Source organism: Mycobacterium sp. D16Q13, from assembly GCF_002013375.1.
Taxonomy (GTDB): domain Bacteria; phylum Actinomycetota; class Actinomycetes; order Mycobacteriales; family Mycobacteriaceae; genus Mycobacterium.
In genome coordinates, this window is the sequence record NZ_MAEW01000024.1 from 1 (window position 1) to 85163 (window position 85163).

90 protein-coding genes and 2 riboswitches are annotated in these 85163 nt (G+C 64.6%); of the genes, 58 read left to right on the plus strand and 32 right to left on the minus strand.

The window, feature by feature from the left end; translation table 11 throughout:
• Positions 1-272: 272 nt before the first annotated feature.
• The 11 genes from B4400_RS22105 to B4400_RS22155 all read left to right on the plus strand — a co-directional run bounded on the left by B4400_RS22105 (position 273) and on the right by B4400_RS22155 (position 10022).
• The gene (locus tag B4400_RS22105; RefSeq protein WP_078312878.1) at positions 273-2447 is read left to right on the plus strand and encodes a glutamine synthetase III family protein; all 2175 of its coding nucleotides are present in this window, start codon (positions 273-275) and stop codon (positions 2445-2447) included.
• 44 nt (positions 2448-2491) lie between these two features.
• Positions 2492-2704, plus strand: a complete 213-nt coding sequence (locus B4400_RS22110; RefSeq protein WP_139360361.1) for a hypothetical protein — start codon at positions 2492-2494, stop codon at positions 2702-2704.
• Positions 2705-2919: 215 nt separating this feature from the next.
• Positions 2920-3495, plus strand: coding sequence for a hypothetical protein (locus tag B4400_RS22115; protein WP_078312876.1), 576 nt, complete (start codon positions 2920-2922; stop codon positions 3493-3495).
• 17 nt (positions 3496-3512) lie between these two features.
• Entirely contained in the window at positions 3513-4256 is a 744-nt protein-coding gene (locus B4400_RS22120) for an APH(3'') family aminoglycoside O-phosphotransferase (RefSeq protein WP_170915078.1), read from the plus strand.
• Between the two features lie 46 nt (positions 4257-4302).
• Positions 4303-4659 (plus strand): ArsR/SmtB family transcription factor, encoded by a 357-nt coding sequence (locus tag B4400_RS22125; protein WP_078312874.1) that lies wholly within the window; start codon positions 4303-4305, stop codon positions 4657-4659.
• Complete coding sequence (locus B4400_RS22130) at positions 4656-5294, plus strand: SRPBCC family protein (RefSeq protein ID WP_078356038.1); 639 nt, start codon at positions 4656-4658, stop codon at positions 5292-5294. The genes B4400_RS22125 and B4400_RS22130 overlap by 4 nt, the downstream gene beginning before the upstream one ends.
• 36 nt (positions 5295-5330) lie before the next feature.
• Positions 5331-5846 (plus strand): VOC family protein, encoded by a 516-nt coding sequence (locus tag B4400_RS22135; RefSeq protein WP_078312861.1) that lies wholly within the window; start codon positions 5331-5333, stop codon positions 5844-5846.
• Complete coding sequence (locus B4400_RS22140; RefSeq protein WP_078312860.1) at positions 5843-7306, plus strand: FAD-binding protein; 1464 nt, start codon at positions 5843-5845, stop codon at positions 7304-7306. The genes B4400_RS22135 and B4400_RS22140 overlap by 4 nt, the downstream gene beginning before the upstream one ends.
• Positions 7307-7428: 122 nt before the next feature.
• Positions 7429-7827 (plus strand): hypothetical protein, encoded by a 399-nt coding sequence (locus B4400_RS22145; protein WP_078312859.1) that lies wholly within the window; start codon positions 7429-7431, stop codon positions 7825-7827.
• A gap of 114 nt (positions 7828-7941) precedes the next feature.
• A complete protein-coding gene (locus tag B4400_RS22150) occupies positions 7942-9309 on the plus strand; it encodes an ABC1 kinase family protein (protein WP_078312858.1) in 1368 nt (455 codons plus the stop codon).
• 83 nt (positions 9310-9392) lie between these two features.
• Positions 9393-10022, plus strand: a complete 630-nt coding sequence (locus B4400_RS22155) for a TetR/AcrR family transcriptional regulator (protein ID WP_078312857.1) — start codon at positions 9393-9395, stop codon at positions 10020-10022.
• A gap of 1 nt (position 10023) precedes the next feature.
• On the opposite strand, the gene B4400_RS22160 is transcribed toward B4400_RS22155, so the two are convergent.
• The gene (locus B4400_RS22160; protein ID WP_078312856.1) at positions 10024-11535 is read right to left on the minus strand and encodes an ABC1 kinase family protein; all 1512 of its coding nucleotides are present in this window, start codon (positions 11533-11535) and stop codon (positions 10024-10026) included.
• A gap of 247 nt (positions 11536-11782) precedes the next feature.
• Here B4400_RS22160 and B4400_RS22165 point away from each other — a divergent pair, with 247 nt between their 5' ends.
• Entirely contained in the window at positions 11783-12259 is a 477-nt protein-coding gene (locus tag B4400_RS22165; protein ID WP_030097979.1) for a type II toxin-antitoxin system Rv0910 family toxin, read from the plus strand.
• Positions 12260-12317: 58 nt separating this feature from the next.
• Positions 12318-13592, plus strand: coding sequence for an acyl-CoA dehydrogenase family protein (locus tag B4400_RS22170; RefSeq protein ID WP_078312855.1), 1275 nt, complete (start codon positions 12318-12320; stop codon positions 13590-13592).
• A gap of 69 nt (positions 13593-13661) precedes the next feature.
• On the opposite strand, the gene B4400_RS22175 is transcribed toward B4400_RS22170, so the two are convergent.
• On the minus strand, positions 13662-13847 hold the full coding sequence (locus B4400_RS22175; protein ID WP_078312854.1) for a hypothetical protein: 186 nt from the start codon (positions 13845-13847) through the stop codon (positions 13662-13664).
• Here B4400_RS22175 and secA2 point away from each other — a divergent pair.
• The 11 genes from secA2 (at position 13842) to gcvP (ending at position 25428) form a co-directional block, all read left to right on the plus strand.
• Positions 13842-16166 (plus strand): accessory Sec system translocase SecA2, encoded by a 2325-nt coding sequence (gene secA2, locus B4400_RS22180; RefSeq protein ID WP_170915079.1) that lies wholly within the window; start codon positions 13842-13844, stop codon positions 16164-16166. The genes B4400_RS22175 and secA2 overlap by 6 nt on opposite strands.
• Positions 16167-16222: 56 nt before the next feature.
• Positions 16223-16852 (plus strand): CDP-alcohol phosphatidyltransferase family protein, encoded by a 630-nt coding sequence (locus B4400_RS22185; RefSeq protein ID WP_078312853.1) that lies wholly within the window; start codon positions 16223-16225, stop codon positions 16850-16852.
• Position 16853: 1 nt separating this feature from the next.
• A complete protein-coding gene (locus B4400_RS22190; protein ID WP_078312852.1) occupies positions 16854-17798 on the plus strand; it encodes a DUF881 domain-containing protein in 945 nt (314 codons plus the stop codon).
• Between the two features lie 36 nt (positions 17799-17834).
• Positions 17835-18167 carry a small basic family protein gene (locus tag B4400_RS22195; protein WP_078292462.1) on the plus strand — a complete coding sequence of 111 codons (333 nt, stop codon included), beginning with the start codon at positions 17835-17837 and terminating at the stop codon, positions 18165-18167.
• A gap of 4 nt (positions 18168-18171) precedes the next feature.
• Positions 18172-18930 carry a DUF881 domain-containing protein gene (locus B4400_RS22200; RefSeq protein WP_078312851.1) on the plus strand — a complete coding sequence of 253 codons (759 nt, stop codon included), beginning with the start codon at positions 18172-18174 and terminating at the stop codon, positions 18928-18930.
• A gap of 55 nt (positions 18931-18985) precedes the next feature.
• Positions 18986-19381, plus strand: a complete 396-nt coding sequence (gene gcvH, locus B4400_RS22205; RefSeq protein WP_078312850.1) for a glycine cleavage system protein GcvH — start codon at positions 18986-18988, stop codon at positions 19379-19381.
• A gap of 227 nt (positions 19382-19608) precedes the next feature.
• On the plus strand, positions 19609-20082 hold the full coding sequence (garA, locus tag B4400_RS22210; RefSeq protein WP_078292459.1) for a glycogen accumulation regulator GarA: 474 nt from the start codon (positions 19609-19611) through the stop codon (positions 20080-20082).
• Complete coding sequence (gene ftsR, locus B4400_RS22215; protein ID WP_078312849.1) at positions 20079-20822, plus strand: transcriptional regulator FtsR; 744 nt, start codon at positions 20079-20081, stop codon at positions 20820-20822. The genes garA and ftsR overlap by 4 nt, the downstream gene beginning before the upstream one ends.
• Positions 20823-20868: 46 nt before the next feature.
• Positions 20869-21372 carry a bifunctional nuclease family protein gene (locus B4400_RS22220; protein WP_043078983.1) on the plus strand — a complete coding sequence of 168 codons (504 nt, stop codon included), beginning with the start codon at positions 20869-20871 and terminating at the stop codon, positions 21370-21372.
• A gap of 246 nt (positions 21373-21618) precedes the next feature.
• Entirely contained in the window at positions 21619-22245 is a 627-nt protein-coding gene (locus tag B4400_RS22225; protein ID WP_078292457.1) for a MerR family transcriptional regulator, read from the plus strand.
• A gap of 61 nt (positions 22246-22306) precedes the next feature.
• Positions 22307-22404, plus strand: a riboswitch (glycine riboswitch).
• Positions 22405-22590: 186 nt separating this feature from the next.
• A complete protein-coding gene (gcvP, locus tag B4400_RS22230; protein ID WP_078312848.1) occupies positions 22591-25428 on the plus strand; it encodes an aminomethyl-transferring glycine dehydrogenase in 2838 nt (945 codons plus the stop codon).
• A gap of 46 nt (positions 25429-25474) precedes the next feature.
• Here gcvP and B4400_RS22235 read toward each other — a convergent pair whose 3' ends face one another.
• From B4400_RS22235 to B4400_RS22270, 8 genes are all read right to left on the minus strand, one after another.
• Entirely contained in the window at positions 25475-27313 is a 1839-nt protein-coding gene (locus B4400_RS22235) for a vWA domain-containing protein (protein ID WP_078312847.1), read from the minus strand.
• Positions 27314-27502: 189 nt separating this feature from the next.
• A complete protein-coding gene (locus tag B4400_RS22240; protein ID WP_078312846.1) occupies positions 27503-29698 on the minus strand; it encodes a malate synthase G in 2196 nt (731 codons plus the stop codon).
• A gap of 100 nt (positions 29699-29798) precedes the next feature.
• On the minus strand, positions 29799-30854 hold the full coding sequence (locus tag B4400_RS22245) for a hemolysin family protein (RefSeq protein ID WP_078312871.1): 1056 nt from the start codon (positions 30852-30854) through the stop codon (positions 29799-29801).
• Positions 30847-32208, minus strand: coding sequence for a hemolysin family protein (locus B4400_RS22250; protein ID WP_078312845.1), 1362 nt, complete (start codon positions 32206-32208; stop codon positions 30847-30849). Before B4400_RS22250 ends, B4400_RS22245 begins: the two co-directional genes overlap by 8 nt.
• Before the next feature lie 105 nt (positions 32209-32313).
• Positions 32314-33750: a GuaB1 family IMP dehydrogenase-related protein gene (locus B4400_RS22255; protein ID WP_078312844.1), complete on the minus strand. Its 1437-nt coding sequence runs from the start codon at positions 33748-33750 to the stop codon at positions 32314-32316.
• Between the two features lie 48 nt (positions 33751-33798).
• Positions 33799-35253: an NADP-dependent phosphogluconate dehydrogenase gene (gnd, locus tag B4400_RS22260; RefSeq protein WP_078312870.1), complete on the minus strand. Its 1455-nt coding sequence runs from the start codon at positions 35251-35253 to the stop codon at positions 33799-33801.
• A 115-nt stretch (positions 35254-35368) separates the two neighbouring features.
• Positions 35369-36334, minus strand: a complete 966-nt coding sequence (locus B4400_RS22265; RefSeq protein ID WP_078292451.1) for a M56 family metallopeptidase — start codon at positions 36332-36334, stop codon at positions 35369-35371.
• 14 nt (positions 36335-36348) lie between these two features.
• Entirely contained in the window at positions 36349-36756 is a 408-nt protein-coding gene (locus B4400_RS22270) for a BlaI/MecI/CopY family transcriptional regulator (protein WP_078304802.1), read from the minus strand.
• 244 nt (positions 36757-37000) lie between these two features.
• Here B4400_RS22270 and B4400_RS22275 point away from each other — a divergent pair, with 244 nt between their 5' ends.
• Both B4400_RS22275 and B4400_RS22280 read left to right on the plus strand, forming a co-directional pair.
• Positions 37001-37759, plus strand: coding sequence for an iron reductase (locus tag B4400_RS22275; RefSeq protein ID WP_078312843.1), 759 nt, complete (start codon positions 37001-37003; stop codon positions 37757-37759).
• A 177-nt stretch (positions 37760-37936) separates the two neighbouring features.
• Positions 37937-38347, plus strand: a complete 411-nt coding sequence (locus B4400_RS22280) for a PaaI family thioesterase (RefSeq protein ID WP_078312842.1) — start codon at positions 37937-37939, stop codon at positions 38345-38347.
• A 134-nt stretch (positions 38348-38481) separates the two neighbouring features.
• Here the strand turns inward: B4400_RS22280 and B4400_RS22285 are convergent, their stop codons facing one another.
• From B4400_RS22285 to B4400_RS22300, 4 genes are all read right to left on the minus strand, one after another.
• Positions 38482-39282 carry a sensor domain-containing protein gene (locus B4400_RS22285; RefSeq protein ID WP_078312869.1) on the minus strand — a complete coding sequence of 267 codons (801 nt, stop codon included), beginning with the start codon at positions 39280-39282 and terminating at the stop codon, positions 38482-38484.
• The gene (locus B4400_RS22290) at positions 39279-40043 is read right to left on the minus strand and encodes a sensor domain-containing protein (protein ID WP_078312841.1); all 765 of its coding nucleotides are present in this window, start codon (positions 40041-40043) and stop codon (positions 39279-39281) included. The genes B4400_RS22285 and B4400_RS22290 overlap by 4 nt, the downstream gene beginning before the upstream one ends.
• A 99-nt stretch (positions 40044-40142) precedes the next feature.
• Positions 40143-40901, minus strand: a complete 759-nt coding sequence (locus B4400_RS22295; protein ID WP_078312840.1) for a sensor domain-containing protein — start codon at positions 40899-40901, stop codon at positions 40143-40145.
• Positions 40886-41641 (minus strand): sensor domain-containing protein, encoded by a 756-nt coding sequence (locus B4400_RS22300; protein WP_078312839.1) that lies wholly within the window; start codon positions 41639-41641, stop codon positions 40886-40888. Before B4400_RS22300 ends, B4400_RS22295 begins: the two co-directional genes overlap by 16 nt.
• Positions 41642-41788: 147 nt before the next feature.
• Between B4400_RS22300 and B4400_RS22305 the strand changes: the two genes are divergently transcribed.
• The 6 genes from B4400_RS22305 to B4400_RS22330 are packed head-to-tail and all read left to right on the plus strand — an operon-like array spanning position 41789 to position 46152.
• Positions 41789-42091 (plus strand): urease subunit gamma, encoded by a 303-nt coding sequence (locus B4400_RS22305; RefSeq protein ID WP_030097951.1) that lies wholly within the window; start codon positions 41789-41791, stop codon positions 42089-42091.
• Positions 42092-42096: 5 nt separating this feature from the next.
• Positions 42097-42420: an urease subunit beta gene (locus B4400_RS22310; RefSeq protein ID WP_078312838.1), complete on the plus strand. Its 324-nt coding sequence runs from the start codon at positions 42097-42099 to the stop codon at positions 42418-42420.
• Positions 42417-44150 carry an urease subunit alpha gene (locus B4400_RS22315; protein ID WP_078312837.1) on the plus strand — a complete coding sequence of 578 codons (1734 nt, stop codon included), beginning with the start codon at positions 42417-42419 and terminating at the stop codon, positions 44148-44150. The genes B4400_RS22310 and B4400_RS22315 overlap by 4 nt, the downstream gene beginning before the upstream one ends.
• Positions 44150-44803 carry an urease accessory protein UreF gene (locus tag B4400_RS22320; RefSeq protein WP_078312836.1) on the plus strand — a complete coding sequence of 218 codons (654 nt, stop codon included), beginning with the start codon at positions 44150-44152 and terminating at the stop codon, positions 44801-44803. Before B4400_RS22315 ends, B4400_RS22320 begins: the two co-directional genes overlap by 1 nt.
• Positions 44804-44840: 37 nt before the next feature.
• Entirely contained in the window at positions 44841-45515 is a 675-nt protein-coding gene (gene ureG / locus B4400_RS22325; protein WP_078312835.1) for an urease accessory protein UreG, read from the plus strand.
• Positions 45505-46152 carry an urease accessory protein UreD gene (locus tag B4400_RS22330; RefSeq protein ID WP_078312834.1) on the plus strand — a complete coding sequence of 216 codons (648 nt, stop codon included), beginning with the start codon at positions 45505-45507 and terminating at the stop codon, positions 46150-46152. Before ureG ends, B4400_RS22330 begins: the two co-directional genes overlap by 11 nt.
• A gap of 6 nt (positions 46153-46158) precedes the next feature.
• Here the strand turns inward: B4400_RS22330 and B4400_RS22335 are convergent, their stop codons facing one another.
• The 4 genes from B4400_RS22335 to B4400_RS22350 form a co-directional block, all read right to left on the minus strand.
• Entirely contained in the window at positions 46159-47613 is a 1455-nt protein-coding gene (locus B4400_RS22335; protein WP_139360365.1) for an NAD(P)/FAD-dependent oxidoreductase, read from the minus strand.
• Between the two features lie 123 nt (positions 47614-47736).
• Positions 47737-48333: a TIGR03086 family metal-binding protein gene (locus B4400_RS22340; RefSeq protein WP_078312833.1), complete on the minus strand. Its 597-nt coding sequence runs from the start codon at positions 48331-48333 to the stop codon at positions 47737-47739.
• A gap of 49 nt (positions 48334-48382) precedes the next feature.
• Positions 48383-49366, minus strand: a complete 984-nt coding sequence (locus tag B4400_RS22345; protein WP_078312832.1) for an LLM class F420-dependent oxidoreductase — start codon at positions 49364-49366, stop codon at positions 48383-48385.
• A 96-nt stretch (positions 49367-49462) separates the two neighbouring features.
• Positions 49463-50146, minus strand: a complete 684-nt coding sequence (locus B4400_RS22350; RefSeq protein ID WP_078312831.1) for an SDR family oxidoreductase — start codon at positions 50144-50146, stop codon at positions 49463-49465.
• A 258-nt stretch (positions 50147-50404) separates the two neighbouring features.
• Here B4400_RS22350 and modA point away from each other — a divergent pair, with 258 nt between their 5' ends.
• The 4 genes from modA (at position 50405) to B4400_RS22370 (ending at position 54224) form a co-directional block, all read left to right on the plus strand.
• A complete protein-coding gene (gene modA / locus B4400_RS22355) occupies positions 50405-51148 on the plus strand; it encodes a molybdate ABC transporter substrate-binding protein (RefSeq protein ID WP_212566669.1) in 744 nt (247 codons plus the stop codon).
• A complete protein-coding gene (locus B4400_RS22360) occupies positions 51145-51942 on the plus strand; it encodes an ABC transporter permease (RefSeq protein ID WP_078312829.1) in 798 nt (265 codons plus the stop codon). The genes modA and B4400_RS22360 overlap by 4 nt, the downstream gene beginning before the upstream one ends.
• Positions 51939-53006: a sulfate/molybdate ABC transporter ATP-binding protein gene (locus B4400_RS22365; protein WP_078312867.1), complete on the plus strand. Its 1068-nt coding sequence runs from the start codon at positions 51939-51941 to the stop codon at positions 53004-53006. Before B4400_RS22360 ends, B4400_RS22365 begins: the two co-directional genes overlap by 4 nt.
• A 180-nt stretch (positions 53007-53186) precedes the next feature.
• On the plus strand, positions 53187-54224 hold the full coding sequence (locus B4400_RS22370; RefSeq protein WP_078312866.1) for an APA family fibronectin-binding glycoprotein: 1038 nt from the start codon (positions 53187-53189) through the stop codon (positions 54222-54224).
• Positions 54225-54434: 210 nt separating this feature from the next.
• Here B4400_RS22370 and B4400_RS22375 read toward each other — a convergent pair whose 3' ends face one another.
• Positions 54435-54710, minus strand: coding sequence for a GlsB/YeaQ/YmgE family stress response membrane protein (locus B4400_RS22375; protein ID WP_030097937.1), 276 nt, complete (start codon positions 54708-54710; stop codon positions 54435-54437).
• Between the two features lie 208 nt (positions 54711-54918).
• Here B4400_RS22375 and B4400_RS22380 point away from each other — a divergent pair, with 208 nt between their 5' ends.
• The 6 genes from B4400_RS22380 to B4400_RS22405 all read left to right on the plus strand — a co-directional run bounded on the left by B4400_RS22380 (position 54919) and on the right by B4400_RS22405 (position 62511).
• On the plus strand, positions 54919-58767 hold the full coding sequence (locus tag B4400_RS22380; RefSeq protein WP_078312828.1) for a bifunctional nitrate reductase/sulfite reductase flavoprotein subunit alpha: 3849 nt from the start codon (positions 54919-54921) through the stop codon (positions 58765-58767).
• Between the two features lie 16 nt (positions 58768-58783).
• Positions 58784-58856, plus strand: a riboswitch (Fluoride riboswitch).
• 13 nt (positions 58857-58869) lie between these two features.
• The gene (locus B4400_RS22385) at positions 58870-59337 is read left to right on the plus strand and encodes a fluoride efflux transporter FluC (RefSeq protein WP_139360367.1); all 468 of its coding nucleotides are present in this window, start codon (positions 58870-58872) and stop codon (positions 59335-59337) included.
• The gene (locus tag B4400_RS22390; protein WP_078312826.1) at positions 59334-59705 is read left to right on the plus strand and encodes a fluoride efflux transporter FluC; all 372 of its coding nucleotides are present in this window, start codon (positions 59334-59336) and stop codon (positions 59703-59705) included. The genes B4400_RS22385 and B4400_RS22390 overlap by 4 nt, the downstream gene beginning before the upstream one ends.
• 10 nt (positions 59706-59715) lie before the next feature.
• Positions 59716-60159 (plus strand): universal stress protein, encoded by a 444-nt coding sequence (locus B4400_RS22395; RefSeq protein WP_078312825.1) that lies wholly within the window; start codon positions 59716-59718, stop codon positions 60157-60159.
• 41 nt (positions 60160-60200) lie between these two features.
• Positions 60201-61358, plus strand: a complete 1158-nt coding sequence (locus B4400_RS22400) for a GNAT family N-acetyltransferase (protein WP_078312824.1) — start codon at positions 60201-60203, stop codon at positions 61356-61358.
• An 82-nt stretch (positions 61359-61440) separates the two neighbouring features.
• Positions 61441-62511: a GNAT family protein gene (locus tag B4400_RS22405; protein WP_139361535.1), complete on the plus strand. Its 1071-nt coding sequence runs from the start codon at positions 61441-61443 to the stop codon at positions 62509-62511.
• Here B4400_RS22405 and B4400_RS22410 read toward each other — a convergent pair.
• Complete coding sequence (locus tag B4400_RS22410) at positions 62508-62906, minus strand: DUF6194 family protein (protein WP_078312822.1); 399 nt, start codon at positions 62904-62906, stop codon at positions 62508-62510. The two genes, B4400_RS22405 and B4400_RS22410, sit on opposite strands and share 4 nt — an antisense overlap.
• A gap of 31 nt (positions 62907-62937) precedes the next feature.
• On the opposite strand from B4400_RS22410, the gene B4400_RS22415 reads away from it, so the two are divergent.
• Positions 62938-64203: a competence/damage-inducible protein A gene (locus B4400_RS22415; protein ID WP_078312821.1), complete on the plus strand. Its 1266-nt coding sequence runs from the start codon at positions 62938-62940 to the stop codon at positions 64201-64203.
• A 2-nt stretch (positions 64204-64205) separates the two neighbouring features.
• Here the strand turns inward: B4400_RS22415 and B4400_RS22420 are convergent, their stop codons facing one another.
• Positions 64206-65006 (minus strand): HD domain-containing protein, encoded by an 801-nt coding sequence (locus B4400_RS22420; RefSeq protein ID WP_078312820.1) that lies wholly within the window; start codon positions 65004-65006, stop codon positions 64206-64208.
• Between the two features lie 29 nt (positions 65007-65035).
• Between B4400_RS22420 and B4400_RS22425 the strand changes: the two genes are divergently transcribed.
• Entirely contained in the window at positions 65036-65989 is a 954-nt protein-coding gene (locus B4400_RS22425; protein ID WP_078312819.1) for a GlxA family transcriptional regulator, read from the plus strand.
• A gap of 11 nt (positions 65990-66000) precedes the next feature.
• Here the strand turns inward: B4400_RS22425 and B4400_RS22430 are convergent, their stop codons facing one another.
• On the minus strand, positions 66001-66981 hold the full coding sequence (locus tag B4400_RS22430) for a pirin family protein (protein WP_078312818.1): 981 nt from the start codon (positions 66979-66981) through the stop codon (positions 66001-66003).
• 54 nt (positions 66982-67035) lie between these two features.
• Positions 67036-67632 (minus strand): TetR/AcrR family transcriptional regulator, encoded by a 597-nt coding sequence (locus tag B4400_RS22435; RefSeq protein WP_078312817.1) that lies wholly within the window; start codon positions 67630-67632, stop codon positions 67036-67038.
• Between the two features lie 95 nt (positions 67633-67727).
• Between B4400_RS22435 and B4400_RS22440 the strand changes: the two genes are divergently transcribed.
• The 5 genes from B4400_RS22440 (at position 67728) to B4400_RS22460 (ending at position 70419) form a co-directional block, all read left to right on the plus strand.
• On the plus strand, positions 67728-68108 hold the full coding sequence (locus B4400_RS22440; RefSeq protein WP_078312816.1) for a DUF4345 domain-containing protein: 381 nt from the start codon (positions 67728-67730) through the stop codon (positions 68106-68108).
• Positions 68109-68204: 96 nt separating this feature from the next.
• A complete protein-coding gene (locus B4400_RS22445; protein ID WP_078312815.1) occupies positions 68205-69077 on the plus strand; it encodes an LLM class flavin-dependent oxidoreductase in 873 nt (290 codons plus the stop codon).
• A 75-nt stretch (positions 69078-69152) separates the two neighbouring features.
• Complete coding sequence (locus B4400_RS22450; protein ID WP_078312814.1) at positions 69153-69605, plus strand: VOC family protein; 453 nt, start codon at positions 69153-69155, stop codon at positions 69603-69605.
• Positions 69602-69949: an ArsR/SmtB family transcription factor gene (locus B4400_RS22455; RefSeq protein ID WP_212566668.1), complete on the plus strand. Its 348-nt coding sequence runs from the start codon at positions 69602-69604 to the stop codon at positions 69947-69949. Before B4400_RS22450 ends, B4400_RS22455 begins: the two co-directional genes overlap by 4 nt.
• Complete coding sequence (locus B4400_RS22460; protein ID WP_078312812.1) at positions 69949-70419, plus strand: SRPBCC domain-containing protein; 471 nt, start codon at positions 69949-69951, stop codon at positions 70417-70419. The genes B4400_RS22455 and B4400_RS22460 overlap by 1 nt, the downstream gene beginning before the upstream one ends.
• Positions 70420-70424: 5 nt before the next feature.
• Here the strand turns inward: B4400_RS22460 and B4400_RS22465 are convergent, their stop codons facing one another.
• A complete protein-coding gene (locus B4400_RS22465; protein WP_139361536.1) occupies positions 70425-71849 on the minus strand; it encodes an alpha/beta hydrolase in 1425 nt (474 codons plus the stop codon).
• 39 nt (positions 71850-71888) lie between these two features.
• Between B4400_RS22465 and B4400_RS22470 the strand changes: the two genes are divergently transcribed.
• On the plus strand, positions 71889-72434 hold the full coding sequence (locus B4400_RS22470; RefSeq protein WP_078312811.1) for a hypothetical protein: 546 nt from the start codon (positions 71889-71891) through the stop codon (positions 72432-72434).
• 3 nt (positions 72435-72437) lie between these two features.
• Here B4400_RS22470 and B4400_RS22475 read toward each other — a convergent pair whose 3' ends face one another.
• From B4400_RS22475 to B4400_RS22485, 3 genes are read right to left on the minus strand one after another with little or no spacing between them, the layout of a single operon-like run.
• A complete protein-coding gene (locus tag B4400_RS22475) occupies positions 72438-73001 on the minus strand; it encodes a hypothetical protein (RefSeq protein WP_078312810.1) in 564 nt (187 codons plus the stop codon).
• Positions 73002-73044: 43 nt separating this feature from the next.
• On the minus strand, positions 73045-73824 hold the full coding sequence (locus B4400_RS22480) for an SGNH/GDSL hydrolase family protein (protein ID WP_078312809.1): 780 nt from the start codon (positions 73822-73824) through the stop codon (positions 73045-73047).
• 9 nt (positions 73825-73833) lie between these two features.
• Positions 73834-74607, minus strand: a complete 774-nt coding sequence (locus B4400_RS22485) for an HAD family hydrolase (RefSeq protein WP_078312808.1) — start codon at positions 74605-74607, stop codon at positions 73834-73836.
• Between the two features lie 88 nt (positions 74608-74695).
• Here B4400_RS22485 and B4400_RS22490 point away from each other — a divergent pair, with 88 nt between their 5' ends.
• Positions 74696-76204, plus strand: coding sequence for an FAD-binding oxidoreductase (locus tag B4400_RS22490; protein WP_502688427.1), 1509 nt, complete (start codon positions 74696-74698; stop codon positions 76202-76204).
• Here the strand turns inward: B4400_RS22490 and B4400_RS22495 are convergent.
• From B4400_RS22495 to B4400_RS22505, 3 genes are all read right to left on the minus strand, one after another.
• Complete coding sequence (locus B4400_RS22495) at positions 76201-76860, minus strand: MBL fold metallo-hydrolase (protein WP_078312806.1); 660 nt, start codon at positions 76858-76860, stop codon at positions 76201-76203. The two genes, B4400_RS22490 and B4400_RS22495, sit on opposite strands and share 4 nt — an antisense overlap.
• Positions 76861-76925: 65 nt before the next feature.
• Complete coding sequence (locus B4400_RS22500) at positions 76926-77378, minus strand: SRPBCC family protein (RefSeq protein WP_078312864.1); 453 nt, start codon at positions 77376-77378, stop codon at positions 76926-76928.
• Between the two features lie 28 nt (positions 77379-77406).
• On the minus strand, positions 77407-77994 hold the full coding sequence (locus tag B4400_RS22505; protein WP_078312805.1) for a TetR/AcrR family transcriptional regulator: 588 nt from the start codon (positions 77992-77994) through the stop codon (positions 77407-77409).
• A 105-nt stretch (positions 77995-78099) separates the two neighbouring features.
• Between B4400_RS22505 and B4400_RS22510 the strand changes: the two genes are divergently transcribed.
• The 6 genes from B4400_RS22510 to B4400_RS22535 are packed head-to-tail and all read left to right on the plus strand — an operon-like array spanning position 78100 to position 82660.
• Positions 78100-78630 carry a DUF4242 domain-containing protein gene (locus B4400_RS22510; RefSeq protein ID WP_078312804.1) on the plus strand — a complete coding sequence of 177 codons (531 nt, stop codon included), beginning with the start codon at positions 78100-78102 and terminating at the stop codon, positions 78628-78630.
• Positions 78627-79676, plus strand: a complete 1050-nt coding sequence (locus tag B4400_RS22515) for an acyl-CoA dehydrogenase family protein (RefSeq protein WP_078312803.1) — start codon at positions 78627-78629, stop codon at positions 79674-79676. Before B4400_RS22510 ends, B4400_RS22515 begins: the two co-directional genes overlap by 4 nt.
• Positions 79652-80380, plus strand: a complete 729-nt coding sequence (locus B4400_RS22520) for an ABC transporter ATP-binding protein (RefSeq protein WP_078312802.1) — start codon at positions 79652-79654, stop codon at positions 80378-80380. The genes B4400_RS22515 and B4400_RS22520 overlap by 25 nt, the downstream gene beginning before the upstream one ends.
• Positions 80377-81546 carry an ABC transporter substrate-binding protein gene (locus B4400_RS22525; protein ID WP_078312801.1) on the plus strand — a complete coding sequence of 390 codons (1170 nt, stop codon included), beginning with the start codon at positions 80377-80379 and terminating at the stop codon, positions 81544-81546. The genes B4400_RS22520 and B4400_RS22525 overlap by 4 nt, the downstream gene beginning before the upstream one ends.
• On the plus strand, positions 81543-82367 hold the full coding sequence (locus B4400_RS22530; protein ID WP_139360370.1) for an ABC transporter permease: 825 nt from the start codon (positions 81543-81545) through the stop codon (positions 82365-82367). The genes B4400_RS22525 and B4400_RS22530 overlap by 4 nt, the downstream gene beginning before the upstream one ends.
• Before the next feature lie 41 nt (positions 82368-82408).
• Positions 82409-82660, plus strand: coding sequence for a hypothetical protein (locus B4400_RS22535; RefSeq protein ID WP_078312800.1), 252 nt, complete (start codon positions 82409-82411; stop codon positions 82658-82660).
• Positions 82661-82667: 7 nt separating this feature from the next.
• Here B4400_RS22535 and B4400_RS22540 read toward each other — a convergent pair whose 3' ends face one another.
• Both B4400_RS22540 and B4400_RS22545 read right to left on the minus strand, forming a co-directional pair.
• Positions 82668-83318, minus strand: a complete 651-nt coding sequence (locus tag B4400_RS22540; RefSeq protein ID WP_078312799.1) for an enoyl-CoA hydratase/isomerase family protein — start codon at positions 83316-83318, stop codon at positions 82668-82670.
• Positions 83318-83977, minus strand: a complete 660-nt coding sequence (locus B4400_RS22545) for a TetR family transcriptional regulator (protein ID WP_078312798.1) — start codon at positions 83975-83977, stop codon at positions 83318-83320. Before B4400_RS22545 ends, B4400_RS22540 begins: the two co-directional genes overlap by 1 nt.
• Before the next feature lie 136 nt (positions 83978-84113).
• Here B4400_RS22545 and qcrB point away from each other — a divergent pair.
• On the plus strand, positions 84114-85163 hold a 1050-nt coding region (gene qcrB, locus B4400_RS22550; protein WP_078312862.1), incomplete at its 3' end, for a cytochrome bc1 complex cytochrome b subunit.

Genomic DNA, 85163 nt, shown 5'->3' on the forward strand with positions numbered 1-85163 from the left:
GCATTCCTCCTTGACGGCTCGGAAAGGTGCACGGCCTAAGAGCCGCGGCGAGAAGAATGCGCAGCAGATATGTCAAACACAGCTCCCACATGTTGCGTCTCCGTGAAGTACTCAGCACGAGCCGAAGTCCGCACAGCATGCCCAGGGGAGATCCACAGCTCGGCATTCTGCTGTTGATGTACGGGAAACATGCCGGTTATCGGTTGTCCCTAACGTAGCCACGTTGGTCGCCCGCGAATCAGATGCGGGCACGTCACAGCGATAGGAAGTCAATGAGCGGAAATGCTGTCCGGCTGCAGGCGATCAATAATGTCGAGGCCTACGTGCCGCCGGCAATCAGCTTCGTGGTCGGTGAAGAGCCGGGTGAGGTGTTCGGCGCGAACGTCTTTAGCAAGGCCGTGATGCAACAGCGGCTTCCCAAGTCGGTCTACAAGTCGGTGACCGCCACAATCGAGCAGGGCGCCAAGCTGGACCCGGCCGTCGCCGATGCCGTCGCGTCGGCGATGAAGGACTGGGCACTGGAGAAGGGTGCGACGCACTACGCGCACGTCTTCTACCCGTTGACCGGTCTGACCGCGGAGAAGCACGACAGCTTCCTCGAACCTGTCAGCGACGGTGCGACTCTGGCCGAGTTCGCGGGCAAGACCCTGATCCAGGGCGAGCCGGATGCGTCCAGTTTCCCCAGCGGCGGGCTGCGCAACACCTTCGAGGCGCGGGGATACACCGGCTGGGACGTCACCAGCCCCGCATACATCCTCGAAAACCCCAATGGCAATACTTTGTGCATCCCGACCGTGTTCGTGTCGATGACCGGTGAGGCTCTCGACCACAAGACCCCGCTGCTGCGCAGTCAGCAGGCGATGGGCGAGCACGCCGAGCGCATCCTGAAACTGTTCGGCCACAGCAGCTTCGATCACATCGTGTCCTTCTGCGGTCCGGAGCAGGAGTACTTTCTGGTGGACCGCCACTTCTTCCTGGCTCGCCCCGACCTGATCAACGCCGGTCGCACGTTGTTCGGCGCCAAGCCGCCGAAGGGCCAGGAGTTCGACGACCACTACTTCGGTGCGGTGCCCGAGCGTGTTCTCGGTTTCATGATGGATACCGAGCGTGAACTGTTCAAACTCGGTATCCCGGCCAAGACCCGGCACAACGAGGTCGCGCCCGGCCAGTTCGAGATCGCCCCGATGTTCGAGCGCGCCAATATCGCCTCGGACCATCAGCAGCTGCTCATGACGACGTTCAAGACGATCGCCAAGAAGCACGGCATGGAGTGTTTGTTCCACGAGAAGCCCTTTGCCGGAGTCAACGGTTCGGGCAAACACGTCAACTTCTCGCTGGGGAACTCGCAGTTCGGCAGCCTGCTGGTGCCGGGCGATACACCGCATGAGAATGCACAGTTCCTGGTCTTCTGCGCTGCGGTGATCCGGGCCGTGCACAAATTCGGTGGGCTGCTCCGGGTTTCAGTGGCTTCAGCCACCAACGATCACCGCCTCGGCGCTAATGAGGCCCCGCCTGCCATCATCTCGATTTTCCTCGGCGATCAGCTAGCAGATGTGTTCGAGCAGATTGCCAAGGGTGCGGCAACCTCGTCAAAAGGCAAGGGCAGCATGATTATCGGCGTCGACACCCTCCCAGTCCTGCCCACCGATCCAGGCGACCGCAACCGCACCAGCCCGTTCGCCTTCACCGGCAACCGCTTCGAGTTCCGCGCACCGGGATCGATGCAGACCGTGGCAGCGCCGATGGTCACGATCAACACGATCATGGCCGAATCGCTCGACTACATCGCCACCGTCCTGGAGAAGGAGGTCGCCGACGGCACGGACTTCGACAAGGCCGTTCAGCAGCTCCTCACCGACATCATCACCGAACACGGTGCGGTGGTGTTCAACGGCGACGGCTACTCCGAGGAGTGGCAGACCGAGGCGGCCGTTCGCGGCCTGCCGAACCTGAAGACCACCTTGGACGCACTGCCCGAGCTGATCAAGCCGGACGCCCTCGAGCTGTTCGACAAGTACAAGGTCTTCAACGACCGGGAGATGCACAGCCGTTACGAGATCGGCCTCGAGCAGTACGCGCTGACCATTCACGTCGAGGCGAAGCTGTCCTTGGAACTGGGTTCGACGGTGGTGCTCCCCGCGGCTGTGCGCTACCAGACCGAGATCGCCCAGAATGTCGCCGCGCTGAAGGCCGCCGGGGTTGAACCCAGCACCACCTTGTTGGAGGACGTGTCGGCTCCCATCTCCGATCTGATCAACGCGCTCGCCGATCTCAGAAAGGGAGTCGAGAGTGACTTCGCGACCACCGCGCTGGAGGAGGCAGAGCACGCCCAGAGCCTGCTGCCGGCGATGGATGCGGTGCGTGCCGCCGCCGACGTTCTCGAGGGGATAGTGGCCGACGATCTCTGGCCACTGCCGACCTACCAGGAGATGCTCTACATCCTCTAAGACACGGCACGCACTTCTGCCGTCGCACCCCGTTTGTTCGGGGTGTGACGGCAGAAGTGTTGTGCGGCATATCAGCCGCTTGCGCGTACGCGGTCGGTGAGGTCGCCGTCCTGCAGATTGAGCGGGAGCAGGTCGAGACACTGGTACACCGCAACCCCTTGCTCATGCAGGAGTTTGGCCGCACGATCGAAGAACGAAGGGCCAACGTCCGCCGGGCCATCACCACCGGCGAGCTCGCTCAGAGCCACCGTGACTAGGCCCAGTCAGGTCCTGGCCAACAGGGGCGGTGCCTGCGTATGCCGCATGTAGCCGCCTATGTGTTATCTGACCACCTACGTGCAACGTAACATCCATCACATGTTTGCTACTGATGCGACGATCGTTTCGATCGTCGGGCATTCGGGGTTTCTGACACACGGACAGCCCGGCAGTTCACACTTCCGGCCCCGTCCATGAGACGGTATCTCTCACTATGGATAGCGAGGCAAGTGTCCACCAGTACCTCTCCTACGAGGAGTTCGGCAGGGCGTTCTTCGAGATAGCCGTCAGCGAAGCCCGGGTAAAGGCCGCGGTCGCGTCGATCGCCGGCGAGCCGTTCGAGGTCGGCCCGATGGCCCAAGGGCCTGGCAAAATCGCGAAGGTTACCGCGAAGGTCCAGATCCTGGACCCGATCGTCACCCGGAACGGCGGGGAGATCATCACCTTCGACATCCAGGTGCCGCTGGCCATCGATCTCTTGATCGACCTGAAGCTCGACAAGAGCCGGTTCAACGTCGCGGGCAACATCAACCTCAAGGCGACCGCCCGCGCCGCCGCGCCGTTGCAGCTGATCATCGATGTCGCGCCGCCCGGCCCCTCGGACATCACAGTCGACGTGTCCTCGACCACCATCCGTGGGGAGCTGCTACGCATTTTGGCGGGGGTTGACCAGCTCATCAGCCGGTTCATCGCCAAATACGTCGCCAATGAGGTCGACAACCCCAAGGCCATGGCGGCTCGCACGATCGATGTCGCACACCGACTCGATTCGGCCTGGACGGGCGTTTGATCGACCTCTCGGCCTGGATGCCCGTCACGACGGGGGAGTCCGGAGCCTTGGTCTACCGGTCGCCCGAGGGCTCGCGCTACGCGAAAGTGGGCGGCGACAGCCTCGAGGACGAACGAGATCGCATCGAATGGCTTAGTGCTCAAGATGTCCCGGGCCCGACCGTTCTCGACTGGACCACAGGGGCCGGCGGTCCGGTGCTGGTCACCGCGGCGGTCGAGGGCATACCGGCCGATCAGCTCCACGCGGAGGACCTGGACAGGGCATGGCCTGCCATCGCCGATACGGTGCGGCGGCTGCACGCGATACCGACAGCCGACTGTCCCTTCACGCGGGATCTCGCCGCCACCATGGCGCTGGCGCGTGACGTGGTGGCCCGCGACGCCGTCAACCCGGACTTCCTGCCCGACCGGGATCGTGCGGTTCCTGCGGCCGAGCTCCTGGCCCGCGTCACCGGCCAGCTTCCTGAACGCTTTGCCCAGGAACCCGGTGACCTGGTGGTGTGCCACGGTGACCTGTGCCTGCCGAACATCCTCATCGTTCCGGCAGATTTCTCGGTGGCCGGACTCATCGACCTCGGCAGACTTGGGCTGGCCGACCGACATGCGGATCTCGCGCTGCTCTTCGCCACTTCCCGCGAGACCTGGCCCGAAGACACCCGCGCCGGCACGGCGCGCGCACGGTTCCTGAACAGCTACGGAACACCTGCGGACCCTGATCGATTGGAGTTCTACCTGCAGCTCGATCCGCTCACCTGGGGTTAGTATTTCATGCTTGACTTATATAAGTAGAACCTTCTAATATCGCGGTGTGCACGCCTTCGACATCCTCGGGGACCCGGTGCGCCGCCGCATTCTGGAGCTGATTCACGCGGGGGAGATGACCTCCGGTGCTGTCGCCGAGGTAATCCGCTCGGAATTCGCGATTAGTCAGCCCGCCGTATCGCAACACCTGAAGGTATTGCGCGACAACGGATTCGCGACAGTTCGCACCGAGGGAACCCGCCGTCTCTACAGCGTGGACACCGCGCCGCTGCGCGAGGTGGATCGCTGGCTGGATACCTTTCGCCGCAACTGGACTCCACATCTGGACGCACTCGGCACCGAAATCGCTCGCGGCAGGCGTCAACGCCGCACAACCACCACGCCCAAGGAGAGTGCCTCGTGATAGACGTCGAACACCAGCTCAACGCCGTCCGCCGCACCGTCGGCACCACGACATTCGAGGCGCGTGCGGCGCGCGTCGTGACCGTCAGCCAGACCTACGACACCGATGCCGAGAACCTATGGGATGCCTGTACCAATGTCGAACGCATCCCGCGCTGGTTCCTGCCGATCACCGGGGACCTATGTCTGGGGGGTCATTACTCCTTGGAGGGCAACGCATCTGGAACAGTGCTAGCGTGCGATGCACCTCATTCGTTCAGTGCGTCCTGGGAAGCCATGGGAGTCACCAGCTGGATCGAGGTGACAATCACGCCCGAGTCCGGCGACCGGGCCACCTTCACTCTCGAACACATCTCCGATATCAACGACGATGATGAGCACTGGTTGCAGTTCGGTCCCGGAGCTGTCGGAGTCGGTTGGGATTCCGGGCTTCTCGGCCTGGCCGGATACATCGCGTCGCCCGATGATCGGATAACTCCCGAGGAGGGAGCGGCGTGGGCGGCGGGCGATGAGGGGCGTGCGTTCATGGCCGGATCCAGCGAACGGTGGTACGAGGCGGCCGTCGCCTCCGGCATGGACCCGGCGCAGGCCCGGGGCATGGCTGATCGCACCACGCAGGCCTATACCGCGGGCTGAAGTGGTCGGCGCCACAGCGGACGCTACTATCGGCCCATGACCACATCGGCAATGCCGCCGGATGTTTCTGGATTTGGACGCGTCACCCAAATTGCTTGGGTTACTGATGATCTCGACGCCACGGAAGGCATGCTCAGTGCCGTATTCGGGGTCAAGAAATGGACACGAATTCCAGATGTGCACTTCGGCCCCGACTCGTGCACCTATCGCGGTGCGCCGGCCGACTTCACCGCGACCATCGCGCTGAGCTACCTCGACGACATGCAACTCGAACTGATCCGGCCGGTCAGCGGGACGAGTATCTATACCGAGTTTCTGGAACGGCATCCCGCGGGACTGCACCACGTATGCATGGAGCCAGCCGACCTGGACGCGGCACTCGCTCACGCGACGGCACGCGGCATGGAAGTGGTACAGGACGGCGTGATGCCCGGCGGTATGCGCTTTGCCTACCTCTCGGCACCCGCGGCCGCCTTGCCGTACATGGAACTGGCCTTCGTCCCGCCCGAGATCCGGGCGTTCTACGACTACATCAAGAGTGAGCAGGCATGAGCGCAGCGATACCGGAAACCGTAGCGGTCCAGGACATCACCGAGTGGTCTGACGAGGTAGAAGTGCTCGTCATTGGCTTTGGCATGGGCGGTGGATGTGCCGCCGTCTCGGCCGCCGAGGCCGGTGCGCAGGTGCTTGCACTCGAACGTGCCGCCTCCGCGGGCGGAACCACCGCGATGGCCGGCGGGCACTTCTACCTGGGCGGCGGCACGGCCGTTCAAGAGGCCACCGGACACGCCGATAGCGCCGACGAGATGTACAAGTACCTCATGGCGGTATCGCCGGATCCTGATCCGGACAAGATCCGGTTGTACTGTGACGGGAGCGTCGAGCATTTCAATTGGCTTGAGGCACTGGGTTTTCAGTTCGAACGCAGCTTCTACCCGGAGAAGGCTGTCATCCAGCCCAACACCGAGGGGCTGATGTTCACGGGGAACGAGCTGGTGTGGCCCTACCGAGACCAAGCGGTCCCCGCGCCGCGCGGGCACAAGGTCCCCAAACCCGGCGACACCGGTGGTGCGGGCATGGTCGTGGACCTTCTTGCCCAGCGTGCCGGCGAACTCGGTGTGCCCATTCGCTACGAGACCGGGGCCACGGCGCTCATCCTCGATGATGCGGGCGCGGTGGTCGGCGCGACCTGGAAGCATTTCGCCGAAACCGGTGCGATACGGGCCAAGTCGGCGATCATCGCGGCGGGAGGATTCGTGATGAACCCCGCCATGGTGGCCGAATACACCCCCAAGCTCGCCGAGAAACCGTTCGTACTCGGCAGCACCTACGACGACGGGCTGGGCATCAGGCTCGGGGTCTCCGCGGGCGCCGATACCCGCAACATGAACCAGATCTTCGTGACTGCGCCGGTCTACCCGCCATCGGGTCTACTCACCGGAATCATCGTCAACAAGAACGGTGAACGGTTCGTCGCCGAGGATTCCTACCACTCCCGGACCTCTGGATTCGTGATGGACCAGCCCGACAGTGCGGCATACCTGATCATCGATTCCGAACACATGGACCGACCGACGCTGCCGTTGACGCCATTCATCGACGGATGGGAGACCATCGCGGAAATGGAAGAGGCGCTGGGCATCCCGGCGGGAAACCTGGAGAAGACGTTGCAGCGGTACAACGAGCATGCTGACAGGGGAGAGGACCCGGACTTCCATAAACACCCGAAATACCTTGCCGCGCAGGGAACTGGCCCCTGGGGTGCGTTCGACCTGACCCTCGGCAAGGCGATTTATGCGGGGTTCACGCTCGGCGGTCTTCGCACGGACGCGGATGGCCGTGTGCTCACCGCGGCCGGTGAGGCGATATCGGGTCTCTACGCGGCGGGCGCCAGCGCGTCGAACATTGCTCAGGACGGCAAGGGTTACAGCAGCGGAACGAGGCTCGGCGAAGCTTCATTCTTCGGACGGCGAGCGGGTTCGCACGCGTCAGCACGGGTATCTGCCCGTTGAGTAGACGTGGCGTGCTATGTGAGCCCGGTCACAAAAGTGCATCAAATGCTCGCTCGACGGGGTAGCCGGTGGGCGACCGTGGAACCGTCACTTAGGCTGGGCGCAACGGAAAGGTGACTCCAATGGCGGAGGTCTATACCAGTAACGGGAATCGGCCCGCACCGGCCCGCAAGATCCGCAAGCTGGCCAACGTCGCGCTCAACATCGACGGCACCGTCGGCCACATCGAATCGATGGCCGTCGAGGTGCACGACCTCACCGACCGAGTGGGTTCAATGCTCGACCACCTGGACTCCAGTCTGGAGCGACTGGACGACTCCCTGGACTCGCTTAACCTCACCTTGAACGATCTCGCCAAGACCACCTCAACCCTGGCTAACACGATGACGAGTCTTGAGACCCTCATCGACGTCGTCAACCCGCTCATTCGCGTACTCAAGGTTGCGCTCTACCCCACGAAGATCGTGCTGGACTTCGCCGACGACCGGATCGCCCAGGTCGAACGCGCCCTGAACCGCTAGGCCCTTCCTCATTCGTCCGCACTCGACACTCACCGCATTTGATTAACATACATACCGGATTGTCGGTAATGTCTCACCGATAGCGACGATGAGGTGAGGACGAAGGGAGTCGCGGTGAGCGATACATCCGATCAGCCGCGGCGGCCCCGGAAGCTCGACCCGGTTTCCGCTGAGATTCAGTTCGATCGGCTGGCCGCGACGGCAGGACAGCTCCTCAAGGCGGGATCACGAATCCTGAGCCAACGCCCCACGGAGCGCGACCTGCGTCAAGTCGTCGCCAAGGAAATGCGCCGGTCTTTTGCCGAACTAGGCCCCGCCTACGTCAAGTTCGGACAGCTCATCGCGTCATCTCCGGGGATGTTTCCCGAAGACCTCTCCGCGGAGTTTCGGTCGCTGCTCGATCAGGTGCCGCCGGCGAATCCACAGACCATCCGTTCCATGCTTACCGCCGAGCTCGGCGCACCACCCGAGAATGTATTCGCCTCATTCGATGAGGTTCCTTTCGCTTCAGCCTCGATCGCTCAGGTGCACAAGGCGACGCTCAAGGACGGCACCGCGGTCGTCGTCAAGATCCAGCGCCCCGCGATCCGTACCCGACTCGCCGCCGATCTGCAGATCCTCAAGCAAATCGCCCGGGGCCTGGAACTCACCGAGATGGGCCGGATGTCGAACATCTACGAGGTGATGCAAGATTTCGAGGCCAACCTCGCCGAGGAACTCGATTTCACCCTGGAAGCACGGGCCATGCGTGACTGGACCGCTGGCCTTGCCGGCTCCAAGTACGCACCGAAGGTGCGAGTGCCCCAACTCTATTCGGAGCTGTGTACCGACAAGGTGCTCACCATGGAGTATGTCGAGGGCATCCGGATCGACAACGCAGATGAGATTCGCGCGGCCGGATTCGACGGCCCCGAAGTGGTCAAGACCCTCATGCTCACCCTTTTCGACTCGGCGTTCGCCGCGGGCACCTTCCATGGCGATCTGCACGCCGGAAACCTGATGGTGGACCCGCAAGGGCGAATCGTATTCCTGGACTTTGGAATTGTCGGCCGTCTCGATCAGCGGACCCGCAAGACGTTGCGTGAGCTGATCGGCGCCCTCATCATCGAGCCCGATGACGAGGCGGCCGCGCGAACACTGATCAAACTGGGCGCCATCGACCCCGGCGCCGATCCCGCCAAGGTCGCCGCATCGCTACGAAAAGTCACCCGCCCCATGGGCACCTCATTGGGGAAGATTTCCTACGGCACGATCGGACGACAGCTCACCGCACTGGGTCGCGAGCATGACGCCATCCTTCCCAAGGAATTCATCCTGGTGGGCAAGCAACTACTCTACGTCGAGCGATACACCAAACTGCTTGCGCCCGAATGGCAGCCGGTGGGTGACCCGGAAATCCTCACTTACTTCGGCGCCTTAATATCGGAGTACCAGCAGGCCCGGGAAGAAATCGAGGACAGCAAGGGCGGGGCCGAAGAATGACACGCACCGCTGGAAGTCCCGCTCGGTCTGCCGCCCGCAATCATCGCTCCGGGCGAAGGACCCAGGAGGAACGCAGCGCCGCCATGCGGAGCAGGCTCCTTGACGCCACCGTGGACTGCCTCGTCAATTACGGATACGCGGGCACGACGACCACCCGTGTGGCACAGCGCGCCGGCGTCACCCGCGGCGCACTGGTGCACCATTTCCAGTCGAAATCCGAGCTTCTCGGAGAATCGGTGCGGCACCTGGCGTTCAAACAGGGCCAGGAAATCCTCTCCGAGCTCATAGCGCTGGACCGCGAGAGCGACACCGATTTCATCAGCCGCTGTCTGGATGCGCTCTGGAGGATGCATCAGGGGTCGATGTTCGTCGCCACCATGGAACTGTGGATCGCCGCACGCACCGATCCCGAATTGTCCGCGCAGATGGACCAGTTTGAATTCATTGTCATGCAACAATTCTCAACGCTGGGCCAGTCAGTAAGCCAGACCGCCGAGGAGTTGCGTGTCATTCGCAACATCACGCTCACCGCGATGGACGCTGTTCGCGGAATCTTGGTCAACAGCATGACGGCACCGCAAGAAGTTCGCGATCAACGTTGGGGACGCGCCAAGGCGATGCTGCTGAACATCGTCGAGTCACCGACAGTCGGTGCGCCGCTCGACTCCGCGTTGCGCACAATAGACCCCGGAAAGCTCAGTCTTTCCGACTGATCTACTTCGACTCTCGCGCTGCCGCTTCCTCCATGCGTGACTGCTCGGCCTGGATGACCATGTTCCCGAAGTACCCGATGAACGACGGATCCGAAAGCAGGGCCCAGTCCGGCGCCAGCAGCTTCATGTAGCGCTCCACGTACAGAAGTTGCTTGGAGATCAGCACCAGCTCCCGCGGAAGCCGCACGTCGTACTCCTTGGCCATCACCGCCAGCTGCTTGCCGAGCTGGCCGTACGAGATCGCCGAAAGCTTGGCCTGCTGTAGGGGATTAGTGAAATCGGAGATCGTCTTGGCGGCAGTGGTGGAGTCGACGGCCTTCCCCCGATCTCCGATGGCGCCGAGCTTGTAGATACCGCGACTGACCGCAGCATGATCATTCTTCACAAACAGGTCGACCATGATCTCGGTGAAGATCTTGCGGCTACGTTCATCGATACGCCCGACGATCCCAAAGTCCAGGAACACGATTCGCCCGTTCGAGTCCACCAGCAAGTTGCCGGCGTGCAGATCACCGTGGAAGAGCCCCTTGTGAAATCCGGTCTCGAACAGTGAATAGACGATGGCCTTGACCAATCCGACTCCGTCGAATCCGGCCGCGGAAAGCTCGCCGACGTTGTCGATCCTGATGCCTTCGACGTACTCCATCGTTAGCACACGTTCGGTGGTGTACTCCCAGAAAACCTTGGGAACACGCACCTTATCGCCATACTCGGTGTCCGCCAGGCTCGCAATCCACTGCTCCATGGCGTGCCCTTCGGCCGCGAAATCAAGTTCCTCGTTGAGGTTCTGCTCAAAGTCCTCAACGATTTCGGGCGCATTGCTCGCACGTCCCAGATCGGTCTTGACGATCAAGCGGGCGAGACGCCCGATGATCCGAACGTCGGCGGCCAACCTGGTGCGGATCTTCGGCCGCTGAATCTTCACCACCACCCGCTCACCCGATTTGAGCGTCGCGTGGTGGACCTGGGCGATTGACGCAGAGGCAAACGGATGGTCGTCGAATGTCGCGAATATTGTTGCGGGATCAGCACCCAACTGGTCACGCAGCGATTGGCGAATCAACTCCGGGGACGCGGGCGGAACCCTGTCGAGAAGCGTGCGGAACTCATTGGACAACGTTTCCGGGAACACGCCGGGGGATGAGGCGATGAGCTGGCCGAGCTTCACATAGGTGGGGCCCATGAGTGCGAAGGTGCGGCGCAGCTCATGGGCGGCCCGTACTTCAAGTGTTCTTCCGCGCCGGGGTTTGGTCAGCAGGCGCGCTCCCGATCCAGCGAGCCGGGCGACAACGACGCCAAACCTCCCGGCCTCCACCCGAAATGGCGGGGGATTCAGTCTGACCCGCGGGCGTGTGATCTCGATATCGATCGCCCCGCTCTTCGGCGGCGAATTCACCGCCGCGGCGGGTGGTTCCGAGGTAGATTCCGGGACGACGGGCTGTTGTCTCCCGTTCTCGGACATTCCGGCAGCGAGGGGCGCCGCATCGTTGCCCGCGCCCTCGGGGGTGGTCATGAGCGCCACTGTAATACATACGAGCACAGTTGTATGTAACGTGCGCTGGGCTACCGATCGGTAGCCACCGAATCGGGCTCAGGTGCCCACAGGCCTGTCGGTATTTGACCGTCATGCACCTGCATTTAGTCAGCCCGCCGTGCGAGATCTGCGGTAATTGCATCTTACATACACGAGGGTATGTATGTTACGTTCGGAACTGTTGGCATCATCCGTGCCAGACCACTGACAAAGGAGTCTTTCGCCCATGTCCGAGCTGCACTCCAGCATTGATCTCCCGTACAGCATCGACAAGCTCTGGTCCGTGTTGCCGGACCTCAACAAATACGACGAGTGGATGACCATCCACACCGGATTCAAGGGCGATGTCCCCGCAATCGAGGACATCAAGGTCGGCACCAAGTTCTCCGAAATCGTCACCCTGATGGGCATGGCCAACACGGTCGAATGGACCGTGCAGGAGTTCACCCCGGCCGACGAGGTGCTGTCCGCCAAGAAGGGTGCCTTCAAGCTGGGCGGCACGGGCATGGCCGGCGTCGAGGCCATTATCAAGTCAAGCGTCGAGGAAATCGACGCGGACAACACCAGAGTGAACGTGGACTCGTCCTTCACCGGGCAGATGCTCACCGGAGCGATCGGCACGGCCATCGACAAGGCAGTGCAGGAGGAGCTCGAAAACTCCGTGGCCCGACTCAAGGAATTGCTGGCCAAGGAGCTCGGCTAACGAGCCCATGTGCCGGGCCCACTGATGTCGATCACTTTCACCGAAGAAAGCAGGACACATGCTCGACTGGTCACCGATTGACCTCGCGGTGCGTGACGCCGTGCGTCAGTTCATCGACAAGGAGGTCAGACCTCACGTCGACGCGCTGGAGTCCGGCGAGATGGAGCCGTACCCCATCATCCGGAAGATGTTTGCCACCTTTGGTATCGACGCTCTTGCCAAAGAGGCGCTACAGAAGCAGATCGAGAAGAAGAAGACCCGGGAGGCCGCGCTAGCGGCCGGAGAGCCGCTGGAGGACTCCAAGAAGTCCGATGGCGGGGGAGTCATGGGGCTCGCCGGCGGGTCGGCCGGCATGGGATTCGTACTCACCAGTGAAATCTCCCGCGTCTGTATGGGTTTGGTGACGGGCATGGGCGTGAGCATGGGTCTGACCGTGCCGACGATCGCCTCCCGCGGCACCGCCGCACAGATGGAGCGGTGGCTGCCGGAGCTGGTCACCTACGAGAAGGTGGGCGCGTGGGCCATCACCGAACCCGACTCGGGCTCTGATGCGTTCGGCGGAATGAAGACGTATGTCACCCGCGACGGCGAGGACTACATCCTCAACGGGCAGAAGACCTTCATCACCAACGGGCCCGATGCCGATGTCATCGTGGTCTACGCCAAGCTGGACGAAAAGGACCCGTCGGTCGACAAGCGCGACCGCACGGTGCTGACCTTCGTCCTCGACAAGGGAATGGAAGGCTTTGTACAGTCAAAGCCGTTCCGCAAGATGGGCATCCACAGCTCACGTACCGGGCAACTGTTCTTCGAGAATGTCCGTCTCGGCAGGGACCGGCTCCTGGGCGAATCGGAGACCAACGACCAGGGCGACGGGCGCGATAGCGCCCGGGCCAACTTCTCGATGGAACGCATCGGGGTGGCAGCGCTCGCTCTCGGCGTCATCGAGGAGTGCCTGCGGCTCTCGCTGGACTACGCCAAGACGCGCACCCTGTGGGGCAAGGAAATCGCGCAGTTCCAGCTGATCCAGCTCAAGCTGGCGAAGATGGAAGTGGCCCGGCTCAACGTGCGGAACATGCTGTTCCACGCCATCGAGAGCTTGTCGGAGAACAAGACGCCCTCGCTGGCGGAGGCCTCGGCCATCAAGCTCTACTGCTCGGAGGCCGCCACCGACGTCGCGATGGACGCCGTGCAGCTCTTCGGCGGCAACGGCTACATGACGGAGTACCGGGTCGAACAGCTGGCGCGCGACGCCAAGTCGCTCATGATCTATGCCGGCAGCAACGAAGTTCAGATCACCCATATCGCCAAGGGCCTGCTGGCAGGCAACTAGCCCGGTAGCCGGCTCGGCACCCGAGCGCCGATTCACGAGGATCTGGCGGAGTACTAGGCCTGGCCGGGCCTAGTACTCCGCCAGACACGTGCTGCGCACCTCGAGGTTCACGCCGGGGCGCCACGATGCGGCCACGGCAGTGCCATCTGTGGCCGGCCCGACCTCCAACTCGATATTTCTGGCGGTAGCCGATTCGGTGATCGTCGAGTTCGCGGCACCGACGGCGCTCCTAGCTCCCTGACGTACCGTGTGCATGTGCGCAAGTCGAACACCGCCTCACGGTTCACCGGGAAGTTCTGGAAGCTCCTCGGTGCCGCCACCGACAAGAACCAGAGCCAGTCGCTGGACCTCGTGGACGCCTCGAAGAAGTACGACGAGAAGGCCAAGGACCTCACCGACGAGCAGCTCACCAAGGCGGCCAAGAAGCTCGACCTGGCCGAGGGCATCGAATCCAAGGACATCGGCCAGTTCCTGGCGATCGTCCGTGAGGCCGCCGAACGCACTATCGAAGAACGACCGTTCGACGTTCAGCTGCTGGGCGCATTGCGCATGCTCGACGGCGACGTCATCGAAATGGCGACAGGCGAGGGCAAGACCCTCACCGGTGCGATCACCGCCGCCGCCTACGCGCTCGGCGGGCGCAGCGTGCATGTCATCTCGGTCAACGACTACCTGGCCCGGCGCGACGCCGAATGGATGGGGCCGTTCCTGGAGCGCCTCGGGCTGACGGTCGGATGGATCACCGAGGAATCGACCGCCGACGAACGCCGGAAGGCCTACGCCTCTGACGTCACCTACGGGTCAGTTAACGAAATCGGCTTCGACGTGCTGCGCGACCAGTTGGCGATCGACGTCGACGACCTGGTGTCACCGAGTCCCGACGTCGCGGTCGTCGACGAGGCCGACTCGGTGCTGGTCGATGAGGCCCTGGTGCCGCTGGTACTGGCCGGCACCAGCCACCGCGAAGCCCCGAGCTCCGAGGTCATCGAAGCGGTACGCGAGCTGACCGCCGGAGAGGACTACGAGGCCGATAACGATCGCCGCAACATCTTCCTCACCGATACCGGCGCCCGGAGGCTGGAGAAGCGTCTGGGGAACATCGACCTCTACTCCGAGCAGAATGTCGGGACAACCCTCACCGAGGTCAACGTTGCCCTGCACGCCCACGTTCTCCTGGAGCGCGACGTGCACTACATCGTGCGCGATGGCGCCGTGCACCTCATCAACTCCTCACGGGGCCGCATCGCGGCCCTGCAGCGCTGGCCCGACGGCTTACAGGCCGCGGTCGAAGCCAAAGAAGGCATCGAAACCACCGACACCGGTGAAGTTCTCGACACCATCACCGTGCAGGCCCTCATCAACAGGTACCCGCGCGTATGCGGCATGACCGGTACGGCGCTCGCGGCAGGTGAACAGCTTCGGCAGTTCTACAAGCTGGGCGTCTCACCGATCCCGCCCAACACCCCAAACATTCGCGAGGACCAGCCCGACCGCGTGTACATCACCGAGGCGAGCAAGAACGACGCCATCGTCGCGCATATCGCCGAGATCCACGCCACCGGCCAGCCGGTGCTCGTCGGCACGCACGATGTCGCCGAATCTGAGGCGCTGCACCACCGCTTGGTGCGTTCGGGCGTTCCTGCCGTCGTGCTGAACGCCAAGAACGACGCCGAGGAGGCCCGCGTCATCGCCGAGGCCGGGGCGCTCAAGACTGTCACGGTGTCCACTCAGATGGCCGGCCGCGGCACCGATATCCGGCTGGGCGGTTCCGAGGAGACCGACTACGACGCCGTCGTGGAAGTTGGCGGGCTGCATGTCGTCGGCACCGGACGACACCGCACCGAACGGCTCGACAACCAGCTGCGCGGGCGCGCCGGGCGCCAGGGCGACCCGGGTTCGTCGGTCTTCTTCTCCAGCTGGGAGGACGAGGTTGTTGTGGCATACCTTGATTCGGCCAAGCTCCCTACCGAGACCGATGACGACGGACAGATCATCAGCACCAAGGCCGGCGGTCTGCTCGACCACGCCCAGCGGGTCGCCGAGGGCGCGATGCTCGATCTGCATGCCAACACCTGGCGTTACAACCAGCTGATCGCCCAGCAGCGTGCCATCATCTCGGACCGTCGCGACACCCTGTTGCGCACCGATACCGCCCGCAAAGAGCTCAAGGAGCGTTCCGCTGAGCGCTATGACGAGCTGGCGGAGGAACTTTCCGAAGAGCGGTTGGAGCGCATCTCGCGGCAGATCATGCTCTATCACCTTGACCGTGGTTGGGCGGACCATCTGGCCTACCTCTCGGACGTACGAGAGAGCATCCACCTGCGTGCGCTCGGGCGGCAGAATCCGATCGACGAGTTCCACCGGCTCGCCGTAGACGCCTTCGCCTCACTGGCGGCCGACGCCGTGGAGGCCGCGCAGCAGACCTTCGAAACCGCGAATCTGGTTGACGAGGAACAGGGATTGGATCTATCGAAGCTTGCCCGGCCGACCTCGACGTGGACGTACATGATCCACGACGACCCGCGTAAGAACGACAGCCTCTCGATTCTGAACTTGCCGGGGGTCTTCAGCTGACGACAAGCCGCCTGTTTACGTGGGGTATCGCTCCGCGAATATGAGAGGCTGGCCGGATGGGAACCGATGAGCCGCTTGCGCGAAGAGCTTCAGCTCCCCATGAGCCGCCTCCCGGAGATGACCGGATACTGACGGTCCCCAACGTGCTGAGCGTTATTCGGCTCGCGTTCATCCCGTTGTTCCTGTACCTGCTGCTGGTGAAGCACGCCGACGGCTGGGCCGTCGCCATTTTGATGCTGAGCGGCTTCACCGACTGGGCCGACGGCAAGATTGCCCGGCTGATGAATCAGTCGTCACACCTGGGCACGCTCCTGGACCCGGCCGCCGACAGGCTGTACATGGTGACCACCCCCATCGCGTTCGCCATCCGGGACATCGTGCCGTGGTGGATCGTCCTCACCCTGCTGGCCCGCGACCTGATTCTCACCCTTGGACTGCCCATCGTGCGCCGCCGTGGAATCGAGGCGTTGCCGGTCATCTACATCGGCAAGGCCGCGACCTTCGCATTGATGTCGGCGTTCCCGCTGATCCTCATCGGCGAATGGGACTCGCTGTGGGGCAGGATAATCGGCCCCTGCGGCTGGGCGTTCCTGATCTGGGGGCTGGGCATGTACCTGTGGACGTTCGTGCTCTACATCGCACAGATAGTGATGGTGGTCCGGCAGCTGCCAAAGGTCAGCACCTGACATGAGTACCGACGACCCGATACATGGCAATGGGCCACATCTCATGGGTGGTTTCGAACCCGAGGAAGGTCTGGGCCATCACAGTGCAAACCGGCCCAAGCGCAATCCGGTGCCCTCGCTCTTGCGCACACTGCTCTCCGATCATCTCGACGCCGGATACACCGAGGCGGCCGCCGCACGCCGCGCCGGAGCTGCGCCGCGCTCACGCCTGGCCGAATGGGGTTGGCAGGCAGTCGCTGCCATCGCCACCGCCGCAGTCTTCGCGGCGGCCGTCGCGCAGACCACCCGCATAGCGCCCGGCGTCATGCAGGAGAAGCAGGGACTGCTGGCAAGTATCCGCAGTGAACAGCGCGATTCCGGAGCACTGGAGTCAACCCGCGATCAGTTGTCGGCGGAGGTGGCCGGCGCTCGGCGCAGCCAGCTGGAAGGCAACGAGCAGGGCAAGGAGCTGCTGAATCGGTTGGACCAGTTGGGTCTTGCGGCGGCAAGCACCCCGGTGCGCGGACCCGCGCTGATCGTCACGTTGGCCGACCCGGGCAGCACCGGCGATCTTTCGGACGTCTCGAAGGAACGTATCCCGCGCAGCCAACAAGTTATTCTCGACCGCGATATGCAGCTTGTCGTGAACTCGCTGTGGACCAGTGGTGCAGAGGCGATTTCGGTCTCGGACGTTCGTATCGGCCCCAACGTGACGATGCGTCAGGCCGGGGGAGCGATCCTGGTCGACAATCAGCCCATCAGCTCGCCGTACCGCATCGTCGCCGTTGGTCCCGCTAACACGATGAAATCCTCGTTCGAGCGCAGTCCGGGCATGGCCAGGATGCGGCTTCTCCAGAAGTCCTATGGCATCCGGCTCACCCTCGGCACCCAGGAGGACGTCCAACTGGCCCCGGCGGCTAATCGGGACGTGAAGTACGCCAAGGAAACTCCAGTAGGAGCCCGATGACATGACCCGGACCGTGACGAGGAGAGGAAGTAGACGATGATCGGCATTGTCGCGCTGGTGATCGGCGTGGTTTTGGGGCTGGTGTTTCATCCGAACGTGCCCGACGCCGTCGCCCCGTACTTGCCGATCGCGGTGGTGGCGGCGCTCGATGCGCTTTTCGGCGGCGCACGGGCCTATTTGGACCAGATATTCGATTCGAAGGTGTTCGTGGTCTCCTTCGTGTTCAACGTGCTGGTAGCGGCGCTGATCGTGTTCGTGGGCGACCAGCTCGGGGTCGGCACGCAGCTGTCCACCGCCATCATCGTCGTTCTCGGCATTCGCATCTTCGGCAACGCTGCCGCCCTGCGGCGCAGGTTGTTTGGGGCGTAAGCCGATGACCGATTCCCAGCACGAGCCGCACCCCGGCAAGCACGAGATGCCCAAGACGCGCCGGCCGCCGACCCGCACTCAAGTCACCTTCGGAGTGCTGGGTGTCGCGCTGTGCGCACTGCTGGGGCTGGCGATCACCACTCAGGTTCGCCAAACCGAATCCGGCGATGGCCTGGATACCGCGCGGCCCGCTGACCTGCTGGTGCTGCTCGACTCGCTGCAGCAGCGCGACGCCAGCCTGAACAAGGAGATCGCAGACCTGCAGCAGAGCCTTATCACCATGCGCGCCAGTGGAACCGGCAATCAGGCAGTGATCAATGACGCCAAGGCTCGGCTGTCGGCGCTGTCCATCATGGTGGGGACAGTCGGTGCCACCGGACCGGGTGTCGTCCTCACCATCAACGATCCCGGGCAGGGCCTCGGACCAGAAGCGCTCCTCGACATCATCAACGAGCTGCGGGCGGCCGGTGCGGAGGCGATCGAGATCAAGTCGGGCGACCAATCGGTGCGCATCGGGGCCGATTCGTGGGTAACCGGGACCCCAGGACAGCTCACCGTCGACGGCACGCTCCTGGCGCCTCCGTATTCGGTTCTGGCGATAGGCGATCCGCCGACACTCGCGGCGGCGATGAACATTCCCGGTGGCGCCGTCGACACCGTGTCGCGAGTGGGCGGTGGCGTTACCATCGACCAGCCGACACGCGTAGACATCACCACCTTGCGGGAACCGAAACCGCGCCAATACGCTCAGCCCAGCAAGTAGCCCTCCGGGCCCAGCGACTACGCAGACCACTGACCGAGAGCAAGGATGATTCACCGTGACCGAAATTCCTGCCGACCTGCACTACACCGAGGAACACGAATGGGTGCGGCGCACGGGTGAGCGCACCGTGCGTATCGGGATCACCGACTACGCACAGTCACAGCTCGGCGATGTGGTGTTCGTCCAGCTGCCGGACGTGGGCTCGGACCTGACCGCCGGCGCCACGTTCGGCGAGGTGGAGTCCACCAAGTCGGTATCTGACCTGTTCGCGCCGATCACCGCGAAAGTTGTTGGCGCAAATGGCGATTTGGATTCCAACCCGCAGCTGGTCAATTCCGACCCGTACGGCGAGGGATGGTTGGTCGATCTTGAAGCCACCAGCGCGGCAGACCTCGACGCCGCTCTTAATGACCTCTTAGACGCATCGGGATATGGTGACGCCACCGATTAGGAGGGCACCAGTTCTCCAACCGGTCCGATGACCACTATTTCGGGTGGACCACTGGCCGATACGGCAGAGGTGGCCCGTTACGGGCAGTCAGACGGTACGGTCGGAAATGAGCGGCGATGAGCGCTCGCCGCGAAGAGCATGAGGGCAGATGAGGGTCGCGAAGAGCATCAAGCTCAGCGAGATCCGCACTGACAATCGAATCCTCCAGGGGCGAGGAAGAAGGAGCGATGGTGACCGATAACGACAAGGACGACACGTCAGGCGAGGTCACCGCGGAGACGACCTCGGTGTTCCGCGCCGATTTCGCGACGGAGCTGGAAGCGCCCGCGCAGGCCGCTACCGACGTGTCGGGTGTCGAGGGATTGCCCGCCGGTTCGGCACTGTTGGTGGTCAAGCGCGGACCCAACGCGGGATCGCGATTTTTGCTCGATCAGGCGACCACATCGGCCGGACGGCACCCGGACAGCGACATCTTCCTCGATGACGTCACCGTAAGCCGTCGTCACGCCGAATTCCGGCTTGACAGTGGCGAATTCCAGGTCGTCGACGTGGGCAGCCTCAACGGGACCTATGTCAACCGCGAGCCCGTGGATTCGGCGGTTCTCGCCAATGGCGACGAAGTGCAGATCGGAAAGTTCCGTCTGGTCTTCCTGACCGGGCCGAAGTCGGCCGGCGATGACACCGCCCCGGGTGGCCAGTGACAGCTCCCGACCGGCCGGCTCTCACCGGAATGTCGATTGGGTCGGTACTCGACCTGTTGCGTCCGGAGTTTCCGGACGTCACGATCTCGAAGATTCGATTCCTCGAATCGGAGGGCCTGGTTACCCCGTCGCGTAGCGCGTCGGGGTATCGCCGGTTTTCGGCCTATGACGCCGAGCGGCTCCGGTTCATCCTGACCGCCCAGCGCGATCACTACCTGCCGTTAAAGGTGATCAAGGAGCAGCTCGACGCCCAGCCCGACGGCGCGCTGCCCGATGTGGCGGGTTTCAGCGGCGGCCCTCGGCTGTTCGCGATCACCGATGGTGATGAAACCAACAGTGTTGCCCGTCAAGGATTTCCATCGGTACGTCCCACCCGGCTCAGCCGCGAGGATCTGCTGTCGCGTTCCGGCGCGGATGAGGTGCTGCTGACCTCGCTCATTAGGGCGGGAATCATCACCTCGGGCCCAGGCGGTTTTTTCGACGAATACACGGTTCTGATCGTTCAGTGCGCCGCCGAGCTGGCCGACTACGGTGTCGAGCCGCGGCACTTGCGCACCTTCCGATCGGCGGTTGATCGCGAGACTGATTTGATTGCCCAGATCGTGGGCCCGACCGTTAAGGCCAACAAGGCAGGAGCCCGCGACCGCGCCGATGACCTGATCCGGGAGGTGGCGGCGCTGTCGATCGCGCTCCACGGTGCGATGATCAAGTCCGCGGTGCGCGGCGTCCTCGATCGCTGAGGACTAGACTCGCGGTACGACAGAAGTACTGGTGTTGGAGGGCACGATGAGCGAAGTTCGAGTCGTGGGAATCCGCGTGGAGCAGCCCCAGAACCAGCCGGTGTTGTTGCTGCGGGAATCCGCCGGCGATCGATACCTGCCGATTTGGATCGGTCAGTCCGAGGCTGCGGCCATTGCCCTGGAACAACAGGGGGTGGAGCCGGCGCGGCCGCTCACCCATGACCTGATCCGCGATCTCATTGTCGCCCTTGGGCATTCACTCAAGGAAGTACGGATCGTGGATTTGCAAGAAGGCACGTTCTACGCGGACCTTGTTTTCGACAGTGATATCCGGGTGTCGGCACGGCCGTCCGATTCGGTGGCAATCGCGCTGCGCGTAGGGGTTCCGATCTACGTCGAGGAAGCCGTACTGGCCGAGGCGGGCCTGATCATTCCCGACGAGGACGACGAGGACTCCGGCGGAGCGCTGCGAGAAGACGAGGTCGAGAAGTTCAAGGAGTTCCTCGACAGCGTGTCGCCCGACGACTTCAAGGCCACAGAAGGCCCGTAAACAGGGCCTTAAGTAACGAGTAAGTCTCAACCTGACCTTTACAGTCTCGACCCGGGCGCGTCGCGTTGACCGTGATTTCCCGGAGGCCATAATTTGACTCAGCGGCCGGCACGGGGCAGCGCAAGGAGCGTATGCTCGGAGAATTCGTGCTTGGACGAACGCACTACCGGCGGACTCGGTTCCTCGAGGTTTCTCAGGGAACCGCGCCACGAGAGCCGGCGAAGCGATCGGCGAGAGGGAGCAGAAGTGGTCGAACAGCCGCAGCAGGGGCAGCTGGACATGACGCTGGATGGGAGCGCGGCGGGTTCCGCCGAGTCATCCGCGTCTGACGGACCTGTCCAGCCGGGTCTCTTCCCGGATGACTCCGTTCCCGACCAGCTCGTTGGCTACCGCGGACCCAGTGCCTGCCAGGTTGCCGGCATCACGTACCGCCAGCTGGACTACTGGGCGCGCACCTCACTGGTGGTTCCCTCGATCCGCGGCGCGGCGGGCTCCGGCAGCCAGCGCCTGTACTCCTTCAAAGACATCCTGGTCCTCAAGATCGTCAAGCGACTGCTGGACACCGGAATCTCACTGCAGAACATCCGGGTAGCCGTCGAACACCTGCGTCAGCGGGGGGTCGAGGATCTCGCGAACATCACGCTGTTCTCGGACGGCACCACGGTCTATGAATGCACCTCCGCCGAAGAGGTCGTCGACCTGTTGCAGGGCGGACAGGGCGTATTCGGCATCGCGGTCAGCGGTGCCATGCGCGAGCTGACCGGCGCCATCGCCGAGTTCCCGGGGGAGCGCGCCGACGGCGGCGAGGCCATCGAGGCACCCGAGGACGAGCTGGCCTCCCGTCGCAAGGATCGCGCCCGCAAAATCGGCTGATCCGGCCCACTCGCTCGGCGGTCTGGACCAGAGGGTTAACTCGCGTAAACTGGTCAAGCATCGCCCGTGGGCGGGAGAGTGTCATGACCGCCAGTCATGGCCGCCGAAGGAGCAACACCTCTCCGCCAATCTCTCAGGCCCCCGAACCGCTCTCGGCCCCGATGCCTCTGAAAAGCGGTGATCCGATCTTTCGATCAGATCGCCCGCCGACGGGGAAAGGCTCTCACCCCGCGAATCCGCCTGGTGAGACGACCGAATCTCTCAGGCGCCCGTATCGGGTTGATGACAGAGGGAGGGGAGACGCCGTCGCGTGCCTGTCGCGTGACTCGGCCCTCCGGGAGTGTCATGTCTTTCGCCGATCGCCATATCGGTCCCACCGCTGCTGATATCGACACCATGCTTGCCACCATCGGCGTGGCCAGCCTCGATGAGCTCGCCGCGAAGGCCGTTCCGGCCAGCATCCTGGATGAGCAACACGGCGGCCTCGCCGCCGGCCTGGACGCGCTCCCGGCAGCAGCATCCGAGCACGAGGCTCTGGACGCACTGCGGAAGCTCGCCAGCCAGAACACGATTGCCGTGTCGATGATCGGACAGGGCTACTTCGACACGCTGACACCACCGGTGCTTCGCCGGAACATCCTGGAAAACCCGGCCTGGTACACCGCGTACACGCCGTACCAGCCGGAGATCAGTCAGGGACGCCTTGAGGCGCTGCTGAACTTCCAAACCATGGTCGCCGAGCTCACCGGCCTCGATATCGCGAATGCCTCGATGCTCGACGAGGGTACGGCCGCGGCCGAGGCGATGACGCTCATGCATCGCGCCGTGAAGTCCGGGTCCAACCGTCTGATTGTCGACGCCGACGTGTACGGGCAGACCGCGGCCGTCATCGCCACCCGCGCCGAACCGCTCGGCATTGAGGTGGTGACCGCCGATCTCACCCAGGGACTACCCGATGGCGAGTTCTTCGGAGTGATCGTGCAGTTGCCCGGCGCCTCCGGGTTGGTGCGTGACTGGACTTCGGTCATCTCCGAGGCCCATCAGCGCGGCGCACTGGTGGCTGTCGGCGCCGACCTGCTGGCCCTCACCCTCATAGCCCCACCCGGCGACATCGGTGCCGACGTCGCCTTCGGCACCACTCAACGCTTTGGTGTCCCCATGGGATTCGGTGGCCCCCATGCCGGGTACCTCGCGGTACACACGGCGCACGCCCGGCAGCTCCCCGGGCGCCTCGTCGGTGTGTCGGTGGACGCTGACGGCGCACCCGCATACCGGCTCTCGCTGCAGACTCGCGAACAGCACATCCGCCGCGACAAGGCGACCAGCAACATCTGTACCGCACAGGTGCTGCTGGCTGTGATGGCCGCCATGTACGCGAGCTACCACGGCCCGGAAGGGTTGCGCAGCATCGCCACCCGGGTGCACCGCAACGCGCAGCTACTGGCCTCGGGGCTGACTCGCGGCGGCTACACCGTGGTGCACGACCACTTCTTCGACACAGTGCTGGTGCACGTCCCCGGCAAGGCCGCGGAGATCCAGGCGGCCGCCAAGGCCGAAGGTGTCAACATCTGGAGTCCCGACGGCGACCACGTCTCGATCGCCTGTGACGAGGCGACCACCCTGCCGCACCTCGTGGCGGTGCTGCGGGCATTCGGGACCGACATGTTCGAGGGCACCCTGGAGGCCCCGCGCCCCGCGGATATCGCGACCCGAGACTCCGATTACCTGGCCCACCCGGCATTCAATCGCTATCACAGCGAGACCGACATGATGCGCTACCTGCGCGCGCTGTCGGACAAGGATATTGCGTTGGACCGCAGCATGATTCCGCTCGGATCCTGCACCATGAAGCTCAACGCGGCCGCCGAGATGGAGCCCATCACCTGGCCGCAGTTCGCCACTCAGCATCCGTTTGCCCCGGCGGGCGATTCTCGCGGCCTGCGCACGCTGATCGCCGATCTCGAAGGCTGGCTGTCCGATATCACCGGGTATGACAACGTGAGCCTGCAGCCCAACGCGGGATCGCAGGGCGAGTACGCGGGGCTGCTGGCCATCCGCCAGTACCACATCGACCGCGGCGAAAGTGCGCGTGAGGTGTGCCTGATCCCGTCGAGCGCGCATGGCACCAACGCCGCCTCGGCCGCCTTGGCGGGTATGCGCGTCGTGGTGGTGGCCTGCCGAGAGAACGGCGATGTCGACCTGGACGACTTGCGGGCCAAGATTGCGGCGAATGCCAGCACGCTGGCAGCGATCATGATCACCTACCCGTCCACCCACGGTGTCTACGAGCACGACATTGCCGACATCTGTGCGGCCGTGCATGACGCCGGGGGACAGGTGTACGTCGACGGCGCGAACCTGAACGCCCTTGTGGGACTTGCCCGTCCCGGGCGCTTCGGCGGCGATGTCAGCCACTTGAACCTGCATAAGACCTTCTGCATCCCTCATGGCGGCGGTGGGCCCGGCGTCGGACCCGTCGCGGTGCGCAGCCACCTCGCGCAGTACCTGCCGGGGCATCCGTACGCCGACGAACTGCCGTCCGGACCTCCGGTGTCCTCGGCGCCCTATGGTTCGGCGTCGATCCTGCCGATCACCTGGGCCTACATCCGGATGATGGGACCCGACGGGCTGCGGGCGGCGTCGCTGACTGCGATTGCCTCGGCCAATTACCTGGCGCGCCGTCTCGACGAGTACTACCCGGTGCTCTACACCGGCGATAGTGGCATGGTGGCCCACGAGTGCATCTTGGACTTGCGGGATATCACCAAGAACACCGGCGTGACCGTCGACGATGTAGCTAAGCGCCTGGCCGACTACGGCTTCCACGCACCGACGATGAGCTTCCCGGTGGCCGGCACGCTCATGGTGGAGCCCACCGAGAGCGAGAGCCTGGCCGAGGTGGACGCCTTCTGTGAGGCGATGATCGCGATCAAGGCCGAGATCGACAAGGTCGGCTCCGGGGTGTGGCCGGTGGACGACAACCCGCTGCGCGGCGCGCCGCACACCGCCGAATCACTTACCGCCGACGAGTGGAATCATCCGTACGGCCGGACCGAGGCGGCGTACCCGCTCGGAAAGGGGTTCCGCCCCAAGGTGTGGCCGCCGGTGCGTCGCATCGACGGTGCTTACGGCGATCGCAATCTAGTGTGCTCCTGCCCACCGATCGAGGCCTTCGCCGAGTAGCGATGCCGCCCCGAGCAGCCCCCCGCGTGCGGGGGGCTGCTCGGGGTTAGGACACGAAGCGCGTGATGGCCGCGGCCAGCTCCGGGCTGTTCGAGGCCGTCAGGTTCTGGTAGGCACCACCGGTCTGCTGAGCGAGCGCCTGCCAGGTCTGCTGATCGGAGTCGTTGCCGAAGTCGATCACATTGATGCGCACCGGCCGCGCCGGATCCTTCTGGCGGTTGATCGTGTCGATGAGGCCTGCACTGTCCAGGCTCTGATCGGTGTGCGAGTGACCCGCCACGATGAGTACCGAGTTGACTTGATTCGGGCGGAAGCTGTTGACCGCTTCCTGGTACACGTTGCGCAACGTGGTGAATGCCACCGCACCATTGGCGGTCGGCTGCAGCGCCGTCAACGCGTCGGCCACACTCTGCGACCTGGGCACGCCCTCGACATCGTCGGAGGCGGCACCCAATCGCACGACGGTGTTGCCTTCCTTGCCGTCATACGTCCAGAGCCCCACACCAGAGCCCGGGGCAACGGTGCGTATGCGGTTGGCAAGCGCCCCAGTCACATCGGACAACTTCACGCCCTCGGAGGACAACGAGGAATCCAACATGATGGTGGTCGCCCCGGCACCCGTTGACGTGCCATCGGCCAGCGCGACACGAACCTTGTCCTCGATGGTCAGCGGCTTCTCGATCTTCGCGAAGCTCACCACATCGCTACTGGGCAGGTCTGCCCCCTCGGCGCGGAATCCAGCGGCCGCGAGATCCTTGAGCTGATCCTTATCGCCCAGGAAACGCGCGAATTGGCTTGCCGCGGTGTGCTGCTCTTCGGACAGCCACGCACCGTCCAGCTGCACGGTGGGGTAGTCGGCAATCGGAGTAGCCCCGGCGGGCAACCATGCGGCGACGACCTTCTTGGCATCACCGTTGCTGCGGGTACGGGCGTAGAGCTGCTGCTCGGTGGTGACCACCGAGTGCACCGCGGCACCGGGCTGCTCGCCACCGTCAAGCAGCGCACCCAGGGCATCGGAGAGATTGTTGGCGGGCAGCTTGGGAGCCGTCGCGGCCAACGACGCGGCCGCACCGGCACCGAGCTCAGCCGAATCGCCGGGACGAACACTGGCGGCTGCCACCGCTTCCGCGGCCAGCTGGGCTGCATCGGCGTTACCGCTCGAGGGCAGCGCCAATCGCAACGAGCCCCAACCGGGAAGGCCGAAACCGTCCAGTGAGTTCGGAACGTTCTGCAGCGCAGGCAGATCCGCCCAGCTCTTATCGGCAGGAATGGCCTGGCGCAGCCGTGGGGTGGTCGCAATCACGACCGGCGTACTGACCAACGACCGGCTGTCGCTCACGATGTTGGTCTTCGAAGCCGCCTTCAGCCGTGCCGAGGAGATCGAGCTCCCCGGAATCCACAGCGCCGGCTGCGCTCCGAGCTCGGCGGGCCACTGACCCGTCAGCCCCTTGATCACGTTGGTCGTATCTGCCGGGCGCACCGCGACGGTGAAGCAGTAGTCGCCGATCACCTCGTGCTTCTGGTTGAACCGTTCGGATAACTCGCCAATCCGGTCCGCGATGGACGGATCGGCAACCACGGCGATGGCGTTGTTTCCGTGCACGCAGGTCGCGGAGGCCTCCGCTTGGTTGTCGGTCGTCCGCCTGTCGAAGTACCACCACAGTCCGATGGACACGGCCACCACAAGCACCGCCGCCACGACGCCGACCAGCCCCTTGCTGACGCCCCAGTTGCTACCACCGCTGCGGTGCGACCGCTGCCAGCTGCCTGTGTCGAACTCCGAACCGGAGCTCGACTCGGACACCGGCTCGGAGTCCGCGTCCCAATCGTCGTTGTCGTCCCGATCGTTTGGGCTACCCGACCCAGATGCGCTGTGCCTGCCCATGTGTTGTCGCGACCCTTCTGATCGTGTCTAAATACTTGTCCAGCGGTTGAGTACGACCCCCGCTGCGCGTCGGCCCGAGTCTACTGTCCCTGACCGCCGATACCACGGTGCGCGCAACCAAACCGCGTCCAAATAGACACGGAGACGTACCCTGCACCACGAGGTAAAGGCACGCCCGACGGCCATCCGCTACTTGGCCGCCGCGGCCTTGTACTCGCGACGGCGCCGGTGCAGGATCGGCTCGGTGTACCCGTTCGGCTGATCCTTACCCTCCAAGATGAGCTCCTTGGCGGCCTCGAAGGCAATGTTGCTGTCGAAGTCCGGAGCCATCGGACGGTAGTCCTTGTCGCCGGCGTTCTGCCGATCGACAACCGGTGCCATCCGCTGAAGACCCTCGACCACCTCGTCCTCGGTGATGACATCGTGCCGCAGCCAGTTGGCCAGCAGCTGGCTGGAGATACGCAAGGTAGCGCGGTCCTCCATGAGCGCCACGTCGTGGATGTCCGGAACCTTGGAACAGCCGACTCCGTGGTCGATCCAGCGCACCACGTAGCCCAGGATCGACTGGCAGTTGTTGTCGATTTCCTCGCGGATGTCCTCAGCGGTCCAGTCGTGACGCGATTCGGCCAACGGGATGGTGAGCAAAGACTCCAGTTCCGCGCGGTGTTTACCGGCGAGCTCCTGGTCCACCGCCTTGACGTCAACCTGGTGATAGTGCAGCGCGTGCAGGGTCGCGGCGGTGGGGGACGGCACCCACGCTGTGGTGGCTCCCGCGCGCGGCTGCGCGATCTTCTGCGCGACCATGTCCGCCATCAGGTCGGGCATGGCCCACATGCCCTTGCCGATCTGTGCCTTACCGGCCAAACCGGCACCCAGCCCGGTGTCGACGTTGTGATCCTCGTAGGCCAGGATCCACGGCTGCGACTTCATGACGGCCTTGCGGCACATCGGACCGGCTTCCATCGAGGTGTGGATCTCGTCGCCGGTGCGGTCCAGGAAGCCGGTGTTGATGAACACCACGCGATCGGAAGCGGCCTTGATGGCAGCCTTCAGGTTGATGGTGGTGCGGCGCTCCTCGTCCATGATGCCGACCTTGAGGGTGGCATGCGGAAGTCCGAGCACCTCTTCGACGCGGCCGAACAGCTCGGCGGTGAAGGCCACTTCCTCGGGCCCGTGCATCTTGGGCTTCACGATGTAGACGGATCCGGTACGGCTGTTCTTCAGCGGACCGTTCTTCTTGCCGGAACGCAGGCCATGAATGGCGATGAGGCTGGTGAAGAGCGCGTCCTGGATGCCTTCGGGCATCTCGTTGCCCGCGGCGTCCACGATGGCGTCATTGGTCATCAGGTGGCCGACGTTGCGGACGAACAGCAGGCTGCGGCCCGGCAGAGTCAGCTCACCCTTGCCGTCCGGGGTGTTGAACACGCGATCCTCGTTGAGCACCCGGGTGAAGGTCTTGCCGCCCTTGGAAACATCCTCGGACAGGTCTCCCTTGTTGAGTCCCAGCCAGTTTCGGTACCCGAGCACCTTGTCCTCGGCGTCCACGGCGGCCACCGAGTCCTCGAAGTCCATGATCGTGGTGATCGCCGATTCCAGCACGACATCCTTGATGCCGGCCTTGTCGGTGGATCCGACAGGGGAGTCGGGGTCGATCAGAACCTCGATGTGCAGGCCATGATTGATGAGCAGCACCGACCACTGCGGCTTACCGAGCTTGCCGGTGTAGCCCACGAACTGGTCGGGGTTCTGCAGCCCCGTGGAGAGTTCGTCGCCGAAATCGATGAGCAGTTGGCCGTCGTCGATCTTCAGGCCGACGGCGTCTTTCCACGAGCCGGCCGCCAGCGGCGCCGCACCATCGAGCACCTCGCGCGCGTACGCGATGACCTTGTCGCCGCGGACCCTGTTGTACGACGAGCCCTTCTCGGCCCCGTCAGTTTCCGGAATGACGTCGGTGCCGTACAGCGCGTCGTAGAGGGAGCCCCAGCGTGCATTGGCGGCGTTGAGCGCGAAGCGCGCGTTCAAGATCGGAACAACCAGCTGCGGCCCTGCCGTCGTGGTGATCTCGTCGTCCACGTTGGCGGTGGTGATGGTGAAATCCTCAGGCTCCGGAACCAGGTATCCGATCTCGGTGAGGAACTCCCGGTACTCCGACGGATCCAGCGGCTCGATGGCGCGCTGCCGGTGCCAGCGATCAATCTGAGTTTGCAGGTCGTCGCGCCGGTCGAGGAGCTCTCGGTTCCGCGGAGCCAAATCGGTGACTACTTTGTCGACCCCAGCCCAGAAAGCGTCGGCATCCACACCGGTGCCCGGGAGGGCCTCATTGGTGATGAAGTCGTATAGCACCCGCGCCACGCGCAGGTTGCCCACATCGACGCGATCACTCATCGCAACTCCTCTGTGTTGTTTGTGGGTCTGGGACCGGACGCTCGTGCGAATCGGTGAACAATGATCCTACTCATTGGTAGCCATCAACCCCGAAACCGCGCTATATGCGGTGAGTTCCGTCACGCACGGTGCCGACGAGATCCTCCACCAGATCCTCCAGGGTGACCAGGCCCACTACGCTGCCGTCGGTGGTTGACATGAGTGCCAGATGACTGTTGCTACGACGCAATGTCGACAGCGCCTCCGGTAGCGGAACCGAACCGTGCAATCGCGGCAGGGGCCGAATGAACGCGGGGTCGATGGTCGCCTCCGGATCGTCCCCCATGGTCAAGACGTCCTTTATGTGCAGATAGCCGAGGTAATCCCCGTGGGGTCCAATGACTGGGAATCGTGAGTAACCAGTTTCGGCCACGACCCGCTCCACAGCGGTCACCGAAGGCGCCTGCGCCGAGCCCGATACGACGATCGATCGAATCTGGTTAGCGGGCACCACCACGTCCGCGACCACACGGTGCTGGATCTGCAGCGCGCGCCGCAACCGGGTGTGTTCTTCCTCGTCAAGCAGCCCTTCGGACAGCGACTCCGCGATCATTTCCGAAAGTTCCACGGTGGATACCGTGACCTCAAGCTCGTCCTTCACCGGGACCTTGATGATCCGCAACGCGGTGTTGGCGCACCAGTTGTAGAAGGCGATCAGGGGCCGCGCCAGCCGGATGTAGACCAGGTAGGGCGGAATCAGAAGCATGGCGGCGGATTCTGGACCGGCGATGGCGATGTTCTTGGGCACCATTTCACCGAGCAGCACGTGTAACAGCACCACGATCGACAGCGAGATGACGAACGCGACGGTGTGCGTCACCGCCGAGGGGGTGCCCAACAGCCCGAAAGGACGTTCCAGAAGGTGCGCTACGGCGGGCTCCCCGATGCGGCCCAACAAGATTGAACAGATCGTGATGCCGAGCTGGGCGCCGGCGAGCATCAGAGACAGCTCCTGGCCGGCCATCATCACCGTCACCGCGCGCTTCTTGCCCGCCTCCGCCAGTGCCTCGAGCCGATCCCTGCGGGCGGAGATGAGGGCGAATTCGGCACCGACGAAAAACGCGTTCGCCAAAAGCAATGCGGCGGTGAGTAGTACGCCGAGTATGTCGCTACCCATCGTGGTCATTCCCCCGAGCGTCGGTGTCAGTCAGCTCGGTGAGCTCGATCTGGTCGATCCGTCGACCGTCCATGCCCGCGACCCGGGCCCGCCAGCGGGGCAGCTCAGCGAACGGATGGTCCGGCACCACCGCCGACAATTCGACGGTCTCGCCGACGGTCGGGATGTGACCGAGCTCCTGGAGTACCAGACCGCCGATCGTCTCGTACTCTCCCTCGGGGGCCCGGTAACCGGTCGCCGCCGAGACCTCGTCGATGCGCAACAGACCCGACACCACCCAACCGCCCCCGGAGGACACCACATCGGGCGTTGCGTCATCGTGCTCGTCCCGGACATCGCCCACGATCTCCTCGATCATGTCCTCGACCGTCACCAGCCCGGCGGTGCCGCCGTACTCGTCGACCACCAACGCGGTCTGCATGCCATTGGCCCGCACCTGCTCCATGACCGCGTCGCCGTCGAGAGTCGAGGGCACCACTGCGACCGGCCGGGCCAGACTCGCCAGCGTGGTCGTGGCACGGCGATCCCGCGGCACCTCGAAGATCTGCTTGACGTGAACGATGCCGATCGTCGCGTCAAGATCACCCTCGGTGATCGGAAACCGCGAGAAGCCCGTGTCGACGGCGATGGCGATCAGGTCGGCGACCGTGTCCGTCGCTTCCAGCGATTCGATCTCGGTGCGCGGGGTCATGAGTTCCTCGGCGGTGCGGCTCCCGAACCGCAGCGAACGGTCCACCAGCACCGCGGTGGTTTCGTCCAGCGCGCCGCTGCGGGCCGAGGTGCGCACCAGCGACCCCAGCTCCTGGGGCGAACGCGCTGACCGCAGCTCCTCGGCCGGCTCAATTCCCATGCGCCGCAGCACCCAGTTGGCGATGCCGTTCAAGGCGCGGATCGCGAAGGCGAACACCGCCGAGAACAGCACCATGGGCCCCGCGGTGGCGCGTGAGGTCGAGATAGGGCGCGCCAAAGCGAAGTTCTTGGGCACCAGCTCACCGAAGATCATCGATATCGAGGTCGCGATGACGAGCGCCAGCGCCAGCGATATCGCGCTGCTGACCGTCGCTCCGGTGTATCCGATCGCCTGTGTGAGCAGGCGCGCAATCACCGGCTCGGCCAGATATCCGGTCACGAGTGTTGTGATGGTGATGCCGAGCTGGGCCCCCGACAGCTGGAAGGACAACGTGCTGTGCGCCCGTTTGACCATCCTGTCCCGGCTATCACCGGTCTTGGCACGCGCCTCGATGGAGCTGCGCTCCAACGCGGTCAGGGAGAACTCGGCGGCCACGAAGAGTGCCGTCCCCGCGGTCAGCGCGACGAACGCAAGCAAGCTCAGCCCGGTGAATAAGAGCGTCACCGCTGGCTGGCCCCTTAGGTTGAGAGATCACACGGTGTGACCGTCGTGAGGCTCATGGTAACGGTGCATGTGGCCAGCAGGTACTCAACCGTCGGGGGAGGACGGTCACCAACCTTCGGGAAGCGGGCGCCCCTCGGCGAATCCGGCAGCCGACTGGACGCCCAGAACCACTCGTTCGTGCAGCTCAGCCAGCGTGCGCGCACCGACATACGTGCAGGTGCTGCGCACGCCCGAGATGATGTGGTCGATGAGGTCCTCAACACCGGGCCGTTGCGGGTCCAACTCGATCTTCGAGGTGGAAATGCCCTCCTCAAAAAGGCTCTTGCGCGCCTGGTCGAAGGCGCTGTCACCGGCGGTGCGGGCGGCCACGGCACGCTTGGACGCCATCCCGAAGCTGTCCTTGTAGCGGCGGCCGCTGGGAGAAAGCTGCAGATCTCCGGGAGATTCGTGCGTGCCGGCGAACCAGGAACCGATCATCACGTTGGCAGCACCCGCCGCGAGCGCCAGGGCGACGTCTCGTGGATGCCGGACCCCACCGTCGGCCCACACGTGGGCACCGAGTTCGCGTGCAGCCGCTGCACATTCGATGACGGCAGACAGCTGAGGGCGACCCACGCCGGTCATCATCCGGGTGGTGCACATGGCGCCCGGGCCCACGCCCACCTTCACGATGTCCGCACCGGCCCCGATCAGATCCCGGGTGCCCTGCGCCGACACCACATTGCCCGCGGCGATGGGCACACCCAGCGACAGCTCCGCGACCGATCCCAGCACCTCGATCATCTTCTGCTGGTGTCCGTGCGCGGTGTCGATGACCAGGAGATCCACGCCGGCCTGCGCCAAGGCCGTTGCCTTGGCGCGGACATCGCCGTTGATACCGACCGCACCGGCGATACGCAGGCGTCCGCTCGCATCCACAGCTGGTGTGTACAAGCCGGCCCGGATCGCCCCGGTACGGGTGAGGATCCCCGCCAAGGTTCCGTCCGGGCGCGTCACAACCGCCACCGGCACATGCGCCTCGGCCAGGCGATCGAAGATCGCCCGCGGATCGGTCCCCGTGGGCACCGCGACAAAGTCGGTGGTCGCGATGTCGTGCACGCGGGTGAACCGGTCGATGCCAGTACAGGCGGCCTCGGTGACCAGCCCCCGTGGCTTACCGTCCTCCAGCACCACCGCGGCCCCGTGCGAGCGCTTGTGGATCAAGGCCACCGCCTCGCCCGCCGAGTCATCAGGCGCCAGGGTCACCGGCGTGTCGTAGATCAGATCGCGACTCTTGATGAACTCGACCGTCTGCGCGACCGCCTGCACCGGAAGATCCTGGGGCAGCACGGTGATTCCGCCACGGCGTGCGACGGTCTCGGCCATCCGTCGCCCCGCCACCGCCGTCATGTTGGCGACCACGATCGGGATCGTGGTGCCGGTGCCGTCCGCGGTAGTCAGGTCGACATCGAACCGCGAGATGACATCCGAGTGGTTCGGTACCACGAAGACATCGTCGTAGGTGAGGTCGTACGGTGGCCGCTGCCCGTCTAGAAACTGCACAGTATCGCTTTCCTTATGCGTCCCGAGATGCCTCCCGAGGCGTCCGGTTTACGCCTCTACCTCGCTACGGTCGCCGCTCCAGAGGGTGTGGAACTTGCCGGGGGAGTCCACGCGCTCATAGGTGTGCGCACCGAAGAAGTCTCGCTGTGCCTGAGTGAGGGCAGCGGGCAGGCGATCGGTGCGCAAACCGTCGTAGTACGACAGCGACGAGGCGAAGCCCGGGACCGGAATGCCCAGCTGCGTCGCCGTCACCACGACGCGACGCCAGCTGTCGATGCCGTTTTCGACGGCGGCGCGGAAGTACGGGGCGGCGATCAGCGTGGCCAGGTCAGGCTCGTCGGCAAAAGCGTCCTTGACGCGATTGAGGAACTGGGCGCGGATGATGCAGCCACCCCGCCAAATGGTGGCCAGGTCACCCGGCTTGACGTTCCAGCCGTACTCGGCGCTCCCCGCGGCGATCTGGTTGAAGCCCTGCGCGTACGCCACGATCTTGGATGCGTACAGCGCCTGTCGCACATCATCGACAAATTGCTTTGCATCGCTTGGCTTCTCGCCCAGCGATCCGGAGGTGAAACCGGCCGCGGCGGCACGCTGGGGGCGTGATCCGGACAGGGCACGGGCGAAGACCGCCTCGGCGATTCCGGTGACCGGTACGCCGAGGTCCAGGGCGGACTTTACGGTCCAGCGACCGGTGCCCTTCTGCTCGGCGGCGTCAACGATGACGTCGACCAAGGGCCGTCCTGTCTTGGCATCGGTGTGGGCCAGCACATCGGCGGTGATCTCGATGAGATAGCTCTCCAGCTCACCGCTGTTCCACTCGGTGAAGACCTCGGCGATATCGGGTGCCGACATACCCAGCGCATCGCGCAGCAGTTGGTAGGCCTCGCCGATCAGCTGCATATCGGAGTACTCGATGCCGTTGTGCACCATTTTCACGAAGTGCCCCGACCCGTCCGGGCCGATATGTGTGCAACAGGGCGTGCCATCGACGTGTGCCGCAATGGATTCCAGCAGCGGACCCAGCGCCTTGTAGGACTCGACGGGGCCGCCGGGCATGATCGAGGGGCCATTCAGCGCGCCCTCCTCACCACCGGAAATTCCCGCGCCGACAAAGTGCAGCCCCCGTGCGGCCAGCGCAGCCTCACGGCGAATGGTGTCGGTGTACAGGGCGTTACCGCCGTCGATGATGATGTCGCCGGGCTCCATCGCGGATGCGAGCTCTTCGACAACGGCATCGGTGGGATCACCGGCCTTCACCATGATCAAAACGCGGCGCGGGCGCTCGAGGGCCGCGACGAACTCCTCGACCGTCTCGCTGCGAATGAAGTTTCCCTCAGACCCGTGATCGGCCAACAGCGCGTCGGTCTTCGCGACCGATCGGTTATGCAGGGCGACGGTGTATCCGTTCCGTGCGAAGTTCCGCGCGATATTCGATCCCATGACGGCCAGCCCCGTCACGCCGATCTGAGCTTTTCCCTGCGCCGAGCCGTCTGCAGCCGTCACCAGCACATCCTTTCGTTGTTGCGCACCAAAGCCGTTCACTCGTCGCGCAAGCGGCTCATTGCCGATTCTCGCGCAGTCACTCTCGACCCGCGAGCGCGGGTCACCTACTCACGGGTTAACTGCTGAACAAGCGCTGAAGTTCGGTGAACCATGGGATGACCACAGCCAACGTCGGCACCACCAGTATGGCCGCAGCGGCCGCATAAGCGCCGCACGACAGGACCAGGCTGTTCCCGCTCCCGCCCAAGCGCCGGACCCGGATCAGGGTGGTGGGGCCACCGGCCGCCATCGCACCGACCGGTGTCGGGCCACCCGCGCACGCGACGAGTGCGCGGGCCAGGGGAGTAGGGCCGGCCGTCCGGACCGCGGCATCGTCGGCGAGCAACTCGACGAGCAGTTTGACCGCGTCGAGCGCGTTTTTGCTGCGCACGATGACCGGGAACGCGTCGTGGACGGCGGTGAAAGCCTCTAACACGAGGTCATGGCGCGCGCGCAGATGGGCGCGCTCGTGCGCGACGATCGCGGTCACCTCATTGTGTCCCAGTGTGCTCAGCGTGCCCTCGCTGACGACCACGCGGCTCCGCACACCTGGCAAGCAGTAGGCCAGGGGTTCATCGACTTCCAGCACCCGCAGATCGTGGTCACGCCGGCGATGGATGTCGTAGCCCCCGCGCCAGTTCTCGCAGTACCGCTTGTGATCCAGCAGGTCGACGACCGCCCGGTGATGGGCGCGGCGGCGGCGGGTACGTACACCCACCCGGATCACCGACACCATGAGCCGGATGCCGATGAGGATCGTGATCGCGAACACCGTGACGTAGAGCAGCCACAAACCCCAACCGAGGCGGTCGATTTCACCGGTGATCGTGGCGGTGGGGTGGCCGTCCGGCCCCGGCACGAGAAGTCTGCTCGCGATCGCAAGCCCGGAACTGAACGCGGAAAGAACGGCGGCCGCGGCAATGGCCTGCCACAGAACCATCGCCGCACGTGGCGCGCGGTATGGCCAGCGCGCACGCGCGAGCAACGCCGGTACGGGACCGGTCAGCAGCAGCGCGAGAATCGCGAACGCCAGGGCGGACACATACCTAGTGTCCCTTACTCGGTGGGGCGACCGCCAGCAGATGGATCTTTGGCTTCGAGCTCGGCCAGGGCACGGCGCAGTGCATCGGCCTCATCAGGGCCAACACGCTCCACGAAATGCACCAAGGCGGCCTCGCGGGCACCCGAGTTGTTGGCCTGCGCCAACGCGTCCACCATCAGGCCCGCGACAAGCTCGTCGCGGCCGTGCACGGGTGCGTAGCGGTGCGCGCGATCATCGCGGTGCTGCACCACCAGATCTTTCTTGGCGAGACGTTGCAACACGGTCATCACGGTCGTATAGGCGAGGTCACGCCGCGTCGACAATGCCTCATGGACCTGGCGGACAGTCTGGGGCTCGGGAGAGGACCACAGATGGTCCATCACCGCGCGTTCAAGTTCGCCCAGGCGTGCCATTCCGAACATTCTACGTTCACCTCCGACGCAATGCCGTACTACATCCAGTCGTACTTCTTCTGACAGCCAACGATCCATAGCTCGGTCTTTGTTCCAGCGCTCGATTCGGTCTCACCATGTGGGCCAAATCCGTCAACACGGCCCGATGATCAGGAGCTTCGGTGAGAGCAGTCACAACACCCGCACCTGGCGATGTCATCCTACATGTGGTTAGGCTTACCTATCTTGTCTACGTGAAGGGAGGCTGCCAACTGTGACACTGGCCATCGATCGATGCTCTTCGACCAGGAGTCTCATCGCCGACGATCCGCTGATCGCCGGGATGTCCATCCGCCAATCACTGCCGCTGCACGAATCGAGCAGTCGGCTTCGCGAGCTGTATCCGGAATGCCCGCGGGCCTACGGCGTCGCCGTCATGTCTGATGTCGGCCGTCGTCGATGGTGGCCGCTGGCGCGCGCCTTGAACACCGACCGGCTTGAGCGGATGTACGCCCGCGCCATTGAGGAGACCGGCAGCGATTCCGTCGCCGTCCACCAGCTCGCGGACGCTCTCGTCCACACCGTGGTCGGCCGATTGGTCGCCCTGGTCGTGCTGGAGGGCCGCGCCTGGGATCCGGGCCTGGGGAACCTGTGGGTCTACTTCGATTCCGAGGGCTGCATCGATTGGGCGGGGGTCGTGGACCCGACGCTGCGCGTATTGCCCGACGACCCGGACCGCGACCGCGGACAGGTCGTAGTCTTCCCCAGCGAGGAAGCACTCGCCGCGTGGACGGCACACCGATGCCATCGCGCACTCGCGCCCTTGTTTACGCGACTGTCGCAGATCAGCTCCGGGACAATGGAAATCGGGCAGATGTGGCAGCTGGTCGGCTCGACAGTGGTGGGGGCGGCGACGCACGTTCCGCTGCTCGCGCGCTCCAGCGAGACCGATGGAATGCGGCGCGGACAGGCGATCCTCGACCGCTTCATGACACTCGGATTGCCGGTTCGCCACAAAGCGCTTGCAATTTAGGGCAGCCTTGCCTATCCTTGGAACCGTCGAACGCGCTACAGCGCGACCAGACACCCGGACCGCGCCGGAGTCCTGAGGGCTGCAGAGACCCCCGGTCCACTCGAAGGAAGTGCCCCACCTGCTTCGGCAGGTGGGGCACTTCTTCGTTAGCGGAGGCCGCACTGATATGAACATCGAATGCCTGACACGCCGGAGCACCTCAGCAAGATGCCCACCGCGCCCTTCGACAAGCTCGTGGGGCTCGAATACACCTCGCTGACACCCGAGGGAGTGTCCGCCAGCCTGACGATCACCGAAAACCTGTTGCAACCCAACGGGATCGTGCACGGGGGCGTGTACTGCTCGGTGGTCGAGAGCGTGGCGAGCGTCTCGGGGTACATCTGGCGCGCCAACGTGTTGGGGGAGGAGAGCGCGGTGGTCGGCGTCAACAACAACACCGACTTCCTGCGCGCCATCTCATCGGGCACACTCACCGCCACATCCACGCCGATACACCGAGGCCGTCGTCAGCAGCTGTGGCTTGTCACCATCACCGACGACGGGGACCGGACAATCGCACGCGGGCAGGTTCGCCTACAGAACTTGTGAGACTCGGGTGGGCGCGACCCCCCGCGCGCCCACCCGAGCTCATCTCGAGAGATGTCGGCCGGCCCCCCGATGGTCGGGCCGCCATCCTCGTCCCCCCGCCCGGATCCAGTCCCCACTGGGATCCAGGTGGCTTGTCAGCTCAGCTGCAGCTTGTCGACAATCCTGTCGGCCATCTTCTGCACCAGCTGCTTTGAGTTGCTTCGCGCGCAAATCTGGGTCTGAACAATCACATTCGCGACACCGTTGTAGGACACGAAGCAGCGATACGTGCTCGGCCCGTAGGTGAGGGCCCAATTCACCTTCTTGGCGTTTGACGATGAGACCGACACCGCCACAGGCACCTTCCGCCCGCCCGGATCGGTGAAGTTGTACGTCTTTCCGTCGCATTCGGTGATCTCATCGGCTGCTGTCGAGAACTGCGCCTGCGCCGCGTCCTTGTCCTTGTATGCCGCGATCCCTTGGTAGACCTGAGCGTCGGGGTTCTTGGCATCTCCGAGCAGCATCTCGGTCCCGCGGAAGGTCTCGTAGTCCTTGCCCACCGACTCGACGGTAAGCCCCTGCGTCACATTGCAACTCGCATCATCAGACTCGGCCGCCGTGAAGGGCTTGTCCCGCTTGTTCGTCTTGGCGACTTCCGTGTCGAAGACCTTGGCGAGCTCCTCGCCGGTGAACAACGCCGCCACCATGGCATCCTCGGTGACCTTGTCCTGCCCCGGCCACCCTGTCAGACCCGCGGGCCCGGTACTGGGCGGCGCCGGCGCCGGCGCGAGTGCGGTCCGCGACGCCGTCGTGCTGGCAGACGTTGACGCGTCGGGCGCGTCCTTCTGGCCGGAACATCCGGACAGCGCCAGCGCGGCGATCGCCGTCGCACACAACACCGCCCGCCCTGTTGTGCCTGTCATGAGGCCCCCTCTCACGTTCTTCGCCGCGATCATGCCGGAATCCACTCGGCCATACGGTCCACGATCGCGGTGACGATCGGAGTGCCATTGCCGTTCTGGCACAACAGACTCCCGAAGAGCGCGTTGTTCTTGACCCGATAGTCGTAGAAACACCGCCACCCCGCCGGTTTTCCGTCCTTGAGCTCTTGTCGCACCCACGTCACACTGGTGCCGTTGTTCGAGAACGGGCCAATACGCCATTCGATATCGCCCTCGGTCTGGCGGGAGTCCGCACACGATGCCAGCGACGGGGGATACGCGGCCTGCAGCTGGCTCGCAGCGGCCTTCGCATCGGGGAACAGCACCACCGCCTGCCAGACGATGTGGTCGTACCGATCCTGAGTTTCCTGCAGACGCGAGCCTCGGTAGGTGGTCCACTCGTCACCGAGGCTCTCGCTGCGCAGCCCGGTGAGTGCCTGACACTTACCGGTCGCGGAGGCATCGCTGGGTCGAGTGGACTTGAACTCGTACGTCAGCGGGGATCCGACCAGCCTGCCCACATCGTCGGCGGAGATGATGATCGATTCCGCCTTGTCGGGCGTGACGATCACCGGTGCCGGCGGTTCGAGGGAGGTGGTGACCGGTGGCGCACTGGACTTGGGGCTCGCGATCGCCCCGTCCTGCCCATGATCGGCCGGTGCCGACGTCTCGGTGGCACCGACCGGTATCGGCTTGATGCCCCCGGTCTCCGTCCCACAACTCACCGCGAGCATCGCTGCCAGGCCAAGCCATCCGACAGCCAACACGTGACGCATCCAAGTCCCTCCCTGCCGATTTCAGACCCGTATCGACCCAAATCATGGCTACATCGGATCGCTGGCGCCCAGTGTTACACGAGCGCCGAAATCGACTGCCTACTTCGATTTGGTGGCGCTGGCTACCATGCGGTCGATGATCGCCTTCATTGCCGGCGCGCTGTTGCCACGCTGGCATACGGTCGCCGATAGCAGCAGATTGTCGATAACACGTGCTTCATCGCTGCAGCGCCATCCGTTGGTTTGACCGTTATCGAGGGACTCGTCGGCCCACTGCGCCCGATTGGGGGTCACGTCCTTGACCGTCTCCCGCCACGACGATTCACCAGATTTGAGCTCCTCGCCCGTGCAGCTGCGGATGTCCGCCGGATATTGGCTGGCGAATGCCTCTGCTGCCGCATCTGCCTTGGGATACAGCACCACGCGTTGGCTCACCCAATGGTCAAATGTTTTCTCGGCCTCCTGCGACCACACATTGCGGTAGGTCGTCCACGATTCTCCGAGGCCCAAGGTCAAAGGAGCGACAAGCGACCGGCACGACTCCTTGCCATCGATCGTCGGCTTCCCCGGGTTGGAGGACTTTCCCTCGAAGTCAAGATCGGAACCGACCAGCTGACTCACGTCCTCCTTCGGAAGGATGAGCGAGTTGGCCTTGTCCGCGCTGATCAGCTCTGCTGTGGCCGCCGCCGATGTCTGTGAGGCGCCCGAGGCCGCCGAAGGCCCGGACGTCGCCGTGCCCTGTTGGCTTCCGCCGAAGAACGAACACCCCGTCACGACAATTCCTGCACAGGCCACGATCGTGGCCTTACGGAAAACCGATGCGCCAGTCACCGTCGGTCCTTTCACTGTGGGATCCATGCGGCGATCCGATCGGTAATGGTCGTCACGCCGGGAACGCCGTCGCCGTACTGGCACAGATACCCCCCGAAGAGCACGTTGTTCTTGGTGCGGAAATCGAAGAAGCAGTGCCATGGCGAGCTCTCCGTGGTCTGCAACTGAGCCCATGTGGCCGAGGTAGCAGAGGTTGGCGCCAGGCTGCTGATTTTCCAGTGCTGATCCAGCACGGTGAGTTCCGCACCCTGGCAGGTCTTGAATGCGGAGGCCGGATATGCCTGCGCGAACGCCGCGGCGGCCTCCTCGCGTGTGGGGTACAGAACCGCCACCTGTCCGACGATGTACGAGGTTCGGTCCTTGGTCTCGCGGTAGTAATTCCAGCGGTAGGTGGTCCATTCGGACCCCAATTGCCCGGCCCGTGGATGGTCCAGGTTCGTGCAATCAGGTGGGCCGGTCACCGTGTCTGTCGGCGGTGACGAACGGTTTTGGTCGAACTCCAGCGTGGTGCCCAGAACCTTTCCGACGTCGGCGCGCGAGCCCAGGATCGATTCGATCTTGTCCGGGGTGACCACCAGCGGTGGTGGTGCGGGGGCCTTTGTGGTGGTGGGGACGGACTGGGGCGCCGAGGTGCCCGCAGTCATCGGCATGTCCGCCGTAGTGGTGGACGGCGCGGCCACCGGCTTGATCCCCTCGCTGGGTTGAGTGCACCCGGCCATCAGCACCGTGGCCGACACCACGCACCCCAACGTCATTCCATACCGCATGTGCACCCTCCTGATCGACTCCACATACACAGCGAGCTCGGGGAGATTGTTGCATTCGCGATCGACAGCGCACTGCAAAACTCACCACGGCCTGTGCAACGTCTGTGAAAGTGCCAGGCAGCCCGGATCATGGCAGGATCGCCCCCTATGCGATTGACCCCGCACGAGCAGGAACGGCTGCTCATCTCGTATGCGGCGGAATTGGCGCGCCGCCGCCAATCCCGAGGCCTGCGCCTCAACCATCCCGAAGCGATCGCGATCATCACCGATCATCTCCTCGAAGGTGCCCGTGACGGCCGCACCGTCTCGGAATTGATGGCCAGTGGCCGCGAAGTTCTCGGGCGTGACGATGTGATGGACGGGGTACCCGAGATGATCCCGGACGTCCAGGTGGAGGCAACGTTTCCTGACGGCACGAAGCTCGTCACCGTGCACCACCCGATCGGATGAGCCACATGATTCCTGGCGAATACCTCTTCGCAGCAGACGCTATCGAACTCAACGCGGGAGCGACCGTCATCGAGCTCGACGTCGTCAACACCGGGGACCGCCCGGTGCAGGTGGGCAGTCACGTCCACTTCCCCCAGTCAAACCCGGCACTCGACTTCGACCGGGAAGCCGCGCACGGGCACCGCTTACACATTCCGGCGGGCACCGCGGTTCGCTTTGAACCCGGTGTCGCCCAGAAGGTTCGGCTGGTGCCCTTACGCGGTCGCCGCGAAGTGCACGGACTGACACTGGACGCCCCGGGACGGCTGGATGGCGGTGACCCCGCATGACCCGGCTATCGCGGGAGCATTACGCCAAGCTGTACGGACCGACGACCGGTGACCGCATCCGGTTGGCCGATACCGATCTGATCATCGAGATCACCGAAGATCGCTGTGGCGGTCCGGGTTTAGCGGGCGACGAGGCAGTCTTCGGCGGCGGCAAGGTGCTGCGCGAGTCGATGGGGCAGAGCCGCCTCACCCGTGCCGACGGAGCACCCGACACCGTCATCACCGGCGCTGTCATCATCGACCACTGGGGAATCGTCAAGGCCGACATCGGCATTCGCGATGGCCGAATCGTCGGCATCGGCAAGGCCGGCAATCCGGACATCATGGACGGGGTCCATCCCCAGCTGATCGTCGGCCCGTCCACCGAGATCATCGCCGGCAATGACCGGATCGTCACGGCGGGCGGCATCGACTGTCACGTCCATTTCATCTGTCCGCAGCTGGTCGACGAGGCCATCGGCGGTGGCATCACCACCATGATCGGTGGTGGCACTGGCCCCGCTGAGGGCAGTAAGGCCACCACGGTGACACCCGGCGCATGGCATCTGGGCCGCATGCTGCAAGCACTCGACAGATGGCCCGTGAACGTGCTGCTGCTGGGCAAGGGCAACACCGTCAACCCCGAATCCATGTGGGAGCAATTGCGCGGCGGGGCGGCGGGTTTCAAGCTGCATGAGGACTGGGGCACCACGCCCGCGGTGATCGATGCCTGCCTGCGCGTCGCGGATGAGGCGGATGTTCAGGTCGCCCTGCATTCGGACACCCTGAACGAAACAGGTTTTGTCGAAGGCACGCTGGAGGCGATCGCGGGACGCGCGATCCACGCCTACCACACCGAGGGTGCGGGCGGCGGGCATGCTCCCGACATCATTACCGTGGCCAGTCACCCGAACGTGATGCCCAGCTCCACCAACCCCACGCGCCCGCACACCGTCAACACCCTCGACGAGCATCTCGACATGCTCATGGTCTGCCACCATCTCAACGCGGCTGTCCCGGAGGATCTTGCCTTCGCCGAGAGCCGGATTCGCCCATCCACGATCGCGGCCGAGGATCTACTGCACGATATCGGCGCTATCTCGATGATCGGCAGTGACAGCCAGGCCATGGGGCGCATCGGCGAAGTGGTGATGCGCACCTGGCAGACCGCGCACGTCATGAAGAAGCGCCGCGGTGCGCTGGAAGGCGACCCGGCCGGAGCCAGGGGCAACGACAACAACCGCGTCCGCCGGTATGTCGCGAAATACACCATCTGCCCGGCGATTACCCACGGCATCGATCATGAGCTGGGTTCCATCGAGGTCGGCAAGCTGGCCGATCTGGTGCTGTGGGAACCGGCGTTCTTCGGGGTCCGGCCGCATGTCGTCATCAAGGGCGGTGCCATCGCGTGGGCGGCCATGGGTGACGCCAATGCCTCCATTCCCACCCCGCAACCCGTGCTGCCGCGGCCCATGTTCGGCGCCATGCCCAATGTGGCACCGGGCTTGGCCGTGCATTTCGTCTCACCGACGGCTATCGAGGACGACCTCGCCGCGCGGCTTGCGCTGCGGCGCAGACTGGTTCCCACCCGCAATGTCCGCCATCGCGGCAAGGCCGACCTGCCCTTGAACAACGCGATGCCTGATATCCGAGTCGATCCAGATACCTTCACCGTACGTATCGACGGCGAGGTGTGGCAGGAACAGCCGGCCACCGAACTGCCCATGGCGCAACGGTACTTCCTGTTCTGATGGGGTCCACCGATGCGTCCGCGACAACAGCTCTGCTGCTGTCGCTGGCCGATTCCCGATTGCCGACCGGTTCGCATGTGCATTCCGGCGGGGTGGAGGAGGCCGTCACACAGGGCCTCGTGCGGGACGGTGCGACGCTCAATGCCTATCTGCAGCGGCGTATCCGAACTCATGGCCTTGTCGCGGCGTCCATCGCTGCGGCCATAGCATCCGGGCAGCTGGATCCGGTGCGAGCAGATGCCGAAACGGACGCACGTACCCCGTCGCAGGCCGCGCGAGACGCCTCCCGCGCTCAGGGCCGGGGACTCAAGCGCCTCGCCGGGAGTGTCTGGCCGCACATCGATTGGCGTGCGCACGGCCGGCAGCCACATCTGGCCGTGGTGTACGGCATCATTGGAGTGGCAGCGGGTTTATCAGGCCGCGATATCGCCCTCGTCGTCGTGTACACGACATTGACCGGATCTGCCACGGCAGGACAGCGACTGCTGGCTCTGGACCCGGCGGAGGTGGCGGTCGGCACCATGGCCCTGACGGGCCTATGCGAGGAGACCGCGACACTGGCCAGCTCCGGGCTGGCCTGCCTGTCGGACCCGCTCCTGGATGTGCTCGCCGAGCAGCATCTTAAACGCGAACGCCCGCTGTTTGTTTCGTAGTTTTTAGGTCTACACGCACAACCACGATTGGATCAACATGCCACCGCACCTCCTCGACGGCCAGCCCCATCAGCACATCGACAGGCCGCGTCGGGTCCGTCAACCGGGGGAGCCGCTGCGCATCGGGATCGGCGGGCCGGTGGGATCCGGTAAGACGGCGCTGGTTGCCGCGCTGTGCCGCACGCTGCGTGACGAGATCTCGGTGGCGGTGCTGACCAACGACATCTACACCACCGAGGACGCCGACTTCCTGCGCCGCCATGCGGTGCTTCCCGATAAGCGCATCACCGCGGTGCAGACCGGCGGCTGCCCACACACCGCGATCCGCGACGACATCACCGCGAACCTGGATGCCATCGAGGACCTCATCGCCACCAATGATCCACTCGACCTCATCCTCGTCGAATCGGGCGGCGATAACCTGACGGCCACCTTCTCCTCGGGCCTGATCGACGTGCAGATCTTCGTGGTCGACGTCGCCGGCGGCGATAAGGTGCCACGCAAAGGCGGCCCCGGCGTTACCTTCTCGGACTTGTTGGTCATCAACAAGACTGATCTTGCTCCCATGGTGGGGGCCGATCTGGGCGTGATGGCCCGTGATGCGGCGGCCGTGCGCGACGGCCGGCCAACCGCGATGATCTCGCTGACCGAGGACCCGACGGCCGCCGAAGTACTGGCGTGGGTGCGGCACCATCTGGACCATGCGCACTGACGTCGAGATCATTGCGGAAAAGGGCCGACTCCCACGGTTGCGCTGTTCCGGCAGCCTGCAGGGCCGACTCACCGACGCCGACACCGTGCACCTGGTCGGAGTGGCGGCGAGTCCGCTTGGTGGCGACGAGATCTCGGTACGCATCGAGGTCGGCGAAGGGGTGCTGTTGAAGGTGCGGTCCGTGGCGGCCGCGGTGGCCCTGCCCGGCCGCGATACCCTCCAGTCCTGGATGGCCTGGGACTGTTCGGTGGCTGGCAGCCTGGATCTGGACCCTGCGCCCACCATCGTGGCGGCCAACGCCTCCCACCACTCGCACGTCACCGTTCGCGGATCGGTCGATGCGAGCCTGCGCCTGCGTGAGCGCGTGCAGATCGGCAGAGCAGGGGAGTCGTCGGGATTCTGGAGTGGCCAGCTCGACGCGGATATCGACGATCGCCCGCTGCTGCGGCACCGCGTAGAACTCGGGGCCGGATCGGTGACCGATGACGAATTGGGCTGCCCGCTGGCACTGATCAGCGAATTACGCTACCCCGCGAATGATCCCGCTCAGTCCGGTCCGGTTGACGCCACCGTGCTGCGCCTCGCGGGCGACGCCACCCTGCTCACGTGGCAGGGGCGGCGTCTTCCGCCCGGCTAACCCCGACTAGCTCGCGGCCTTTTCCTCTTCCGGCTGTGCGATCTCTTCATCGTCGCCGTTCTTCTCCGCGACGAGCTCCTCGAGCTGATCCAGACGTGTGCGCGCCCAGGCCTGCTGTTCGGTGATCGCCATCTGCCCACGCGAGCGCGTCACGAAGGCGATGGACCACAGGATCAGCGTCACCAGCCGGTTCTTGAACCCAACCAGGTAGACGAGGTGCAGCGCCAACCACATGACCCACGCGATGAACCCGCTGAACTCCAACCGGCCGATCTTGCACACCGCGCTGTACCGCGACACGGTGGCCATCGAACCCTTGTCGAAGAACTTGAACGGGGGGCGTTCTGCGGAGCTACGCCCCTTCAGCTCGGCCTTGATCTGCTTGGCCGCATAGCGCCCACCCTGAATGGCCCCCTGAGCGACTCCGGGCACGCCGTCGACCGCCATCATGTCGCCGACCACAAAGACGTTCGGGTGACCCGGAATCGACAGGTCGGCACCGACCTTTACGCGTCCGGCACGGTCCAGCTCGACACCCGACTGCTCGGCCAAGTTCTTGCCCAGGGGGCTCGCGGACACACCTGCCGACCACACCTTGCACCAGGACTCGATGCGTTCAACGGTGCCGTCGGAGTGCTTGACGGTCAGGCCGTTGCGGTCCACATCGGTGACCATGGCACCCAATTGGATTTCAACGCCCAGCTTCTCCAAACGCTTGCGCGCCTTGTCTCCCAGCTTCGGACCGAAGGGCGGCAGCACCGCCGTCGCGGCATCGAGCAGGATTACCCGCGCATCGGTCGGGTCGATGTGCCGGAAGGTGCCCTTGAGGGTCTCGTTGGCCAGCTCGGCGATCTGCCCGGCCATCTCGACGCCGGTCGGACCGGCACCCACCACGGTGAAGGTCATGAGCTTGCGGCGCCGGACGGGATCGCTGGAGCGCTCGGCCTGTTCGAAGGCGCCCAGGATGCGACCGCGCAGCTCGAGAGCGTCGTCAATGGACTTCATGCCCGGGGCCCACTCGGCGAAGTGGTCGTTGCCGAAGTAGGACTGACCCGCGCCCGCGGCGACGATCAGGCTGTCGTAGGGCGTGGAGTAGTCGTGCCCCAGTAGCGAGGAGTGGACCACCTGGTTCTCCAGGTCGATGCTCGTGACATCGCCGAGAACGACCTGGGCGTTGTCCTGGTCCTTCAAGATCTGCCGCGTCGGAGGAGCGATCTCGCCTTCGGAGATAATCCCGGTGGCCACTTGGTACAGCAGCGGCTGGAATAAGTGGTGAGTGGTGCGTGCGATCAGCGTGACGTCGACGTTGGCACGTTTGAGTGTCTTCGCGGCGGTCAGGCCCCCGAACCCGGACCCGATGATGACGACCCGGTGTTTCGGTGTCAGCGCGTCCTTGATCTTGGGCTTCGGATTGGCCTCGACAGGCGCCGCAGAGCTGGCGGCGTCTGGTGTCGTGCTCATCGATCACTCCTCATCGAATGGTGTCTCAACTAGGGTTATTCACCTTGTCTGACACTTGGTGCAACACCCCAACCGTAGTCGGGATTTCCCCTCACGTCGCGTCAGTTAGTTTAGCGAAATATCTCACACGTCCTGTGGTCGCCAGCCTGGATCACGTCCCGACATGGCGAGCATGTGATCGAACTGTGGGGCACCCGGGGAAATGGGCCGCTGCGGACCGAACAAACCGGGAATTCCGCTGTCGGAAGCGAGCGCACTGATGAACCCGTACAGGCCCGGATCGGTGCCCACGGGTAGGTCGAACGGCTGCCCGGTCGCCGCCGCCAAATCCCAGCCGTGCAGTACCAGTTCGTCGAGGGCCACCATTGCCACCTGGTCATTGGGCATGACGGTTCCCGCGATGGTCGACTCTCCGTCCCAGGACCGGGGCCGCGCCCAGGTCTCGACGAGGTCGGCGAGACGTTGCGGCAATAAGGTCCGCCACTGTGGATCAAGGTCCTCCGAGAACGACGGGCCGGAGAGGTCCACCCCGAGAGCCGCGGCTTCCTCGGGGTGGACGACGTACCGGAAGGCCATCGACAGACCCAGTAGGTGATTCAGCAGCGCACGGACCGTGAGCTCGGCACAGGGGGTCGAGTTGTCCAGCGCATCGTCCGATACCCCGGGAAGAAGCGCCGCCACCGCGGAAGCGGCGGGTTTCAAGCTGAACGGCGCGTCCATATCCCACATCCTGCCGAAGGATCGCGCGATAGAGACCGAATCCGTCCGACTAGTCCTTGAACAGCGGGCGAAGAGTGTTGCCGATCAGCTCCACCACGCCGGGGACGTGCCCGTTGGCGGTGGCGTTGAGGGTGACGGAGTCGATTCCCTGATCGAGAACCCGGGTTTGCACCTGCTCGGCGATTTCCTCCGGGCTACCCACCAGGGTGCGTCCGAGCACCTGTGCCCGGACATCCTCGGGCAGGGTCTCCAGGTCAAGGCCGTTTTTGCGTAGCTGTTCGGCAGCCAGTTTCCAGGCTGTCGCCGAGTCGTCGTCGATGAACACCGAGAAGAAGGCCGAGGTCTCCAGCGTGGCCGGGTCGCGCCCCGCCTCCTCGCAGCGCTGCCTCAGCACCGACAACTTGTGCGGGATCTCGTCCAGTGCGCTGAGCAGATTTAGGTGATCGGCGTACTTCACCGCCAGGCCGAACGTTTTCTTCTCGCCGCTGCCGCCGATCATGATCGGTATGTGCGGACGGATCCGCGGTTCGTTCAGCGCTGTCTCGGTGCGGTAGTACTTGCCTTCGAAGGTGGGGCGCTCGCCGCGGAGCATGGGTGGAATGATCTCGAGCGCCTCGCTCAGCCGCTCGAAGCGGTCGGTGAACGTGCCGAATTCGAACCCGAGCTGCTGGTGTTCCAGCTCGAACCATCCCGCGCCGATACCCAGGATCGCGCGTCCACCGCTGACCACATCGAGTGTGGTGACGGCCTTGGCGAGCAGGGCCGGGTTTCGGTAGGTATTGCCGGTGACCAGCGTGGACAGCTGGATGGTGCTGGTGGCACTCGCCAGTGCCCCCAGGGCGGTGTAGGCCTCCAGCATCGGCTGATCAGGGGTGCCGATCATGGGCAGCTGATAGAAGTGATCCATCAGGAAGACGGTGTCGAAACCCGACGCCTCCGCCTCGCGCGCCTGGTTGACGACGGTGGGAAAGAGTTCGGACACGCCGGTGCCGTAGGAGAAATTGGGGATCTGATATCCGAGCCGAATGGTCACTCGGCCAGCCTACGCGCGATCCGCTGATGCGGCATTACCGTCTTGCCCTGCAAGGCAATTCGAAGATCTGGAGCTGGAGTGCACTCCAGCTCCAGATTAGCTGACGCCGGCCGGAACGCCGCGGCTGACGTGCAGGGTCTGACCGGTGATGTGACGTGCCTGGGGGCTGGTGAGGAACAAGGCCAGCCGGGCGATCTCGGCGCCGACCAGATCCTGTGCATCCTCGGCCCTGTCGAGTCCGTCGTAATTGGCCTCGGCCGACTGCCCGGGCGCGATGGTGTTGATGGTGATCCCGCGGGTGCCCATCCGCTCGGCCTGCTCGGCGGTCCACGCCGAGAGTGCGGCCTTGGCGGCAGTGGTTGCGCCCGATCGGTCGCGAGTGCCCAATGTGCACAGGTTGACGATGGCCGCGCCGGAACGCAGGTGGTCTCCGATGGCCTGCACCGTCAGCACGGCGGTCAGGACGCTGGACTCGTACCGCGACAGCCAGGCCTCTCCGGTGTCGGTGAGGGTGCCCATATGCGGGCCGGGCTCGCTCCAGACCGGGTTGGGGATGTTGACGATGGCGTCAAGGTGCTGGGGGAACAGCTCGAGGTTCTCCTCGAGGCTGTCGGGGTCGGAGTTGTCGCACACGATGGCGTCGACCTCGAGTTCCTTGGCGGCGATCTCCAGCTCGTCCGCGTTGGGGCCGGTGATGACGACCCGATGGCCGGCGTTGCGGAACTCCGCAGCCACCGCCCGGCCGACCTCGTTAACCGCTCCGGTTACCAGTACGTCCATGGCGGTACCTTCCTTACCTTCCTGAAAGCCTTACCAATCCGCACCTGAAGCCAGGCCTGATCAGCTTGATCGTGACACAACCCGGACCTCATACCCCGGATTTGGCGGCCGGGTCGCACGGGTTTGACGCCCAATATTACTGGACGGTAGCAATACCCTTGACCACCGCGTATCGGCCCAGCGACCGCTAGGGTCGTGGTGGTGACCAGCAGAGCATGGAAACTTCTCGTCGCGGTTCTTTTCACGGGTTCGCTGGCCATGGCCGGCTGCGGATCGCGATCGGCACCCGCTGACAGCGCAACGGGCTCGTCGACAGGTCCGGGGGCCGCCTCCGTCCGGTTGCATGTGCTGGCCGCCGCGTCGCTGCGCAAGGCGTTCACCGAGATTGGGAAGTCGTTCGAGTCCACCCACGCCGGAACCACGGTCGAGTTCACCTTCGCGGGCTCCTCGGACCTGGTCACGCAGCTGACTCAGGGCGCCGAGGCCGATGTGCTCGCCACCGCGGACTCGGCCAATATGGATAAGGCGTGGAAAGCGCACACGGTCATCAATCCCGTCGACTTCGCCGCCAACACGCTGACGATCGTCGCCGCCCCGGGTAATCCGAAGGGCATCGCCACCTTTGCCGACCTGGCGCGCCCTGGTCTTGACGTGGTGGTGTGCGCACCGCAGGTACCGTGCGGTGCGGCCACCGCCACTGCGTCCAAAGAGACTGGAGTGCACTTGAATCCGGTCAGCGAGGAGTCCTCGGTGACCGACGTGCTCAACAAAGTGATCGCGGGACAAGCCGACGCCGGTCTGGTGTACGTCACCGATGCCAAGGCCGCCGGTAACAAGGTCACCGCCGTCGGGTTCCCCGAAGCACGGTCCATCGTCAACACCTATCCCATTGCGGTGACCGCGAATTCACGCAATCCGGAACGTGCGAACCAGTTCATCGAAACCGTCACCGGGGACGTTGGACACAAGACTCTGGCGGCGGCGGGGTTCTCCGCGCCGTGACGCCGGCGCCCGGTCTGCCGCGGTGGGTCTATCTGCCGGCGGCCATCGGCGCGGGGCTCATCGTGCTGCCATTGCTGGCACTCGTGGTGAAGGCCGACTGGGCGCAGTTCCCGGCGCTGGTCACGAGCCCCGCCTCGCGGGCGGCTCTGGCGCTGAGCCTCCGGACATGCCTCGCAAGCACAACGCTGTGTCTGTTACTTGGGGTACCGCTGGCCATTGTGTTGGCTCGCGGGCCGGGTTGGCTGACCCGCCTGCTGCGCCCGTTGATTCTGCTGCCCCTGGTGCTGCCACCGGTCGTCGGCGGTATCGCACTGCTGTATGCCTTCGGCAAGCTGGGGCTGCTTGGGCACTACCTGGACACGGCGGGAATCCGGATAGCTTTTTCGACCTCCGCCGTGGTGCTGGCGCAGACCTTCGTATCGCTGCCGTTTCTCGTCATCAGCCTCGAGGGTGCGCTGGTCACGACGGGGGAGCGCTATGACCACGTGGCGGCCAGCTTGGGGGCACCGCCGACCACCGTGCTGCGTCGCGTATCGCTGCCACTGGTGATGCCGGCGCTGATGTCGGGCACGGTGCTGGCCTTCGCACGCTCACTGGGTGAATTCGGTGCCACTTTGACGTTCGCGGGTTCACGGCAGGGCGTCACGCGCACCCTGCCGCTGGAGATCTATCTGCAGCGCGAATCCGATGCGCAATCGGCCGTCGCGCTTTCGCTGCTATTGGTGGCGGTGGCAGCGGTTGTCCTGGCCGTCGTTGGGGCACGGACCTGGCGCCCGGGCGGGTGGCGGCGATGAGTGAACTCCGATTCGACGCAGGCCATTCCGGACGTGGAGTCCGGGCCACATTCACCGTTGCACCCGGAGAGACGGTGGCGATCGTCGGCCCCAACGGGGCGGGTAAGTCCACGTTGCTCGGGATCATCGCCGGACTGTTGCGACCCGACTCCGGTGAGATATGGCTCGGCGACCACGTGCTGACGAACTGTGCCACTGCCACTTTCGTGCCCACGCACCGCCGTCGGACCGCGCTTCTGCTGCAGGAAGCGTTGTTGTTTCCCCACCTGACGGTCGCACGCAACGTCGAGTTCGGGATGCGCGGACTGCACCGTGACGCGGTGCCCGGCACGCGTGATCACTGGCTGGATTCGGTCGGCGCGCGCGATCTCGCAGCACGCCGACCCGGTCAACTGTCCGGGGGACAGGCACAGCGGGTGGCCATCGCCCGCGCGCTGGCCACCGAGCCCGAGCTGGTGCTGCTCGACGAGCCTCTGTCCGGTCTCGATGCCGAGAGCGCCCCGGCCATCCGGGCACTGCTCGGGCGGGTGCTGGGCCGCGACGGACAGAGCGCGCTGATCGTGACCCACGACATCATGGATGCGGTCGCCATCGCCGACCGTGTGATGGTGCTGGACTCCGGCCGAATCGCCGAGCTGGGGGAAACCACCACCGTCTTGGCCCGGCCGACCAGCCAGTTTGGCGCCCGATTCGCGGGAGTGAACCTCCTCGACGGCACCATGGACGAGGACGGTGCGCTGCGCGTCGGCGACCTTGTCCTCCATGGTGTGTGGTCCGGCACCGGTAGTCCCGCGCGGGGCCAGCGCGCCATCGCAGTGTTTGGGCCGCGTGCCGTCGGTGTGCATCTGTCCCCACCAGGGGGTAGCCCACGCAACGTCATCGCCGTGTCGGTAACGACGTTGAGCGCCCATGCGGACACCGTGGTTGTAACGGCGTCTGCCGGAGCCGCGATATTCACGGCACATATCACCGCGGCCGCCGCGGCAGAACTCAAGCTGGCACCCGAGGCGTCGGCATACTTTGCCGTGAAGGCTCATGAGGTCGTCATTCAGGCGGCGCAATAGCTGGGGACGTGGATTTCGGTAGCCTTTGAAAGGAAACCTATGTTTGCCTCTGGTCAGCCAAACCCCTTGCCACCGCATCGAATGGTCGCGAAGTGGCGCCACTGGCAGCTGTCGGTAAATCGGGCGCGCCGATTGCCGGTTACGCTTGCACGTGCAGGACAAAACGGTACGTTCATGGACATGCAGCAACCACGGGCAACATCGGCGGGCAAGCGGGCGCAACAGGCACGAGTGATGGCGGCCGCCATCGCGGTCGCTTCGCTGTCAGGGGCAGGGGCCATCACCCTCGTCGCCGGACCCGCCAGTCAGGCGCCGGCGTCGGTACGCACAGCGGATATCCACCTGGTGACAACTGACGCACCGCCGCCGCCCGCACCACCGGCTCCCGGTCAACCGGCACCCAATCCGGAGACTCCGACAACGGTGACGGCACCACCGGCGTCACCTCCACCCGGCACGCCCGCGCCCGCGACGCCGGTCCCGCCCGGTGCGCCCGCACCCGGTGTGCCGGCGGATGGGGGACGCGTCAACAATGACCAAGGTGGCTTTAGTTACGTTGTGCCCCAAGGCTGGACACAGTCGGATGCACGCAGGCTCACCTACGGATCGGCGCTGCTGACCAATCCGGCGGCACCGAACGGAAGCATCCTGCTCGGTCGCCTCGACCTCAAGCTCTTCGCGGGTGCCGAGCCCGATAACCAGAAGGCCGCCCGCCGGCTGGCGTCGGATATGGGCGAGTTTTTCATGCCGTACCCGGGTAACCGCGTCAACCAGGAGGATCAGAGCTTCGAGGTCGCGGGCATGCCCGCGGCGTCCTCGTACTACGAGGTCAAATTCGATGACGCCGCCAAGGAGCCCGGTCAGATCTGGGCCGCGGCCGTGGGCAAGGGCAAGGATCGTTGGTTCATCGTGTGGCTCGGCACGGCGGCATCACCGGTGGACAAGGGCGTGGCCAAGGCCCTGACCGACTCGGTTCGCCCGTGGACCCCGCCCACTCCTGCCACGCCTTCGGCCGGGCAGCCCGCCGATCCGAACCAGCCGGCACCTCCGCCCGCGGATCCCAACCAGCCGCCGCCACCGCCGGCCGATCCCAACCAGCCGCCGCCCCCACCGGCTCCCGCGGCACCCGGCGCACCGGCTCCGGAGCCGGCCGCTCCGGGGCAGCCCGCGCCCCCGGCAGCTCCTGCGGCGCCGCCGGCGCCTGGGGTTCCCGTCTAGCTCTCGACCAGTTCTGCCCACCGTGATTGATTCCGTGATTCGAGCGCACCGCGGCACCCCACTGGTGCCTCGGACCGCAGGAAAGTGGCCAACGCCGTGGAGCTATCGGTGAAGATCGGATCCGCATTGCCCACGCGATCAGCGTGGGCAATGCGGCCAATGCGCTGTCGGCATTTCCATGCCCCGCCGGCGGAGTCCCGGCCGCGCTGACTAGCTCTTAGTTTTTCCCGCGATGAACTTGTAGACCACCAGCAGGATCACCGCGCCCACCAACGCACCCAGGAAAGCGTGATTGATCGGCGGGGTCACCGTGAACTTGTGTGGGGCGAACACCAGACTGCCCAGCGTGCCGCCGACGTAGCCGCCGACGATGCCCAGCAACGCTGTCACGATCCAGCCGAAGTTCTCCTTGCCGGGCACGATCAATCGGGCGATCCAGCCAACGATCAGGCCAAGAATGATCATCCAAATGATGTTCAACACCATGTCTAGCTCCTTCGAGTATCGGTACTGAGGAAACGAGCGTCGACCCGCTGCCGATGCTAGTGGAACACCCGGTTTGCCGGTGCTCTAACGACACGCCGCAGATGAGCCCGCCACCTCACGCACGATAGGTCCTTGCGGTGAGGACGCCGTGACAGCCGCATAACCTCGGCGGAAGAATTCGGGAATCTGCGTGCCTCACCATGACGGGGTGATCGAACTGAGCGCGCAGTCCACCGCGCGCCGCGCCGCCTGCTCGTATTGCGGTGTCGGCTGCGGTGTGGTCGTGCGCGCCGACACGAGTTCGGCAGGTTTGGTCACCATCGCCACCGTGGAGGGCGATGCTCTGCACCCGAGCAACCACGGCCGCCTGTGCACCAAAGGCGCCACCCATGCCCAGCTGATGGCCGCCGACGGACGCATGACAACGGCATATGTTCGTCACGGCCGCGGACAGGAGCCTGTTCCCGCGCCGCTGGCGGCGACAACCGCCGAGGCGGGCCGGCGGTTACGCCACATCCTCGACACCCACGGACCCGATGCGATCGCGCTGTACGTATCCGGTCAGATGAGCCTGGAGGCGCAGTACCTCGCCAACAAGCTCGCGAAGGGTTACATCCGCACCACACAGATCGAATCGAATTCTCGTCTCTGCATGGCAAGTGCCGGCACCGGATACACACAATCATTGGGGGCTGATGGGCCCCCAGGGTCGTACTCCGATATCGAGCAGAGCGACCTGTTCCTTGTCATCGGCGCGAACATGGCCGACTGCCATCCGATTCTGTTCCTGCGCATGGCCGACCGACTCGGCAGCGGAGCACGGTTGATCGTGGTCGACCCACGCCGCACCGCCACTGCCGAACGCGCCGATCTGTTCCTGCAGATCAGCCCGGGAACAGACTTGGCTCTGCTCAATGGGCTGTTGCATCTGCTCGTCGAAAACGGTGACATCGACTCCGAATTCATCGCCCAGCACACCGAGGGCTGGGCCGGAATGCCGGAGTTCCTCGCCGGCTACGCGCCGCCGGTGGTGGCGGCGATCACCGGGCTGGCCGAGGACGACATCCGCACCGCGGCCCGGTGGATCGGGGAGGCGCGCGAATGGATGACCTTGTGGACCATGGGCCTCAACCAGAGCACCCATGGCACCTGGAACACCAATGCCATCTGCAATATGCACCTGGCCACCGGGGCAATTTGTCGCCCCGGTAGCGGACCGTTCTCGTTGACCGGACAGCCCAATGCGATGGGCGGCAGGGAAATGGGCTACATGGGCCCGGGTCTGCCGGGCCAGCGGTCGGTGAAATCCGCCACCGATCGAGACTTTGTCGAAAGGCAATGGGACCTGGCGCCCGGATCCCTCCGCACCGACTTCGGCGCCGGAACGGTCGACATGTTCGCGCAGATGGCCGCGGGAAACGTCAAGGCATGTTGGATTATCTGCACGAATCCGGTTGCCTCGGTGGCTAATCGGCAGAACGTCATCGAAGGTCTACAACGGGCCGAGCTGGTGATCGCCCAGGACGCTTTCCTGGCCACAGCCACCAACGAATACGCGGACGTACTGCTGCCCGCCGCTCTGTGGGCCGAATCCGATGGCGTATCGGTCAACTCGGAGCGCACGGCGACGCTGACCAACCGGGTCGCCGACGCTCCCGGTGATGCCCAACCCGACTGGCGTTTGATCTGCGACGTCGCCACCGCGATGGGGTTCGGCGATGCGTTCGACTACTCCTCGAGCGAGGAGATCTTCGAGGAGATCCGCGCGTTCTGGAATCCACGCACCGGATATGACATGCGCGGTGTGAGTTATGCCCGGTTGCGGCGGGGGCCGGTGCAATGGCCGTGCCCACCCGGGAATGCGGGCGATCGCCATCCGATTCGCTACCTGAATGACGGAATCAGCCAGGACCTGTACGTCGATGAGAACGGCACCATGCCGCGGCTGGCGTTCCCCACACCGTCTCGCCGGGCGGTATTCCACGCCCGTGCGCACCGCGATCCCGCGGAACTGGCGGGCGATGGATACCCCATGATCCTGAATACCGGTCGTTTACAACATCATTGGCACACTCTCACCAAGACTGGCCGCATCAAGTCCCTCGACAGGCTGCATCCGTCACCCTTTGTGGAGATTCACCCGCACGACGCCGCGACCCTGGGGATCGTCGAGGGCGATGTCATCGAAATCGTTTCGCGCCGCGGCAGTGCCGAGCTGCCCGCGATCATCAGCGACAGAACCAAGCGTGGCAGCTGCTTCGCCCCCTTCCACTGGAATGACGCGCAGGGGCCAGGTCTGGCGATCAACGCGGTGACCAACGACGCCGTCGACCCGGATTCGCTGCAACCCGAGTTCAAGATCAGCGCCGTCGCGCTGCGCCCGACGGGGCGGACAATTGTCGATACCGCGACCGACTCGCACGCACAAGCGCTGGGGGACATAGCAATTCTGTGGACCTCGCAGACCGGCAACGCAGAGACCGCAGCCACCTCGGTGCACACGCTGTTGGCGACGGCGGGGATCTCCGCGACGATCACCGCGATGGACGAATGCGATCCCGCCGATCTCGGTGAGGTTCGCACGGCGGTGCTCATCGCCAGCAGCTTCGGCGAGGGTGGGCCACCCGATAACGGCGCGCGATTCTGGTCGACGCTCTCCGGGGAGACAAAACCCCTCAATCACCTGCGGTACGCGGTGCTGGGGTTCGGTGACCGTGCGTATGCGGATTTCTGCGGCCATGCGAAGGCACTCGACGCCCGGTTGCATGAGCTCGGTGCCACCCCGGTACTCGGCCGGGTGGACGGCGAGGCCGCCGATCGATCGCTGATCGCGTCGTGGACCGCGGACCTGTTGGAGGCAATCGGGGAAGGAACCGCCGCCAGCACGGAGGCGGTCAAGCGATTGCGCAGCGACGGGATGCCGACTGCCGCGCCGGAAATGTTCACCCGCAACGCACCCATCCTGGCTGCGTTGTCACACAACGAGGTTCTGTCGGCGCCGGGATCCGGCAAGGAAGTGCGGCGCATCGAGTTCGATCTGAGCGGCCACGATGTCGACTACTCGGTGGGCGACGCACTCGGGATCTATCCGACAAACCGGGACGAAGACGTCCAACGCTGGCTCGCGGCAACAGGTTTCGATGCAGAGATGCCGATCACGATCGATGGGGGTGAACTCCCGTTGGCCACCGCGCTGGCCAGTCATTACGACATATGCCGCGTCACCGACGATCTGCTGCGCTTCGTGGCCAACCGACGAGGCGACAAACCCGCCGTCAAGTTGTTACGCGGCCCCGACACCGCGGCGCGTGAGCTGTGGCTGCAGGGCCGCAATGCCCTCGACGTGCTTCACGAATTTCCCATCCGCGCCGATATCGATGAGTGGCAGCAGGTGCTCATCAGACTCACCCCGCGCCAGTACTCAATCTCGTCAAGCCCCCTGGTCAGTCCCAAGTCCGTCGCGTTGACGGTTTCGATCGTCCGGTATCGCGGACCGGACGGCTCGGCCCGCGGTGGTGTGGGATCGACCTTCCTCGCCGACCGCGCGCAGACCCTTCCCGTCCCGATCTTCCTGCAGCGATCACCGCACTTTCGCCCGCCCGGCACCTCGGATACACCGATGATCATGATCGGCCCCGGCACCGGTATTGCCCCCTTCCGCGGGTTCCTCCAGGAACGTCGAGCGCTCGGCCACACCGGGCCCAATTGGCTGTTCTTTGGCGACCAGCACCGCACGCAGCATTTCTACTATCGCGAGGAGTTAGACGGCTTCCTGCGCGATGGCTCGTTGCGTCGACTCGATCTCGCATTCTCGCGCGACCAGCAGAAACGCATCTACGTCCAGCACCGCATGATGGAGCAGGGGGCACAGATGTGGCGGTGGCTCGCCGAGGGCGCACACCTCTACGTGTGCGGTGATGCCAGCCGCATGGCCAAAGACGTCGACGGTGCGTTGCTCACGATCGCTCAGAAGCACGGACGGCTGTCGGGCGAGGAGGCCCTCGAGTTCCGTAAGGGCCTCGTCGCCGAGAAACGTTACGTCCGCGACGTCTACTGACGGTCCGCGCGCTATATTCGTCACGCGCGATGGATCTCGCCGGGGGTTGTCCCGAACCGCCACTGACGGCTGATAGTTCCTGTGTTGATGAGTCGTAACACGATGGGGCCGAATGTGACAGGTGGACAACGCGAGGAATTCCCGCGCCCCCTACATCTGCGGCCATACGCACTGCTGTGGGTGTTTCTCGGCGGCATGTGCGGAACCGGACTGCGCTACTGGTTCGAGCAGATGTGGCCGGCCTCCGGCGCATCGTGGCCCTGGGGAACATTCGCGGTCAATCTGACCGGAGCATTCGTGCTCGGCGCGCTCTTGGAAACCCTCACGCTGCTGGGCCCCGACGGCGGTTGGCGCCAGCGCGCCCGGTTGTTTCTTGGAACGGGTGTCTGCGGCGCCTTCACCACCTACAGCGCACTCGCGCTGGAGATCAGCACACTCGCCCGCAACGGGTTTTCGGGCATCGCGATCGTGTACGCGTTGGTCAGTGTTGCCGCGGGTTTGGCTGCCGCGATAGCCGGGATAGCCGCTGCCGCACAAGCCCTCGCACGCTACTCGGGGGGGTCGGCATGACGGTCATCGCCGTGATACTCGCCGGTGCCCTGGGCGCGGTGTTGCGATTCGTCGTCGATTCCGCCATCAAACATCGATGGAACCACCTGTTCCCCTGGGCGACGCTGCTCATCAATCTCACCGGGTCCGCCGTCATCGGTGTACTGGCGGGAGCGGTGATCTTCCACCACTCGCCGTCGGCACTACTGACCGTCCTGGGAACCGGGTTCTGCGGCGGCTATACGACCTTCAGTACCGCCAGTGTCGAATCGGTGCGACTCATCGAGGGGCGTGAATGGTCCCTCGCCCTGTGCAACACGTTCGCCACGCTGCTGGGCGCCGTCGGCGCCTGCGCTGCGGGACTAGCGCTGGCGTGGTCGATGGCGTGAGGATGTCACTGTGACCGATGAGCCCGATGTGCATCTGGTGGTCGGATGGGACAGATACCCACCGAGCACTGCCGCGCTGCATTTCGGGATCGATCTGGCCCGGCGCCTGGGCGCGTGCGTACACGTCGTGCACATCCTCGATATGGACGACGAACCACTGGATCCCGATACGGATAGTTGGGAAGCTCAGGCGGGCGCCGCGGTTGCCGCCGCCGAGGCAGAGGCGCTGGAAGAGCTCTCCGGCCAGGAGGTGGCGTGGAAGTACCACCGCGCCCATGGCCCCGCAACCGCTGCGATTCTCGCCGTGGCGCAGCAGTACGCGGCGCTGATGATCATCCTGGGCAGCCCGCGGGGAGGACCGGCGTCTGCATTGGACGCACTGCTCGGGCAATCGGTGTCACATCGCCTCATTGGTGCCAAGCGGGTTCCGCTCGTTCTGGTGCCCGCCCCCTGAGGACCATCGCGGAGCGAATTCTTCTCCTGTAACCTGACTCAGTGCCTAGCAAATCCCAAACCCGGTCGTCAGTGGACCGGGGGCCCGTCACGATCGACGGGGTGACGGTGGTGCTACGGCCGCCACGGCTCGCGGACGGTCCGTCCTGGCGCACGACAGCGTTGGCCTTCTCCGAACGGCTCTCACCGGCGTTCACCCGTGATGACATGGACTGGGAGAGTGCACATTCAGCGGTGATCTGGGTGGACACCTGGCGCTCGGCTCGTGCGGATGCGCGTGCCGGAGGAGTCTCATATCTGCTGGTAAGGATCGATGAGGGCAGCGAAACGATCGTCGGCCATTTTTCGATGACCGGAACAGATCCACGAACCGGCGGCGCCGAAATCTCCACCTGGGCCGTCGACGTTCCTCCGGCCGTGAGCAGGTGGGCGCAGCTGACCACGGTGCTGTCCGCTTTCGAGGGAAACCCCGCCATCCCACACGCGCTGGCGCCGACCGCCGTATCGAATATGCGCGCAAACAGGTTCTCGCAGTCCATGGGCTGGAACCAGCTACAGATCCGCCGAGCTCTGCGCCCCTACGACGGGCAGGTATCGGACCACCACATGTGGATTCTCGCCAACACCGCCGAGTACCGAGATTGGGTCAAGCACCAACTCTCGGAAATTCCCATCACGAGAACACGTTTCACGCCTGCGGCGGCCCGCCGGCCGGATGTCGAGTATCTGGTGGCGTGGGCGCGATTCGCGGCGATCCGCACCCGTCAACTGATCGGCACCGCGCTGCGAACCACACTGCCCGAGCCTGCATTCGAAATACCCTCCGCCAGTGGGGAAGTGGTACAGATCGAGCCGGCCGGCCGTGGCCGATACCGGGTGACGGTGGCCGCGCGACCTGGCGGTTCCATCGACGTCCATTCCGACGTTGGTACGTCGACAACGGAATTAGTGCCACGATTCGAGTCGCGGATATCAGACGACGCCCGCGTTTCGGCGTTGTCCGCACTCGCGAGCCACCTGACAGCTCGCCCTGACCGGTCGCGCCGGACGGTTATCGCGGTCAGTGCTGTCGACAGCACCCTTGCGGATCGGCTCGCTGCGCTTGGTTTCATCGACGAAGGTGACGCGCCACCGACCCTGGGCGACCACGGTGCCTCCCTGCGGATGTGGACTCTGCTGGCGAGTCCGTATCCAAAATAGACACGCTGTACACAGCAATCACCTTCTCGCAGTAGCCTATTAATCGCCATTCGTCTCCGCCCCGGTGCGCTACCCTGCCGAGGTGCGTGCAAGCGATGGGCCCATCCCGCCATCCCTGGGGCCGGTCGAAATCGACGGTATGACGGTCATGCTGCGCGCGCCGCGGCTTTCCGATGGCGCGTCGTGGCGGGAAACCAGCCTGCGCTACGAGAAGCGGCTGGCACCGGCGTTCGGCCACACGGATATGACGTGGTCGGCCGCGCATTCGCCATACATGTGGATCCATACTTGGAAGCAGGCACTCTCCGACGCGGCACAGGGCTGGGTCTCTTGTCTGCTCGTACACCTCGATGGCGGCCGCGAACACGTGGTGGGCCATCTCGCCATGGCGGGACGGCACCCGCGAACGGGAGGCACCGAGGTATCGACCTGGACCGCCGGCGTCCCCCATACGGTCACCATGTGGGCGCAGGCATCGCTGATCATCGCCGGATTCGAGGCCAATCCTCACGTTCCGCACGCGGTGGCACCGCTGGCGGTCCAGAATGTCCCGGTGCAGCGCCTGGCCCAGGCCGTGGGCTGGTCGAAGCTGCAGACATGCCGCCTGCTGCGCACGTACGACGGAAAGCCCACCGATCATCAGATCTGGTTTCAGAGCAATACCCCAGAGAACGTGGCCGCGCTACAGCACACGCGAGACACGCTCCCGGACAACGCAACTAGCAGGACACCCGAATGCCGAACCCGGGGTTCCTGGCGCGACCTCACGGCACGCGGCCACTACGAACTGCGCAACTGGGGTCGGCGCGCCATATTCGCAACGAATAGCCTTGTTGCGGTAGATCTTTCGGGTAAGACTGTGGGATACGTCGAGATTTCCGTCGATCCGGGCAGCTCCACCACCGAGCTCATCAGCAGACCGCATCCTGGTGCTGCCGAGGACATGCTCACCCCGACTGTCGCAGATATGGCCGGGCGCTTGACGCACACCCCGTCCTCGACCAGGCGGATCGTGGTTGCGGCGCGCGCCGATGACCAGCCCCTGATCGCCGCCCTCGCCGCGCACGGTTTCCAGAACGAGGGGCCCACTCTCCCCACCCTTGGCGAGGCTGCCGTCACCCGCCATCTGTGGGCCTACGTCAGCGAAGGCTAATCGCTGCGGCCGCGCGTATACGCCTCGGTCAGCAGCGGACGCACCACGTCACCGAAGGTGTCTTCACCCGGGTTGACCACGCATACCCATTTGGCGCCGCCATATTCGGGGTGGGGAAGAACTCGGTCGAACGCGGTGTAGTCGGCATCGGGCGATTCGTCACCGCGGCCCGCGACGACCTTAGCGAAGGTGTCACCACTGATCCCGATGTTGAGCCGGTACACCGATGGCCGGCCCAGATCGGAGTACGTGTCGAACGCCTCGTTCGACATCAGGGTGATGACGGGTATCTGGCGTTCGGATCCACGGAAGAAGAACCAGTTGCCCTGCACAACCTCGTGCTGAAGGTCTGGGAAGGTCGTGACGATGTATTCGATGATGGCGCCCTCATCCATAACACCGAACCTACCGGCCTAGGCTGCTGACATGTTGCGCGCGGGAATCGTCGTCACGGGTACGGAGGTCCTCACCGGGCGGGTGGCCGATGCGAATGGCCCGTGGCTTTCGGAACAGCTCCGCGCGGTCGGCGTCGATGTCGCACACATCTGCGTGTGCGGAGACCGCAAAGAGGATCTGACGGCACAACTGCAGTTTCTCGCCGATCAGCGTGTGGACCTCATCGTCACATCTGGCGGCCTGGGGCCCACGGCTGACGATATGACGCTACCCACCGTCGCTGAATTCGCTGGTACCACACTTGTTTTCGATGCCACCCTGGAAGAAGCCATTATGGATCGGCTGCGACCGATGGCAAACCGGTGGGAGAACGTGGACTGGGAGGCGCTGCGCGTCGGCATCGCCAAACAGGCGCTCGTGCCGGCACAGGGACAGGTACTTGACCCGGTGGGCACCGCGCCGGGAGCGATCATGAGCACGGGTGACGTGCTCATCGTGGTGTTGCCCGGCCCTCCGCATGAGCTGCAGCGAATGTGGCCGTCGGCAGTCGGGGCCGGGCACTTCCGGGCTCTCCTCGGTGACGATGTCACGGCCATTGAGCAGACCACGCTGCGTCTGTACGGAATCACCGAGCCCGATATCGCCGAGACACTGCGCCTCGCCGAAAGCGCCGTGGGAGACCTTGCCGCACTGGAGATCACCACCTGCTTGCGACGCAGCGAGGTCGAGGTGGTCACCCGATTCGAGGCCGCCGCCCAGCATCTGTGGACCCGTCTCTACGGGTTCATCCAGGACCGGCATGGCGCCGCACTGTTCTCCTCAGACGGCTCGACCGTCGACCAGCTGGTGGCCGGGCTGCTGCGCGGAAGGCGCCTGGCCGTGGCAGAGTCTTGCACGGCGGGGCTGTTGGGGGCACGGATCGCCGATGTGCCGGGCTCCTCGGAATACTTCCTGGGTGGAGTCATCAGCTATGCGAACGATGTCAAAATCGGCCAGCTGCACGTGGACCCGCAGTTACTCGCCGACCATGGCGCGGTGTCTCCGCAGGTCGCCGAGGCCATGGCGGACGGCGCGCTGAAGGCGCTGGGTGCCGATATCGCGATGTCCACGACGGGCGTTGCCGGCCCCGGCGGCGGAACGCCGGAGAAGCCGGTGGGCACGGTGTGCTTCTGCGTGAAGACCGCAGCGGGGGAGAGGGCCGACCTCCGGGTCGTTATCCCGGGAAACCGCAACCAGATTCGTGAGCGTTCCACCACAGTCGCCCTGCATCTGTTGCGCCGATTGCTCCAGCGATAGCCCTACTCGGCAAAGGGGGCGGCCTTGACCAGCAGCGGGAACGCCGCATAGCGGGTCAGCCACGCGGCGCGGCCATTCGGTACCGCGGTGCCCTCGGCCGCCCAGGCCTTGAGCATGTGCCGCTTGAATTCCAGCCGAGGATGCCGCCGCAGCAACTCATCCACCCAACCGGCATCGAGGTCGGACAGCCGCAGACCGAAGACATCGGTTCCCGCGCCAGCCGACACAAATCCACCGGGGTCGGTGAGGTTTTCACTGGCCCCCAGGGTGATATGCGCAGCGATCGCAGCACCCACCGCCTGCGCGCGGTCCTCGGAGGCGCCTTGATCCCTGAGGAATTGTGCGGCACGCTCCCCGCCAACGACGGCGAAGCACCGCCCTGGTGTCGGATGCTCAAGTTGCAGATCGTGCAACAGGCTCGCGATATAGACGAGCTCGTCATCGACCCGCACGCCGTCAAACGCGGCCAGCGCCTTTCCGAAAAAGTAGGTGCGGTAAGAGTGTTCGAGGACGTGGGGTGTTACCGAGTCCCGTGCCTCCTGCTCGGCGGCGCGTGCGAGCGCGGAATCGGGGACCGCGATCGATCCGAACTCCACGCGTCCCTGTCCGCGCCGGCCCATTCTCGTCTTGACGGTGTCGCTGACCATGGCGGGCAACGCGCGAAACAAGCGTCCCAACAGTGCCCGTCGCTGGGCCGCCGAGACCTCGCCGCCGGTCCGCGTCGCCCACTGCCAGTCCAATTCGATCGTCATCGCCTCAGTCAAGGCCGGTACGCCCGAAACAACCAGTGGCATGAAAGCCATAGATGCTCGGATTTATGCCATAGTGAGCCATGGGCACCAAGACGGTGGCGGCACTCGCGCTCGATGGCGTCATCACCTACGACCTGGCATGCGCCGTGCAGATGTTCCGCAGGGGTGCCGGGCGATCCGGCCAGCCGGACGGTTTCGATCTGGTGACCTGTGGCCATCGACCCGGAAGTGTCTGGACGCCAGACGGTTTCAATATTGACGTGGAACACGGCATCGACGCGCTGGACACCGCCGATCTCATCGTCGTTCCCGCGCGGGCCCCGCACGACTATCCGCCACCCGATGACGTACTGGACGCTCTGGCGAGCGCACACCAACGCGGTGCCGTGATCTTCAGCATCTGCCTGGGCGCCTTCGTTCTCGCGGCCGCGGGTCTACTGGATGGACGTCCCGCCACCACACATTGGGAGTACTGCGATGACATGCGCACGCTCTATCCGCAGGTCGATCTCCGGCCCGACGCGTTGTATGTGGACGACGGGGACATCCTCACGTCGGCGGGGCTCTCGGCGGGTATGGACCTGTGTCTGCATGTGGTGCGGCGTGAACTGGGGGCCGCCGCGGCGTCGGAGATGGCCCGGTGGAACGTGATGGCACCACATCGTGATGGCGGCCAGGCCCAGTTCATCCCGCCCACCGAGACCTCTCATGACTCCAGCGGCCTCGGCCCGACCCTGAGCTGGGCCTCCGAGCGTCTCGCCGATATCGATGATGTGTCGGCACTCGCGCGACACGCGCATCTGAGCCTGCGCACGTTCAACCGGCGCTTCGGTGAGGAGGTCGGTACCACGCCCAAACGGTGGCTCGACGTACAGCGCGCCACCCGCGCTCGCGAATTGCTGGAGAACACCGATATGACGATGGAATCCATTGCCGCACACTGTGGGTTTGGCAGCGTCACGGCCATGCGGACGCATCTGCGCAAGGTCACCGCGACAACGCCGAGCGCCTATCGCCGGGCATTCCGGCGATAGGCGCCTCACGGTCAGCGCGCGACGTGCGGCATCAGCGCATTCGGGGGTATGGCGCCGAACTTGCCTGACTGGTAGTCCTCAACCGCCTGAATCAATTCGGCCTTGGTGTTCATCACGAACGGCCCATAGGCCACCACACGCTCACGGATGGGGCGGCCGCCCAGCATGAGCACTTCCAGCGCCGGGCGGTTATCATCCTGACCCGCGTTGGCCTGCACCGTGATCCGGTCGCCGGGACCCAGCACCGCGAGTTGCCCCTGCTCGATCGGATGCCCCAATGTACCCACCGCACCCCGTCCAGACAGGACGTAGACGAGCGCGTTGAACTCGCGGTTCCATGGGACGTTGAGCTGCGCGCCAGGCTGGATGGTCGCATGCGCCAGGGTGATCGGCGTGTGCGTGCTGCCCGGACCATGATGCGGTCCGATGTCTCCCGCGATGATCCGCACCAGGGCGCCACCGTCGGGCGAGCTCACCAGCGTGGTTTGCGCCCCCTCAATGGCCTGGTAGGCCGGAGTCAGGAACTTGTCGCGAGCCGGCAGGTTGACCCAGAGCTGGATGCCATGGAAGATTCCGCCACTCTCCACCAATTCGGCTGGGGGAGTTTCGATATGCAAGATTCCTGACCCGGCGGTCATCCACTGGGTTGCCCCGTCGTGAATGAGCCCGCCTCCGCCGTGAGAGTCCTGGTGAGCGAACCTGCCATCGATCATGTAGGTAACGGTTTCGAATCCGCGATGAGGATGCCAATCCGTTCCGCGCGGCTCACCCGGTTCATAGTCGACCTCACCCATTTGGTCCATATGGATGAACGGGTCCAACTCGGCGGACGGCACTCCGCCGAAGGCGCGCACAACGGGAAAGCCTTCACCCTCGTATCCACGGGGCCCGCTGGTGATGGACCGCACGGGACGTTCGGTATCGGCGGGCCCGGGCGTGGGTATGCGCGGCAGAGTCAGGGCGTCCATAGACGACACGGTGATAGCTGGCATGCAAACCTCCTGATGAGTGTTCTTATGCCTTGCTCAACCGGACCGCAGTCCGCTTTATTCCCGTAGCGCATCCGCGGCGACCAGTGCGGCCGCGACGGCGGCTGCGACCGTCTCACCCGCGGCGAGCAGTGGCTCCGGGCTGCGTAACGCCCGGCTCAGCACGAACGCGCCCTCCAGGCTGGTGACGAATCCCAACATGAGACGTCTGCGGACCTCGTACGGCAGGCCCGATCCAGAGATGTGTTCAGTACCCCGATCAATCCAGTCCGTGAAGACGTCGGCGGTGGCTTGACGGAGGAGATCGTCAGTACTCGCTACTTCGAGGGCGATGGTGGCGATGGGGCAGGCGTCGGCGTAATCGGTCGCGATGAGATTGTCGGCCGCGGCCGCGAACGCCGTGCGGATGGTGGCCGTCAGATCGGGGCCACTCTGATCGAAGAGCGTTAACACGAGATCCCGATACATCCCCCCGGCGGTGCGAATGGCCTCGTCTGCCAGTTGCGCCTTGCCTCCGGGGAAGAAGTGATAGATCGATCCGAAGGGTGCGCCCGCACTCTGCGCGATCTGCTTGAGGCCGGTGCCGGTCATGCCCTGTCGGCGGAACAACTCGCAGGTGGCGGCGACAATGCGGTCGCGTGTATCAGCGGGCATGGTGCGTCCTTTCGGGCCTTGTATCCGGCCTCGTCGCATTGTACGGTCCTTACTAGAACGTTCTATCAAGTCAACGCGACCCGGAGGGGGCAGTGATGGACAAAGTGCTGAAGTACCTGGCGATTCTTACCGGCGTGATCTGCGTGGCCATCGGCCTCTATCACCTCATCGGGGGGCCCGGAACGGTCATCGGCGGGGGTGACATCACCGCGAGCAACGACAGCCAGGAGCGCTTCTTCGCCGGGCTGTTCGCCGTCTACGGCGCGGCGTGGATCTGGGTGGCCCGCCAGTCGCCGATTCCCGGCATCGCCATCCGATTCCTCGCCGCGGGTCTGCTGGTGGGTGGGCTGGGCAGGGTGGCATCACTGATCGACTCCGGAGTGCCCCATCCATTCTGGATTGTCATGCTCGCCGTCGAAATTCTCATCCCCGCACTATTTTTCGCCATTGCGGGCGCAGACGAGAAGGCTCGTTGACTCCGTAAAATCAATATGCGAGTTCAGATTTCGCAACCGCTAGAGTGCGTAGTACCGACAGCACAATGTGTTTCTGAAGCACTCTAGGAGGAAGCTATGCGGTTCACCTTCGCCGAGGCCATGACCGATCCGTCGTACTACATTCCCTTGGCCCAGGCGGCCGAGGCGGCGGGCTACCACGGTATGACCATCGCCGACAGCCTGGCGTATCCCTACGAGTCGGATGCGAAGTATCCGTACACGCCCGACGGGAACCGCGAATTCCTGGAAGACAAACCGTTCATCGAGGCGTTGACGCTCACGGCGGCCCTCGGCGCGGTGACCTCGACGTTGCGGTTCAACATCTTCGTACTCAAGCTGCCGATCCGGCCGCCCGCCCTAGTGGCCAAGCAAGCCTCGTCCATCGCGGCACTGACGGGTAACCGTCTGGGCCTCGGCGTCGGCACCAGCCCGTGGCCCGAGGACTACGAACTCATGAACGTGCCCTTCGCCAAGCGCGGTAAGCGCATGGACGAGTGCATCGAGATTATCCAGGGGCTCACCACCGGCGACTACTTCGAGTTCCATGGCGAGTTCTACGACATCCCCAAGACCAAGATGTGTCCTGCGCCGACCCAGCCCATCCCGATCCTCATCGGTGGACATGCCGACGCCGCGCTGCGTCGTGCCGCGCGGTGCGATGGCTGGATGCATGGCGGTGGCACCGAGGACCTGGACGAGCTGCTGGTCAAGCTCAACAAGTTCCGTGAAGAAGAGGGGACGGCCGATAAGCCCTTTGAGGTCCACGTCATCTCCGTCGACGGATTCACCGTGGATGGTGTGAAACGCCTGGAGGACAAGGGCGTCACCGATGTCATCGTCGGCTTCCGCATTCCCTACATCGTCGGGCCGGACACCGAGCCACTAGAGGCGAAGATCAGGAACCTGGAGGGCTTCGCCGAGCACGTCGTCTCCAAGGTCAACCCGTAGCGGTCCTCGAGCCGCGGGCGCCTCATGCTCGAGCGACCGTTGACAGATATTCAACGCAAGCGTTAAATATCAACCATGAGCACACGCGCTAGCCTGGCCTCGGCGGTCGTCTACCAGGATCCGTCGGCGGCCCTCGACTGGCTGGAAAAGGCTTTTGGTTTCGAACGGTCCATGGTCATCACCGATAACAACGGCAAGATCGAGCATTCCGAGATGCGTTTTGGGGATGGCTATCTCATGGTCGGCTCCGAGTGGGACGCCAGCGTCGCCAGCCCCAAAACGGTCGGTGGCAGGTGTACCCAGACGATCCATGTTCAGATTGACAGCGATATCGACACGCACTGCGCGCAGGCCGAGGCGGCCGGTGCCACGATCTTGATGCGCCCGGCCGACCAGTTCTACGGCGATCGGGTGTACCGGGCTCAAGATCCCGAGGGACACGTCTGGACCTTCGGCCAGTCGGTGCGGACGGTCTCGCGCGAGGATGCCGAAAAGGCGAGCGGTCTGAACATCGAGGGCTGGGTTTGACCCGGCCCACTCCGGAACTCGCGAGCATAGATCGCACACTCACCGCGCTGGCAGACCCCAATCGGCGGCGAATCGTTGAGGTGCTGCGGGATCGACCGTGCCGCGCGGGGGAGATCGCACACGCCGTAGGCCTGAGCCCCGCTGCACTCAGTAGGCACCTGCGAACCCTCAAGGCCAGCGAGCTGGTCGAGGAATCTCACCCCGAGTTCGACGCGCGAGTACGTATCTACACATTGCGTCCCGCTCCCATGGCGGAACTCAAGGCATGGCTCAACGAGATCGAGAAGCTCTGGGCTACGCAACTTTCGGCCTTCAAGGAGCACATCGAGCGAGAGCAGGGCTGATGGCTTCACGCGTGCTGGTGTCGCTGCGGGTACGTGCCACCCCGGAGCGCGCGTTCGACGTATTCGTCAACGACATCGGAATCTGGTGGCAGCCCAACACTCTGTTCCGATTCACTCGGCGCCGCGGCGCCCTCACGATCGAACCGGAGCTCGGCGGCCGTTTCATCGAGTCATACCCGGACGGCACCGAGTTCGAAATCGGCACGGTAACAACGTGGGAACCGGGCAGCCGGCTCGGCCTCACCTGGCGTCAGGACAGCTTCACCGAAGGTCAGATGACTACCGTTGAGGTGCGGTTCGAGCCGATCAGAGACGAAACCCGGGTGACGGTCGAACACCTCGGCTGGGAGTCGGTTCCGCAGGATCACGTTGCCCGCCATACCTTTCCAGACGGATTGTTCCTGCGCCGCCACGGCGAATGGTGGCAGGAGCTTCTGGAGTCGCTGCGGGCTCAGGTCGGGGGAGCGTAAGGCACTCAAGGGCTTCCCGGGGTGCGGAGCTGCGCCGCCAGCCAGGGCAGCGCGCCCGAGAATGTTCGGCTGGCGAATTGCCAGGTATGCCCACTGATCATCTGGTGAATGGTGCAGGAGATCTGCGCCTGCTGGGCCGCCGCGCACAGATCCGCGGCGGCACCGTCGCGATCGTCGTCGGTCACATCGTCATGCCCACCGATTCCCGTCGGGGTGTCGGCTGTGGGGCGCTTTGCACCGCTTGGCTTCTTGCTGCCTGCCGGAGGTATCGCGTCCTCGAACCATCCCGTGACGCCGGTGTACGGACCATGTTTGGCCATCACGGTGCGTGGGTCGAAGGCATCCCATCGGGCGGCATCTCCGCCGTACAGCCGCTCGATCGTCTGTTGCTTGGTTCCCGCGGTGGGACCGTGGTCCCCGGCGATGTCCACGAATGTGGAGAACAGATCCGGATGCATGACGGTCAGGTCAATAGCGCAGGTGCCGCCCATCGACCAGCCGACCACCGCCCAGTTGGCCGGGTCGGCCGACCCGTCGAACTCCGAGACCACGTAGGGGCGAACATCTTCGGTGAGATGGTCGGCGGCGTTGCCACGCGGGCCGTTGACGCATTCGGTGTCGTTATTGAAACTTCCCGCGACATCCACAAAGACGAAAATCGGTGCTTGCCCACCGTGGGATTTGGCATAGTCATCGATCATCTGGGTGGCGTTACCCGTGCGGATCCAGTCGGCCGGGGTGTTGAACTCGCCGGCGATCATCATTACCACCGGCAGCCGCGGCGGGGTATCGCCCGCGAACCAGGCCGGTGGGAGATAGACATACTCGCCTCGGTGTTTGAACTCGCTCGCGTCGCTGGGGATGTCGACGTCGACAAGCTTGCCGGTACTGGGATTCGAATTACGCAGACCCGCAAGCTCAGTGATGTCGACCTCGTTGGGAAGTGGGCCCGCCGAGACCGCGCCCCACGCCGCCTGCACGGTGGGGTAGTAGCCCACCCAGGCATTGAGCGCGACAAGTGCCGCGAGCAGCGTGAGCGGAATGGCCAACACGGATACACCGCGACGCCACCAGCGCGCACCCCGGAAGCCGATGACGGCGACCGCGACCGACGTGACGAACACACCGATCCATATCCACAATTTGAAGGGCGCCGGGTCTGACGCCAACCCTTCGGAGTTCATATACATCCACGCCGCCAACGCGCCCACCGCGCCGACCGCTACGCTCACGGGCACCCACAGCAGGCGCCACCGGCGCGTGCGCCATCCGATGACCACCAGCAAGGCCACCACCGCGAGCACCTGGACGACCATCGGAAACCAACCGCCGAGGGCTGAAATCCCGTGGCTGTATTGGTGGAAGTCGTTCGCAGGCAGCTGTGGAATGGGAGTCGGCGCCGGAGGGGGCATCGGCGTAGTCGGTGGCACGCTGACATTGTGATGACGTTTCCTGGGAGGAAGCTGGACATGACCCAGAGTTATCTATCGGACGAGACCATCGCGGCGCTGTCCGCCGAGGAGCGAAGGGACCTGATTCAGCGGCTGGAACGCCCGCTCAGCGAGGTGGCGCCGCCGAATCTGGCGAGGTTTCGCGTGCTCCGGCTGGGTTTGATGATCGGCGGCTCGATCGCGCTGATCCCGTGGATCACCTATCTTGCGTTCACGCTGCCCGAAAACTATGTGGCACAGCGGTGGACGGCGACGTGGGTCGGCTTCGACGTGTTGTTGGTGGCATTCATGGCCGCGACCGCGGTACTGGGTCTGCTGCGTCGTCAACTACTCGTTTTAACGGCGTTCACCACCGGAGTGCTCCTGATCTGCGACGCCTGGTTCGACGTGATGACAGCCGGCCCCGCGGAGGTGCGATGGGCGATCCTGACCGCGGTTCTGGCCGAGCTGCCCGTCGCGGTGGTGATGATTCGAGGCGCGTTGCTCATCACGCGATTGACGATGACGCGGCTTTTGGTGATCGACCCGGGCGTACCGCTCTGGCGGGTGCCCTTGCTGCCCTAACCGTCACCAGCAATGCGCGAAGCCATCGCAGTACTGCGGGAACCGATCGACGGGTACGTCGAGTGGTTTCACGAACTGCAGGCTGAAGGGCCGCTTTGTCATCCCGGGCTGACCGCCGCATACCGCGCTGTGGATCGTGGTGTGCACCCCGGCGAGGGTCTCGTCGTTGAAGACGTACTTCTCCTGGGTGGGCGCGTAGGTCCCGTCCGGGCAGGTCATGCCCTGTGGCCGCGCATGCAGGAACGTCCACTGGTCGTCGACCAGCTTGGCCGTGGTGGAGTAGTTCTGCAGTCTGTCGTTGTGCTTGAGGATGTCGGGTGTCGCGCTGGTGACCGTGAGCGTGCAGCCGTCGGCCTGGATGGTGGGGTCGGTGTAGTCGGACTGAATGCGGGTGCCCGAGGCCTGTACGCAGACCGCGGACAGCGTCCAGGAAACCTCGCCGAATCCTTCCTCGATCATCCGATATGTCCCGTCCGCCGGAGGCGCCACAGCCGAGGCAGGGCTGGCGAATCCGACGCCGATCGCAAGGGCCGAGACGGGAACCATCAGCAGGGCAGTTATGCGCACAGGATCAAGTATCGCAATGGCGCGGGCGGCTCACTCCGCAACCTCAGTCATTAGACGCGGCGTCCAATACGGCCACGATCAGATCGGCTACGGCGCTCATGCCGTCCGCGTTGGGATGAAGGGGAGCCGGGCGCCACGGCCACGGGAATCCGGGACGGGTTGTCCAGGGCCGTGCCGACCAGGCGTGATGGTCCGCGCTGGCCGCCGATGCGCGCACGATCTCGCAGCCGGTGGTGTGGGCCGCGGCCGCGGTGGCCGCCGCGAGTTCGGCGGCGATGCGACGTCCACTGGCGGTCTCGGTCTGGGTGTACGGCGGCGCGAGCTCGCCTTCCGGGGGCAAGAGTGCGAGGTAATCGACGAAGATCACCCGCGCCCGCGGTGCGCGATTCCGCACCTGCTCACCTACCGCGCGCAGCGATTGACCCACAACAGCCAGTGCCGCATCCCGCTTATCGGTGTCGAGCATGTCGGCCAATCCGCCGCCGACGACTGGCAGGGCACGCAGAACGTGCGGCAGACACGCGGCCAACAAGAACGGCACATAGCCCACGTCGTTACCGCCGATCGTGACCGTCACCAGCTCCTCGGTGCCATCGAGCGCGCCGATCTGCGGCGCCGCGGTGTTCTGCGGGTCGGTCAGGATATGTGCCGTGGTCGCACCGGAATAGGTGACATCGACCAGCTGATATCCCTTGCGGGCAGCAACATGATGCGGATAGTTGCGTGCCGAACGTCCGGCCAGTCGAGGCGAGCCTGGCGCACGCGGCAGGATGCCCGGTCCGGCCGCCATCGAACTTCCCAATGCCACATAGCGTCCCGCCATGATCCAAGCCTATCGACGAACAAACCCGGCGAGCCTGCGCAGCGACGAGCGCACGCCACGGGGCCTGGGATCGTTCAGCCGCAGGACCGGCCAGCCTTGTTGCGATGCCATGACCGCGAGCCGGCCGCGCGGGTTGACCGGGCAGGGTTCACCGACGAGGGACATCAGATCGATATCCTCTTCGCCGTCCGCATAGAAGTAACTGCGTTGCAAATCAACACCGTTGGATTCGCAGAACAGTGCGACCGCGGTCGCCTTGTTCCGTCCCCACACGATCGGTGCGCGGATACCGCCGGTGAGACGCCCCTGATTGTCGAGATCAAAGTGGTTGCAGAGCACATGGGTAATGCCGAGATGGCGGGCCACCGGCTCGGCGTGAATGGTCAGCGCCGAGGAACTCAGCATCACGGTGTGCCCCTGTTCCTGATGCGCCCGCACGCGCTCGTACATCTGCGGATAGATCATCGAGGCATTGTGCTGGTGGAAGATTCGTTCACCGACGGCTTCGAGTTCGGCCAGCGAGTCGCCGCGCAGGTATCCCGCGGCGCGCACCACCAAACGCTCGAACTCCATGCGGCCCAGCTTGTACCGGAATGTGGCCTCCAGGACTCCGAGAACCTCGCCGACGCTGGCCTGACCACGGCGCATCCGATCGCGAGCGTGTGCCGTCGGGGTAAATCCGGCCACGAGAGTGCCGTCCAGGTCGAAGAAGGCCCCTACCTGCGGACCGGTGGGGCTGAGCGCTATATCGGCCACCGGATCGGGTGCCGGGCTCACCGTCATGTGGGCCAATCTACCGTTGCGCGCACCGCGCACCGGTAGTAGGCGACAAGATGGGGAATCCACCCGACAGTGGCCGACAGGAGCAGTGATGGACCCCCAACCGGATCGCCCGCGCGCTGCGCTGGTCACCAGACGCAGTGTGCTGTCCGCCGGGGCGGCCTTGGCGCTCGGCGGAGGGGCAATCACCGGATGCTCCCCGATCCTCTCAGGAGACGTACCACTTATCCCTCGATGGGAAGACTTGCGCCGCAAGCTATCCGGAACTCTCACGGTGCGCGGGGACGCTGGGTGGGACGAGGCCGCGCGAACGTTCAATCCACTCTTCGATATACATCATCCTGGCGCGGTGGCCTTCTGTGCCTCTGAACAGGATGTGGCGCGTTGCGTGGAGTTCGCCTCCAGCTCCGGGATACCCATAGCGGCGCGCAGTGGCGGCCACAGTTATGCGGGCTATTGCGTCCCGACCGACGGCTTGGTGGTGGATCTCGGGCGGATGGCGGCGGTCTCGGTGACGGGGACACGGGCAACGGTCGGATCCGGCGCACGTCTGATCGATGTCTACGCCGGCGTCTGGTCGGCGGGCCGGATGCTCGCCGGCGGCTCCTGTCCGACCGTCGGCATCGCCGGGCTGACCCTCGGGGGCGGGGTGGGGGTTCTCACCCGCAAGTTCGGACTCACGTGCGACCAACTGATATCGGCCCGCGCGGTCACCGCCGACGGTGGGATCCGGGTCCTGTCGCCGGATTCCGAGCCCGATCTGTTCTGGGCTATCCGCGGAGTTGGCGGCGGAAACTTCTGCATTGCCACGGAGTTCACCTTCGAGACCGCACAGGCAACCGACCTCACGGTGTTCACGCTCGACTACGCGCCGGGGGATGCCGCCGCGATCATGCACCGGTGGCTGATGTACATGGGCGATGCGCCCGATGAACTGTGGACAACCCTGCACGCCGTGGCCGGCACCACACCGCAATGCCGGATCGTCGGATGTATCGCCAAGACTGACGATCCACGCGCCCTGGTCGATGCTCTCCGCCGCGCGATAGGCATTGTTCCATCCGATCGATTCGTCGCCGACAAGACTTTTCTCGATGCCATGAAGTTCATGGGCGGTTGCTCGACATTGACGGTGGCTCAGTGTCATCCGGCATGGACCGGGGCCGCGAGGGGACAGCTGCAGCGCGAGGCGTTTGTGGCGTCCTCCCGGATGGTCCCGCACGCGGCGATCGACACCTCCAGAATCGCGGCGTTACTCGTCGGCGACCGCGGACTCACCTTCATCTTCGATAGCCTCGGAGGCGCCGTCAGCCGAGTTGCGGCCGACGCCACCGCCTTCCCGCATCGACGGGCCGCCGCATCGATCCAGATCTATCACGGAGTCGGCACAGACTCGTCCGTCGCGTATCGCCGCGTGGACGAGGCACGGGATCGGCTCGCGGAGATCTGTGGCGGCGCCGCCTACGTGAACTACATCGATCCCCGCCTGCCTGATTGGGCTGCGGCCTATTACGGCGACAACCTGGCGCGACTGCGACGGATTGCCTCCGCCTACGATCCCAGCGGAGTCTTCGAGTTCACGCAGGCCGTTCGCCCCTAGTCGCGTCGCACGCTCTGCTGCGCCTGTGCGATGAGCTCGCGCCAACGGCCCCCCGGAAGCTCGTACACCGCGGAGTTCCCGCCGTAGGCGCTGGAGATGACGACATCCGGGTCGAGGCTCCCCAACAGTTCTAGGCTCCTCGCCAACTCATCGGCGCTCCCGCGCCCGGGACCCAGGAAGGTAGACCAGGTGCCATCCTCGGTGGGGAACATGGTGTCCCCCGTGAAGAGGTACCTCTGGCCGTCCGCGCCCGTGACTAGATAGCTTGTGCTGCCGGGGGAATGACCCGGTGTGGGGATGACCTCTACGTCGTTGTCATCCACATGACGTTCGTCGATGGGCACGTCAAGGTCGGCGTGCTCGCCAATCTCGTTCCGCTCGTGGGCGGATGCGTGCAGTGCCGACCCGAATCGCTGTTTCACGACGGCGAGCATCGGTCCGGCCTCGTCCTGATGCGACAGATACTGGTGGGCCACGCCGCCCAGCTCTGCGATCGCCTCGAAGTCGGCCTCGGTGGCTGGACTGTAGAACAGCACGTTCCCGTCGGGGCGGGTCCACAGGTAGGCGTGAGTGGTCAGCCCGGGGAACGGGCTGTCCCTGCGCGTCTCCCACAGATCCGATCGAAGCTGACGCACATTCGACGTTTTCGTTGTCATGAGCCCAGTGTTCAACCTCAAGTGAGCTTGAGGTCAAGGACGGAACCGTAGAATCCCGGGGCGGGCTAGGCGCGTGACTGGGCGAGTGCCGCGAGCCTGTCCACCGAGGCCTGCAGCCGCTCCGAGGTGGTGCTACGGGCCCGGGGCAGCCTCTTCTCGTCGGTCAGGTTCGTCCAGTCGTAGGTATGGGTCACCCGAGTACGGTTATCGCCAAGCGGCTCCAGCTCCCATCGCCAGAGGTGGCCAGGCGGCTCCTTGCCGACTTCAGAGGGCAACCACGCGATCCGGCGCGCCTCCTCGAATTCCACGATGTGGTTATCGCGAACCGCACCGTTGGTCAGGGTCATCACGAACACATCGCCCACACCGTGAACGCGTTGCCCCGCGGCGGCCTCGGCCAGGTTCTCATTGCCATCCCATTCGCGCTGTCGCGCGGCATCGGCGATGTACTCGAAGATCGCCGCCGCCGGCGCATCAATCTCGCGACTCGCAGAGACCACTCTGACGTCCTCAGTCATACGCTCCATCCAACCAGAGTCCTGTCGTCTAGCCGATCAATTCGCGAGTGAGTTTGCGCGCCAGCGTTATCGGCGCCACGGATTTCTCCATCTTGGAGGCGGTCAGCGCACCGTCGTAAAACAGCTGCACGCGCCGGGCGATGTTGTCAGGGCGCGACATCCCGGCCTCGCGCAGCAGTGCGGTCACGGTCGCACGGAACCACTCACGATGTGCTCGCACCGGTTCCCATTCCGTTCCGGGGAATTCGGTAGCGGCATTCGCGTACAGACAGCCGCGGAAGTTTCTGGCACTCGCGGCAGCGGCGGCCAGATCGAAGAACGTCAGGACCTTAGCGATGGGATCGCGCTGCGTAGCGACCGCCGCGTTCCAGCGGTTGCGATCACGCTGATCCAATTCTTCGAGGTAGGCGACGATGAGCGCATCCTTGGATCCGTAACTGCTGTACAGACTCGCCTTGGCAACCCCCGCCTCACGCAGGACCTGATCGATCCCAACCGCTCTAATTCCCTGCGCCGCAAAGAGATCTGCGGCCGCGCGCAGCAGTCGATCGGCGGGCGCGAGCACACGGGGAGTCGAGGCGGCCGCAGCGGCCGCGGGTGCTGTCGTGGGGCTCATGAGAGCAGGGTAACCCACCAGACCTCCATAGACAGACCGGTCTGTCCATGGAACCGTCCCCCTTGTCGCACATCGAAGTCGTCCACCGAAGTTAGGAAGAGTGACGTGACGCTGCATCTTTACGAGATCGCCCTTGCCCCTGCCGACAAGCCCGATGCCACACAACTTCTCAAAGATATCGATGGGCTGGTTCATCGCGGCGGCGGCGAATTGATCGAAGCGCAGGTGACACGCGAGGCTCGCCGTATCTTCGTCATCGCCGAGTTCAGTGGTGAGGCGACCCTGTTAGACGCGGATTCTCTGGGCGTTGAGACGGTTTCGGGACCGCATCCGGTTCGCCTGGTGGGCGCAGACCTGGACCAGCTGAAATCGGTGCGACCGGCGGCGGGATACCTGGTGGAATGGGACCTGCCCGCGGACCTGGATATGCAGACCTATCTCGCACGCAAGAAGGCCAAGGCGCCCAAGTACGCCGACGTGCCTGAAGTGAGCTTCCTGCGTACCTACGTCCGTGAAGACATGGACAAGTGCCTGTGCTTCTACGACGCGCCCGACGAGGACGCTGTGCTCCGTGCCCGCAAGGCCGTCGACACCCCGGTCGACAGACTGCACGGACTTGGAAACATCTCGCTATGACGGCGGCCGTGGTCAAGGACATCGACGCGGCCCTGGAACGGGTCGGCGACTCGGTGGCGGCGCGTGCGGCCGCTCTCGACGCGGAGGAGACTGACGTACGCGCCGATATCGCCGCCCTGGGCGCTGAGGGTCTGTTCGATGCCGGTCTTGCCGCTGCTGACCTCGCACCCGTGGCGCGGGTGATTGAACGGATAGCCACAAGCAGTCTGGCCGTGGGCTTCTCGGCATGGGCGCATCGCATGACCATCGAGTATGTGAGCCTGGCGCCGCAGGCCTTTCGTGCGGCACATCTGCCCGCCCTGACGGCCGGACGCCGCCCGGGGGTCACCGCGATGGCAGCCGGTCTCAAACAGGTTGCGGGGCTGGGGGAGGTACCGCTGCGCGCTACGACGCATCCCGACGGCCTACGCATTACCGGCCCGATCCGATGGGCTTCCAACGTGTTTCCCGATGCGCTGATGGTGCTGCCGGCCCGCGGGGCGGACGGTGCCACCTTCGTGGTGGCGGTCGATGTCAACGCGGAGGGGATACGCATCGATCGACCGCCGAATCTGATGGCGTTAACGGCCACGGCCTCGACATCCCTGCAACTGGATAATCTCCAAGTTCCTGCCGAGAACATCATCAGCACAGACCTGCGAGGTTTCGTCGCCCGAATCCGGCCGGCCTTTCTCCTGCTCCAGACCGCCTTCTGCACCGGGGTCAGCGGTGCGGCACTTCGCGGCGCACAATCCGCGCGCAGCGAGCTCGCCGGACAGTTCACCACCGAACTGGGAGAGCTCTTGCAGCAGAATCACACCCTGCGAGATCGTCTCTACGCCTTTGCGGCAGCACCATCTGGTCCCAGCATCGCCGAGCTTCTCCGGCTCCGGCTGGATGCCGCTGTCCTCGCCGGTCAGGCGTCGCGGTTGGAGGTCACCTTGGCCGGGGGCGCCGGTTACGCGCTGGGAACGGCGGCCAACCGGCGGTTTCGCGAGGCCGCGTTTCTGCCCATTCAATCACCCTCGGAAGGACAGCTGCGGTGGGAACTGACGCGGTACGAATAACACACGGCACCAGGTATTTCGGATCAACAGCTGCCTTCCGGGAGATCGATGTCCACGTGACATCCGGCGAGTTCGTGGCCGTCCTGGGCCCCAGCGGGAGTGGCAAGTCCACCCTGTTGCGCGTACTCGCGGGACTCGAAGAACTCAGCACCGGAACCGTCGACTGGGGATCGGACGGAGGGCGGCCACGAACGGGTGTGGTGTTCCAAGACGCCCTGCTGATGCCGTGGCTCACCGTCGCGGAGAACATCGCATTTGCCAAGCGATTCGCGGTGCACCGCAGCGGCTTCGACGACGCGTACGTGGACGACTTGGTCGCTCGTTTCGGGATACGGCGGCTCGCGGATCGATATCCCGATCAATTGTCTGGCGGTCAGGCCCAACGTGTCTCGATCCTGCGCGCGGTGGCTACCCGTCCTCGGTTACTGCTCCTGGACGAACCGTTCAGCGCCCTCGACCCTGCGACGCGGGCAGATCTGCAGTCCTGGTTGGCAGATCTGGCCGCAGAGTTGGCCGTCACCGTCATCCTGGTGACCCATGACGTCGACGAAGCATTGACACTCGCGCACAGAGTGATCCTCTTGGGCGACGACGGACGTATACGTCAGCAGTGGTCGCTCGATAGCGGTGCCGCCGTGCAGCACGGCCGGGTACGCCAGGAAATCCTGACCCAGTATCAACCGGCGGAGACGGGGACCGAGTGAGCGGGATTGTCTCGCGCCGGGCCGTACTGGCGGGAGCTGCTGGGATAACGGCCACGGCAGGAATTTTCGGTGGTGCTGGACTGATTCGCGCCGCGGTGTCCGACGCCTCGAACACCACCTCCCAGTTGCGCATCGGGTATCTGCCGATCACCGACGCAGCACCGCTGCTACTCGCGCACGCCGCCGGGATGTATCCGGCGGGCGCTGTCAGCGCCGCCAAACCCGTGCTGTTCCGTAGCTGGGCCGCACTGGCGGAGGCCTTCATGGCCCGGCAGATCGATGTGGCGCATCTGCTGATGCCGATGGCGATCCAGCTCCGACAGGTACTGGGACACGGTGTACGCGTGCTCGGGTGGAATCACACCAATGGATCGGCACTCACCGTGGCCCCAGATATCGAACACCTGGAGGATCTGGCCGGCACCCAAGTGGCCATTCCCTTTTGGTGGTCGATCCATAACATCGTCTTACAAGAGCTGCTGCGCGGCCATGGATTGCGGCCGGTGGTTCGGAGCGCCGCCTCGCGTGGCCAGCGCACCGTTGAGCTCATCGTCATGAGCCCCTCCGATATGGTGCCGGCGCTGGCCAACCGGTCCATCGGGGGATACGTCGTCGCCGATCCGTTCAACGCCATCGCACAGATCAAGAAGATCGGACGGATTCATACGTTTCTCGGCGATGTGTGGCGTGACCATGCCTGCTGCGTGCTCGTCACACGCGATGATGTGATCGCCGGTCGCGCCCCGGCCGTACAGGGTGTCACCGACGCGGTGGTAGCTGCCCAGCTGCGGATCGACGGCGACAGAAAAGCGGCGGCGACCACGCTCGCCGGAGGAAAATACCTGCCGCAACCGGTGGCGGCGGTGCAGACGGCATTGACCTACCCAAATCCGCCCTACCCGCTGAAACATCCTGATTGGCACCCACAGCGCCTTGGCTTCCAACCGTTTCCCTATCGGAGCTTTACGCAGCGGTTGGTCGAGTCGATGCACGACACCGTGGTCGACGGCGATCGTGGATTTCTGGACCGGCTGGACCCAGCCCGGTTACACGATGACCTCGTCGACGACACCTTTGTCCGCCGGGCAATCGCCACACATGGGGGACCACAGGCCTTCGGTATCGCAGCCGATTTCACCCGAACAGAACAGGTACAGGCATTGTGAGCACCATCGAGAGCGCTCCCGCGATCATCCGTGACGGCGGAGCCACACCCGCGAAACCACGGTTGCTCCCCAAGATCTGGCCTCCGGCACTGGCCATTTCGGCGAGCATCGTCCTGTGGTGGCTCGCGAGCTCGGTACTCAGCCAACCCCATTCGCTGCTACGTCAGACCGCCCCGGACAAAGTATTGCCCGCAGTCATCGATCTGCTGAATCGCGGCGTCTTACTGCCGGACGCCGGAATCAGCCTGTGGCGATTGGTGATCGGACTCTGCCTTGCCGTTGTGATCGGCGTACCAGCGGGCCTGTTACTGGGCGTGAGTTCCACCGCCGAACGTGCGGCACGTCCCGTTATTCAGTTCCTGCGGATGATCTCGCCACTGTCGTGGACGCCGATCGCGGTGGCCGTGTTCGGGATCGGCAGTCAACCTGTCATTTTCCTCATCGCCGCGGCGGCGGTATGGCCGATTCTCCTCAACACCACCGCCGGCGTGCACGGTATCGAACCCGGGTACCTGCACGTGGCACGGTCATTTCATGCCACTCGCATCGAACTCCTCACCGCGGTCATACTCCCGGCCATCCGGGGCAGCGTTCAGACTGGTGTGCGCATCGCGTTGGGTATCGCGTGGGTGGTCCTTGTTCCCGCCGAAATGCTGGGCGTGCGATCCGGTTTGGGCTATCAAATCCTCAACGCACGCGATCAGCTGGCCTACGACCAGGTGGTGGCCGTCATTCTCGTGATCGGTGCGCTCGGGTATGCCCTGGACGCTGCCGCAAAACGGGTACTGGCACCGAGGTTTCGCATACCTCCTGCCGAGTAGGCTCACACAAGCAGCACTACCCGATACCGGAGGTGGTCCCTATGAACCTGCTTGCCCGCCGATTGGTGATCCTCGTCGCTGGAACGCTTTTGCCGCTCGCCGTGGTCTCGGGCATCGCGCCGGGCATCGGCTCGGCGGATCCCATCGTGCCCAACTGTCCGGACGGATGGTGGGACCCGGTAGCCAACACCTGCCGGCCAGCGGTCGCGACCACACCGTTGAACTGCGATAACGGTTGGTGGTGGGACCCGGTGGGCAACGTGTGTCGCCCACCGGTCATTCCACCTCAGTAGAGCGGCCTTACGCCGCCAGTGCAGCGGTGGTCGCGGCGAACATGGTCGTCTTGATGGCGCCCAGGGTGCCGCTGCCCTTACTGGTCAGGGGACTCATCAGATCGACTGCGACACTGAGTACTTGGTCCTCGGACACGGCCCGGTCGGCCAGACCCGCAGCCACGGCGGCGTCTCCGCTGTATCGGTGCCCGGTGGTCATGGCGGTGACCGCTGTCTGCGGGGTCACCTTGGCCTGAATGAGGCTCGCCATTCCGGGGGTGAATGGGATGTTGATATCGACCTCGGGGAAGCACAGGTACCCACGGTCGGATCGCATCACCCGGTAGTCGTGGGCGACGGCAAGCATTGCCCCTGCCCCGAACGCGTGACCGTTGACCGCGGCGACGGTGGGCAGCGGGAGGGTGAGAACTCGGCTGAAGAGCGCGTGCACGCGGCCGACGTACCAATCACTCTGATCACCGTGGGCCATCAGCCACTCCAGATCGAGTCCGTTCGAATAGAACTTTCCGGTCCCCACGGTGACCAATGGCTTGGCGTGCGTCAGCGCATCGTCGAGCAGCCCGTCGACGGCATCGAGCCAATCGGGGGAGAAGCGGTTCTCGTCCGTGCCGAGGTTCAGAACCGCGATGGTGTCCTGAAGTTCGAGGGTGGGGGGCATCACGTGCTTCCTTTCATTGTGGCGCCCTTCATTTTTGGGCGTACTGGAGGTGGATCGAGAGCAAGAATGGCGCGTACCGCCGCCTCCAGACGAGCGCGTGCTTCCACATCGGGCCGGCGGCGACCCCGCAGCAGAAGGCCGGTCGGCAACCCCACGATGCAGTCCTCGATGACCTGAACCGCGCGACCGTCCTCCCGATCCCACAGGGCTTGCGATAGCAGAATGAACAACGCGACAAGCCTGGCGTCGACGTTCGCCATGGCCTCGGCGACGTCGTCAGGAACATCGGGGCCCAGAAGATCCTCGCGCCGTACGCCGAGCACGAGCCGCGAGGATTCAGGGAATCGTTCGGCGAAGACGGTGGGGCTGTCGGCGGCCGCGACAACGGCGTTCACCGCGGCGACGTGGATGGGCGCACCCGTCGCGAACGCTCTATCCACGGCGTCGCGCTGCATGGCAAGGAACCGCTCCGCGGCACGCAACCACGCCCTTCCGACCATCGCACCACGTGATCCGAAGGCATGATAGATCGCGCCATTGGACGTTCCGGTCATCTGCGAAACCGCCCGGACCGTCACCGCCGCCGGGCCCGCGTCCACCGCGATCCGCTCGGTGGCATCGAGCAGATCGTCGACGGAGTGGATGCGCGGGCGGGGCACCCCCGGACAGTAACAGAGCAGACGCTCTGTTATCAAAATGGCTGGCTCCATCAAATCTCCGACAATTACTACCGCGAGTAGTAATGACGTACTACTCTCCGTAGTAGGCATAAGGTCTCTTCCCAAGGGAGCAGCTATGGGTCAAGCAACGGAGCTTGCCAAGGCGGTCGATTCGCGCTACCACCCGTCATCGGGCCTGCGAAGACAGATGAACAAGGTCTTCCCGACGCACTGGTCATTTCTGCTGGGGGAGATCGCGCTGTATAGCTTTGTGTTGCTGCTGCTCTCGGGCATCTATCTGGCCCTGTTCTTTGACCCGTCGATGGCCGAGGTCACCTACAACGGCGTCTACCAACCGTTGCGCGGCATGCAGATGTCCAAGGCCTACGAGAGTGCCCTGAATCTGAGCTTTGAGGTCCGCGGTGGCCTGTTTGTCCGCCAGATCCACCACTGGGCGGCACTGATGTTCGCGGCCTCCATCGTCGTGCACTTGGCGCGCATCTTCTTCACCGGCGCATTTCGGCGCCCACGCGAGGCCAACTGGGTGATCGGCTCGGTCCTGCTGATCCTGGCCATGGCAGAAGGGTTCGCGGGCTACTCGCTGCCCGATGATCTGCTGTCCGGCACCGGACTTCGCGTGGTCACCCAGGGCATGATGTCGCTACCGGTCGTCGGCACCTGGATGCACTGGGCGCTTTTCGGCGGCGACTTCCCCGGAAACATCGTGCTGCCAAGACTTTACGCCCTGCATGTGCTGCTCATTCCCGCCATCATGATCGCGCTCATCGGGGTGCACCTGGCGCTCGTGTGGTACCAGAAACACACACAATTCCCGGGTCCGCGCCGTACCGAGTCCAATGTTGTGGGGGTGAGGATCGTTCCGGTATTCGCCATGAAATCCGGCGCGTTCTTCGCCATCGTGACCGCTGTTCTCGCGCTTATGGGTGGCCTACTGCAGATTAACCCGGTCTGGAACCTCGGGCCCTATAAGCCATCCCAGGTAGCGGCCGGATCGCCACCCGATATCTACCTGATGTGGACCGACGGCCTGCTGCGGCTCGTCCCGGATTGGGAGCTCTACGTCTTCGGCTACACCGTGCCCGCAGTGCTGTGGGGGGTACTGGGCATCATGCTCGCGTTCGCGGTGATTGTCGCCTGGCCTTGGATCGAGAGACGCATTACCGGT

Bases quoted from the DNA above. Each gene is read 5' to 3' on its own strand.
- B4400_RS22105 (WP_078312878.1), top strand. From the start codon at position 273: ATGAGCGGAAATGCTGTCCGGCTGCAGGCGATCAATAATGTCGAGGCC.
- B4400_RS22115 (WP_078312876.1), top strand. From the start codon at position 2,920: ATGGATAGCGAGGCAAGTGTCCACCAGTACCTCTCCTACGAGGAGTTC.
- B4400_RS22120 (WP_170915078.1), top strand. From the start codon at position 3,513: ATGCCCGTCACGACGGGGGAGTCCGGAGCCTTGGTCTACCGGTCGCCC.
- B4400_RS22135 (WP_078312861.1), top strand. From the start codon at position 5,331: ATGACCACATCGGCAATGCCGCCGGATGTTTCTGGATTTGGACGCGTC.
- B4400_RS22140 (WP_078312860.1), top strand. From the start codon at position 5,843: ATGAGCGCAGCGATACCGGAAACCGTAGCGGTCCAGGACATCACCGAG.
- B4400_RS22145 (WP_078312859.1), top strand. From the start codon at position 7,429: ATGGCGGAGGTCTATACCAGTAACGGGAATCGGCCCGCACCGGCCCGC.
- B4400_RS22155 (WP_078312857.1), top strand. From the start codon at position 9,393: ATGCGGAGCAGGCTCCTTGACGCCACCGTGGACTGCCTCGTCAATTAC.
- B4400_RS22160 (WP_078312856.1), bottom strand. From the start codon at position 11,535: ATGACCACCCCCGAGGGCGCGGGCAACGATGCGGCGCCCCTCGCTGCC.
- B4400_RS22165 (WP_030097979.1), top strand. From the start codon at position 11,783: ATGTCCGAGCTGCACTCCAGCATTGATCTCCCGTACAGCATCGACAAG.
- B4400_RS22170 (WP_078312855.1), top strand. From the start codon at position 12,318: ATGCTCGACTGGTCACCGATTGACCTCGCGGTGCGTGACGCCGTGCGT.
- B4400_RS22175 (WP_078312854.1), bottom strand. From the start codon at position 13,847: ATGCACACGGTACGTCAGGGAGCTAGGAGCGCCGTCGGTGCCGCGAAC.
- B4400_RS22185 (WP_078312853.1), top strand. From the start codon at position 16,223: ATGGGAACCGATGAGCCGCTTGCGCGAAGAGCTTCAGCTCCCCATGAG.
- B4400_RS22190 (WP_078312852.1), top strand. From the start codon at position 16,854: ATGAGTACCGACGACCCGATACATGGCAATGGGCCACATCTCATGGGT.
- B4400_RS22195 (WP_078292462.1), top strand. From the start codon at position 17,835: ATGATCGGCATTGTCGCGCTGGTGATCGGCGTGGTTTTGGGGCTGGTG.
- B4400_RS22200 (WP_078312851.1), top strand. From the start codon at position 18,172: ATGACCGATTCCCAGCACGAGCCGCACCCCGGCAAGCACGAGATGCCC.
- garA (WP_078292459.1), top strand. From the start codon at position 19,609: ATGGTGACCGATAACGACAAGGACGACACGTCAGGCGAGGTCACCGCG.
- B4400_RS22220 (WP_043078983.1), top strand. From the start codon at position 20,869: ATGAGCGAAGTTCGAGTCGTGGGAATCCGCGTGGAGCAGCCCCAGAAC.
- gcvP (WP_078312848.1), top strand. From the start codon at position 22,591: ATGTCTTTCGCCGATCGCCATATCGGTCCCACCGCTGCTGATATCGAC.
- B4400_RS22235 (WP_078312847.1), bottom strand. From the start codon at position 27,313: ATGGGCAGGCACAGCGCATCTGGGTCGGGTAGCCCAAACGATCGGGAC.
- B4400_RS22240 (WP_078312846.1), bottom strand. From the start codon at position 29,698: ATGAGTGATCGCGTCGATGTGGGCAACCTGCGCGTGGCGCGGGTGCTA.
- B4400_RS22245 (WP_078312871.1), bottom strand. From the start codon at position 30,854: ATGGGTAGCGACATACTCGGCGTACTACTCACCGCCGCATTGCTTTTG.
- B4400_RS22270 (WP_078304802.1), bottom strand. From the start codon at position 36,756: ATGTTCGGAATGGCACGCCTGGGCGAACTTGAACGCGCGGTGATGGAC.
- B4400_RS22280 (WP_078312842.1), top strand. From the start codon at position 37,937: ATGCCTGACACGCCGGAGCACCTCAGCAAGATGCCCACCGCGCCCTTC.
- B4400_RS22285 (WP_078312869.1), bottom strand. From the start codon at position 39,282: ATGATCGCGGCGAAGAACGTGAGAGGGGGCCTCATGACAGGCACAACA.
- B4400_RS22290 (WP_078312841.1), bottom strand. From the start codon at position 40,043: ATGCGTCACGTGTTGGCTGTCGGATGGCTTGGCCTGGCAGCGATGCTC.
- B4400_RS22295 (WP_078312840.1), bottom strand. From the start codon at position 40,901: ATGGATCCCACAGTGAAAGGACCGACGGTGACTGGCGCATCGGTTTTC.
- B4400_RS22300 (WP_078312839.1), bottom strand. From the start codon at position 41,641: ATGCGGTATGGAATGACGTTGGGGTGCGTGGTGTCGGCCACGGTGCTG.
- B4400_RS22305 (WP_030097951.1), top strand. From the start codon at position 41,789: ATGCGATTGACCCCGCACGAGCAGGAACGGCTGCTCATCTCGTATGCG.
- B4400_RS22310 (WP_078312838.1), top strand. From the start codon at position 42,097: ATGATTCCTGGCGAATACCTCTTCGCAGCAGACGCTATCGAACTCAAC.
- B4400_RS22315 (WP_078312837.1), top strand. From the start codon at position 42,417: ATGACCCGGCTATCGCGGGAGCATTACGCCAAGCTGTACGGACCGACG.
- B4400_RS22320 (WP_078312836.1), top strand. From the start codon at position 44,150: ATGGGGTCCACCGATGCGTCCGCGACAACAGCTCTGCTGCTGTCGCTG.
- ureG (WP_078312835.1), top strand. From the start codon at position 44,841: ATGCCACCGCACCTCCTCGACGGCCAGCCCCATCAGCACATCGACAGG.
- B4400_RS22330 (WP_078312834.1), top strand. From the start codon at position 45,505: ATGCGCACTGACGTCGAGATCATTGCGGAAAAGGGCCGACTCCCACGG.
- B4400_RS22335 (WP_139360365.1), bottom strand. From the start codon at position 47,613: ATGAGCACGACACCAGACGCCGCCAGCTCTGCGGCGCCTGTCGAGGCC.
- B4400_RS22340 (WP_078312833.1), bottom strand. From the start codon at position 48,333: ATGGACGCGCCGTTCAGCTTGAAACCCGCCGCTTCCGCGGTGGCGGCG.
- B4400_RS22350 (WP_078312831.1), bottom strand. From the start codon at position 50,146: ATGGACGTACTGGTAACCGGAGCGGTTAACGAGGTCGGCCGGGCGGTG.
- modA (WP_212566669.1), top strand. From the start codon at position 50,405: ATGGCCGGCTGCGGATCGCGATCGGCACCCGCTGACAGCGCAACGGGC.
- B4400_RS22365 (WP_078312867.1), top strand. From the start codon at position 51,939: ATGAGTGAACTCCGATTCGACGCAGGCCATTCCGGACGTGGAGTCCGG.
- B4400_RS22370 (WP_078312866.1), top strand. From the start codon at position 53,187: ATGCAGCAACCACGGGCAACATCGGCGGGCAAGCGGGCGCAACAGGCA.
- B4400_RS22375 (WP_030097937.1), bottom strand. From the start codon at position 54,710: ATGGTGTTGAACATCATTTGGATGATCATTCTTGGCCTGATCGTTGGC.
- B4400_RS22385 (WP_139360367.1), top strand. From the start codon at position 58,870: ATGGGGCCGAATGTGACAGGTGGACAACGCGAGGAATTCCCGCGCCCC.
- B4400_RS22390 (WP_078312826.1), top strand. From the start codon at position 59,334: ATGACGGTCATCGCCGTGATACTCGCCGGTGCCCTGGGCGCGGTGTTG.
- B4400_RS22410 (WP_078312822.1), bottom strand. From the start codon at position 62,906: ATGGATGAGGGCGCCATCATCGAATACATCGTCACGACCTTCCCAGAC.
- B4400_RS22415 (WP_078312821.1), top strand. From the start codon at position 62,938: ATGTTGCGCGCGGGAATCGTCGTCACGGGTACGGAGGTCCTCACCGGG.
- B4400_RS22420 (WP_078312820.1), bottom strand. From the start codon at position 65,006: ATGGCTTTCATGCCACTGGTTGTTTCGGGCGTACCGGCCTTGACTGAG.
- B4400_RS22425 (WP_078312819.1), top strand. From the start codon at position 65,036: ATGGGCACCAAGACGGTGGCGGCACTCGCGCTCGATGGCGTCATCACC.
- B4400_RS22430 (WP_078312818.1), bottom strand. From the start codon at position 66,981: ATGCCAGCTATCACCGTGTCGTCTATGGACGCCCTGACTCTGCCGCGC.
- B4400_RS22435 (WP_078312817.1), bottom strand. From the start codon at position 67,632: ATGCCCGCTGATACACGCGACCGCATTGTCGCCGCCACCTGCGAGTTG.
- B4400_RS22440 (WP_078312816.1), top strand. From the start codon at position 67,728: ATGGACAAAGTGCTGAAGTACCTGGCGATTCTTACCGGCGTGATCTGC.
- B4400_RS22445 (WP_078312815.1), top strand. From the start codon at position 68,205: ATGCGGTTCACCTTCGCCGAGGCCATGACCGATCCGTCGTACTACATT.
- B4400_RS22450 (WP_078312814.1), top strand. From the start codon at position 69,153: ATGAGCACACGCGCTAGCCTGGCCTCGGCGGTCGTCTACCAGGATCCG.
- B4400_RS22460 (WP_078312812.1), top strand. From the start codon at position 69,949: ATGGCTTCACGCGTGCTGGTGTCGCTGCGGGTACGTGCCACCCCGGAG.
- B4400_RS22470 (WP_078312811.1), top strand. From the start codon at position 71,889: ATGACCCAGAGTTATCTATCGGACGAGACCATCGCGGCGCTGTCCGCC.
- B4400_RS22480 (WP_078312809.1), bottom strand. From the start codon at position 73,824: ATGGCGGGACGCTATGTGGCATTGGGAAGTTCGATGGCGGCCGGACCG.
- B4400_RS22485 (WP_078312808.1), bottom strand. From the start codon at position 74,607: ATGACGGTGAGCCCGGCACCCGATCCGGTGGCCGATATAGCGCTCAGC.
- B4400_RS22490 (WP_502688427.1), top strand. From the start codon at position 74,696: ATGGACCCCCAACCGGATCGCCCGCGCGCTGCGCTGGTCACCAGACGC.
- B4400_RS22495 (WP_078312806.1), bottom strand. From the start codon at position 76,860: ATGACAACGAAAACGTCGAATGTGCGTCAGCTTCGATCGGATCTGTGG.
- B4400_RS22500 (WP_078312864.1), bottom strand. From the start codon at position 77,378: ATGACTGAGGACGTCAGAGTGGTCTCTGCGAGTCGCGAGATTGATGCG.
- B4400_RS22505 (WP_078312805.1), bottom strand. From the start codon at position 77,994: ATGAGCCCCACGACAGCACCCGCGGCCGCTGCGGCCGCCTCGACTCCC.
- B4400_RS22515 (WP_078312803.1), top strand. From the start codon at position 78,627: ATGACGGCGGCCGTGGTCAAGGACATCGACGCGGCCCTGGAACGGGTC.
- B4400_RS22535 (WP_078312800.1), top strand. From the start codon at position 82,409: ATGAACCTGCTTGCCCGCCGATTGGTGATCCTCGTCGCTGGAACGCTT.
- B4400_RS22540 (WP_078312799.1), bottom strand. From the start codon at position 83,318: ATGCCCCCCACCCTCGAACTTCAGGACACCATCGCGGTTCTGAACCTC.